Consider the following 112,238-nt stretch of genomic DNA (forward strand, 5'->3'; position numbering starts at 1 on the left):
CGCTGGCGAAGACGGTGGAGCTGTCGGGTTCGTCGGTGCCGGACTCCGTGGCGCGCCGCCTCGACCCCTACGCCGACGACCCGGCGGGTTTCCGCGCGGCGGGCATCGACCTGGTGACGGAGGTGGGGGAGCGGCTGCTCGCCGAAGGCGTGCCGTGCCTGCACTTCTACACCTTCAACCGGTCGAAGGCGACGAGGGAGATCGTCGGCCGCCTGGGCCTGGTCCCGGCCCGCGCCGTATAGGGTTTGCCGCCGCTGCGCGGACGGCGGCGCGGTCGCGGGGCTGGGTCAAGCCACTTGGTGGCGGCGGTGGGCGACGATGGCCAGGACCAGCACGATGAGCGCCGCGCCGCCGGTCAAGCCGGCCACCAGCATCGTCCAGCCGAAGTAGGACACCGAGTTCGCGCCCGCGTAGCGGACTGTCGCGCTCAACATCGAGGCTTGGCCGGGTTTCGGGGTCCACGCGATGGTCGCGTTGTCTTCTTCTCGCCCGTTCGTGTCGACGATCTCACCCGGAAAGCTGATTTTCACTTGGATGTCGGCGCGTTCGGGCGGCACCTGCGTCAGGTCGACCGATCCGGACAACGTCACGAGGTCGCCGGAGCGCCGGAACGTCAGCTGGTAGCGGCTGGACGACGCGCTGGTCGCCGCTGACAGGGCTCGCACCTCGTCGAACGTCAACCCGCTGAACGACAGTTGCGTGCCGACGTAGTCGTCCACCTTGTACGGCTTGGTGGTGACCCGTCCGGCGAGTTCGTTGGGCACTTTCAGCTGTGGACCTGGGTCGTTGTCCTTCGTCGGCGGGGTGGCGGCGGTGATCTCGCCGGACACGTGGTCGTCGGTGGACAACGCCATGGCGGCGTGCAGCCGGACGCACCCCGTCAGCGAGAACAGCGCGAGGAGGAAGACCGGCATGAGCAGCGCGGAGGCCCTGGGCACCCGGCCATCCTGCCGGCCACGGTCAAAAGTTGACCGCATGACACGATCGTGAGCGTGGCTAATTACCTGTTGGGGGGACAGGGCCCGCAGGTAACGTGCCGCGCATGTCAACCTCCTCCGCCGGCGTGCACGGCATCAGCAACCAGTTCGTGGCCGACTACGCGGCCGCGGACCCGTTGACCGCGACGTTCATCGGCAAGCCCGGCCACGACGACCGGCTCACCGACTACTCGCCGGAGGGGCACGCGGCCCGCGAGGAGCTGGCGCGCAAGGCGCTCGCGGCGATCACCGCCGCCGAGCCCGCGGACAAGTCGGAGGCCGACGCCAAGGCCGTGTTCCTGGAGCGCATCGGCCTCGAGGTCGAGCTGCACGAGGCCGGTCAGATGGAAGGCCAGCTCAACGTCATCGCGAGCCCCGTGCAGTCGCTGCGCGAGGTGTTCGACCAGATGCCCACCGACACGGCCGACGACTGGGCGGTGATCGCCAAGCGGCTCACCGCCGTGCCGGACGCCGTGGCGAACCTGCGCGCGGGTCTCGCCCACGCCGCCGACCGGGGCCACGTCTCGGCGTTGCGGCAGGTAAGCAAGGTCGCCGAGCAGTGCGACACCTGGGCGGGTAGGACCGGCGGCAGGTCGTTCTTCGCCACCCTGATCGCCGATGCCCCCGCGGACGGCGCGTTGCGCACCGAGCTGGAGGCGGGCGCGAAGGCCGCCGCGGAGTCCTACGGCGACCTGGCCGCGTTCCTGCGCGACGACCTCGCGCCCAAGGCGCCGAGGAAGGACGCGGTCGGCGAGGACGTCTACCGGCTCCAGTCCCGCTACTTCACCGGCTCCCGCCTCGACCTGGCCGAGGCCTACGAGTGGGGCTGGGGCGAGTTCACCCGCCTCGAGACCGAGATGAAGCAGGTCGCGGACCGGATCAAGCCGGGCGCTTCCCTCGCCGAGGCCGCCGCCGCGCTGGACGCGAACCCGCGCTACCTGGTGCGCGGCAAGGACGGCCTGCGGTCGTGGATGCAGGAGCTGTCGGACCGGGCGCTGCTGGACGTGCGCGGCGTGCACTTCGACCTGCCGGACGAGCTGATGAAGCTGGAGTGCCGCATCGCGCCGCCCGGCGGTGGTGTCGGCGCGTACTACAACGGCCCCACGCCGGACTTCTCCCGCCCCGGCCGCATGTGGTGGTCCGTGCCGGACGACAAGGAGGAGTTCTCCACCTGGCGCGAGGTCTCGACCGTCTACCACGAGGGCGTGCCGGGCCACCACCTCCAGGTCGCCACGGCCGTCTACCAGGCGGAGACGCTCAACGAGTTCCAGCGCCTCCTGTGCTGGGTCTCCGGCCACGGCGAGGGCTGGGCGCTGTACGCGGAGCGGCTGATGCGCGAGCTCGGCTACCTGGAGGACGACGGCGACCTGCTCGGCATGCTCGACGCGCACCTGTTCCGCGCGGCCCGCGTGATCATCGACATCGGCATGCACCTGGAGCTGGAGATCCCCAAGGGCACCGGTTTCCACGAGGGCGAGCGGTGGACCCCGGACCTGGGCCTGGAGTTCATGCTCACCCGCACCATCACCGACCCGGCGCACGTGCGCGACGAGATCGACCGCTACCTGGGCTGGCCCGGTCAGGCGCCGTCGTACAAGCTGGGCGAGCGGCTGTGGCTGGCGGCCCGCGACGATGCCCGCGCCCGGCACGGCGCCGCGTTCGACCTCAAGACGTTCCACCGCCAGGCCTTGGAGATGGGGGCCATGGGGTTGGACACTCTTCGTGAGCGGCTCACGGAGCTCTGACCCCGACCCGGTGACCTCGGTTTCACGCCGAGGTCACCGGATCCGGTGTTTGATGTGCTGGCGAACGACCGTAGGGGGATGTGATGACCGGACGTGCGAGGCGTGCCGCACTCGGCGTGGTGCTGGCCGGCGCGTTGCTGGTCGCCGGGTCGCCCGCGGTCGGCCAGGCCCAACCGCTCGGCGACCAGGCCGAGTGGCGCATCCGGCAGCAGATCGTCGACAACGCCCTGCACCAGGTCGGCCAGCGCGAGGGCAACGGCAACTACTACCCGCCGCAGTACCAGGTGGCGGGCCAGGGCGTGCTGCGGCCGGCCGAGTGGTGCGGCGTCTTCGTCAACTGGGCCTGGACCACCGCCGGCGTGCAGGACAAGCCGGCGATGCGCCCCGCTCCCGGCGCGTCCGTCCTCGACCAGGGCCACTGGGCGACCTACTGGCAGAAGTGGGGCAAGGCCAACGGCCGGTGGAAGGACATCTCCGAGCGCGACGTGGCGCCCGGCGACGCCGTCGTCTACGGCAACTACCCGGACATGCACGCCCACGTCGGCCTCGTGGTGGAGGTCAGGTACGACCGGACGGGCCGCAAGGCCACGCACGTCCGCACCATCGAGGGCAACTTCGACGAGCGGGTCGTCTACTCGAAGCTGCGCAAGATCGAAGGCCTGAACGCCGGCAAGTACCTCCAGGCGTCGGGCTTCGTCTCGCCCTTCTAGCGATCACCACCGACCTCGCCCGATAGGACTTCGACCGATCGGGCTCCGGTCGGTCGGACCGCCTCAGTCGATCGGCAGCACCCGCCCGAGGACCGCGAACGGGCGCGGGTCCCCGGTGAACTGGTAGTGCCGCAGCACGTCCACGAAACCCATGCGCCGGTACAGCCGCCACGCCTTGCTCGGCCCCTCCGGCGTGGACAGCAGCACGCGGGAGCTGGGCACGCCCTCCATCAGGTTGCGCAGCAGCTGCTCGCCGACGCCGCGGCCCTGCGCCCGCGGCAGCACGTGCAGCTCGGTCAGCTCGAAGTAGTCGTGCATCCACTCCTCGACCGCGCGCGGCCCGGACACCAGCGTCAGCCCGTGCCGCACCTGCTCGTGCCACCACTGGCCGACCGAGCCCCGGTAGCCGTACCCGATCCCGATCAGCTCGTCCCGCTCGCCCAACGCCACCACGCACCGCCACCCGTCGCGCAGCATGTGCGCCAACCACATGGGCGCGCGCTGCTCGGCCGTGCCGGGCGGATATTCCATGGCGCTGACGTAGAGCGCGAGGGCCTCGTCCAGCCGGGAGTTCAGCTCGCGGCTGGACAGCGCGACGACCCGCTGGGACGGCGCGGCGGTCACCGGGCGACCTCGGCGGAGGAGCCACCGGTCAGGTCGAGCAGGCCCGCGTAGGTCGTCGGGTACACCGCGTGCGGGTGCCCGGCCGCTGCCCACACCACCTCGTACTGCTCCAGCGCGACGTCCACGAACGTCGTGATCGGCGCCGGGTGCCCCACCGGGGAGACGCCGCCGATCACCTGGCCGGTGTGCTCGCGCACGAACGCCGGCGTGGCCCGCTCGATGGCGTCCGCGCCCGCCAGCACGGCGAGTTTCGCGGTGTCGGCGCGGTGCGCGCCGGAGGTGAGCACGAGCAGCGGCGAGGCCACGCCGTCGCGGACGGCGGCGAAGATCAGGCTGTTGGCGATCGCGCCGACCGGCACGCCCACCGCCTCGGCCGCGGCGGCGGCGGTGCGGACGGCGTCGGCCAACACGCGGATCCCGTTCGCCGCTTCGTGGTGGCCCGCCTCGGACAGTGCGGCGGCCACCTTGCGGATGCCGGGGTGGTCGAGTGCGCTCACCTGTTCATAAGACCACGGGCGGTCGGCTTGAGGAGTTCCGGGCCGGCAGGATAGTCTGGTCTGGCTCGAACATTTGTTCGAGCAATGCCTTGGTGGTGGGGCGGGGGAAGCGCCCCACCACCAAGTGCCGCCGTCTCCCCGCGGCGGTCGTCGCTGTCCCGACGCCGCGAGGAGGCCGCGAGATGACTCAGACCTTCCCCCGCCGCATTCCCCTCCCGCTACCGCCGGCGTCGGCGGTGACCCTGCTCGGACAGGCCCGCGAGTGCCTGGCCGAGGCCGGACGGGACCCTTCGCCGCCCACCCGCTTCGCCACGGCCTACCTGGCCGCGATGCGGGCCGCGGCGGCCGTGCTGGCGGCCAGGGGCCGACCCCACCGGGGCCGGGCCAAGCCGACCAGCGTGTGGGTCCTGCTGCCCTCCCTCGCGCCGGAGCTGCGCGAGTGGGCCGCGTTCTTCGCCGAGTCCTCGGCGACGCGCGCGGCCGTGCTGGCGGGCATGACCAGGCAGGTCACCCAGCGCGCAGCCGACGACCTGGTGCGCCAAGCGGCGCAGTTCACCGAGTTGGTCGACGAGATCATGTACGAGGACGGACTGTGAGCAGGGGACTGGTCGCCTACGACCGCCTGATCGACGTAGTGGAGGCCGAAGCCGAGCGCCTGGCGGCGTCGGCCGAGGGACAGCGCCCGGAACGCCAGGTGCCCGCGTGCCCCGGGCTCAACCTCGGGGAGACCGCGCGACACGTGGGCAGCACGTACCGGATGGTGTCGACGTGGCTGAGGGAAGGCAGCCAACCCCTGGTGTGGCAACAGGACCCGGAGCCGGGGCAGCCGCTGCCGGAGTACGTGCGCGCGGGCGTGCGACCGCTGGTGCGGGCCCTGCGGCCGCACGAGCCGGACGACCCGTGCGAGACGTGGTGGCCCGCCGAGCGCAACCACAACTTCTGGGCGCGGCGGCTCGCGCACGAGTCGACCGTGCACCGGATGGACGTGCAGGCCGCGGCCGGGCTGCCGATCGACCCGGTGGACGACGACGTGGCCGAGGACGGCGTGGACGAGATCCTCACGCTGTGGCTGGGCCACCGGCTGGACATCCTCGGCGTGCGCGGCACGCGCGAGGGGACGGTGGCGATCCGCGCCGGCGACAAGGTGTGGCTGGCCACCACCGGCCCGGACCCGGCGGTGGCCCGGCTCGTCACCGACGGGGAGGCCTCGTCGGCGGCCGGCGGGGTGACCGGCACCCCCATGCAGGTGTACCGCTGGCTGTGGGGCCGCATCCCGGACCGCGACCTGCCGCCGACCACCGGCGACCACGACGCGATCGCGCAGCTGTGGGCCCTGCTGAGGCTGGCCACCAAGTAGACGCGCGCCCGCCGTCGGACACCGACCTCCCGTCCGGCGGCGGGCACGCCCCCACCGCGGCGCTCGCGCCCCGAAAACCGTTGCCGCGCACGAGCTTCACAGCGCCAGGGAGGTCACTTCCGACAGGCCCTCGCCGGTCGCCGTCTCCAACCGGAAGCGGATCGCGCGGCCGTCGATCTCCAGCACGCCGACCGAGTTGCCGAAGTGCGGGCCGCTGAGCTTGTGCCACGACACCGGGTCCGGCGAGATGCCCCGCCGGTCCGCCCACCGCCGCAGCACCCGCGCGATCGGCTTCGACCACGACAGCCGGAACGCGGGCCGGAACACCCACGGCGGGTCGTTGTGCACGGGCGAGCACACCAGTTGGTACACCTTCGCGTCCACCGACCCGGCGAACGCGGCCCGTGCCGCGTAGCTGTGGTGCACGTCCCCCGACAGCACGCACACCGTGCCGGGCGCGTCGTCACCCCGCGAGATCCGCTCCAGCAACCGGGCCAGCCGCTCGAACGACGCCCGGAACGCGGGCCAGTGCTCCAGGTCCGCGACCTGCCGCACCTTCTCGCCCACCCGGCCGCGCCACCCGGGCAGCCCGGCCATCCGCTCGTTCAACGACTGGAAGTGGCTCAACCCGTGCGGCATCAGCCACGGCAGCGACGAGCCGATGAGCAGGTGGTCGAAGTCGCCCTCCGCGTTGGCCTCGATCCAGTCGAACTCGGCGTCACCCACCATCAGGCGCTGCGGCCCGTCCAGGATGCGCCCGCTGCGCGTGTCGATCACCAGCAGCCGCACCCGGCCGAAGTCGCGCCGGTAGCTCCACCGCGTCGACTTGCCGCCGTCGACCTCCCGGTCCGCCTGCTCGCCGAAGTCCTCCAGCAACGCCTGCACGTCACCGCCGGTGGACCGCACCTTGGCGTACAGCTCGTCGTTCGCCAGCTCGTCCGGGCTGAGGTTGCCCAGGTGCTGGTAGACCCAGTACGACGCCAGGCCCGCCCGGATGCGCTCCGGCCACCAGCGCTTGGCGGCCATCTGCTCGCGCCACGGCCGCGAGGTGTTCCAGTCGTCGCGCACGTCGTGGTCGTCGAAGATCATCGACGTGGGCACCACGGACATCAGCCAGCGGATCTCGGGATCGGCCCACGACTCGTGGTACAGCTCGGCGTACTCGCGGAACGACACCACCTCGCCCGCGGGCTCCGGTCTGCGCTCGGCCAGCCACTGCTTGATCCGCGGCGTCGGCTCGTCGGCGTAGACCTGGTCGCCGAGCAGCACCAGCGCCTCCGGCCACTGCTCCGGCGACTCGTCCACCATCCGCAGCGCGTACGCGTCCAAGGCGTCCGGCCCGAGCTTGTCCGGCGTGCCCTCCCCCTTCGCCGCGCGGCACGACCCGAACAGCAGCCGCCGCACCGGCGTGGTGCGGATGCGGGGCGCCGGGAACGGCGAGTCCGGCCGCGGCCAGACCACCTCGCCGTCCAACCGCACGTCGTAGGGCGTGGTCGCGCCCGGCGCCAGCCCTTCCACCACCACCAGGGCGAAGTGCTGCTCGCCGACCTGGAACGTCTCGGCGTGATGCCCTGCCACGGCGACCTCGCACGCCACGTCCGTCTCGACCCACACCGTCGCCGAGGTGGAGTCGACGTGCCGCAGCACCGGACCGAGAACCAGCTGAGCCATTGGGCAGACGTTACCTTCGGACCATGCCAACGAGGTGGTGCGATGTGGTGGTCGACTCAACCGACCCCGCCGCGCTCGGCCGGTTCTGGTCGGCGCTGCTCGGCCTGCCGATCACCGGCGAGGGCGACGACGAGGTCGACGTGGCGCTCGGCGACGGGCAGGAGCTGGTGTTCGGGCTCGCGCCGGACGTGAAGGAGGTGAAGAACCGGGTGCACCTGGACCTGGCGTCGACATCGCCGGAGGACCAGGCGGCGATCGTGGCGCGGGCCGTCGCGCTGGGCGCCAAACCGGTCGACATCGGGCAGGGCGACGTGCCGTGGGTGGTGCTGGCCGACCCGGAGGGCAACGAGTTCTGCGTGCTGGAGCAGCGCGACGAGTACGCGCACACCGGCCCGGTGGCGGCGGTCGTGGTGGACGCGTCCGACCCGCCGGCGCTGGCCGCGTTCTGGGCCGGTCCGACCGGGCTGCCCGTGACGCGCTCGGCGGCCGGCTTCGCGTCGTTGGCGCAGGAAGCCGGTCCTTCGCTGGAGTTCGTGCGAGTCGCCGAGCCGAAGGTGGTGAAGAACCGGCTGCACCTCGACCTCGCGCCGTTCGCGGACGGCGACCTGCCGACCGAGGTGGCCCGGCTGGAGGCGTGGGGCGCGGTGCGGGTGGACGTGGGGCAGATCGACGTGCCCTGGACGGTGCTGGCCGACCCGGAGGGCAACGAGTTCTGCGTCCTGACACCGCGCTGACCAGCGCTCAACGCCGGGCGAGCGGCGTCTCGGCCCCGACCCGGGTCAGCTTCTCCGGGTTGCGGACGTAGTACAGGCCGGTGATGCGGGCATCCTCGACCCGGATCGCCATGACACCGTCGACCTCGCCGTCGAAGCGCACGACGAGCGCCGGGTTGCCGTTGACCACGACGGCCTCGCCGGTGAACGCGCTCTCGAGCCGGCCCAGACCGCCCAGGACCATCCGGACCACCTTGTCGGCCCCGACGACCGGCCGCGGCACGGCCCGCTTGACACCGCCGCCGTCGCTGACCAGCACGACGTCCGGCGCGAGCACGGCCAGCAGACCCGGCACGTCCCCGTCCTCCAGCGCCCGCCGCAACGACTCCAACGCCGCCCGCGCCTCACCCGGCGAGACCGCCTCGCGCGGACGGCGGGCGTCGACGTGCCGGCGGGCGCGGTGCGCGATCTGGCGGACGGCCGCCGGGGTCTTGTCGACGGCCGCGGCGATCTCGTCGTAGCCGACGCCGAACGCCTCCCGCAGCACGAAGACGGCCCGCTCGGTCGGCGACAGCGTCTCCAGGACGAGCATCAGCGCCATCGACACGCTCTCGGCCAGTTCGACGTCCAGGGCCACGTCCGGCGCGGTGAGCATCGGCTCGGGCAGCCACGACCCGACGTAGGACTCCTTGCGGCGGCGCAGCGCGCGCAGCCGGTTGAGCGCCTGCCGGGTGGTGATCCGGACCAGGTAGGCGCGCTGGTCGCGCACCTGCGCCAAGTCCACCCGCGCCCACCGCAACCAGACCTCCTGCAGGACGTCCTCGGCGTCGGCGGCCGAGCCGAGCATCTCGTAGGCGACGGTGAAGAGCAGGTTGCGGTGGGCCACGAAAGCCCCCGTCGCCAGGTCGGCGAGGTGCTCGTCCACGTGCTCGGTCCGCGCCACGGTGTCTCCTTCGTTCCCAGGGCCGGGCACCAGACACCGCACCTCCGGAATCTGTGACAGGCACGTGACGTGGGTCACGCCGTCATGGCCGCCTCTCGGCTCCCCGGATCGTCGGTGGGTGCCGGCACCGTGCGGCCCCATGCCCCGGCTCGTGCCCGCGCTGCTGCGCGACCCGACGTTCCGCTGGTACTTCATCGCCCGGACCTCCTCCCACTTCGGTGACGGCCTGATCGGCATGGCACTGGTGTTCGGCTCGCTGCGGCTCGGTGCGTCGCTGAACGAGGTCGGACTGGTGCTGCTCGTCGGCCGGTTACCGGTGGTGGTGTTCACGCTCGTCGGCGGCGTGGTGGGCGACCTGGTGTCCCGTCGGGCCGTCATGCTCGCCGCCGACATCGTCCGCTGCGCCTCCCAGGGCCTGACGGCCGCGCTGCTGATCACCGGCGTCGGGACGCTGTGGCACCTGGCCGCGTTGCAAGCGGTGGCGGGCGCGGCGAACGCCTTCTTCGCCCCCGCCGCGGCGGGCCTGGTCGCCGACGTGGTGCCCCGAGAACGACGCCGCCAGGCCAACGCCCTGGTCAACGCCGCCCAGAACGCCGCGACGCTCCTCGCCCCGGTGGTGTCCGCGGTGCTGGTGGAGACGGTCGGAGCGGGCGCGTCCTTCGCCGTGGACGCGGCCACGTTCGCGGTCAGCGCCGCCGCGCTCATCGCGCTGAAAGTCCCGGACCGGCCGGTGCCGCCACGACCAGCGCTGCTCGACGCCGCGCGGCACGGGTGGCGCGACTTCCGCGCCCGCCCCTGGTTGCAGGCCACCACGATCCAGGTCGCCGTCATCAACGGGGCCTGCATCTCCCCGTTCCTGGTCCTCGCCCCCGTCCTCGCCGATCAGGAGCTGGGTGGCGCTCTGGCCTGGGGGTTCATCGCCAACGGTTACGCCGGCGGCGCGCTGCTGGGCAGCGCCCTGGCCCTGCGCCTGCGCCCACGGCGCCCACTGCTGGTGGCCGTCACCGCCCCGGTCGCCCTGGCCCCGCTGCCGGCCCTGCTCGCCGCGGGCGCGCCGGTACCGGTCCTCGCCGCAGCGGCCGTCCCCGCCGGGGTGCAGGCCGGCCTCTACGCCGTGCTCATCGAGACCGCGCGGCAGGTCCACGTGCCCGCCGACCTCGTCGCCAGGGCCACCGGCTTCTCCACCGTCGTCGGCCTGGCCGCCGCGCCGCTGGGCATGGCCCTGGCCGGCCCGGTGGCCACACTCATCGGCACGGACGCCGTACTCCTCGCCGGTGCGGCGATCGCCGTGCTGAGCGTGCCGCCGGCGCTCGCCGTGCGCTCCGTCCGACAACTCCCGGCCGAGCCCGACCCCGTCCGCTGAACACGAAACGGCACCGTCTTCCGGGACACCCGATGTCCTGGCTCAACCATTCCGATAAGTGGATCTTGGCCAGAGCTGTGGTTTCTCATTTTCGCTGAGTCCTCCGCCAGCGGCCCGGCTCAGTTTTTGTGAGAACTCTGAGGGTCGCGGTCGGGACATCGGGCGGGCCCCACCCGGACAGTTGATCTCGCTGTTGTCCGGGTCGCCGTTGCCCGGAACGCGCTGTCGTCGGCAAGCAGTGGCGCGCGCTGGCAGGTGTCATTCACCTGCGTCCATACCCTGCTGCTCCACCGCTTCTCGCCAGAAGGTGATCTCGTCGCGGGCGGCCTGGATGTCGGGGTGGTCGGGTCCCAGGACCCGCAGCCGGTCGGCCAGCAGCGCCTCGAACTCCGCGACCGCGCCGGCCGGATCACCGGCCTCACCCCGCCAGACGGCGAGGCTGTGGCGAGTGCCCCGGGTGTGGGGATTGTCGGGGCCACGGACCCGTAGCTCGTCTGCCAGCAGCGCCTCGAACTCCGCGACCGCGCCGGCCGGCCCACCGGCCTCACCCCGCCAGACGGCGAGGCTGTGGCGAGTGCTCAGGGTGCGGGGATTGTCGGGGCCACGGACCCGTAGCTCGTCTGCCAGCAGCGCCTCGAACTCCGCGACCGCGCCAGCCGGATCACCGGCCTCACCCCGCCACTGGGCGAGGGTGAAGCGGATGCCCAGGGTGTGGAGATTGTCGGGGCCGTGGACCCGCATCTCGTCTGCCAGCAGCTTCTCGTACTCGGCGACCGCGTCGGCCGGCCCACCGGCCTCACCCCGCCACCAGGCGAACTCGTAGCGGGTGGCCGCGTTTCCGGGATGGTCGGGGCCCAGCACCCGCAGCCGATCCGCCAGCAGCGCCTCGAAACCGGCGACCGCGCCGGCCGCGTCACCGGCCAGACCCCGCCAGAAGGCGAGGTCGTAGCGGGTGCTCAGGGTGTCGGGGTGGTCGGGGCCGTGGACCCGCATCTCGTCTGCCAGCAGCACCTCGAGTTCGGCGACCACCTCGGCAGGGCCACCGGCCGCATCCAGCCCGACGGCGACCTGACGGCGAATGCCCAGAGTGGTGGGATGGTCGGGGCCGACCTGCGAGTCGGCGTGGTCGTGGAGGGTCTGCCAGTAGGCGAGGGCGGCGTGGACTTGCCCGCTCTCGTCCAGTGAGTTTGCCGCGCGTTTTAGTACGTCGTGGAGTGCTGGGGTGAGCAGCGCGGGGATGGTACGGGTGTGGAGTGTGGTGGTGTTGGCGCGGAGTGCTTGGGCGAGGCCGGAGTGGGCGGTGTCGATCTCGGACCAGATGGTGCGGAGGGCGTCTGCGGTCGTGTGGGCGAGAGTGTCGAGGTGGTCGGGGGTAAGGGTGTCGCGGACGGCGCGTTGGACCAGGGCGTGCACCGCCACCGCCCGTTCCGGGCGGTCCGGGGTGAGGGTGGCCAGGTTGTACCGGTGAAGTCGGGTCAGTGCGTCGTGGACGTCCTCAGGGTGGACCTCGCGGGCGGTGAGGTGGTCAAGGATGGGCGGTGCGGTGAACACGGCGAGGGGGATGCCGTTGGGATCGAGCAGGGCGGCGATCTCCAGCAGCGGCCGCGCCAGGCCCACGCCGCGCGGCTGCGCCGGGTCGGCGCGGTCGGCGCGGTCGGCGCGGTCGATGGAGACCGACCAGGTCGCGGCGATGGTGAGCTGGTGTTCGGGCAGGGCGTGTTCGGGCGGGGTGAGGTCGGCCAGGGTGCGGCGCCGGTCGGCCAGCATCGCCCGGTAGTCGGCGACGGTGAGCAGCGGCTGGTCGGCCAGGTAGGCGGCGGCCTGGCTCAACGCCAACGGCAGCCACCCCAACTCCGCCGCCAACCCCGCCAACCGGTCCCGGTCGCCGCCGTCGGCGGTGCCGGCCAGCGCCTCGACGAGATAGGCCAGGGCTTCGTCGGGGGTGAACACGTCCAACTCGATCACCCGGTGACTGCGCCCGGACGCCGCGTCACGCCTCCGGCTGGTCACCACCACCTGCCCACCCACACCGGGTGGCGGGTCCAGACCGCGAAGGTCGGCGGGGTCCTGCACGTCGTCCAGCACGACCAGCCAACGGCGCGTCGTGCCCGCCAGCCACTCCCGGAACCGGCCCGCCGCTTCCTCGGGTGGCCGGTCGGCGATCCGCGGGTCCTGCTCGACCAGCACCCGCTCGGCGGCTTCGGCGTAGGCGGTGACGATCGCGTCGCGCGACAGCGCCGACACCCACACCGCCACGTCCAACTCCTCGTCGGACCAGACCGACCAGGCGTGGTCGGAGGCCAGCTGGGTCTTGCCGACCCCGCCCATCCCCGACACCACCACACCGGCACCCCTCCCGGCCCCGACCAGTACGACCGGGCATCCCGCGTTCAACGCGTCCGCCAGTTCCGCGTGGGCCCGGCGTTCCCGGTAGTGCCCCGCCAGCGTGTGCGGCACCCCGACCCGCACCGGCCACACCACCCGTGCCGGAACCGCCTGGTGGACGACCGTCGCGTCCCGCCCGGCCTGCACCGACAACCCCGGCCCGAGCACGGTCGAACCCTGCCACACCCCGGCTGCGGCTGCTTCACGATCACCCGCGAAGCCGCCGTCCTCCGTCACAGCCCATTCCCGACCCACGTGAACACCATCGCTGACCTGTTTGCCTACAGACACCGCACAACTGCGGCGACCCGCCGTCCACCCTCGGCGCACTGGCCGCGCCGCCTCGAACGGCACCAACGCCGTCCCGCCCAACGAGACACGCTGCTCGACGCGGCGTCGAGCAGCGTCGAACTCCGGCCCCGCCGGCAGTGGACGCCAACCCAGCGTTCGCGCGCATCCACCAAGCCAACCCGCCCTACTCAGTTCAACTAAGCCACAGGGAGCCATTTCTCAGTCTCGCTGAGTCCTGCGCACTTCAACTGGGCCAGGACACCCGACCCCTGGTGGTCTCGACAACGACCGGCTACAGTCCGCTGGTATGCAATATATTAGTCGGGCGTTGTTTCGTGACCAGGCGCTGATCGCGATCCGCGAGGCGATCCTCGGTGGCGACCTGGCGCCCGGCGTGCCGATCAAGGACGTGGAGCTGGCCGAACGGCTCGGCCTGTCGCGGACACCGGTGCGCGAGGCGCTGGCACGGCTGACCGACGAAGGCCTGGTCGAGAGCAAACCGCACAGCTACACGCGGGTCACGCCGTTGGACACGGCGGCGGTGCGTGATGCGCACGTCGTCGTCCAGGCCATGCACGCCCTCGCGGCGCGGCTGGCCGTGCCGCGTCTGGTGGAGGCGGACCTGGACGCGATGCGTGCGGCGAACACGGCGTTCGCCCGCGCGTTGGCTTCCGGCGACGTGCCCGCCGCTCTTGCCGCCGACGACGAGTTCCACGCGGTGGCCGTGCGGCGTGGCGGCAACTTCGCCGTCACGGCCACCATCGACCGCTACACGCCTCTCGTGCGCCGGCTGGAACGGCAGCGGTTCGCCGCGCCCACCGGCCGCCACTCGGTGGCGATGCACGACGAGATCATCACCGCTTTCGCCGCGGCCGACGCCGACCTCGCGGCCCGGCTGGTCGAGCGGAACTGGGCGACGTTGGCCGACCTGTTCGTGGTTGAGGAGAACTGACATGGCGCTGGGCGATTTCGAGCGTTACCCGCTGACCTTCGGCCCGTCCCCGGTGCACCCGCTGGAGCGGCTGACCAGGCACCTCGGCGGCGCGAAGGTGTGGGCCAAGCGCGAGGACTGCAACTCCGGGCTGGCCTACGGCGGCAACAAGACCCGCAAGCTGGAATACCTGGTGGCGGAGGCGTTGGCGACGGGCTGCGACACGCTGGTGTCCATCGGCGGCGTGCAGTCCAACCACACCCGCCAGGTGGCCGCGGCGGCGGCACGGGCCGGGCTGAAGTGCGTGCTGGTGCAGGAGAGCTGGGTCGACTGGCCGGACGCGGTGTACGACCGGGTCGGCAACATCCTGCTCAGCCGGCTGATGGGCGCCGAGGTGCGACTGGTCGAGGCCGGCTTCGGCATCGGCGTGAAACCCGCTTGGGAGCAGGCGATCGAGGACGTGCGCGCGGCCGGCGGCAAGCCGTACGCCATCCCCGCGGGCGCGTCGGACCACCCGCTGGGCGGGCTCGGGTTCGCCGGGTGGGCGGCCGAGGTCGAGCAGCAGGAGGCCGAGCTGGGCGTGCGGTTCGACACGATCGTCGTGTGCTCGGTGACCGGCAGCACGCAGGCCGGCATGGTCGCCGGGTTCGCGGGCAGCGGCCGGAGGGTGATCGGCGTCGACGCCTCCGCCGAGCCGTGCGACACCCGTGCGCAGATCACGCGCATCGCCAAGAACACGGCGGAGCTGCTCGGCGTGAAGGTGACCGACGAGGACGTCGTCCTCGACGACCGGTTCCACGAAGGCATCTACGGCGTGCCGGGCGAGTCCACTCTGGACGCCATGAAGCTGGGCGCCCGGCTGGAAGGCATGATCACCGACCCGGTGTACGAGGGCAAGTCCCTGGCCGGCCTGGTGGAGCTGGTCTCCACCGGCGAGATCCCGCGCGACTCCAACGTCCTGTACGCCCACCTGGGCGGCCAGCCCGCGCTCAACGCCTACAGCGCCCTGTTCCGCTGAGCGCGTGCACGTCCGCTGAGCGCGTGGGCGTCCGCTGAGCGCGTGCGCGTTGGGCCGCGTCAGCTAGGGCGCTGGGTTCGCGCGGGGTGCCCGTTCGCGTTCGCGCGCTGGGTGCCTGGCGCTGGGTGCTTGTCGCTGGGGCTGGGCGTTCGTTCGCTGAGATCAGGTCGCGTGAGGTGGTCGGGGTGGGACCGGTCCGCCGTGCGTCGCCGCCTCCTTGTATCCCGGCAACGTCAATGGTGTGTCGAAAGTTTCCAGGTCGGCTTGCTCTATCGGGTGATCTCCTGGTTCTCCGCCCTCCGCATCGTGGATTCCGCGTCATGCCCGCAGTCGCAGGCCTTTCGGGGTGGCGCGGAAGCCCGCGTCTTGGAGGATGCCCGCCAGGCGGGAACCCAGGGCCACTTCGCCGTCGGCGCGCTGCACGGCCAGTTGTCCCAGCCAGCCGTCGCGCACGGCTCGGCTCAGGGCTTGGGCCGCTGCTCGCAGAGGTTCCTCGTCCTCGGTGAACGACAGCAGCGAACGGCCGCCTCGTTCCACGTAGAGCGTGGCCAGCCCGTCGACCAGCACGACCAAGGCCCCGGACTTGCGGCCCGGTCGGTGCTTGCCCTCGCCGGACAGGTCCGGCCACGCCAGCGCGGCGCCGTAGGGCTGCGCCGGGTCGGCCGCCGCCAGCACGACGGCGTCCGGCGTGCCCCCGTGCTCCTGGCCCGGTGATCTCGACGACGCGCGCAGCCGGTCCACCGCGCCACGGGCCGCGAACTGCGCCGCGCCGAGCCCTTCGACCACGTACCCGCGCACGACCTGCCCGGACTCCTCCATGGCGCGCAGCACCCGGTACACGGCGCTGAACCCGCCGGTCACCCGTTCGGTGTCCAGCGCGCCCCGGGTCAGCACGCCGTGCCGTTCCAGGAACGCCTCGGCCCGCGCGTGCGCCCGCCGGGTCGTGTCCGTCACGGGCACCACGGCCAGCGACCACCGGCCCGCCACCGTCGGCGGCCCGGTGCGGCTGGGCAGGTCGGGTCTCCCGGCCCGCATCCGCGCGTACCGGCCGCGCGGCGCGGCCCGCCGGGGTTTGTGGGCCGTGCCGCCGCCCGCGACCAGCGCCCGCAGCGGCGCCAGCGTGTCGTTCGTGACCACGCCCGCCCACACCAGGTCCCACAGCGCGCCGACGACCTCGCCGTCCGTCGTCGGGCCCTGCAACGACACCCGGTCGACGACCTGCCGGAAGAACAGCGCGCCGCCGCCCAACGCCTCCACCACGGCGGTGTGCAGCGACGAGTCCGGCATCGCCTCCGGCACCAGGTCCGGCAGCAGCAGGTCGGCCACGTCCGCGGGCGCCAGCGCGATCCAGCCGTCGCCGCCGGCCAGCGAGCCGCACCCGGTCCACGTCACCTCGCCGGACGCGGTCAGCTCGTCCAGCAGCGCGGGACGGTAACCGGGCAGCCGGGCGGGCAGCACCAGCGACTCCACCGCGCTCGCGGGCAGCGGCGCGCCCGCCAGCTGCTCGACCACCGAGTACACGTCGTCCACGGTCGGCGCGGACCGCAGCCGCCGGCCCACCCCGTGCCAGCCCGGCAGGAACCGGCCCAGCGCCGCGGGCTCCACCGGCTCGACCTCGGCCCGCAGCCGGGCCAGCGACGCCCGCCGCAACCGCCGCAGCACCTCGGCGTCGCAGTACTCGGTGTGGGTGCCTGCCCCGGGTCGCGGGTGCCCCGCGGACAGCGGCCTCAGCTCACCGCGCACCAGCCGCCCGGTGGCCGCCATCCGCTCCAGCACCCCGGTCACCACGGCCACGCCGAGCCCGAACCGCTCCGCCGCCTCCACCGCCGGGAACGGGCCGTGCGTGCGCGCGTAACGCGACAGCAGGTCGCCCAGCGGGTCGGCCACCGGCTCGGTGAACACCTCCGGCACGCCGACCGGCAGCGCCACGCCCAACGCGTCGCGCACCCGGCCCGCGTCCTCGATGCCGATCACCCGGTCCTCGCCCGCGATGCGCACCCGGATCGCCCGCCGCTGCGCCACCAGGTCGGCCAGCCACTCCGGCCGCACGCCCCGTTCCAGCGCCTCCGCCTCGGACAGGTCGCCCAGGAACCGCAGCAGGTCGGACGCGCCTTCCGCGTCCCGCGCGTGCCGGTCGGGCGCCAGGCGCTGGAGGTTGCGCTCGACCTCCGCCACGACCTCCGGGTCGAGCAGCTCCCGGATCGCCTCCGAGCCCAGCAGCTCCGCCAGCAGCGCCGAGTCCAGCGACAACGCCGCCGCCCGCCGCTCGGCCAGCGGCGCGTCCGCCTCGTACAGGAACATCCCGACGTACCCGAACAGCAGGCTGCGCGCGAACGGCGACGGCGACGGCGTCTCCACCTCGACCACGCGCACCCGCCGGGCCCGGATGTCGGTCATCAGCTCACGCAGGCCGGGCACGTCGTACACGTCCTGCAGGACCTCGCGCATCGCCTCCAGCACGACCGGGAAGCTCTCGTACTTCGCCGCCACCGACAGCAGCTGTGCCGCCCGCTGCCGCTGCTGCCACAACGGCGAGCGCTTGCGCGGGTCGCGCCGGGGCAGCAGCAGCGACCGCGCCGCGCACTCCCGGAACCGGGCCGCGAACAGCGCCGAGCCGCCCACCTCGGCCACCACGACCTGCTCGACCTCCTCCGGGTCGAGCAGCACGTCCTCAGCGCCCGCCACGACCTGCGCGCCGTCCAGGTCGACCGCGTCGGGCAGCCGGATCACGATCCCGTCGTCGGAGTGCGCCGCCTGCACCTCGATCCCGCGCCGCTCCCGCAGCCGGGCCGCGATCGCCAACGCCCACGGCGCGTTGACCTGCGCCCCGAACGGCGAGTGCACCACCAGCCGCCAGTCGCCCAGCTCGTCGCGGAACCGCTCGACCAGCACCACCCGGTCGTTGGGCACGTGCCTGGTCGCCTCGCGCTGCTCGCCCAGGTAGGCCAGCAGGTTCGACGTCGCCCACGCGTCCAGCCCGGCCGACGCGGTCCGCACCGCGGCCTTCCCGTCGTCCATGGCGGACACCTCGCGCAGGAACTTCCCCAGCGCCCGCCCCAGCTCCAGCGGACGGCCCGGCGCGTCGCCCTTCCAGAACGGCATCCGCGCGGGCTGACCCGGCGCGGGCACCACGATCACCCGGTCGTGGGTGATGTCCTCGACCCGCCACGACGACGTGCCCAGCAGGAACGTGTCGCCGACCCGCGACTCGTAGACCATCTCCTCGTCCAGCTCGCCGACCCGCGAGCCGGGGCCCCGCTCGGACGGCGGCGTCATCACCGCGAACAGGCCGCGGTCGGGGATGGTGCCGCCCGAGGTCACCGCCAGCCGCTGCGCGCCCGGCCGGCCGCGCAGCTCGCCCGTGATCCGGTCCCAGGTGATCCGGGGCCGCAGCTCGCCGAACTCCTCGCTCGGGTACCGGCCCGCGAGCATGTCGAGCACGGCCTGCAGGGCCGACTCCGGCAGCGCGGCGAACGGCGCGGCCCGCCGCACCAGCCCGGCCAGCGCCTCGACCGTCCACGTCTCCATCGCCACCATCGCCACGACGTGCTGCGCCAGCACGTCCAGCGGGTTGCGCGGGTACCGCACGGCCTCGATCGCGCCGTCCCGCATCCGCTCCGCCACCACCGCGCACGACACCAGGTCGCCCCGGAACTTCGGGAACATCACCCCGCGCGACACCGCGCCCACCTGGTGCCCGGCCCGGCCGACGCGCTGCAGCCCGGACGCCACCGTGGGCGGCGCCTCCACCTGCACCACCAGGTCGACCGCGCCCATGTCGATGCCCAGCTCCAGGGACGACGTGGCGACCACGCACGGCAGCCGCCCGGACTTCAGCTCCTCCTCGACCACCACCCGCTGCTCGCGCGACATGGAGCCGTGGTGGGCGCGGGCGATCACGGGGGAGCGCTGGGTGGTGACGCCGGACTGCCCGACCGCCTCGGCCGGGAACCGCTCGACGGCCCGCCCGGCGCCCGACGGCCCGGCGGGCAGCGGCTGCGAGGACGGCGAGTGGGCGGCGAACTCGCCCCCGAACTCCTCCGTGGGCTCCTCGGTGGAGCCCTCCGGGGGCACCCGCTCCAGCTCCGCGGCCTCCTCGGCCAGCTCGTTGAGCCGCGAGGTGAGCCGTTCGGCCAGCCGGCGGGAGTTGGCGAACACGATGGTCGACCGGTGCTCCCGGACCAGCTCCAGGATCCGCCGCTCCACCGAGGGCCAGATCGACGCCCGCTGCTCCGCGCCCGCCGCCGAGCCCGACACCTCGCCGGTCGGCTCGCCGAGCACCGACATGTCCTCGACCGGCACCTCGACCCGGACCTCGATCGTCTTGGCCGTCTTCGGCTGCACGACCCGCACCGGCCGCCCGCCCGCGAGGAACGCGCCGACCTCCTCGACCGGCCGGACCGTCGCCGACAGCCCGATCCGCTGCGCGGGCCGCTCCAGCAGCGCGTCCAGCCGTTCGAGCGACAGCGCGAGGTGCGCGCCGCGCTTCGTGCCCGCCACCGCGTGCACCTCGTCGACGATCACCGTCTCGACGCCGCGCAACGAGTCCCGCGCGGCGGAGGTGAGCACCAGGAACAACGACTCCGGCGTGGTGACCAGCACGTCCGGCGGTGTCCGGGCGAAGGCGCGCCGCGCGTCCGCCGGCGTGTCGCCGGTGCGCATGCCGACCGTGACGTCCGGCTCGGGCAGCGACAGCCGGTGCGAGGCCTGCCGGATGCCGGCCAGCGGCGCCCTGAGGTTGCGCTCCACGTCCACCGCCAGCGCCTTGAGCGGTGAGACGTACAGCACCCGGCACCGCCGCTTCGGCTCGGCGGGCTTCGGCGTGGACGCCAGCCGGTCGAGCGCCCACAGGAACGCGGCCAGCGTCTTGCCGGACCCCGTGGGCGCGATGACCAGCGCGTGCTCACCGGCCGCCGCCGCCTCCCAGGCGCCCGCCTGCGCCGGCGTGGGCGCGGCGAAGGCCCCGGCGAACCACTGCCGGGTGGCGGGGGAGAAGCGGTCCAGGACGTCCACCCCACCATCCTGAACCAGGGGTCCGACAAATTCCGGTTGTGGCACGATCACCCCGTTCACATCAAAGGGGTGGATCGTGCGCGTCCTGTCCGTCGACCTGGGCACTTCCAACACCGTCGCGGTGCTCGCCGCGCACGGCCGGCCGCCCAGGGTCGTGGAGGTGGACGGCTCGGCCACCATGCCGTCGGCCGTCTACTGCGAAGAGGACGGCACGCTCGTCGTCGGCCGTGACGCCGAGCGCCGCGCCCGCCTCGACCCGGCCCGCTTCGAGCCCAACCCCAAGCGCCGGGTGGACGACGGCGTGCTGCTCCTGGGCGACAACGTGGTGCCGGTCACCGACGCGTTGGCCGCCGTGCTGCGCCGCGTGCTCGACGAGACCACCCGCCAGCTGGGCGGCGAGGCGCTGGACGAGGTCCGCCTCACGCACCCCGCGCAGTGGGGGCCGACGCGCCGCAACGTGCTGCTGTCCGCGGCCCGCCTCGCGGGCGTGACCGGCGAGATCGTGCTGGTCCCGGAGCCGGTCGCGGCCGCCTCCCACTACGCCTCGCTGTCGGTGGGCCAGGCGCTCGCGGTGTACGACCTCGGCGCGGGCACGTTCGACGTGGCCATCGTCGGCGCCACCCAGAGCGGTTTCACCGTGCTCGCCGAGGACGGCCTGCCGGACCTGGGCGGCCTGGACGTCGACCAGGCGCTGCTGGAGCACGTCGGCAGGCAGGTCTCGCACCGCGACCCGGCGGCCTGGCAGCGGCTGCTGCGCCCGGAGTCGACGGCCGACCGCCGGGCCCGCCGCACGTTGCAGGAGGACGTGCGCGCGGCCAAGGAGTCGCTGTCGCGGCACGCGCACACCGAGGTGCCGATGCCGGAGCCGTTCGAGGACGTGCTGGTCAACCGGTCGGACCTGGAGGCGCTGGTCCGGCCGAGCATGATGCGCAGCGTGGAGCTGCTGGAGTCCACGATCCGCTCCACCGGCATGGCGCCCAACCAGCTCGCGGGCATCTACCTGGTCGGTGGCGCCAGCCGCATCCCGCTGGTCGCGACCATGATCGCCGAGCAGGTGCGGATCGTGCCGACGAGCCTGGACCAGCCCGAGACCTCGGTCGCCCTGGGCGCGCACCACGTGCCCAAGAACGGCATCACGCCGCGGTCCCAGGAGCCCGCCAGGCCGGTGGAGCCCGACACGGTCGTCACCAAGCCGGTGACCCCGCCGTCCGGCGCCTTCCAGACCAACCCGGCGGTCAGCGGCGCGCACCCCGTCAACCCCGGCGCCCACCAGGCCAACCCCGGCGCCAGCGGCCCGTACCAGGTGAACCCGAACGCGAGCGGCCCGTACCAGGTCAACCCGGCGGTCAGCGGGCCGTACCAGGTCTACCCGCAGACCGGGCCGCAGCAGTTCAACTTCCCGACCGTCACGCCCCGCGCGCAGACCAAGCCGGAGCGGAAGAAGCCCAACCGGACCGTGCTGATCTCGGCGGGCGCGGCCCTCGTGCTCGTGCTGGCCGCGGTCGGCGCGTTCTTCGCGTTCGACGGGGTGAGCGTGCCCAGCGCGCAGGAGTGCAAGAACGACACCCGGCAGGACGACAAGGGCTTCACCGAGTGCCTGCGGCTGCTCGCGGGCACGATCCCCGACACCAGCACGTGCAAGGCGGGCGGCACGCCCGGCGTGGGCGGTGTCGACGGCATCAAGGGCAGCGTGGTCAGCTGCGCGGTGAAGGACGACTACTCGGTCCAGTACGTGCTCACCGAGACGGTCGTCGGCGCGCAGCACGGCGCGGAGGCGGTCGTCCGGTCCCTCAAGACCGACATGGTCGAGGCGCAGTGGGCGGGCAACGGCCTCACCGGCAAATACCGGGCCGCGGCGGACGGCGGGCTCGGGCTGCTCGTGTTCACCGCCGACGACCTGCCGCTGCTGGGCATCGTGACCAAGAGCGGCGGCGAGGAGCTGACCGCCGACCAGGTCGCGGACTTCTTCGAGGCTGCGGTCCAACCGGGCACCTGAGACCCGGACGGTGGCTGGTAGGGCCCGATCCCGCCTGGCACCCTCAAGATCATGACCACGGTCGACGTCGTGCAGCGCAGGGTTTTGCGGGTGCTGGCGGTGACCCAGGTCCTCGGCGCGGCGGGCGTCACCATCGGCTTGGCGGTCAGCACGCTGATCGCGGCCGTGCTCGCCGACTCCGACGCGGTCGGCGGGATGGCGCAGACGGCCGCGGTGCTCGGCGCGGCGGCGTTCGCGCTGCCCGCGGCCCGGTTGGCGGCCCGCAGCGGACGTCGACCGGCGTTGGTCCTCGGCTACGGCGCGGGCGCGGCCGGCGCGGCGGTGGCGGCCTGCGCGGTCGTGCTCGGCTCGTGGCAGGTGCTGCTGGTCGCGCTCGTGCTGTTCGGCGCGGCGTCCAGCGCGAACCTCGCCGCCCGGCACGCGGGCGCCGACCTGGCCCGCCCGCACCGCAGGGCGCGGTCGGTGGCGTTGGTGGTGTGGGCGGCGACGCTGGGCGCGGTGGCCGGGCCGAACCTGGCCGACCCGGCGGGGCGGGCGGCCGTGCGGCTGGGGCTGCCGGTGGGCGCCGGGCCGTACCTGCTGTCGGCGGTGCTGTTCGGCCTGGCGGCGCTCGTCGTCCTGAAGTTCCTGCGGCCCGATCCGCTCACCCTGGCGAAGTCGGCCGTCGCGCCCTCGGTCGGCGCGAAGCGGTCGATGGCGGTGTGGCGGTCGCTGCCCGCGGCCGGGAAGCTCGCGCTGGGCGGCGTGACGCTGTGCCACACCGCGATGGTGGGCCTGATGTCGATGACACCCGTGCACATGGAGCACGCGGGGTCGTCGCTGCGCGTCGTGGGCGTGGTGATCAGCCTGCACGTCGCCGCGATGTACGCGGCCAGCCCGCTGTTCGGGTGGATGGCCGACCGGCTGGGCCGGGTGCCCGTGCTGGCGATCGGCGCGGCGCTCGTGGTCGCCGCGTCCGGCATCGCGGGCATGGCGCCGTCGCACGACGCGCCGCAGCTGGCCGCCGGGCTGGCGCTGCTGGCGTTCGGCTGGTCGGCGGGCGTGGTGGCGGGCTCGGCGCTGCTCACCGAGTCCGTGGAGGTGGTGGACCGGCCGGCCGCGCAGGGCCTGTCGGACCTGTGCATGAACGTCGGCGGCGCACTCGGCGGCGTCACGGCGGGCATCGTGGTGACCGCGTGGTCCTACGCCGCGCTGGGCCTGGTCGTCGGCTTCACCGCGCTGCCGCTGCTGGTGGCGTGCCTGTTCGCGTCGTTGCAGCGGGTGCGGTGAGTCAGCGCTTGCGGTTGTGCCAGAGCGCGCGCAGGCCGACCACGATGGCCGCGACGAGACCGGCGATCACCGCGACCGCGGCGATCGGCGACGACATGCCCGTGGGGTCTTCCTGCAACAGCAGCAGCACGGGTCGAGGTTAGCGCGCCGCCGCCGCGAACTCGCGCACGCGGGCCGTTTCGCCCGCCGTGCGCCAGACCAGCCCCCAGGCCAGGCTCGGTGCGCCTGCCAGTGGCAGGAACGCGATCTTCGGGCGGGCGAAGTAGCCGACCGCGTGCGCGCCCAGCGGGCAGACGCCCTCGCCGTTGGCGATCGCGGTGAGCAGTTCCTGGAACGTCGTGACGTCCCGTCCGCGCTCGACCGGCGCGCCCTTGGGCGTCGTGTCGCGCCAATAGGCGGCGCGGAAGACCGTGTCGCGCGCCAGGTCCTCCAGGGTCACGGACTCCTGCCGCGTGAACGGGTGCGTGTCGGAGACGGCGAGCACCAGAGGCTCCTCGTGGACGACCGGGCCGGCCGTCAGGTCCGGCTCCCCGACCGGGAACAACGTCACCATCACATCCACCTCGCCGGCCCTGAGCAGCGAGAACGGGTCGGTGAACGGCGCTTCCCGCACGCGCACCTCGCTGTCGGGGTGGCGGGCGCGGAACCGGTCGAGGACGTCGGTTACGAGGTCGGCGAGGGCCGGCGCCTCGAACCCGACGCGCAGCAGGGACGTGCCGCGTGCGGCCTCCACCGCGCGCGCCACGCCGTCCACGATCTGCCGGTAGGCCGGCGCGAGGTCGTCACGCAGGCGACGGCCGATGGGGGTGAGCGCCACCCGCCGGCTGGTCCGCTCGAACAGCGGCGCGCCGACGCGGCGCTCCAGCTGCTTGACGGACTGGCTGACCCGTGCCTGGGAGACGTGCAGCCGCTCGGCGGTGCGGCTGAAGTGCAGCTCCTCCGCGAGCGCCAGGAAGATCTCCAGGTCACGTCGTTCCATAACCGTCAAGTTATCGTTCTATTCGATCGCCGTCGTTGTTCGGGCCTCTTCCGGGGACGAGTCTCGACGTCATGGAGAACGCACTGCTCGTCCGCGCCGCCCAGGCCGAGAAGCTCGACGCCGACCCCGCCGCCGTGGTCACCCTCCTCGCCGACCTCGACGGCCTGACCGGCAACCGGTCCACCTTCCGCGACGGCGCCGACGGCGCGCCGCCCCACTTCCACACCCGCGCCTCGGAGCTGTTCTTCGTGCTCGACGGCACGCTCCAGGTGCTGCTGGACCAGGACGTGGTGACCTTGGAGCGCGGTGACTTCCTCGTCGTGCCGCCACGTGTGCCGCACGCGTTCGGCGCGCTCGAAGGAGCGGACGCGGACGTCCTGTACGTCTTCACGCCGGGCATGGGTCGGTTCGACTACTACCGCCTGCTCGACCGCGTGCAGCGCGGCGAGGCGAGCCCCCGGGAGATTCGCGACTCGCAGGACCGGTTCGACAACCACTACGTCGACAGCCCGGTCTGGACGGCGGCGCGCTGACCCGGGCGTGCTGACCCAGGCGTGCCGACCGAGCGCGTTGTCACCGTGGCGCATGACCGGCGAACCACCCGCGGTGCGACGGCGCCGGCGTGAGCAGCTCCGCGACTTCCTGCGGACCTGCGGGCGCGGCTCACGCCCGCCGACGTCGGCGTGGTGGCGGTGGGCCGGCGCCGGACGCCGGGGCTGCGGCGCGAGGAGCTCGCCGCGCTCGCCGGGGTCGGCGTGTCCTGGTACACGTGGCTGGAGCAGGGCCGCGACATCACCGTCTCGTCGGAGGTGCTCGACGCGGCCAGCCGGGCGCTGCGCCTGACCGACCTCGAACGCGCCCACCTCTACCTGCTTGCCGGTCTCAACCCGCCGCGCGTCGGGGGCGCGCTCCTCGCCTCCGGTGAAGCGTCCTACGTCAACGGGCAGGACCTGGTCGTCGACGGTGGGCTGGTCGTCGCCGCCCCCGCGCTGACCGGGGCGGGACCGACGACCACCCCCGTCGGCAGTCCGGCGCGGACGGTGGCGCGCTAGCCTGGACCCGATGCGCATCACGATGTTCCGCAAGCTGATGGCCGACGAGTTCGGCCAGGTCAGGGCGGAGATGGTGGCCCGGGACCACGTGCTGTCCGCCCTCGGCGGTCGGACTCCCGACCAGGCGTTGGAGGCGGGGCTGTCGGCCAAGGAGATCTGGCAGGCCGTCTGCGACGCCTTCGACGTGCCGGAACAGCGGCGGTGACCCGGTGTGCCGACCAGGTGGTCGAACACCTGTTCGGCTACACTCCCCGACACGACCGGGTGACAACACCCCGCAGGTGACCTGGTCCCCGCCGAAAAATGTCGGACCCCACCCGTAACGTCGGCCCCGACATCGCACCGCGAACCCAAGACACTCCGAGGTGGACTCCAAGATGGCACCCCAGGCACCCGACCGGGACAAGGCCCTCGAGCTGGCCCTGGCCCAGATCGACAAGCAGTTCGGCAAGGGCTCGGTCATGCGGCTCGGCGAGGAGGCCCGCGCCCCGATCCAGGTGATCCCCACCGGCGCGATCGCGCTCGACGTGGCGCTCGGCATCGGCGGCCTGCCCCGCGGCCGCGTGATCGAGATCTACGGCCCGGAGTCCTCCGGTAAGACGACCGTGGCGCTGCACGCGGTGGCCAACGCCCAGCGCAACGGCGGCATCGCGGCGTTCATCGACGCCGAGCACGCGCTCGACCCGGACTACGCGAAGAAGCTGGGCGTCGACACCGACGCGCTGCTGGTCTCCCAGCCCGACACGGGCGAGCAGGCGCTGGAGATCGCGGACATGCTGGTCCGCTCCGGCGCGCTCGACATCCTGGTCATCGACTCGGTGGCGGCCCTGGTGCCCCGCGCCGAGATCGAGGGCGAGATGGGCGACAACCACGTGGGTCTGCAGGCCCGGTTGATGAGCCAGGCGCTGCGCAAGATCACCGGTGCGCTCAGCAACTCCAACACCACCGCGATCTTCATCAACCAGCTGCGCGAGAAGATCGGCGTGATGTTCGGCTCGCCCGAGACCACGACCGGTGGCAAGGCGCTGAAGTTCTACGCGTCGGTGCGGCTGGACGTGCGGCGCATCGAGACCCTGAAGGACGGCGGCGAGCCGGTCGGCAACCGCACCAGGGTCAAGGTCGTGAAGAACAAGGTGGCCCCGCCGTTCAAGCAGGCCGAGTTCGACATCCTCTACGGCCAGGGCATCAGCCGCGAGGGTTCGCTCATCGACATGGGCGTCGACCAGGGCATCCTGCGCAAGTCGGGCGCCTGGTACACCTACGAGGGCGACCAGCTCGGCCAGGGCAAGGAGAACGCGCGGAAGTTCCTGCGCGACAACCCGGACGTGGCCAACGAGATCGAGAAGCGGATCAAGGACAAGCTGGGCATCGGCGCCACCCTCGACGCCGAGGAGCCCGCCGCGGCGCCCGTCGAGTTCTAAGCGGGCGTGGCAGGACGAGGTGGCCGTGGTCGCGGGACGTCCCGCGACCCTTCGGCCGACGACACCGAGGCACGTCCGGTCGACCCGGCGAAGGAGCAGCGCAAGGCGACGGACATCTGCTACGCGCTGCTCGCCGCACGGGCCCGCACCCGCGTCGAGCTGAAGGACGCCTTGCTGCGCAAGGACATCAGCGAGCAGACGGCCGAGCTGGTGCTGGGCAAGTTCGACCGGGCGGGCCTGATCGACGACGCCGCGTTCGCCGAGGTCTGGGTCCGCTCGCGGCACACCTACCAGGGCCTGGCCCGCCGGGCCCTGGCGATGGAGCTGCGTCGCAAGGGCGTGGCCGACGAGGTGGCGGCCGAGGCCGTGGCCGCGGTGGACGACGAGGCCGAGGAGGACCGGGCGCGCGAGCTGGTGCGCAAGAAGCTGCGCACCATGGCGAGCCTGGACGACACCACCAAGATCCGCCGCCTGGTCGCCGCCCTGGCCCGCAAGGGCTACGCGGAAGGCCTGGCCTACCGCGTGGTTCGCGAGGAACTGCGCCGGGCGGGCGAGGACACCACGACCTTGGACGACCTGACCCAGTACTGACCGCCGACCGACTCGGATCACTCCCCGCCGCCCGGCCTCACCACGCGCCGAGCCGCGCCGGGAGCGGGCGCACTGCGACCGAGCTGATCCGCGCGGGCCGAGTTCGGGCGGGCGGGCCGGCCGGCTGAGACCGGGCGGCCTTCTGGCCCGGGTGCCTCCCGCCGCCACACTGTCAGCGCCCCAAGCACCTTCCGCGCCCGCTTCAGGCAGCGCGAGTCAGGGCAGTGCGCGGGGCAGGCGCCAGTACTGGCGCTTCTTCTCCTCGCGCACGACGACGCCGAGCCGGCGCAGCTCCTCCCGCAGCTCGTCCGCGTCCCCGGTGTCGCCCTTGCGCAACGCCTCCGCCCGCACCTTCAGCAGCGCGTTCGCGCCGGGCGGCAGGTCCGGCGTGCCGTCGACCCACCGCCGGTAGTCCTCCCGGTACGGGTCGGCGTCCAGCCACTGGTACCCGTGCGTCTGGAACGCCTCGGCCAACGCCTCCGGCTTCAGGTCGTGGTTCTCCCGGGCCAGCTCACCGGTGTCCACGTCGAGCAGCACGAGCTTCTTGCCGTCCAGGAACACCCCGGACACCAGCGTCCGGTCGAAGCTGCGGTGCCTGCCGCCCTTCAGCAGCTCGACGCCTTCGTTGAACACCTCGACCACCAGCCGCTCGTGCGCGGCGATCCCGGCCACCACCAGCCCGAGCACCGCGCCGACGGCCACCGAGCCGATCGTCGCCCACGGCTCCGGCACGGACGCCACCAGCCGGAACGGACCCTGCATCGGGGCCCACGACAGGTCGGCCACCCACCCGGCGATCGACTTCAAGCCCCACACCACGGCCGCGCCGAGCACCGGGAACCCGACCGACACCAGCGCCACCTGCCCGCGTGGCTCGGCGACCACCGTGGTTCGTCGCGCGTCCATCCCCCACTACCTCCCCAGAAGTGAGCACCCAACCTATCGCCGTAGCCTGGTCGAGTGAGGATCAGGGCCGACCACGTGGTCTGGGACTGGAACGGCACCCTGTTCGCGGACAACGACGCCGTGCTCGCCGCCGTCAACCGGGTCTGCGCCGACTTCGGCCACGGCGCCGTGACGCTGGAGCACTGGCGCGAGGTGTTCAGCCGCCCGGTCAAGGACTGCTACGAGCGGATGTTCGGCCGTCCGCTGACGGCGGAGGACTGGACCCGCGTCGACACCGTCTACCACGCCGAGTACCGGGCGCTGGTGGACCGCTGCGGGCTGGCCGTCGGCGTGCCCGACCACCTGGCGGCGCTGCGCCACACCCAGTCGCTGCTGTCGATGTGGTTCCACGACGAGCTGGTGCCGCTGGTGACCCGCTTCGGCCTGGGCGAGCTGTTCAGCCGGGTCGACGGCCTCAAGTCGGCGGGTGACGGCGGCTCGAAGGCCGAGCACCTCGCCGAGCACCTGGAGGCCTTGCGGCTGGTCCCGCGCGACGTCGTGCTGATCGGCGACGTGGCCGACGACGCCGAAGCCGCCCGGCACGTCGGCGCGCAGGTCGTGCTGGTCGCCACCGGCACGAGTTCGCGCAAGGTGCTCGAACGCACCGGCGCGCCGGTCGCCGACTCGATCCCCGAAGCCCTCACCTACCTGGCCTGAGCAGACCCGGTCTCACGACGTCGGAGGGCGTCTCCCCGGCACGGGAAGACGCCCTCCGACGACAACAACGAGACCGGCGCCTGGCGGGATCAGAGCGCCGAGGCGGCCCGCGCCAGCTCCTCGATCCGCGCCCAGTCGCCCGACACCAGCGCGTCCTTGGGCGCGAGCCACGAACCGCCGACGCAGCCGACGTTCGGCAGCGCCAGGTAGTTCGGCGCGGTCGCCGGCGTGATGCCGCCGGTCGGGCAGAACCGCAGACCGGGCAGCGGCCCGCCGACGGACTTCAGGTAGTCCACCCCGCCCGCGGCCTCGGCCGGGAAGAACTTGAGCGACGTCAGCCCGCGCTCGGCCAGCCGCATCGCCTCCGACACGGTCGCGGCACCCGGCAGGAACGGCAGCCCGGTGTCCTCGGCCGCGTCCAGCATCCGGTCCGTCGACCCGGGCGTGACGAGGAACGCCGCACCGGCCTTCGCCGCCTGCTCCGCGTGCTCCGGGGCGGTCACGGTGCCGGCGCCGATCACGATGCCCGGCACCTCCGCCGCCACCCGCTCGATCGCGGCCAGCGCCGCCGGCGTGCGCAGCGTCAGCTCGATCACGCGCACACCGCCGCGCAGCAACGCCTCCGCCAGCGGCACGGCGTGCTCGGCGTCGTCGACGACGACGACCGGGATGACGGGGGACAGCGCCAGCAGATCCGCCGCCGTCGCGTGGGCCGGGGCGTTGGTCACCGGGACACCTCCTGGTTGAACTGGCCTTCGAAGTGCGAGGCCGCGATGGGTCCGAACACGCTCGCGCCCCGGTCGGCGGGCCCGATCGCCCGGCGCAGCGAGGCGAACAGCTCCCGGCCGGTGCCGGTCCACGCCTGCGCGTCCGGCGGGAAGTCCACCAGGTCGCGCGAGGCCAGCTCCGCCGGGTCGACGAACGCTTCCAGCGTGCCGGTCTCGGCGTCCAGCCGCAGCACGTCGCCGTCGCGCACGCGGGCCAGCGGGCCGCCGACGGCCGCCTCCGGGGTGACCTGGATGGCGGCCGGGATCTTGCCCGACGCGCCGGACATCCGGCCGTCGGTGACCAGCGCGACCTTGAAGCCCCGGTCCATCAGCACGCCCAGCGCGGGCGTCAGCTTGTGCAGCTCGGGCATCCCGTTGGCCTGCGGGCCCTGCTGCCGCACCACCACGACCACGTCCCGCTCCAGCTCACCGGCCTGGAACGCGGCGCTGAACGCCTCCTGCGAGGTGAACACCCGGGCGGGAGCCTCCACGACCCGGTGCTCCGGCTTGACCGCCGACACCTTGATCACCGCGCGGCCGAGGTTGCCCGACAGCATGCGCAGGCCGCCGTCGGCCGCGAACGGCTCCGACACGGGCCGCAGCACGTCGGTGTCCAGCGAGCGCGGCGGGCCCGGCCGCCACATCAGCACGCCCTCGACCAGCACCGGCTCCTGCCGGTAGCGGTCGAGCCCGGGGCCGGCCACGGTCCGCACGTCGGCGTGCAGCAGGCCCGCGTCCAGCAGCGTCGAGACGAGGAACGGCACGCCGCCCGCGGCCTGGAAGTGGTTGATGTCCGCCGAGCCGTTCGGGTAGACGCGGGCCAGCAGCGGCACCACCGAGGACAGCTCGGAGAAGTCGTCCCAGCCCAGCTCGATGCCCGCGGCCGACGCGATGGCCACCAGGTGCATGGTGTGGTTGGTCGACCCGCCGGTGGCCAGCAGCGCGATCACGCCGTTGACCACGGACTTCACGTCCACCACGTGCCCGATCGGGGTGTAGTCCTCGCCCCGGCTGATCTCCACCGCGCGCCGCGCGGCCTCCTCGGTGAGCGCCTTGCGCAGCCTGGTGCCCGGCGGCACGAAGCTCGCGCCCGGCAGGTGCAGGCCCATGACCTCGACCACGAGCTGGTTGGAGTTCGCCGTGCCGTAGAACGTGCAGGTCCCGGGGCTGTGGTAGGACTGCGCCTCGGCTTCGAGCAGGTCCTCGCGGGACGCCTTGTTCTCCGCGAACAGCTGCCGCACCCGGGCCTTCTCCGAGTTCGGCAGGCCGGAGCTCATCGGGCCCGCGGGCACCAGGATCGCGGGCAGGTGCCCGAACGACAGCGCGCCGATCAGCAGGCCGGGCGTGATCTTGTCGCACACGCCGAGCAGCAGCGCCGCGTCGAACATCTCGTGCGACAGGGCGATGCCGGTGGCCATCGCGATGACCTCGCGGCTGAACAGCGAGAGCTCCATGCCCGCGCGGCCCTGGGTGATGCCGTCGCACATGGCGGGCACGCCGCCCGCGAACTGCGCCACGCCGCCGACGGCCCGGGCCGCGTCCTTGATCCACGCGGGGTACTCGTGCATGGGCTGGTGGGCGGACAGCATGTCGTTGTACGCCGACACGATCGCCACGTTCGGGCGACGCAGCGCACGAAGGAGGTCCTTGTCACCGCCCGTGATCCCGGCGAAACCGTGGGCCAGGTTGCTGCACGCCATGTCGCGGCGGGCGGGGCCCTCCTGCTGGGCCTGGGCGATTCGTTCCAGGTAGGCGGACCGGCCGGCGGCGCTGCGGGCGGCGATTCGAGCCGTCACTTCGGCGACGACGGGATGCACGCTCATGGTTCGCTGTCTCCCGGTGGTGATCACGGGCTGTGGTGGGCCCGGTGGGACGGCAGCGCTGACGTCGCACGTACGGACGTGACAGCAAGCACACTATGTCACGACACATGATCGTGACAAAAACGATTCAGATCCTGAGACGCGACTCGGACACTTGTGGTTCTTGTCACAGCGGCTTCCACTTGGCAGAGTCGGCACACGGATCGACCCGAGGGAGGTGCTGACCATGACGTCCTCCGAGATCGTGGAGCTGCGCCGGGCGCTTGGCCAACTGCGCCACAGCGTCCGCGGGCTGCGCGCGCGGTACGGCGACGTGGCCGCCGTGCAGCGGCTGGCCAACGACGTCGAGCGCATGGACATCGACGCGACCGAGCTGGCGGAGCTGGACAGCACGCCCCGACCGCGTGAGGCGCCTCGGGTCGAGAGAGAGGTCGTCGTCGTCCCGGACACGCCGTACGACCCGGAGCTGTGGCACGACGCCGACGACGAAGGTCTCGGCGGCTACCGCAGTCATCGGACCTGAGCTGAGGAGAGGACCGGCCCCCGCGTGCGAACGCGGGGGCCGCTCCCGTTTTCGGCCCGGTGATGTGTCCCACACCACAATGTGTCCCGCACCACAACGACGTGGAACGAGGTGAGGTATGAGGGCGCAGATCGCCCAGCGCACGTTGCGCACAGACCGGTGGTGGCTACCGCCGCTGGCGACGTTCGCGGGCCTGCTCCTGATTTCGATCTACGCGGCCGTGCGGACCTTCATGGGCGACTACTACTGGGTGGACGAGTACCGCTACCTGACGCCCATGTACTCGCCGTGCCTGACCGAGGAGTGCCTGCCCAACGCGGCGCACTTCGGCCGCTTGCTGCCCGAGCTGCCGGGGTTCCTCACCCCGCCGGTGATCATCATCCCGTTCCTGCTCGGCTTCCGGGTGACCTGCTACTACTACCGCAAGGCCTACTACCGGGCGGCGTGGATGTCCCCGCCCGCGTGCGCGGTGGCCGAGCCCCACGCCAAGTACACCGGTGAGACCCGCTTCCCGCTCATCGCGCAGAACCTGCACCGGTACTTCTTCTACGCGGCGTCGCTCCTGCTGCTGATCAACATCTACGACGCGGCCTTCGCGTTCAGCACCGGCATCGGCCTCGGCAACATCGTGCTGCTGGTCAACGTCGGCCTGCTCGGCGCGTACACGCTGTCGTGCCATTCGTGCCGCCACATCGCGGGCGGGCGGCTCAAGCACTTCTCCAAGCACCCGGTCCGGTACTGGGCGTGGACGCAGATCTCCAAGCTCAACGCCAGGCACATGCAGTTGGCGTGGGCCTCGCTCATCTTCGTCTGCGTCACGGACCTCTACGTCGCGCTGGTCGCCTCCGGGACGATCGCCGACCTCCGATTCGTCAACTGAGGAGTGGTTTTGCCCGAGCTGGAACGGCATTCGTTCGACGTGCTCGTGATCGGTGCCGGCGGTGCGGGGTTGCGCGCCGCGATCGAGGCACGTGAACACGGGATGCGCACGGCGGTGCTGTGCAAGTCGTTGTTCGGCAAGGCGCACACCGTGATGGCCGAGGGCGGCATCGCCGCGGCCATGGGGAACGTGAACTCGAACGACAACTGGCAGGTGCACTTCCGCGACACCATGCGCGGCGGCAAGTTCCTGAACAACTGGCGGATGGCCGAGCTGCACGCCAAGGAGGCGCCCGACCGCGTCTGGGAGCTGGAGACCTACGGCGCGCTGTTCGACCGCACCAAGGACGGTCGGATCAGCCAGCGCAACTTCGGCGGCCACGAGTACCCGCGCCTCGCGCACGTCGGCGACCGCACCGGGCTGGAGCTGATCCGCAGCCTCCAGCAGAAGGTGGTGTCGCTGCAGCAGGACGATCACGCCGAGACCGGCGACTACGAGTCGCGGCTGAAGGTGTTCCAGGAGTTCACCGTCACCGACCTGGTGCTCGACGGCGGCAAGGTGGCCGGCGCGTTCGGCTACTGGCGCGAGTCGGGCCGGTTCGTGCTGTTCGAGGCGCCCGCCGTGGTGCTCGCGACCGGCGGCATCGGCAAGTCGTTCAAGGTCACGTCGAACTCGTGGGAGTACACCGGCGACGGCCACGCGCTGGCCCTGCGCGCGGGCGCGTCCCTGATCAACATGGAGTTCGTGCAGTTCCACCCGACCGGCATGGTCTGGCCGCCGTCGGTGAAGGGCATCCTGGTCACCGAGTCGGTCCGCGGTGACGGCGGCGTGCTGCGCAACTCCGACGGCAAGCGGTTCATGTTCGACTACATCCCCGAGGTGTTCAAGGACAAGTACGCCGACAACGAGGCCGAGGCCGACCGCTGGTACGCCGACCCCGGCAGCAACCGGCGGCCACCGGAGCTGCTGCCGCGCGACGAGGTGGCCAGGGCCATCAACTCCGAGGTCAAGGCCGGTCGCGGGTCCGAGCACGGCGGCGTGTTCCTGGACGTGTCGACCCGCCTGCCCGCCGAGGAGATCATGCGGCGGCTGCCGTCGATGCACCACCAGTTCAAGGAGCTGGCGGACGTCGACATCACCGCGCAGCCGATGGAGGTCGGGCCGACCTGCCACTACGTGATGGGCGGCGTGCAGGTCGACCCGGACACGGGCGCGTCGTCGGTGCCGGGGCTGTTCGCGGCGGGCGAGGTGTCCGGCGGGATGCACGGCTCGAACCGGCTGGGCGGCAACTCGTTGTCCGACCTGCTGGTGTTCGGCCGCCGGGCGGGCGCGGGCGCGTCGGACTACGTGACCGGGCTGCCGGCCCGTCCCGTGTGCTCGGACGAGGCCGTCGCCGAGGCGGAACGGACGGCCGTGGCCCCGTTCTCCGGCGCCGACGGGGGCGGTGAGAACCCGTACACGCTGCACATGGAGCTGCAGCAGGCGATGAACGACCTGGTCGGCATCATCCGCAAGGCCGAGGAGATGGACCAGGCGATCAAGCGCCTGGAGGAGCTGAAGCGGCGGGCCGCGACCCTGGTGGTCGAGGGGCACCGGCAGTTCAACCCCGGCTGGCACCTGGCGCTCGACCTGCGGAACATGCTCGTGGTCAGCGAGTGCGTGGCGCGCGCCGCGCTGCTGCGCACGGAGAGCCGGGGCGGGCACACCCGGGACGACTACCCCGGGATGGACGCCGACTGGCGGCGCAAGCTGCTGGTGTGCAGGTTGTCCGACTCCTCGGTCGAGGTCGTGGAGGAGCCGCAGATCCCGATCCGCACGGACCTGCTGGCGTTGTTCGAGCACAGCGAGCTGCAGAAGTACCTGACCGCCGACGAGCTGGAGGGCTGACATGGGGTACCAGGGGCACTTCCGGGTGTGGCGCGGTTCGGACGAGGGCGGTGGCCTGGAGGACTTCACCGTCGAGGTCAACGAGGGCGAGGTCGTGCTCGACGTCATCCACCGGTTGCAGGCGACCCAGACACCGGACCTGGCCGTGCGGTGGAACTGCAAGGCGGGCAAGTGCGGGTCGTGCTCGGCGGAGATCAACGGCAAGCCGAGGCTGCTGTGCATGACCCGGATGTCGGTGTTCGCGGAGGACGAGACGGTGACCGTGACGCCGATGCGCACGTTCCCGGTGATCCGCGACCTGGTCACGGACGTCTCGTACAACTACAAGAAGGCGCGTGAGATCCCCGCGTTCAAGCCGCCGGCCGGCGTGGCGCCGGGGGAGTACCGGATGCAGCAGGTCGACGTGGAGCGCTCGCAGGAGTTCCGCAAGTGCATCGAGTGCTTCCTGTGCAACAACACGTGCCACGTCATCCGCGACCACGAGGAGAACAAGGAGTCGTTCGCCGGGCCGCGGTTCCTGATGCGGGTCGCCGAGCTGGAGATGCACCCGCTCGACGAGGCGGACCGCGTGCAGGAGGCGCAGTCGTCGCACGGCCTGGGCCTGTGCAACATCACGAAGTGCTGCACCGAGGTGTGCCCGGAGCACATCAAGATCACCGACAACGCGTTGATCCCGATGAAGGAACGCGTGGCCGACCGGCGTTACGACCCGATCGTGTGGCTGGGCAACAAGCTGTTCCGCAACAAGGCCTGACGACGGCTCGCTGAGGTCCGCCCGCCCGCCCGCCCGCCCGCCCGGGCGGGCGGGCGGGCGGACCACTTTCGGACTGGCCTATCCGGCACTGGCGAGCCGGGCCGCCACCCAGAAGAACACCTTCGGGTCGCCCAGCCCGGAGGCGGTGAGCCAGTCGGCCGCCGCTCGCGCCTCCGACTCGTCCTGGACGAGCCCCCACCGGCCCGGACGGACACCGGTCGCCGTCCGCACGTCCTCGACCAGACCGCCGAGGCACGTCCAGGTGTGCCAGGTCCCGCTGTCGTAGCCGACCAGCTCGAACCCGAGCACGTCGGTCGCGCGGACGGGCTCGGCGCCGGCCAGGCGGGCCGGCAGGCTGCCCGCTGCCACGTCCCAACCGCCCTCGCGCACGTCCGCCAGCAAGGGCTCGACGTCTCGGGCGGCGATCCCGACCTCCAGCACGTGCAGGTCCCCCCGACCCTCCCGGGCACGTCCGGCGGACGCCGGATCGCCGAACCAGTCGTCCCAGCCGTCCGTCACGACCGTCGTGACGCAACCGCTCGCCGACACCAGCTCGCCGTCCGGCAGGCCCGCGTCCTGCCAGTCCTGCCGCGCGCCCCGCGACGCCACGCGGTAGCCGGCCAGGACGTGGTTCACCGGTCCCACCGCCGGCCGAGCGCGGCCAGCTCGTCACCGTGCTCGACGCGCTCGGCCCACTCCTCGGGCCACGCGCCGAGGCCGTGGACCGCGCCCGCGAACGCGCCGGTGAGGCACGCGATCGAATCGGAGTCGCCGGACGTCGTCGCCGCCCGGGACAGCGCCGCCACCGGTTCGTCGCGGAGCAGCAGGAAGCAGTGCAGCGCGGTGGCCAGCGCCTCCTCCGCGATCCACCCGGCGCCCGTGGCCAGGCACGGGTCGGCGTCGCGGTCCGGCGTGGCGGCGGCCAGCACGTCGAGCGCCTCCGCGCACTCGTCCCAACCCCGGGCGATGAACTCCTCCGGAGTGGACACCCCGGGACGTACCCACAGGTCGGCCAGCCACTCCTCCCGGTAGGTGGTGCGCTGCTCCGCGCACCGCTCGCGCAACGCGGCCGTCAGGTCACCGGGACTCGTGCCGTCGACCAGCCACCGCGCCGCGAACGCCGTCAGCTCACTGGCCGCGAGCGCCGTGGGGTGGCCGTGCGTGAGAGCGGACTGGAACTGCGCGATGCCGGCGCGGTCGTCGTCGGACAGGTCGGGCACGAGGCCGACCGGCACGACCCTCATGTTCGCGCCACAGCCCTTGGACGACGCCCCGGTCGCCTCCCGCCACGGCAGCCCGGCGGCGAGCTTCTCGCACGCCTGCAAGCACGTCATGCCGGGCGCCCGGTTGTTGTCCGGCGACTCCCACCACCGCACGAAGTGCTCCCGCAGCGCGTCCTCGACCCCGTCCCGCCCCCCGACCAGCGCCCGTGCGACGGCCAACGTCATCTGGGTGTCATCGGTGACCAGGGCGGGATCGCCTTCGAGGTCGCGCGGGCCGCCCGCGCCGTAGCGCCGCTCGATCTCGGCGACGTTCATGAACTCGGTCGGCGCACCCAGGGCATCCCCGTACGCCAACCCCGACAACGACCCGCTCGCCCGCATCACGGCGACATCGTAGGTGCCGACCACGCCCGGAAGCGCGGGTAAAAGGGGCTATGCCGGGGGCAGTGGTTCGCGCCGTGCCGGCCAGTCAGCCGGCACGCCCGTGCGGCAGGCCACGATCCCGCCCACCATCGCGGCCGTCGTGTCCATCTCGCCGCCCGCTTCGACGCAGGCCGTGACAGCGCCCCGGTAGTCGTCGGCGTGCGTCGCGGCGACCCACAGCACGAACGGCACGGAGTCCTGCGCGGTCGAGTGCGACCCGTTGCCCAACTCGTAGGCGGCTTCGGCGGCCGTGCGCCCCAGCAGTCGCCGCGCGTCCTCGACACCACGCCGGACCTGCCCGTCGTCCAGCAGGTCCAGCACCGCGTCGACCATCCCCGGACCGGGCACGGCCGCCGCCACGGCCGCCGCCACCGCACCCGCGATCCCCTCCGGGTGCAGGTGCGTGACCTCCGCCGAGCGAACCGCCTGCGTCACCACGGCGTCGAGGTCGTCGGCGAAGAACGCGCCCAACGGCGCCACCCGCATCGCCGCCCCGTTGCCGCACGACCCCTCACCCCGGTACGCCGTCGCCGCCGCTTCGCGCCACGGCACCCCGTCCCGGATGCGGTGCAGCACCACCACCGCGCCGGGCCCGTACCCCCGGTACGGGTCGCAGCGCTCGGCGAACTCCCCGGCCAACCGGTCCTGGTCGACCTCGCCGTGCTCGCACAACTCGGCCGGCAGCAGGCAGGCCATCTCGGTGTCGTCCGTGCCTAAGCCCTTCCCCGGACACGACAACGCCCGGACGGGGGAGCGAACCCCCGTCCGGGCGTCGGTGTTCCGGACGATCAGCTGCAGCCCGAGGTGGAGCCGCAGCCCTCGCACAGGTAGCACGAGCCGGCCGGGCGCATCTTCGTGCCGCACGTCATGCACAGCGGCGCGTCGGCGGTGGTGCCCAGTTGCAGTTCGAGCAGCTCCGTGGAGCTGCCCACGCGAATGTCCTGCGGCTTGGACTTCTTCTCCGCCGGGGCCGGCGCGGTCGAGGCGGCCGGGGCCGCGTCGACCGACGTGCGCAGACCCTCCAGGTCCACGTCGGAGCCGGTGCCGTAGTCGCTGTTGACCTGCGCGGTGCGCTCGTCGGCGGTGAAGATGCCGAGCTGCGCCCGCTTCTCGACCGGCAGGTAGTCCAGCGCCAGGCGGCGGAACAGGTAGTCCAGGACGCTGGTCGCGATGCGGACGTCCGGGTCGTCCGTCATGCCCGCCGGCTCGAAGCGCAGGTTCTGGAACTTCGAGACGTAGAACTCCAGCGGGATGCCGTACTGCAGGCCCACCGAGATGGACATGGAGAACGCGTCCATCACGCCGGCCAGCGTCGAACCCTGCTTGCCCAGCTTGACGAAGATCTCGCCGAGGCCGTCGTCCGGGTACGAACCGGCGTGCAGGTAGCCCTCCGCGCCGCCCACGGTGAACGACACCGTCTGCGACGGGCGCTTCTTCGGCAGGCGCTTGCGCACCGGGCGGTACTCGACGACGGTCTCGGCCTTGGCCTCGGCGACCGCCGAGGACTTGGCCGACTTGCCCGCCGACAGCGGCTGGCCGACCTTGCAGTTGTCGCGGTAGATCGCCAGCGCCTTCAGGCCCAGCTTCCAGCCCTGGTAGTAGATCTCCTCGACCTCTTCGACGGTCGCCGTCTCCGGCATGTTCACCGTCTTGGAGATCGCGCCCGAGATGAACGGCTGCACCGCGGCCATCATCCGCACGTGGCCCATCGGCGCGATCGAGCGGTCGCCCATGGCGCAGTCGAAGACCTCGTAGTGCTCGGGCTTGAGACCCGGCGCGTCCACCACGTGGCCGTGCTCGCCGATGAACTCGACGATCGCCTCGATCTGCTCCTGCTGGTAGCCCAGCACCTGCAACGCGCGCGGCACGGTCTGGTTGACGATCTGCATCGAGCCGCCGCCGACCAGCTTCTTGAACTTCACCAGCGCCAGGTCCGGCTCGATGCCGGTGGTGTCGCAGTCCATCATCAAGCCGATGGTGCCGGTGGGCGCGAGCACGCTGGCCTGCGCGTTGCGCCAGCCGTTGCGGGCGCCGATGCGCTGGCACTCCTGCCACGCCCTGGTCGCGACCTTCTGCACCGCGCCGTCGTTCGCGTGGTACGTGCGCAGCATGTCGTTGGCGGCCGAGTGCTTGCGGATGACCCGCTGGTGGCCCTCGGCGTTGCGGGCGTAGCCCTCGTACGGGCCGACGATGCCCGCCAGCTCCGCGGACCGCTTGTACGCCACGGCCTGCATCAGGGACGTGATCGCGGCGGCCAGCGCGCGGCCACCCTCGGAGTCGTACGCGTGACCGGTCGCCATGAGCAGCGCGCCCAGGTTCGCGTAGCCGATGCCCAGCTGGCGGAACGCACGGGTCGTCTCGCCGATCGCGGGGGTCGGGAAGTCCGCGAAGCAGATCGAGATGTCCATCGCGGTGATGATCAGCTCGACCGACTTGGCGAACAGCTCCGCGTTGAACGTGCCGTCGTCGGACAGGAACTTCATCAGGTTCAACGACGCCAGGTTGCAGCTGGAGTTGTCCAGGTGCATGTACTCCGAGCACGGGTTCGAGGCGGTGATCCGGCCCGACTCCGGCGTGGTGTGCCAGTCGTTGATCGTGCCGTCGTACTGGATGCCCGGGTCGGCGCACTCCCACGCGGCCTGCGCCAGCTTGCGGAACAGGTCCTTCGCGTCGATGTGCTCGATGACCTCGCCGGTCTGGCGCGCGCGCAGGCCGAACTGGCCGCCGTTCTCGTAGGCGTGCATGAACTCGTCCGACACGCGGATCGAGTTGTTCGCGTTCTGGTACTGCACGGACACGATGTCCTTGCCGCCCAGGTCCATGTCGAACCCGGCGTCGCGCAGCGCGCGGACCTTGTCCTCTTCCCGCGCCTTGGTCTGGATGAACTCCTCGACGTCCGGGTGGTCGACGTCCAGCACGACCATCTTCGCCGCGCGGCGGGTCGCGCCACCGGACTTGATGGTGCCCGCGGACGCGTCGGCGCCGCGCATGAACGACACCGGGCCGGACGCCGTGCCGCCGGAGGACAGCAGCTCCTTGGACGAGCGGATGCGCGAGAGGTTCAGGCCCGCGCCGGAGCCGCCCTTGAAGATCAGGCCCTCCTCGCGGTACCAGTTCAGGATCGACTCCATCGTGTCGTCGACCGACAGGATGAAGCAGGCGCTGACCTGCTGCGGCGAGCTGGTGCCCACGTTGAACCAGACCGGCGAGTTGAAGCTGAACACCTGGTGCAGCAGCATCCAGGTCAGCTCGTGCTCGTAGATCTCGGCGTCCTCGGCGGTGGTGAAGTAGCCGTGCTTGACGCCCGCCTCGACGTAGGTCTTCACCACGCGGTCGATGAGCTGGCGCAGGCTGTGCTCGCGCTGCGGCGTGCCCACCGCGCCGCGGAAGTACTTGCTGGTGACGATGTTGGTGGCGTTGACCGACCAGAAGTCGGGGAACTCGACGCCGCGCTGCTCGAAGTTCACCGAGCCGTCGCGCCAGTTCGTCATCACGACGTCGCGGTGCTCCCAGGTGACCTCGTCATAGGGGTGCGTGCCCGCCGTGGTGTAGACGCGCTCCACCTTGAGCTTGGCGTTCTTGTCCCCCGCGCCGTTGCGGGTGGCCGTCTTCTTGCTGGAGCCACCGACGGTCTCCGTCATCCCGGGTCCCTCTCGTCTTGCTCGTCTTGGAAAGTTCGGTGCGCGACCACGTCCGGGCTCCCCGTCCGAGGCGGCCGCGCGGTTGTCCTGCGTCGCGTCGCTCAGTCGTCCGTGCCCTGGGCGGTGCGAAGATCGGCGATCTCCTTCTCGAAGTCCTCGACGGACGAGAAGGAGCGGTAGACGCTGGCGAAGCGGAGGTACGCGACCTCGTCCAGCTCGCGCAGGGGGCCGAGGATGGCCAGGCCCACCTCGTGGCTGGGGATCTCGGCGACGCCGCCGGAGCGGATCGACTCCTCCACGCGCTGCGCCAGCTGCTGGAGGGCGTCCTCGTCGACGGGGCGGCCCTGGCACGCGCGGCGCACGCCGACGACGACCTTGTCGCGGCTGAACGGCTCGGTCACACCGGAGCGCTTGACCACCGCCAGCACGGCCTCCTCGACCGTGGTGAAGCGGCGGCCGCAGGCCGTGCACGACCGGCGGCGGCGGATGACCTGGCCCTCGTCGACCTCGCGGGAATCGACGACACGCGAGTCCGAGTTCCGGCAGAACGGGCATCGCACGGCTGGTCTCCCCCTCCCCTGGGCAGCATCCATCGCGTTAGCCTCACTCGTCGGGAAAACCCCAACCTGTGGACTAACTACAACGGTGTGACCACTAGATGTAGGGGTCAACCTATGCCCGCGCCCGGCCCGTCTGCAAGTCGGACACACCGGTCGGCGTTCACCCGATGGGATGCCGGAGCGCTCCGCGTCCCACCGGTCACGGACCGCCTCCCGATTTGCGAACCCAAACGCGAGAGTCCAACGCTCACGCCGCGAGAGTCCTACGTTCACACCGCGAGAGTCCTACGTTCAGCGCGCCTGAGTTCAACGCTGAGCGTTGAACTCACGCCTTCCGAACGTAGGACTCTCGCGCGGTGGACGTTGGACTCTCGCGGCGTGGAGGTTGGACTCTCGCGAGTGGTCAGGTGCCGTGGGGGACGACCAGGGCCTGGCCGGGGACGACGTCGGAGCCCGGGAGGGAGTTCAGCTCGCGGATGCGGGCCACGACGGCGTCCGGGTCGCTGGCGGGCGCGCTGCGCTCGGCCACGTCCCACAGCGACTCGCCCACCTGGACGTGCACCACGTTGGTCCGTTCGGGGACGGTGGTGGCGCCGGAGGAGTACAGGAACAGCAGGCTCAGCAGCGCGGCGAAGAGGGCGGCGGCCGTCGCGTAGCCGGCGAACTGGACGGCCGGGTGGCGGCGCGGCCGGACCTCGCAGGCGATCGGCTCGGGCGCGGTCGGGCGCACGGCGAGCGGACGGGGGCGGGTCGACGGGCGGCGGTTGTCCTTATCGTGTACGTCGAACCGGCGGAGGACCCGTGGTCCGGGTCGCAATCCCGCGCCGAGGGCGACATCCTCGGCACCGGCGCCGTCGACCAGTTCGAAGCTGTTACGGGTGCCAATGACCACCGCCATGATGTCCTCCAACGCAGGTCATCCGATCATGATCGAACCTGTGTTCGATCGAACGTCCGTGCGAATGTCTACCACTTCGCCGGGCGAAATCGCTAGGACACGCCGGTGTTTACTTCGAACAGGTGTTTGATCTGGACAAGGAACGCGACTACCGTCCACAAGTGAAGATCGTCGGAGAAGCCGGCCTGGGCAATCGGGACCGGTGAGGAGGAAGCACCGTGGCACGCAAGACCAGCGAAGACCCGCGCACCGCCGATGTGCCCTCCGCGCCCGAACCGGCGGACATCGCGGGCAACGCCGGGCTCACCCTGCGCCAGCGCAAGGTGCTCGACGTGATCCGCGACTGGCTCGACCGGTTCGGCTACCCGCCCAGCGTGCGTGAGATCGGGGAGGCGGTCGGCCTGACCTCCACCTCCTCGGTCGCCCACCAGCTGCGCGCGCTGGAGCGGAAGGGGTACCTGCGGCGCGACCCGAACCGGCCGCGCGCGGTGGGCGTGCTGCCCGCCGAGATCGTGACCGGCCTCGACCCGGCGTCCAAGCCGACGCCCGCGTACGTGCCCATGCTGGGCCGCATCGCGGCCGGTGGGCCGATCCTGGCGGAAGAGGCCATCGAGGACGTGTTCCCGCTGCCCCGCGAGATCGTCGGCGAGGGCGACGTGTTCCTGCTGAAGGTCGTCGGCGACTCGATGGTGGACGCCGCCATCACCGACGGCGACTGGGTGGTCGTCCGCCAGCAGCCGACGGCGGACAACGGCGAGGTGGTGGCCGCCATGATCGACGGCGAGGCCACCGTGAAGTCGTTCAAGCGCAAGGAGGACGGGCACGTGTGGCTGATGCCGCACAACGCGGCCTACCAGCCCATCCCCGGCGACGACGCGTCGATCCTGGGCAAGGTCGTCGCCGTCCTGCGCAGGCTCTAGGCGGACAGCCCTGGCGGCAGCCGCTCACGCCCTGCGTCGGCGTGAGCGGCGCACCAGTGCGCCGACCAGCACCAACGCGACCGCGCCGCCGCCCACCACCGGCCACGGCGACCGCGGATCGGTGGCCGGGGGAGTGGCGCTCGTCGCCTCGTCGGCCGACGGCGCGGCTTCCGCCGTGGTCGTCGGCGCGGGCGGCACGGCCAACGCCGCCGCGCCCGCCACCGCGCGCACGGCCGACGACGTGCCGGCGCTGCCGAACTCGGAGGCCGACAGCAGCGTGCCGTCCGGGTCGAACGCGATGGCCTCGCCCTGCGGCTCACCGGGCAGCGGCACCCGCACCGGGTCCGACTCCAGCGCCTTGGCCAGGTCTCCGTCCGGCACCGGGAACAGGTACGCGTCGGTGTAGGTCCGCAACGCCGCCACCCGGCCGTCCCGGGACATCGCGCCACCCGTGACCAGGCGCGTCACCACGGAGTTCTGCAGCGGTCCGCCCGGCGTGTCCGTCGTCGTGATCGACACCCGCGCCACCTGCTCCAGCGGCGTCGGCGCGCCCTCGCTCAACCCGGCGGCCGGCCGGTACACCAACGCCGATCCGATCGTTTCCTTCGTGACGATGTGCGGAATGCCGGAACCGTCGAGCAACAATGCCTCGGCGTCGTGCTTTCCGTCAGGATACGTAAGTCGGTACAAACGTGCGCTGCCGTCCGGGGAAACGGCATGCAATGCCACGGTTTCCCGAGTCTTGCCGTTGTCGCCGGTGTCCGCGAGCCACAAGGTTCCATCAGGGGCCAATGCGAGATCTTCGACGTCGAACGGGTTGTTCGGCGCGGTGATCGTGCCGGTGATCGCGCACGCCCGGTCGAGCACCTGGACCCGCACCTGGCCGTTGTCGCTGTCGTTCACGGCGAACCACTGCCCGCCGTCGGACGCGAACCCGGACAGCTCCTCCAGCCGCTGGTCGGTCACCGCGCACACGTCGGCGACGGCCGGCTCCGCCGAAGCGGAACCGGCCGTCAGCACCAGACCCAGGACTACCAGCAGCGCGCGCAACGGCTCAGGCGTGGCTTCCGTTCACGGCGAACTTCTCCAGCACCCCGGCCAGGTCCGGCCGGACCCGGGCGGACAGCTCGGTGCCCTCCTCGGTGTGCCGCTCCTTGAGCACCTCGCCCTCGCGGTGCACGCGCGCGACCACCTCGCCCCGCGCGTACGGCACGAGCGCCTCGACCACGACCTCCTGCCGCGGCGTCATGGCCGCGATGCGCTCGCGCAGGTCGGCGATGCCCTCGCCGGTGTGCGCGGACACGAAGACCGCCGTGGGGAACAGGTGCCGCAGCCGGGCGAGGCCCAGCTCGCCCACCGCGTCGACCTTGTTGACCACGAGCAGCTCGGTCGGCATCGCGTCGTCGCGCCGGGACGAGATCTCCCGGATCACCTCGCGCACCGCCATGACCTGCTTCTCCGGCATCGCGTCGGAGCCGTCGACCACGTGGACCAGCAGGTCCGCGTCGGCGACCTCCTCCAGCGTCGACCGGAACGCCTCGACCAGCTGGTGCGGCAGGTGCCGCACGAAGCCGACCGTGTCGGTCAACGTGTAGGCCAGGCCCTCGGGCGTCTCGGTGCGCCGCGTGGTCGGGTCGAGGGTCGCGAACAGCGCGTCCTGCACCAGCACCCCCGCGCCGGTCAGCGCGTTGAGCAGGCTGGACTTGCCCGCGTTCGTGTACCCCGCGATGGCGACGTTGGGCACCGAGTTGGCCACGCGGCGGTGCCGCTTGGTCTCCCGGGTGACGCCCATCGCGGCGATCTCGCGGCGCAGCTTGGAGATGCGCGCGCGGATGCGCCTGCGGTCGGTCTCGAGCTTCGTCTCACCGGGACCGCGCAGACCCACGCCGCCGTTGGCGCCGCCGGCACGACCACCGGCCTGCCGGGACAGCGACGCGCCCCAGCCGCGCAGGCGCGGCAGCAGGTACTGGAGCTGGGCCATCTCGACCTGCGCCTTGCCCTCGCGGGTGGACGCGTGCTGGGCGAAGATGTCGAGGATCAGCGCGGTGCGGTCGACGACCTTGACCTTGAGCTTCTCCTCCAGCTGCCGCAGCTGGCCGGGGGAGAGCTCGCCGTCGCAGATCACCGTGTCCGCGCCGGTCGCGATCACGATGTCGCGCAGCTCGTGGACCTTGCCGGAACCGATGTAGGTGGCCGGGTCGGGCCGGTCGCGCCGCTGCACGAGGCCTTCGAGCACCTCGGAGCCCGCGGTCTCGGCGAGCAGGGCCAGTTCCGCCAGGGAGGCGTCCGAATCGGCCGCCGTGCCCTCGGTCCACACGCCGACCAGCACGACCCGCTCCAACCGGAGCTGCCGGTACTCGACCTCGGTGACGTCCTCGAGCTCGGTGGACAACCCGGCTACGCGACGTAGCGCGGCGCGCTCTTCGAGCGCCAAGTCGCCGGTGGACAGCTCGTCCTCGTGGTCGAGCCAGTCGTTGCTGCTGTACGTGTTTTCCGTCATTTGCCCTTCATCGTCCCACGGCACCCCTGACCGGACCGAGTGGTTAATCGCCTGGGTAGAGCGCCAGGTAGATCGCCACGCGTTCCCCGTCGGGGTGGGCCGGCTCGGTTGCCAGCTCATCCAACAACGTCTGGAGGCGTCGTTTTAGTTCCGCGCGGTCGACCCTGGCCACCAGCCGGAACTGGTTCATGGCGGCCGGGCCGACCTCGGCGACCTCGCTCAGGAACGCCTGGAACACGGCCTCGCTGGTCTCCTCGGGGTACGGGCTGCTGCCCTTGTGGAGCCGCCAGGACAGCCCCGTCGACCGGTACGGGATCTCCCGCGCGCCCCGGTTGCCGGTGCGCTCCTCCTGCGCCTCCAGGAAGCCCGTGGCGACGAGTTTGCGCACGTGGTGGAGGGTGGTGGCGGGGTCCTTGCCGAGCCGCTCGGCGATCTCCTTGTTGGTCAGCGCGCGGTCGTACGTGAGCCGGATGATGCGCAGCCGCACGGCCGAGGCCAGGGCGGCGGCCTCGGCGTCGGTCGCCGGACGTCGTTGCACCGGCACAGCCTAGACCGCCCGGAACTGAGTGATTGACAGTTTCCAATCACTCCCGCGACACTTCCGGCGTGTCCCTCTGGTCTCATCGCGACTTCCGCCTGCTGTGGGCAGGCGACACCATCAGCCAGTTCGGCTCGACGATCGGCCGCACGGTGTTGCCGCTGCTCGCGGTGGGCGCGCTGGCCGCGACGCCGTTCGAGATGGGTGTCCTGTCGGCCGCGAGCACGGCCGCGTTCCTGCTGATCGGGCTGCCCGCCGGGGTCTGGGTGGACCGGCTGCGCCGCCGTCCGGTGATGCTGGTGGCCGACTTCACCCGGGCCGTCCTGCTGCTGTCGATCCCGCTGGCCTGGTGGCTGGACGTGCTCGCGCTGCCGCACCTGGTCGTGGTCGCGCTGCTGGTCGGCGCGGCCACCGTCATGTTCGACATCGCCTACCAGTCGTACCTGCCCGCGCTGGTCGGCCGGGAGCAGCTGGTCGAGGGCAACTCGAAGCTGGAGGCCAGCCGGGCCGTGGCGGAGGTGTCGGGGCCGGCCGTGGCCGGTGGCGTCGCCCAGGCGGTCGGCGCGGCCCTCGGCGTGCTCGCCACCGCGGTCGGCTACCTGGCGTCGGCGTTCTTCCTGCTGCGCATCCGCGTCGAGGAGCCGCCGCCCCGGACACCGGACAAGCCCGGTCTGGCGCACGAGATCGCCGAGGGCCTGCGGTTCGTCTTCGGGAACCGGTCGCTGCGCGCGATCGTCGGCTGCACGGGCACCGCGAACTTCTTCGGCGGCATGTCCGCGGCCGTGCTGGTGCTGTTCCTGGTGCGGGACCTCGGCCTGTCCGAGGGCGTGGTCGGCCTGGTGCTCAGCGCGGCCGGGGTCGGCGGCGTGCTGGGGGCGCTGACCGTGACGCGGTGGAACGCCCGGTTCGGCCAGACCACGGTGATCTGGCTGTCCGGCCTGGTCACGTGGCCGTTGGGGGTGCTCGTCCCGCTGGGCGCGGCGGACTGGCGGATCGGGTTCCTCCTCGTCGGCGAGGCCGCGGTGGCCTACGGGGCGACGGTCTACAACATCGCCCAGGTGAGCTACCGGCAGTCCATCTGCCCGGACCACCTGCTCGGCCGGATGAACGCCAGCATCCGGTTCGTGGTGTGGGGCTCGATGCCGATCGGCGGGCTGCTGGGCGGCGTGCTCGGTGGCGGTGTCGGCGTCACGGCCACGCTGTGGGTGGCGATGACGGGGCAGGCCCTGGCGGTGCTGTGGGTGGTCCTGTCACCGCTGCGGTCGATGCGCGACCTGCCGGTGATCACTAGCCTCGACCGGCATGGCTGACACCACCGTGCTGCGCGAAGGTCTCCGGTTCGGCGAAGGTCCGCGGCAGGGGCCCGACGGGCGGTTGCACTACTCGGACTTCTACGACCACGAGGTGCGCGCGCTCGACCTGGACACGGGCGAGCAGGAGGTCGTCTGCGACGTGCCGGGGCAGCCGTCGGGGCTGGGCTGGCTGCCCGACGGGCGGCTGCTGGTGGTGTCGATGCGGGACCGCAAGGTGCTGCGCCTGGAGGAGGGAGGGCTGGTCGAGCACGCCGACCTGACCGGGATCGCCACCTTCCACGCCAACGACATGCTGGTCGACGCCGAGGGCCGGGCGTACGTCGGCAACTTCGGCTTCGACCTGCACGCGGCCATCGCGGCGGGCGGCGAGGCGGCGATGCTGGAACCGGGCTGGGTCGCGCCCGGCACGCCGCTGGCGCTGGTCCGGCCCGACGGGTCGGTGGAGGTGGCGGCCGAGGACCTGAAGTTCCCGAACGGGACCGGGCTGCTGCCGGACGGCCGGCTGGTGGTCGCCGAGACGCTGGCGTTCGGGCTGACGGTGTTCGACGTGGCCGACGACGGCTCGCTGTCCGACCGCCGGGTCTTCGCGTCGCTGCGCGAGCACGGCATCGCGCCGGACGGGATCGCGGTGGACGCCGACGGCGGCGTGTGGGTCGCGCCCGCGCTCCAGCCGTTCGTGTTCCGCGTCGAGGAAGGCGGCGAGATCACCCGGAAGGTGGAGACCAGCCAGCTCTGCTTCGCCGTGGCGATCGTCGGCGACCGGCTGGTCTGCTGCACCGCGCCCAGCTCGCAGCCCGAGGTGGTGTCGCAGGCGCGGCTGGGCAAGCTTGAGGTCGTCGGGCTCTGATCCCCGAGGGCGTCAGTCCCCGAGGGCGTCCCACCAGGCCTGGTCGAGCTCGCCCCGGGCCGGCAGCACGGCCGGGCCGGTGAGCGTGGAGCCGTCCTCCTCGATCACCACGGACACCTGTCCACCAGGGACGTCCACAGTGGCCTTGCCGGTGCGCCTGCCGGACCCGTACAGCCACGACGCCACCGACGCGACCGTGCCGGTGCCGCACGACCGGGTCTCGCCGACGCCGCGCTCGTGCACGCGCATCCGGAGAGCGCCGTCGTCCAGGACGTTGACGAACTCGACGTTCACGCCGTGCGGGAACTGCACCGGGTCGTGGCCGGGCGGCAGCTTCAGGTCGAGCTCGGCCACCGGCACCTCGGTCACGCACGCCAGGTGCGGGTTGCCGACGTCCACCGCGACACCGCCGAACGCGCGGCCGCCGACCGTGGCCGTGCCCGTGCCCGTGACCAGCACGCGCCCCATGTCGGCGGTCACCGTGCCGTCGTCGTGCACGACGACGTGCCGTTCACCCGCCCGGGTGCCGATGGTGAACTCGCCCGCCGCCGCCAACCCGGCGTCGACCAGGTACTTCGAGAACACGCGCACCCCGTTGCCGCACATCTCGGCGATCGAGCCGTCGGCGTTGCGGTAGTCCATGAACCACGGGCCGAAGTCGGGCCGGACGACCCGCAGCACGCCGTCCGCGCCCAGACCGCGCCGCCGGTCGCACAGGGCGCGCACGCGCGCCTCGGTCAGGTCCAGCACGCCGTCCGGGTCGGGCAGCACGACGAAATCGTTCTCGGTGCCGTGACCCTTGAGAAACTCGACTCCCACGCCCACCAGGCTACGGTGCGACCAGCTTGAGCACGTCGTCGGCCAGGCTCGGCTCGGCCGCGTCGAACCACGTCACCCGCTGGTCGCGGCGGAACCAGGAGCGCTGCTTGCGCACGAACCGCCGGGTGGCCTGCGCGGTGGTGGCCGCCGCCTCGTCGATCGAGCACTCGCCGTCGAACGCGGCCAGCACCTGCTGGTAGCCCAGCGCGCGGGACGCCGTGCGGCCGTCGCGCAGCCCGCGGGCCTCCAGCTCGCGCACCTCGTCCACCAGGCCCGACTCGAACATCCGCGCCACCCGCGCGTCGACCCGCTCGTCCAGCGCGGCCACGTCCCGGTCCAGCCCGACGACCACCGTGCCGTACCGGGCCGGTCCGGGCTTGGGCAGGGTCGCCGAGAACGGCTGCCCGGTCAGCTCGATGACCTCCAGCGCGCGCACCACCCGGCGGCCGTTGCTCGGCAGGATCGCCAGCGCCGCCGCCGGGTCCAGCTGCGCCAACCGGCCGTGCAGCGTCTCGGACCCGAACACGGCCAGCTCCTGCTCCAGCTGGGTGCGGATCTTCTCGTCGGTGCCGGGGAACACCAGGTCGTCCAGCACGGCCTGCACGTACAGGCCCGAGCCGCCGACCAGCACCGGCGTGCGGCCGTCGGCGAGCAGGCGCTCCACCACGGCCCGCGCCTCGCGCTGGTAGGCGGCGACGGACGCGGTCTCGGTCACGTCGAGCACGTCGAGCAGGTGGTGCGGCACGCCCTGCCGCTCGGTCTCGGTGATCTTGGCCGTGCCGAGGTCCATGCCCCGGTAGAGCTGCATCGCGTCGGCGTTGACCACCTCGCCGCCCAGCTCGACGGCCAGCCGCACGGCCAGGTCCGACTTGCCGGTGGCGGTGGGTCCGACGACGGCGACGGGGGTGGGGGTGTTCACGGGCTCAAGCCTCCCAGACCGCCACGTGGTAGCCGACGCCGAAGGGCGCCAAGAACTCCGACCTGGCACATCGCCACGCGCCCGGCACGCCCGCGGCCACCTGCCACGCGGCCCGGCCGTGCGCGCCCAGCTCGGCCGCCGTCACCGGGTCGACGGCCCGCAACGCGGCCGTGTCCGCCGTGGCCAGCGCCTCGCGCACGTCCTCGTCGAACGGCTCGGCCCGCTCGTCGGCCCGCCCGACGGCCAGCTCGCCGCGCCGGTGCGACCCGTCGCCGAGCACCAGCAGCGCGGGCGACCCGGCCAGCCGCTCGCCCAGGGCGACGCACTCGGCGGTGGGCAGGTCCGGCGGCACGAGGTGCACGCGCACCGACCGCGCGCCGACGCGTTCCCGCAGCCAGGCCGCGACCAGCGCGGGCAGCGGCAGGTCCTCATCCACAGAGGACGCGTCGGCCGACAACGACACCCGCACGTCCACCCCGAAGCCGCGGAACGTGCCCACGACGCCCTCGACGACCCGCGGCCCGGAGGGGTCGACCCCGACGGCCACCCAGTCCGACGCGCCCGCGGCCAGGTCCCGTGCCGCGGCCAGGCACGCCGAGCGCACCGGTCCGGTGTCCGGCGCGGCGCCGGAGACCAGTTCGGGCACCAGCAGCGGCGGGTGCGGCACGACCACCAGGCGCGAGATCATGGCAGTCCACGCTACTCATCGGCCACCACCGGTACCGATGCGAGCCTTGACCTGTTTGAATGCGCGCGAGGTACTGGGCACTCTTAGGGGGCGTCGCGGTACTCGGGTGCTGGGCCCCGTCGTAGGCGGGGCGCCCGTGGTCGGCACGGGCACCACGAAGTGGGCAGGCGAGGAGGAAGCCGGCGATGACGGAGCACGAGACGACACCGGGAACCACTGGCGACAGTGGTGCGGGGGCGGTGGTCGAGGAGACCAGGGTGGAAGCGTCGCCGGTCACGGCGGCACCGCCGGTCCCCGTGGCGTCGGACCACCCTGACCGCTGGGGGCGCGTGGACGCGGACGGCACCGTCTACGTCAAGACGGCCGACGGCGAGCGGGTCGTCGGTTCCTGGCAGGCGGGCGAGCCCGCCGAGGGCCTGGCGCACTTCGCGCGCCGGTTCGACGACATCCGCACCGAGGTCGAGCTGCTGGTGACGCGGCTGTCCTCCGGCGCGGGCGACCCCAAGCACGCGCTGACCAGCGCGAAGCACGTCCAGGAGAGCCTGGCCGACGCGGCGGTGGTCGGCGACCTCGCCGCGCTGGCCGCACGGGTCGAGCACGTGCTGGTCCTGGCCGAGAAGGGCCTGGAGGCCGCGAAGGCGGCCAAGGACGAGGCTCGGGCCGCGGCGGGCGCGCGCAAGCAGGAGCTGGTCGAGGAGGCCGAGGTCCTGGCCAACGAGTCCACGCAGTGGAAGGCGGCGGGCGACCGGCTGCGGCAGATCCTGGACGAGTGGAAGACCATCCGGGGTGTCGACCGCAAGACCGACGAGCAGCTGTGGCGGCGCTTCTCCAAGGCGCGTGACGCGTTCAACCGCCGGCGCGGGTCGCACTTCGCCGACCTGGACCGGCAGCGCGGCGTGGCCAAGAACCGCAAGCAGGAGTTGGTCGAGGAGGCCGAGAAGCTCGTCGAGTCCGACGACTGGGGTCCCACGGCTGGCCGGTACAAGGACCTGATGGTCGAGTGGAAGGCCGCCGGGCGTGCGCCCAAGGAGGCCGACGACGCGTTGTGGCAGCGGTTCCGGGCCGCGCAGGACGCGTTCTTCGCGAAGCGCTCGGAGGCGTTCAGCGAGCGTGACGCCGAGTTCGCGGCCAACGGAAAGCTGAAGGAGGAGCTGCTCGCCGAGGCCGAGCGGATCGACCCGTCGCTCGACCTGGAGGCAGCGCGCCAGCAGCTGTACAAGATCCAGGAGCGGTGGGACGCGATCGGCAAGGTGCCCCGCGAGCGGGTCCGCGAGCTGGAGGGCAAGCTCCGCGCGATCGAGGAGCGGGTCCGCGGCGCGGTCGACGCCCAGTGGCGCAAGTCCGACCCGGAGGCCGAGGCCCGCGTCGCCCAGTTCCGCGAGCGCGTGGAGCAGTTCGAGGCCCAGGCCGCGAAGGCGCGCACGGCGGGCGACAAGCGCCGCGCCGAGCAGGCCGAGGCGCAGGCCCAGCAGTGGCGCGAGTGGCTGGCCGCCGCCGAGCAGGCGGTCGCGAGCCGCTAGTGCGGACGACCAGGCCCCGTGCCGTTCCCCCTTCCGGGCGGGAACGGCACGGGGCCTGATCGCGACCGCGCGCCCTGTGCGGCCACCGGGCCCCCACAATTGCGGTAATCGTCCTGGCACGGGCCGTTACCTTGGGCGGGTGGAATCGGAACCGGCGCCGTCAGGTGTGCACAACGTCGTGAGCGGTCGGGTGGACGGCCCCGTGACGATGGCCCACACGATCGGCTCGATGGTCCACGGCCTCCCGTGGCCGAGGGTCGTGCTGGTCGTCCTGGCGATCCTGATCCCGGCCTTCTCGATCTTGTTGCTGGCCGGCTACACGGTCTACCGCGCGATCACACCCCTTCCGCCGACGACGGTGGTCTCGGTCGTGCCCGCCCCGCCGTCCGCGGCACTCCCGTCGACGTCCGCGACGACACCGCCCACGACCACCGCCACCTCCGCCGCACCGGATCCGGTGGCCCGGGTGGTGCTGCCTGTCGCCACCACCACGATCCGCCCGGCCGCGAACGCGCCGGCGCCGACCACCACCGCACCCACCACGACCGCGCCGACGACGAGCCGGCCCGACGAGCCGACCGCCACGACGACCACGACCAGTGCGGCCGGGCAGCAGTGCACCGGCAACCCGCCCTGGCTCAACTGCGTGCCGTGACCCTCAGCGCGGCCAGCCCGCGGCGAACAGCAGGTCCGGTCCGTCCTCGCCGGGGCGGTCCAGGTGTTCGGCGCGGGTCAGGCCGGCGTTGAGCGCCACCCGCTGCGAGGCGGTGTTGGCGGGCCGCACCTTGGCCACGACCGGGTAGTCGGGCAGCGTGTCGCGGGCCCAGCGCACGACCTCGCGGGCCGCTTCCGAGGCGTAACCCCGCCCCCAAGTGGCCGGGTCGAACCGGTAGAACAGGTTCAGCGCGCGCCGGCCGTCGACGTCGGTGAGCTTCACGCCGCAGAAGCCGAGCGGTCGCCCGGCGTCGGGCAGGCGGACCACCACCCAGTAGCCGAAGCCGAAGCCGCGCCAGTGCTCCAGCCACCGTTCCAGCAGGTTGGCGGCCTCTTCGGGGGTGCGCAGGGCGTCGGACGGGTTGTGCGCGCAAGCCGCCGGGTCGCGGTGGATCTCGTGCACCGCGACCACGTCGTCGGCCACCGGCGGCCGCAACGTCAGCCGCTGGGTGCGCAGCTCCACGTCCCGCCCCCGGCGGTCACTGCATCGGCGGCCGGGACGCGGCCAGCCTCAGCCACTTCACCAGCAGCACGATGACCGCCACCACGGCCAGGACCAAGCCGAAGCCCGGTCCGGGACCGGGGTGGTGGCCGGTCGTCGTCTGCGTGGTCCAGATCGACAGCACGCCCGCCACCGAGGCGGCGAACGTCCCGAGCGCGCACACCCACGCCAACGCCCACCGGCGCAACGCCAGCGTCAACGCGGGCAGCAGCACACCGACGACCACCGCCAGGTAGGCGAACACCTCCGGCAGCCCTTCGGCCCTGCCGAACAGCACGCTCAGGCCCGGCACGCCGTCCACCCACGGCAGGATCAGCGACACCAGGATCGCCAGCGCCGCGATGGCGATCGTCAACGCGCCGGCGCCGGGGTCGAAGCGCCTGGCCGCCGACCGGCCGACGCCGTCGATCTCCTCGCGCAGCCCGGCCAGGTCGTCCCGGTCGTTCTCGCTCATGGGCACTTCCTCACCGGGACTCCCTCATGTGGTCGAACACCCGCCGACGGCGGCGGGCAGGGGAGCGGGCTTGCCGAACGACGGCAGCCCCAGCGTCACGCCCGGCGTCTTCGGCTTCACCCCGGCCTCGGACCGGTCACCCGCCTTGGTCCGGCGGTGCGACAGCAGCGGGCCGTCCGCGATCAGGTTGTGCGGCGCGCCGTAGGTCACCACGGTCTCCACCACGTCACCGGGCCGCACCAGCGCGTCGCCGGGCGTGAAGTGCACCAGCCTGCCGTCGCGGGCGCGGCCGGTCATCCGGCGCGTCTCGGCGTCCTTGCGGCCCTCGCCGGAGGCGACCAGCAGCTCGACCCGCCGGCCGACCTGCTCCTGGTTCAGCTCGTGCGCCACGTCGTTGACCAGCGTGACCAGCCGGTCGTACCGCTCCTGCACGACCTGCTTGGGCAGCTGGCCGGGCAGCTCGGCGGCGGGCGTGCCGGGCCGCTTGGAGTACTGGAACGTGAACGCCGACGAGAACCGGGCCTCGCGCACGACGTCCAGGGTGGCCTGGAAGTCCTCCTCGGTCTCACCGGGGAAGCCGACGATGATGTCGGTGGTGATGGCCGCGTCCGGCATGGCCGCGCGCACGTCGTCCAGGATGGACAGGTACTTCGCGGTCCGGTACGAGCGGCGCATCTCCTTGAGCACGCGGTCCGAGCCCGACTGCAGCGGCATGTGCAGCGAGTGGCACACCGCGGGCGTCTCGGCCATCGCGGCGATCACGTCGCCGGTGAAGTCCTTGGGGTGCGGCGAGGTGAACCGGACCCGCTCCAGGCCCTCGATGCCGCCGGTGGCGCGCAGCAGCTTGCCGAAGGCGTAGCGGTCGCCGAACTCGACGCCGTAGGAGTTGACGTTCTGCCCGAGCAGCGTCACCTCCAGCACGCCCTCGTCGACCAGCGCCTGCACCTCGGCCAGCACCTCGCCGGGCCGGCGGTCCTTCTCCTTGCCGCGCAGCGACGGGACGATGCAGAACGTGCACGTGTTGTTGCAGCCCACGGACACCGACACCCAGCCGGAGTAGGCCGAGTCGCGGCGGGCGGGCAGCGTCGAGGGGAAGGTCTCCAGCGAGTCCAGGATCTCGACCTGGGCCTCGCGGTTGTGCCGGGCGCGTTCGAGCAGCACGGGCAGCGAGCCGATGTTGTGCGTGCCGAAGACCACGTCGACCCACGGCGCGCGCTTGACGATCTCGCCCTGGTCCTTCTGCGCCAGGCAGCCGCCGACGGCGATCTGCATGTCGGGGTTCGCGGACTTGGCGGGCGCGAGGTGGCCGAGCGTGCCGTAGAGCTTGTTGTCGGCGTTCTCCCGCACGGCGCAGGTGTTGAACACGACGACGTCCGGCGCGACGTCGCCTTCGGCGGGCGTGTAGCCCGCGTCCTCCAACATGCCGGCCAGGCGCTCGGAGTCGTGCACGTTCATCTGGCAGCCGAACGTGCGGATCTGGTAACTGCGAGTCACTGCACCTAGTCCTTCCGTCGGGTCCAGCGTAGAGCGTGGACGTGCGACGATGCGCGGGTGTCGGGAACGCTCCTGCGGTTGCACGCGGTCGGGGCCGCATTGGCCCTGGCCACCCTGTCGTTGACGGCGTGCGGCGACGACCTGGACCAGGTCAAGCTCACGATGGCGGCCGGCAGCCCCGGTGGCGTCTACCACAAGTTGAGCATGGCGCTGGCCGACGCGTGGACCCGGGAGCCGGGCATCCCCCGCGCCCAGGTGGCGAACACGGCGGGCTCGGTGGACAACCTCGACCGGCTGCGGGCCAACCAGGCGCAGGTCGGGTTCTCCGCGGCCGACGCGGCGGAGGAGAAGCAGAAGGGCCCCGCCGGGCACAAGCTGTACGCGCTGGCCCGGATGCACGACGACTACCTGCAGCTGATCGTGCGGGACGACCTGCCGGCCACCAAGCTGGCCGACCTCAAGAACCTCCGGGTCAGCGTGGGCGCCCGCGACTCGGGCGTGTGGCTCATCGCGCAGCGGCTGCTCCAGTCCGCGGGCATGTCGCCGGAGACGGACCTCAAGGTCCAGTACATGGACCTGCCGACGAGCGCGAACGCGATGCGCGACGGCGCGCTGGACGCGTTCTTCTGGTCGGGCGGCGTGCCGACGGACGCGGTGACCACCCTGGCCACGACGGTGAAGCTGCGGATGCTCGACCTGGGCGACGTGCTGCCGAAGCTGCGCCAGACCTACCCCGTGTACGGCTCCGCCACCCTGCCCGCGTCGGCGTACGAGCAGATAGGGGGCGGCCCGGTCGTCACGCTGGTGGTGCGCAACTTCCTCCTGGTCAACGACACGATGTCCGACGACGTGGCCGAAGCCCTGGTCAGAGGTTTGTTCCAGGCCCAGCCGGCGCTCGTCGCGGCCAGTCCGGTGGCGAGGTCCATAGAGGTCCGCTCGGCGATCGAGACGACGCCGATCGAATTGCACCCCGGCGCGATGAGGTATTACCGCGACGTAAAAGTTTAGTGCCTCGGCGTCATTCCTATGGTGTAAGCGCCACGCGTGGCCGCTCGCCCAAGTCGGGGACAAGTGGGCGCTGGAGCGGCGCCGTCCGCCACTAGGCCGTTAGTGTGATGGCAAGCCCGGGACCAGCGACGTTCCGGGTCTTCCAGAACCGATACGGGGAGCTCATGTCCGTTTATTCGGTACGCGCGCGTTTTCACGCTGCGTCTTCTCACACCATTGCTCGACCGAGTCGGCTGCCCCGTCTGGGAGTGACCGTGGCGGTGCTCGCGGTGCTCGCCGGCACCGGTTTCGACGCCTCACCCCGGTGGCCGGCCCGAATCCAGGTGTTCGTGGCCAACAGCGGCTCCGACAATGTCACCGTGTACGACACCCGATTGGGCAAGGTGACCGCCACCGTGGGTGTCGGCGACTACCCCACCGGGGTCGGCGCGCACCCGGCCGGGCACCGCGTCTACGTCACCAACGAGTCCTCGAACACCGTCTCGGTGATCGACACCCGGACCCTCTCGGTCGTCGCCACCGTCCCGGTCTGACCCAACCCCTTCGGCGTCGCCGCCACACCCACCCACGCCTACGTCACCAACTTCGGGCGCGGCGACGTCACGGTCATCGACACCGCCACGAACGCGCCGGTGAAGACCATCCCGGTGGGCCGGTTCCCGCACAGCGCGGTGGCCGCCCCGGACGGCTCCCGGGTCTACGTGACCAACCACGGCAGCGACAGCGTCACGGTCATCGACACCGCCTCGCAGGCGGTCGTCGGCACGATCCCGGTCGGCGTCTTCCCGGCGGGCATCGCCATCAGCCGGGACGGCGCGCGCCTCTACGTGGCCAACACCGGCAGCGACACGGTCACCGTCATCGAGACGGACGGAAACCGCCCCACCGGCAGCACCAAGGTCGGCGACGCGCCCCTCGGCGTCTCGGTCACCCCGGGCGGCCGGGTGCACGTCGCCAACACCGGGTCGAACACGGTCAGCGTCCTCGGGCCCACGGGCAAGCCCCTCGAGGTGGTCAAGGTCGGGCGGATGCCCGAGGGCTCGGCGGCGGCGCCCGACGACAGCTTCGCGTACGTGACGAACACCGGGTCGGGCACCGTGTCGGTGATCGACGCCGAGAACGGCGAGACCGCCGCCCCGTTCACCGTCGGCGCGGCGCCCGAGGGCGTGGCCGTCACCTCCTGAGCGGAGGTCAGGCGGCGGGGAACTCGACGGTCACCGTCAACCCGCCGCCTGCCGGGGACTCCAGCCGCACCGAGCCGTCCACCCGTTCCACGATCTGCCGCACCAGGGCCAGGCCGAGCCCGGAGCCCTGCACGTTCTGGTGCGCCGGGCTGCGCCAGAACCGGTCCGTGGCGCGGTCGAGCTCGTCCGGCGCGAGACCCGGCCCCTCGTCCTGCACCGAGAGCCGCACCACGCCGTCGCGCCGGCGCACGTCGACGCGCACCAGCGTGCCGTCGGAGGTGAACTTCAGCGCGTTGTCCAGCAGGGCGTCCAGCACGGTCTCCACGCCGCGCGGCGGCACCAGCGCCCGGCCGCCCGGCTCGCCGTCCAGCACCAGGTGCACCTCGCGCGCCGCCGCCGCGGGCTGCCACGCCGACAGCCGCCCCGCCACCGCCCGGTCCACGTCCACCGGCACGGGGTCGACCGACTGCGCGCCCGCCCGCGCCATGGACAGCAGCTCGTCCAGGATCCGGTTGAGCCGGTTGGCCTCGTCCAACGCCGCCACCTGGTGCGCGGCGCCCTCGCCGACCACGTGGTCCTCCAGATTGGACAGACGCAGCTTCAGCGCGGTCAACGGGTTGCGCAGCTGGTGGGAGGCGTCCGCGACGAACGCGCGCTGCGCCGCCAGAACATCGCTCACGTTCGCCGCCATCTGGTCGAACGAGCGCGACAGCTGCCGCAGCTCCGGCGGACCGTCCGACGAGCCCACCGGCTGCACGGGCTGCCCGGACACCACCGCCGCCAGCAGCCGCCCGGTCGCGTCGTCCAACCGCCGCACGGGCCGCAGCGTCCACCGGACCAGCGGCAACGCCACGAACACGCCGAGCACGAGGACCAGCGTGCTGCCGCCGAGCAGCACCGACCACCACAGCAGGATCTCGGCCCGCGTCTTCGAGGTCGGCGAGAACGTCACCACCGCGCCCCGGACCTCACCCGCCTCCAGCACCGGCTCGGCCAGCACCAGCTCGGTCGACTCCCACGGCATGACCAGCTCCGGCGCGACCGGCTGGCGGCCGGCCAGCGCGGCGTGCACCAGGTCGGACACCTCGGGCGCCGACACGTCCACGTCGTCCGAGGACGCGGCCACCACCTGCCCGTCCCGGCCCAGCAGGGCCACCCGGATGCCGTACAGCTCGTAGTAGCGGCGCAGCTCGGGCTCCAGGACCTCCGGCTGGTCGTCGATGAACGGCCGCTGGGCCACGGAGGCGAACCGCGTGGTGTCGGTGAGCCGGTCCAGGAACATCTCCTGCTGCTCGGCCTGCGCCATGCCCCGGCCCAGCGGCAGGCCCAGGCCGAGGAGCACCAGCACGACCAGCGTCAACACGATGCCCAGCAGCCGCGACCGCACTCAGCCCCCGCTCAACCGGTACCCGACACCGCGCACCGTCTCCAACAACGACGGACGCCCGAGCTTGGTCCGCAGCGTCGCCACGTGCACGTCCAGGGTCCGGTTGGCCCCCGCCCAGGTGCGTCCCCACACCTCGGCCAGGATGCGCTCCCGGGTGCACACCGCGCCACCCGCCGCCACCACCAGCGCCAACACCTGGAACTCCTTGCGCGACAGCCCCACGGGTTCACCCGCCACGGTGACCTCGTGCCGGCCCAGGTCGACCCGCACGTCGGCGACCTCGAACACCTCGGTGCCGGTGCCGCCGACGCCGACCGGGTCGCCGCGCCGCCGCCGCACCGCGTGCACGCGGGCCACCAGCTCGCCCACGTCGTACGGCTTGACCAGGTAGTCGTCCGCGCCGGCGTGCAGGCCGAGGATGCGGTCGTCGATCTCGCCGCGGGCCGACACGACGATGATCGCCACGTCGCTCGCCGCCCGGATGTGCCGGCAGAGCGTGACACCGTCCACATCGGGCAGGCCGAGGTCGAGCAGCACCACGTCGACCCCGGTCAGCCGATCGAGCGTCCCCCGACCGGTGGCCTGCCGGTCCACCGTGAAACCGCGCCGGGTCAGCGCCGGTACCAGCGCTTCCGCCACCCGGTCGTCGTCCTCGACCAACAGCACCCGCACCGTGGAGCCTCCCCGATAAGTGTCGCCACCCTGTGACAGAGTTGAGACCCTAAGTCTTGCTCAACCGCCTGGACTGGTGTGGTGATTCACACCTAGGTTTCCGCCATCGCTCAGGAACCCCTACTGGAGGACTGATGACCGCCGCCACTCCTGCACCGCCGATGATCCGGATGGCGGGCGTGGACAAGTTCTTCGGGCCTCTGCACGTCCTCAAGGACGTCACGCTGGAGGTGCCGAAGGGGCAGGTCGTCGTCGTGCTCGGGCCGTCCGGTTCGGGCAAGTCCACGCTGTGCCGCACGATCAACCGGCTCGAGCCGATCGAGTCCGGCGTCATCGAGGTGGACGGCCAGGCCCTGCCCGCCGAGGGCAAGGAGCTGGCCCGGTTGCGCTCCGATGTCGGCATGGTGTTCCAGTCGTTCAACCTGTTCGCCCACAAGAGCATCGTCGACAACGTGATGCTCGCGCCGGTGAAGGTCCGCAAGACCCCGGCGGCCGAGGCCCGCAAGACGGCCATGGAGCTGCTGGAGCGGGTCGGCATCGCGAACCAGGCGGAGAAGTACCCCGCCCAGCTGTCGGGCGGGCAGCAGCAGCGGGCGGCGATCGCCCGCGCCCTGGCGATGCGGCCCAAGGTGATGCTGTTCGACGAGCCCACCTCCGCGCTGGACCCCGAGATGGTCCAGGAGGTGCTGGACGTGATGACGACGCTGGCCAAGGAGGGCATGACCATGCTCGTGGTCACCCACGAGATGGGCTTCGCCCGCAAGGCCGCGGACCGGGTCATCTTCATGTCCGACGGCGAAGTCGTCGAGGACTCGACGCCGGAGGCGTTCTTCTCCGCGCCGAAGTCCAACCGCGCGAAGGACTTCCTTGGCAAGATCCTGACCCACTGAAGTCCCACGAACGCGGCGCTGAGCCTGGCGCCGCACTACCGAAGAAGAGCAGGAGACGGACGATGAGGGTTCGCACCCTTGCGGTGGCGCTGCTGGCCGGCGGCCTCGCCCTGACCGCATGCGGCAAGGAGGGCGGCGCGGGCGACACGGGCACGGCCCCTTCCCAGCAGGTCGCCGCCGACGTGAAGGTCGAGGGCTCGCCGACCTTCGACAAGATCAAGTCCCGGGGCCGGGTCATCGTCGGCGTCAAGGAGGACCAGCCCGGTCTGGGCTACAAGGACCCGACCAGCGGCAAGTTCACCGGCTTCGACATCGAGATCGCGAAGCTGGTCGCCGCCAAGCTCGGCTACGGCGACGACAAGATCGACTACAAGGCGATCCCGTCGGCCGGCCGCGAGCAGGCGCTGATCAACGGTGACGTGGACTACTACGTCGGCACCTACACGATCAACGCCAAGCGCAAGGAGCAGGTCGCGTTCGCCGGCCCGTACTTCACCGCCGGGCAGGACCTGCTGGTGAAGAAGGACGACACCTCGATCACCGGCAAGGACGCGCTCAAGGGCAAGAAGGTCTGCTCGGTGACCGGCTCCACGCCGATCCAGAAGGTCAAGTCCGAGGGCCTGACCGAGCCGGAGAACATCGTCGAGCTCCAGACCTACTCGCTGTGCGTCGAGCAGCTGGAGCAGGGCGCGGTGGACGCCGTCACCACCGACGACGCGATCCTGAAGGGCTACGCCTCGCAGTCGCCGACCACGCTGAAGGTCGTCGGCAAGACCTTCTCGAACGAGCCGTACGGCATCGGCCTCCCCAAGGAGGACAAGGCCCTGCGCGACAAGGTCAACGACATCCTCGAAGAGGCCATCAACGGCGGCGCCTGGCAGGCGGCCTACGACGCCACCCTGGGCCAGTCGGGCTCTTCGGCCGACAAGCCCGTGCTCGAACGCTACTGATCACTTCTCCGCGGCCGGTCGTCGGTGTTCCGGCGACCGGCCGCACCACACCCACCTAGCCGAGGAAGCCGATGGACGTCCTGCTCGACAACCTCGACCTGTACGGGCCCGGGTTCCTCAACACCGTTGAGCTGTTCCTGATCTCCGCGGTCGGGTCGCTGGTGTTGGGGACGATCCTGGCAATGCTGCGGGTCGCGCCGGTCCCCGTGATGCGAGCCATGGGCACCGCCTACGTGACGATCGTCCGCAACACCCCGCTCACCCTCGTGTTCTTCTTCTTCGCCCTCGCGTTCCCGGCGCTCGGAATCGTGACCGCGGACACGTTCGGCGGTTCGGCGGCCGACTTCTTCTACACCGCCGCCCTCTTCGCGCTGACCCTCTACACGGCGGCGTTCGTCTGCGAGGTCGTGCGGGCCGGCATCAACACCGTCCCGGTCGGCCAGGCGGAGGCCTCGCGGGCGCTGGGTCTCACGTTCGGCCAGATGCTCGGCTCCGTGGTGCTGCCGCAGGCCACCCGCGCGGTCGTGCCGCCGATGATGAGCACGATGATCGCCCTGCTGAAGAACACCACCATCGCGGCGGGCTTCTCGGTGTTCCAGGCGGGCGCCATCAGCGCCAACCTCGCGGAGCGCGGCGAGAACCAGCTGATCGGCCTGCTCTGGGTCGCCGTGTTCTTCGTGGTGCTCGTGATCCCCATGACCCTGCTGCAACGCAGCCTTGAGAAGCGGTGGAGCATCGCCCGATGAGCTCGGTCCTGTTCGACGTCCCCGGGCCCCGGGCCCGGCTGCGCCACCGCCTCTACGCGGTGATCGGCACCCTCGTGCTGGTCGCGGCCATCGGCTTCGTGATCTACCGGTTCGCCGAGAGCGGCCAGTTCGAAGGCCGGAAGTGGTCCTGGCTCGAGTACAAGAACATCCAGCTGACCCTGATCGACGCGCTGCTGAACACGCTCAAGGCGTTCGGCCTCGGCGCGGTGTTCGCCCTGCTCTTCGGCGCGATCTTCGCGGCCGGTCAGCTCTCCGACCACAAGGTCGTCCGCGTGCCCTCGATGGTGGTCGTCGAGCTGTTCCGCGCGGTGCCGCTGGTCGTGCTGATCTTCGTCTTCCACTACGGCGTGTCCCTCGGTTCACCGCTCTACTCGGTGGTGCTCGGCCTGACGCTCTACAACGGCTCGGTGCTGGCCGAGGTGTTCCGCGCGGGCGTGCTGTCGCTGCCGCGCGGGCAGCGCGAGGCCGCCTACGCGGTGGGCATGCGCAAGACGCAGGTGATGCGGCACGTGCTGCTGCCGCAGGCCGTGCGGGCGATGCTGCCGGCGATCATCAGCCAGCTGGTCGTGCTGCTCAAGGACACCGCGCTCGGCTTCCTGATCACCTACGACGAGCTGCTGGACTTCGCCCGCGACATCGGCAGCCAGTTCCAGTTCGGCCGGCCGCTGGTGCCCGTCACGATCGTCGTGGCCGCGGTCTACATCTCCATGTGCCTGCTGCTGACGTGGCTGGCGACGTACCTGGAGAAGCGCAGCCGGCGTGACAAGAAGGTCGTCGTGCTGGAGAAGAACCCGGCCGAGGACGTCGTCGCGGCGGCGGTCTGAGCGTGGCCGCGCTCGCGGCGTCCGGCGCGTTGTTCCTCGACGCGCTCGGCCGCGTCCTCGTGGTCGAACCGACCTACAAGGACCACTGGGAGATCCCCGGCGGCGTGGTCGAGCCGGGCGAGACGCCGCGCGAGGCGTGCGCCCGGGAGGTGCTGGAGGAGCTGGGCCTGGCCGTGGAGCCGGGCCCGCTGCTCGTCGCCGACTGGGCGCCGTCCGCCGGGCAGGACCGGGTCCTGTTCATCTTCGACGGCGGCTCGCTCGGCGACGCCACCATCCGGTTGCAGGCCTCCGAGCTGCGCAGCCACCGCTACATCACGCCCGCCGAGGTGCCGGACGCGCTGATCCCGCGGCTGGCCAGGCGGGTGTCCGCCGCGCTCGACGCGCGGGAGCGCGGCGTGACCCTCTACCTGGAGCACGGGCTAGTGGCGCAGTAGCGCGCCCACGCCCTCCCGCAGGCCGGCGGCGTCGGTGAAGACCACCTGGGCGCCGGTCACCGCGGCGGCGGTGCCCAGCGCCTCGTCGGCCCGCCGCTCGCCGACGTGCTCGACACCGAGGCCGCGCAGGTCCTGCTCCCGCAGCGCGAGCTGCGCCGGGTCGTCGCCCGACCACACGGTGCGGTCGCCGAGCGCCGGGTCCGACAGCAGCAGCGCGGCCACCTTCGCCTCCCGCAACGCCTCGACCACGGGTGCCAGGCCCTGCACCGCGCGACCGTGCGGATCGTCCGCCTCGGCGGTGAACTCCTCCACCACGTCGTTGTCCAGGTCGGACTGGTACTGGGCCACCAGCGACCGCACGGCGTGGTCGAACGCGGCGTCGTCCGCGCCCTCGGCCGGCGACGCGCCCCCCACCTCGATCAGCACGTCGCGGCACCGCGGGCTCAGCTCCTCGCGCACGTCGGCCCGCGCCCCGACCTCGCCGCCCAGCACCAGCAGCCGGGCGTCCAGGTTCGTCACCAGCCGGTCGACCTCGGCGGCCAGCATCGCCGCGTCGCGCCCGGCCGGGTCCTCCACGGCCTTCCGCAGCCGCCGGTGCGACCATCCGCCGCGGGGAACCTCGCGCGGCGGGTGCCCGTCACCCGGTACCTCGCCCGCCCGCTCACCGCGCCCGTCGTACCCGTGCAGGTCTGCGCCCGCCCGGTCGACCATGACGACGACGTGCGGCACGGCGGGTTCCGTCCAGGTCGCCAACGGCAGCAGGTGCGGCCGGTCCGACCAGCGCGTGGTCTCCACGGCGGGCGGGCGCGGCAGCACCCGGTCCAGCAGCAGCCTGCCGTGCGCCGCGACGAGCGCCCGGCCGGGCTTGCCCGGCACCGGCGTCAGCACCGCGTCCTGCATCACGTCCAGCGTGGCGTCGTCCGCGCCCTGCCCGGCCAGTTCCTCGCGCACCCCGCGCCAGCGGAGCTCCATGGCCTTGGCCGCGTCCTCGGTGTCGTGCGAGGCGTCCAGGTAGACCGACGCGAACGGGCCGCGGTGCCTGACCAGCTCTCCCAACGAAGACATGTCCATTGGCCTCGGCTACCCGATCACGCGCCGCGTAACCTCGGGGGCATGGTGGACGAACCGGGTGCGATCACCAAGGTGCAGCAGAACGCCGTGGACCACCTGCTCAGGGTGGGGATCAACGGCTTCGGGCCGTTCAAGGGCGCGCGGCAGATGGCGGTGGAGGCCCTGGACAAGGGGCTGACGCCGGAGGAGGCGATCAAGCACCTGATCCGGACGCACGTGGCGGCGGCGGGCGTGCAGGGTTTCGCCACGAACGTCGGCGGCCTGATCACGCTGCCCGTCACGCTGCCCGCGAACCTGACGGCGTCCTACCTCGTGCAGACGCACCTGATCGCGTCGATCGCCGCCGTGCACGGGCACGACCTGGACAGCGACGAGGTGCAGACCGCGATCCTGGTGTGCCTGCTGGGCAACGCGGGGACCGAGCTGCTGAAGAAAGCGGGCATCAAGGTGGGCTCCAGGCTCACCATGAACCTGATCGAGCGCATCCCGGCCCAGCTGATCCGCGAGGTCAACAAGCGCGTCGGCTTCACCCTCCTGGCGAAGTACGGCACCAGCAAGGCGACCGTGACCCTGGCCAAGGGCGTGCCGCTGGTGGGCGGTGTCATCGGCGGCACGTTCGACGCCGTCACGACCCGCGCCGTGGGCGCCTTCGCCGCCCGCTTCTTCACCGAGCGCGAAGAAGCCCCGGCGGTCGTGGACGGCACGGTGATCGACGGCGAGGTCGTGTCGATCGTGGAGAGCCGCGACTGATTGGCCCAACGCATCGGCCCGGAGTTGGCTCTTGGGCTGGGCCAATCGGGGACCTAGCGTCGCGTCCCATGAGGACGACGAAGGTGCTCGCGGTCGCGCAGGCGGCCAACTCGGTCGGCGACGGGGCGTTCTACGTGTGCTCCGCGCTGTACTTCACCCGGGTCGTCGGCTTGTCGCCGACCCTGGTCGGGGTGGCGTTGACCGCGGCCTGGGCGGTCGGGGCGGTGGCCGGGGTGGGGTTCGGGCACCTCGCCGACCGGGTCGGGCCACGTCGGGTCGCGGTCGGGTTGGCGGTCGGCACGGCGGCGGCGTTGGGGTCGTTCCTGGTGGTCCGCTCGTTCTGGGCCTTCCTGGTGGCCGCGTGCGTCTACGCGTGCGGCCAGTGCGGGTTGGCCGCCGCACGGCAGGCGTTGCTGGCGGGGCTCGTCGAGCCGCGGCAGCGGACGCGGGTGCGGGCCGTGCTGCAGTCCGTGGTCAACGGCGGTCTGGCGGTGGGCGCGGGGCTCGGCGGGGTGGCGCTGCACGTCGACACGCCGGCGGCGTACCTGGCGGTGTTCGCGGTGGACGCGGTCGGGTTCGTGGTCGCGGCGGTGGTGCTGCGGGGGGTGCCGGAGGTGGCGGCGGTCGCCCGGACGGGACGGCTCGGCGTGCTCCGGGACCGGCCGTACGCGTTGGTGGCGTTGCTGAACTCGGTCCTCCTGCTCTACATGCCGATGCTGAGCCTGGTCGTGCCGCTGTGGGTCGTCGAACGCACCTCCGCGCCGAAGTGGGTGGTCGGGCTGCTCTTCGTGCTCAACACGGGCGCGGTGGTGCTCGGGCAGGTGCGGCTGGCGCGCGGGGTCACCGATCTGCGCACGGCGGCGCGGTCGGTGCGGCGCGGCGGGGTGCTGCTGCTCGCGTCGTGCGTCGTGTTCTCGTTGGCCGCGGGTGTGCCGGACCGGGTGGCGGTGGTGGTGCTCGTGGTCGCGGCGGGCGTCCAGGTGGTGGGCGAGATGCTGCACGGCGCGGGTTCGTGGGAGATCGGCTTCGGCCTCGCGCCCGCCGACCAGCAGGGCCAGTACCAGGGGTTCTACGGCACCGGCACGGCGGTCGCGCGCACCGTGGGCCCGTTGCTGCTCACCACGCTGGTGCTGGGCGGGGGAGTGGTGGGCTGGCTCGTGCTGGGCGTGCTGTTCCTGGCCGCCGCGCTGGCGATGACGCCCGCCGTGGCGTGGTCGCGGCGGGCGGGGGCGTCGGCCGCCGGTAAAACGATTGGCGTCGGGGCGTGAAGCGCGCTAACGTCACGACCATGTTCTTCCAGATCTACCTCTGAGGACTTCTTCCTCCAGCGCCGCACCGGCCTCGGGCCGTGCCGCGCCCTTCTCCTGGTGGCCCCAGCGGCTCTTCTCGCGACCCTGTCGAACCACGGGTCGTACTCTCTTGCACGCCTCGGACATCGAGGAGGCGAACGCATGCCCACCATGCGCAACGAACCACCACACGACGACCAGCCGACCAACCGCGCCGCACGCCGCGGCGCACGCTCGTCGGGCGCGGCGCAACCGCGCTTCGGCGGCGGCCGAGCTGTCGCCACCCCGCGCCAGTACGCCATGCGGCGTCGCTGACCAGCGACTTCGCCACACCCAGGAGGCAGACATGACCGATCAGGACGTTCCCCAGGTCGAGGACGGCGAGCAGGACGAGCCGGAGCAGACCGAGGTCCCGCTCAACCGCGCGGCCCGCCGCGGTCACGCCCAGAAGAACGACGGCGTGAACAAGAACCCGGGCCGGCCGCACCAGAACACGTTCGTCGGCCGGCGCGTGTTCCGGCGCACGAGCGGCGGCTGAGCGACCGGCACGCGACCGCCCGACCAGTCTCCGGAGCTGGTCGGGCGGTCGTGCTGTCGAGGCCGGCGCGCCGCCCGGAGTCGTCCACTGTGGACGGTGTCGCACGGTCGCGGCCGTTGGTCCACCTGGCGGAGTGCCTTGGCGCCGCGGGTGCCCCCGACCACCGCACGGCCGAAGACGAGCTGACGGGGTAGTGCTCTCTTCGGGCGCGTGACCTGCCGATCACTTGCCCGGCGAACTAGCCTGAGCTGGGTAGCAACCGGGTCTGGCGGAGATCGGGAGGCGCCCATGAGGATCGCTGACGTGTTGCGCAACAAGGGCTCGGCCGTGGCCACGGTCGAGTCGAGAGCGTCGGTGGCGGACCTCGTCGCCGCGCTGGCCGAGCACAACGTGGGTGCGATGGTCGTGCTCGGGCCCGAGGGCATCGCCGGGATCGTGTCGGAGCGCGACGTCGTGCGGAAGCTGCACGACCGGGGCGGCGAGCTGTTGGCCGCGCCGGTGGCGGAGATCATGACCAGCGAGGTGCTCACCTGCACGCCGCGCGATTCGGTCGACAGCCTCACGGTGCTGATGACCGAGCGGCGCATCCGGCACGTGCCGGTGGTCGACGGCGGTGAGCTGGTCGGCATCGTCAGCATCGGCGACGTGGTGAAGAGCCGGATCAGCCAGTTGCAGGAAGACCACGACCAGTTGACCGCGTACATCTCGCAGGGCTAGCGGACGGCCGCGCGGGCGCCTCCGGGCGCCCGCGCGGTCAGCTGTCGCGCCCGCGGTGGTAGTGCCGGCTGACCCGCGCCCGGTTGCCGCACGACGGCTTGCACCACTCCTGCCGGGGGTGGGCCTTGACGAAGTACCGGACGCACCGGGGCCCGGGGCAGGCGCGCAGGTCGGCCCGCGTGCCGCCGGCCAGGAACTCGATCGCCGCCGTCGCCAGCGTCGCCAGCAGGCGGTCGCCGTCGTCGGCCGCGTCCACGTAGCGCAGCCTGGGCTGCTCGTCCCACTCCAACCGCGCTGCCCGCGGCACCCGTGCGGCGGCCTCGTTGACGATGCGCAGCGCGCGCTCGACGTCCATCAAGTGGGGTGTGTCCAGGCGTTCGTGGGCCTGTGCCGCGCGCGCGAACAACGACCGCACGGCCCAGCGCAGCTCGACCGCCCGCTGCCGCAGCGCCTCGTCCGCCCGCACCCCGGCCCACGCCGTGAAGCCCTCCTGCGTGGCCAGGTCGTCCGCGAGCCCGCCGTGCCCGTCGTGCCGGACCGTGCCCGCGAACTCCAGCGCCAGTGCCACCCCGGTGAGTCTAGTGATAGGTTCCCTAACGCACTTGAGTCGAACAACCATTAGGGGGATGTGTGACGATCCAGGAGCGGGCGCTGGACGGCCACCGCAGGCTGGCCGCGGTGATCGAGGACCTCACCGACGAGCAGGTGTCGCAGCCGTCCGCGCTGCCCGGCTGGACGCGCGGCCACGTGCTGGCCCACCTGGCCAACGGCACCGCCGCGCTCGCCGGTCAGGCCGAGCACGAGGGCACGAAGGTGGAGGTCTACCCCGGCGGCAGGCCCGCGCGCGACGCCGCGATCGAGGCCGCCGCCGGGCGGTCCGCGGCGGAGCACCGGGCCGCGATCGCCGCCGCCGTCGCCCGGCTCGCCGAGGCCTGGGGGAACGTCCGCGACTGGGACGCCCCCGTCTTCTACCGCGACGGCACGCTCACCGGCACCGCGTACGCGGTGTGGCGCGAGGTCGAGATCCACCTGCGCGACCTCGACCTCGGCCCCGTCACCTGGTCGCCCGAGTTCTGCGAGCACGCCGTCGACTTCCTGTCCGCGCGTGTGCCCGAGGGCGTCCGGCTCACCCTCCGGGCGCCGGAACGCCAGTGGACCATCGGCGAGGGCGAGGACGTCACCCTGACCGGCTCGCTCACCGACCTGACCGCGTGGCTGGCGGGCCGCGAGCCGGCCGGTCCGATCACCGGCGAGGCGCCCGAGCTCAAGCCCTGGCCGTAGCGCGGTCGGGCAGCTCCAGCCCGAACTCCTCGCGCAGCACGGTCGCGCGCTCCTCGGGTGTCAGGCTGCGCTTGACGACGGAGCCGTCCGGGCGCGTCTCGGTCAGCTCCAGGTCCTTGAGGTTGTGGCGGGCGCGTTCGTCGGTGCGCTGCGCCAGCAGCGGGCCGACGAACGAGGACGCCGGGTGCGTGGACGTGTAGTAGTGGAGGATCCCGTAGTCGGCGGGCGTCCGCGGGTCCTCGGTGAAGTCGTACAACGGGAACCAGGCGCCGGCCTGGAACGACCGCAGCGTCCACACGCCGTCGGCGTGGTCGAGCCGGAACGTCCAGTCGCCCTGCCGGGTGGGCTCGTCGGCGACCAGCGGCAGCGGTTCCAGCAGCCCGCCGCCGCCGAAGCCGACGTCGACCAGCCAGCGCCGGTCCACCCGCAGCACGGCGTGCGTGCGCGGGATGTCGCCGGTGCGGCCGAGCAGCACGCGGCCCGCGAGGCCGGTGACCTCGTGGCCGAGCCGGTCGAGCACGGCGGCGAACAGCAGGTTCTGCTCGAAGCAGTACCCGCCGCGCCGCCGTGCCACCAGCTTGTCCTGCAACGACGGCACGTCCAGCGCGATCGGCACGCCGTCGCGCACGTCGGCGTTCTCGAAGCTGATGGCCGCCAGGTGGGCGCGGTGCAGGCCGCGCAGCGTGGTCGCCCGGTCGGCCGCGGGGTCGGGGGTGAAGCCCACGCGGTCGAGGTACGCGTCCAGGTCGAGCAAGTCGCTATTCCACATCGCGCCAGCATGCAGCGGGACACCGGTCCTGTCACACCTCGGCCGCTTCCGTCGTCAGAGGGGCATGAGGTTCCTTCGCCTGGTCGCCCTGGGTGGCGATGTTCCGGCCGTTCGACGAGCACCTGCTGCGCGACTTCGGCAGCCTGAACCTGGAGTTCGCCATCGCGGTGGCGTTCGCCGCAGCCAACCTGCCCCTTGCCCGTGCCGTCCTGCTGGTCGTTGACGCCCGACGCGCGCCTGCTGCTCCACGACGGGTGGGCGGCTAAGTTCGGGGGATGCTGCACGAGATCGCCGAAGCCACCCGGGGCTTCCTCGACCTGCTCGACGACGGGCAGCGGACGGCGGCGGTGCGGGACGTGGCCGACGACGACCTGCGCACCCGGTGGGCTTACACGCCGGGTCCGCGGCCGGGCGTCGTCTACCACGAGCTGACTCGTGACCAGCGCAAAGCCGTGCACCGGCTGCTGTCGTGCGTGCTCAGCCCGCACGCCTACGCGCAGACCGCCGCGATCATGGCGCTGGAGGACGTGCTGGACGACCGCGAGGGCGGCGCCCGCGACCGGCACCAGGGCGACTACTGGACCGTGCTGCTCGGCGAACCCGGTGACGAGCCGTGGGGTTGGCGGATCGAGGGGCACCACCTGTCGGTGAGCGTGGTCGTGGCCGACGGGCGGGTGTCGGCGACGCCGTTCTTCCTGGGCGCGCACCCCGCCCGCATCGCGTACCGGGGCCGCGCGGTGCTCGAACCGCTGCGGCTGGAGGAGGAGCTGGCGCGGGAGCTGCTGGACCGGATGGGCCGCACGGCCCGGGGCCTGGCGGTCGTCTCCGGCACGCCGCCGCCGGACCTGAAGACCGGCAACGTGCGGCGGATCGGCGACCTCGACCCCGTCGGCGTCACGCCCGCGCAGCTGGACCGGTCCTCGCGCGGGCTGCTCGTCGGGCTGGTGCGGTACTACTTGGACCGGCTGACCGGCGACCTGGCCGACGAGGAGTTCGACGCGCTGGAGCCGGACCGGCTCCACTTCTCGTGGGAGGGATCGGACAAGCGCGGTGAGGGGCACTACTACCGGATCCAGGGGCCGGACTTGCTGATCGAGTACGACAACACGGACAACGACGCCAACCACGCGCACTCGGTGTGGCGACGGCGGGCCGGGGACTTCGGCGAGGACCTGCTGGCGGCGCACCGCGCCTCGGTGCGGCACCCGTGACCCCAGAGGAGGCGGTCGCCGAGCAGGAACGCCTGCGGCCGTCGGTGTCGACGGTGACCGATCCCGGGCTGGTGGTGCGGCACGTCGCCGGGCTCGACGTGTCCTACGCCGACGACGACCGGTTGGCGGCGGCGGTCGTGGTGCTGGACGCGGAGACGTTGCGGACCGTGGACTCCGCCGTGGTGACGGGCAAGGCGGACTTCCCGTACGTGCCGGGGCTGTTCGCGTTCCGGGAGCTGCCGTCGTTGCTGCGGGCGCTGGAGCGGCTGACCGTGCCGCCGGACCTGCTGGTGTGCGACGGGCAGGGGCTCGCGCACCCCCGGCGGTTCGGGCTGGCCTGCCACCTCGGGGTGGTGACCGGCCTGCCGAGCGTGGGCGTGGCCAAGACGCCGATGGGCCGCTTCGACATGCCGGCCGACGCGCGCGGCGCGCACACCGACCTCGTGGACGACGGTGAGGTCGTCGGGCGGGCCCTGCGGACCCGGGAAGGGGTGAAGCCGGTGTTCGTGTCCGTCGGTCACCGCATCGACCTCGACCGGGCGTGCGCCGAGGTGCTGCGGCTGTGCGTGACGCGGCTGCCGGAGACGACCCGCCGCTCGGACTCGTTGGGCCGGGCTCAGCTCAGGTAGGCCAGCTCCGGGTGCCGCCGGACGTAGGTGTCCAGCAGGCTCTTGGCGGTGGCCAGCGAGTCGACCAGCGGGTGCAGGGCGAACGCCTTGAGCGCGGCGGGGCGCGTGCCCTCCATGATCAGCCGGTCGACGGCCTTGACCGACGTGACGAGACCGGCCGCGTGGTCGGGCAGCGGGCTCACCGGCAGCGGACGCGCGCCCGCGGCGTCCACCTCGCACGGCACCTCGACGATCGCCTCGTCGTCCAGTGTGGACAGCGTGGAGTTGTTGGGCACGTTCAGGATCAGCGTGGCGGTCTCGTTGTCCGCGATGGCGCGCATGAGCGCCATGGCCACGTGCTCGTAGCCGCCGCCTTCGAGGCTGTCGCGTTCGCGCTCCTGGGCCATGTACGTCGCTTCGCGTTCCAGCCGCGTGGTCTCCCAGTCCACCTCGCCGTCGTAGAAGCGTCGTTGCTGGTCGAGCAGGAAAGCGCCGCGGCTGTCGCCCATCGCCTCCCGCGTCGAGTAGTAGTAGTGCAGGTACTCGTTGGGGATCACGCCCAACGCGCGCAACCACTCCGCGCCGAACATCCGGCCTTCCTCGAAACCCGCCAGGGCCTCGTCGTCGGCCAGCAGGGTGGGCAGCAGGTTCTCCGTGCCCAGGTGGACGCCCTGCAACCAGCCGAGGTGGTTCAGGCCCGCGTAGTCGAACGCCGGGTCCTCGACGCCGAGCGCCTTCGCCACCCGCCGGCACAGGCCCAGCGGCGAGTCGCAGATGCCGATGACGCGGTCGCCCAGGTGGCGGGCCATCGCCTCGGTGACCAGCCCGGCCGGGTTGGTGAAGTTGACGACCCACGCCCGCGGCGCGAGCTCGGCGACGCGCCGGGCGATCCGGTCGGCCACCGGCACGGTGCGCAGGCCGTACGCGATGCCGCCCGCGCCGACCGTCTCCTGCCCGAGGACGCCGTGCGCGTGCGCCACCTCCTCGTCGATCGCGCGCCCGGCCAGGCCGCCGACCCGGATCGCGGAGAACACGAAGTCCGCGCCGCGCAGCGCCTCGTCCAGGTCCGTGGTGGCGGTGACCGGCGGGCCGTCGCGCAGCACGTGCCGGATCGCGGCCAACCGGTGCGCGTCCACGTCGTGCAGCACGAGTTCGGTGATGTGCCCGTCCAGGACCTTGTGCACGAGCGGCACGCGGAAGCCGCCGCCGCCCAGGATGACCAGCCTCATGCGTCCCATCCTGCCCCGGCGAGCAAGGTCACGAAGGCCGAGGCGAGCGGGTCGGGTGTCCGGTGGCCGTACGCGACCAGCGTCCGCCGCACCGGCGGGTCGGTGCGCAGGACCGCGCCGTCGAACCTCTCCGGCACGATGTTGCGGGGCACGAGCGCGGGCCCCAGCCCCGACGCGGCCAGCACCGGCGCCGCCGCGGTCTGCTCGGTGCGCACGGCCGCCCCCGGTTGGAAGCCGCGGGCCGCGCACGCCGCGTCGACCAGGTCCGCCAGGCCGTTGCCCGGCGCGTAGTGCACCCACCCGACGTCGGCGAGCTCGCGCAGGTCGATCGGCTCGCGGTGGTGCGTGTCGGGCGGCAGCACGATCACGAACTCCTCCACGCCGAGCCGCTGCCGGAAACCGGCCCAGTTCGCCGGCTCGGGGCCGAGGGCGAGGTCGGCCTGCCCGTCGGCCATCGCGTCCCGCAGCTCGTCGGCGTGGCGGTGCTCGAACAGGCGGATGCGGACGTCGGGGTGCTCGGCCCGCCAACGCCGCAGCACGGGCGGCAGCACGCCCAGGGTGAGCGAGTAGAGCGTGGCCACGCGCAGTTCGCCGCACTCCACGCCCGCCGTGCGCCGTGCGGCGGTGAGCGCGCGCTCCGCCTCGCCCAGGGCGGCACGGGCGTGGGGCAGCCAGGCGCGACCGGCGGGTGTGAGGCGGACGGCGCGGGGGAGTCGGTCGAGCAGCCGGGCGCCCACGGCCCGTTCCAAGGCCAGGATCTGGTGGGAGAGGGCGGGCTGGGTGACGTGCAGCAGCTCGGCGGCGCGGGTGAAGGAGCCCTCGTCCACGACCGTGATCAGGTACTCGAACTGCCGCAGCGTCATGACCGGAGCTTATGCCTGCGAGAAAGAACATGCCTTGGACTTATCCCTGCTGGTCATCCGATGATCGGTCCATGGCATTGACCGAACAGGCCCGAGCGGTGCTGGCGAAGCTCGCGGGCGCGCCCGCGCTGGAGGAGCTGACCGTCTTCGAGGCGCGCCAGGCGCAGTGGGGGTTCCTGGCGTTCCAGGGCCCACCGGAGCCGGTGGCACGCGTCGCGCACCTCTTCGTGCCCGGCCCGACGGCCGACCTGCCCGCGCGCATCTACTACCCGGAGGGCGACGGGCCGTTCCCGGCGATCGCGTTCCTGCACGGCAGCGGCTGGGTGACGTGCAACCTCGACGTCTACGACGTGGCGCTGCGCGCGCTGGCCGTCGCCACCGGGCACGCGGTGTTCGCGGTGAACTACCAGAAGGCGCCGGAGCACCCGTTCCCCGTGCCGCTGGACGACTCCTACGCGGCCACGGCGTGGCTGTTCGAGCACGCGGCGTCGGTGGACGTCGACCCGGCGCGGATCGGGGTGATGGGCGACAGCGCGGGCGGCAACCTCGCCGCCGCCGTGGCGCTCAAGGCCCGCGGGACGCTCGACCTGGCGTTCCAGGTGCTGGTGGCGCCGGCGCTGGACGTCGACTTCACCACCCGGTCCTACGTGGATCACGCGACGGGCTTCGCATTGTCGACCGGGACGATGCGGTGGTTCTGGGCGCAGTACCTCGGGTCGGCCCCGGTTTCCGGCCTCGCCGCGCCGTTGCGCGCGCCGGAGGTGGGCGGGCTGCCGCCCGCGTTCGTGGCCATCGCCGGGCACGACCCCGTGCGCGACGACGGCGAGCGGTACGCGGCCCGGTTGGCGGCGGCCGGCGTGCCGGTGCGGCTGCGGGAGTTCGAGGGCACGATCCACCCGTTCCTGCTGATGGACGGGGCGCTCGACGAGTACCGCGTGCTGCTGGGCGAGCTGCGCACCTGGCTCGGTGCACGATGATGCCGCCCGCGCTGCTCGCGCTGGCCGTCGGGGCGTTCGGCATCGGCACCACGGAGTTCGTGATCGTCGGCCTGCTGCCGCAGGTGGCGGGCGATCTGGGGGTGTCGATCCCGTCCGCCGGGCTCTTGGTCTCCGGGTACGCGCTGAGCGTCGTGGTCGGCGCGCCGCTGATCACCGCGGGCGGGTCGCGGCTGCCGCGCAAGCAGCTGCTGGTCGGCCTGATGGGGCTGTTCATCCTGGGCAACCTGGTGTGCGCGGTGGCCGACGACTACGCGTTGCTCATGGTGGGCCGGGTCGTCGCCGCGCTGTGCCACGGCGCGTTCTTCGGTGTCGGGTCCGTGGTGGCGGCCGGGTTGGTCGCGCCGGACCGGCGGGCGCGGGCGATCGCGATGATGTTCACCGGGCTGACCGCCGCGAACGTGCTGGGCGTGCCGGCGGGCACGGCGCTGGGCCAGGAGCTCGGCTGGCGGTCGACGTTCTGGGCGGTGACCGCGCTGGGCGTGGTCGGGCTGGTGGGGATCGTGGCGCTGGTGCCGCCGCAGCCCGCGTCGACCGGGCTGCGCGGCGAGCTGGCGGTGTTCCGCCGACCGGGGGTGTGGCTCGCGCTGGTGACGACGGCGCTCGGGTTCGGCGCGGTGTTCGCGTCGTTCACCTACGTCGCGCCGATGATGACGGAGGTGGCCGGGTTCTCGCCGGGCGCGGTGACGTGGCTGCTGGTGCTGTTCGGGGTCGGGCTGTTCGTGGGGAACGTGGTCGGCGGGCGGGCGGCGGACCGCCGCCTGATGCCCAGCCTGTACGCGTTCCTGGGCGCGCTCGTGGTGGTGCTGGTGGTGTTCGCGTTCACCGCCCAGTGGGCCGTGCCGGCGGCGATCACGATCGCGGTGTTCGGCGTGTTCGGGTTCGCGACCGTGGCGCCCTTGCAGGCCAGGGTGTTGGAGCAGGCGTCGGGCGCGCCCGCGCTGGCGTCGGCGGCGAACATCGCCGCGTTCAACCTCGGCAACGCGGCGGGCGCGTGGCTGGGCGGCGCGGCGATCGACGCCGGGTACGGCTACACCGCGCCCAACTGGGTGGGCGCGGCGCTGGCGTTGGCCGGTCTCGGGGTGGCGGTGGCGAGCGGGGTCAGCGACCGAGCGCGTCGATCTCGGCCAGCAGCGACCGTTTGAGGCCCTCGGACGCGAAGCTGGCCCGCACCCCGGTGCGGGCCAGCTCCGCGAGCTCGCCCCGGCCGAGGCCGAACGCCTCGTGGCACAGCAGGTACTCGCGGTCCAGGTCGGTGTGGAACATGCCGGGGTCGTCCGTGGCCAGGGTGACCGGCACGCCCGCGTCGAGCAGCTTCGGCAGCGGGTGCTCCGCGATGTCCTTGACGGCGCCCGTGCGCAGGTTCGACGTGGGGCAGACCTCCAGGGTGATCCGCTCGGCGGCCAGCCGGCGCAGCAGCTCGGGGTCGGCCGCCGCGTTGACGCCGTGGCCGATCCGCTCCGCGTGCAGCTCGTCCAGGGCTTCGCGGACCTGGTCGGGGCCGGTGGTCTCGCCCGCGTGGGGCACGCAGTGCAGGCCCGCGTCCCGGGCGACGGCGAACGCCTCCCGGAACGCCCGCCGCGGCGCGTCCGCCTCGAACCCGCCGAGCCCGAAGCCGACGGTGCCCGGCGGGCGGTGGGTGACGGCGTACCGCGCGCTGGTCAGGCCGAAGTCGCGGTCCCAGAGGCCGGGGATGTCGAACACCCACGCCAGCTCGACCCCGTGCTCGGCCAACGCCTGCTCGCGGCTGGTGGCGAGCGCCTCGTCCAGCTCCTGCGGCGCGATGCCCGCGCGCAGGTGGCTGGTCGCGCTCACGGTCACCTCGGCGTAGCGGACGTTGCGCCGCGCCTGCTCCTCGGCCAGGCCCAGGACCAGCGCGGCGACGTCGTCGCCCGTGGTGACCAGGTCGTTCACCGCCGCGTAGACGTCGATGAAGTGGCCGAAGTCGGTGAACTCGTAGAACCGGAGCAGGTCGGCCTCGTCGGTCGGGACCCCGTGCTGCGGGTGCCGGCGGGCGAGGGTGAGGACGGTGGCGGGGGAGGCTGACCCGACGAGGTGGACGTGCAACTCCACTTTGGGCAGCGCGGCGATGAAGTCACGCATGGCCCGGGCGAGTCTGCACAGGTCTCCGCCGCTGGTCAAGGGGCCGTTCGTCGGGTCTTCCCGGCTTGTCCACAGTGGACTTTGGGCGCCCTTGACAGGTGTTGTGGCGCGAGGGATGGTCAGCCCGAAACCTGTCCTACACATGATGGGGGTTCGGTCGTGAAGGGTGCACGGAGAGCCGCGGTGCTCGCCGCTCTGGTGACGTTGCCGCTGGGGCTGACGCCCGCGGTGGCCGGCGCCGTCGCGGAAGGCCCGGTGTTCGTCGGCGGCGAGGCGCAACCCGTCTTCGACCCGAAGGACGTGGTCCGCGAGAGCCTGTGGGTGCGCGCGCCGGTCGACAGCGACCGCGACGGGCACGACGACGAGGTCTACACCGAGGTGGTGCGCCAGAAGGCCACCGACCGCGGCCTGAAGGTCCCGGTGGTGTTCTTCAACAGCCCGTACTTCTCCGGCGGCAACGACGTGGCCAACCACGACGTCGACGTGGAGCTGTACGTGCCGAACCGGCGCGGCGGGTACGACAAGCGGGACGGCTCGCTGCTCAAGGCGGAGGCCGACGAGCGGATCGCCGCCGCCGTCGGGCCCAACCCGGCCCCGATCGGGTCCGGGCGCTACGAGGACTACTTCGTCTCCCGCGGCTTCGCCATGGTCTACGCCGAGTCGCTGGGCACCGGCCAGTCCACCGGCTGCCCCACCTCGGGCGGGCACAACGAGACCGTCGGCTCGAAGTCCGTGGTCGACTGGCTCAACGGCCGCGCCACCGCGCGCGACGCGGCGGGCGCGCCGGTCACGGCGGGCTGGAGCACCGGCAAGGTCGCGATGATGGGCGTGTCCTACAACGGCACCCTGCCCAACGCCGTCGCCGCCACCGGGGTCGAGGGCCTGGAGGCCATCGTGCCCATCGCCGCCATCTCCAGCTGGTACGACTACTACCGGGCCGACGGCGCGGTGGTCGCGCCCGGCACGTTCCAGGGCGAGGACCTGGACGTGCTGGCGGAGTACGTCTACACGCGCGCGGACCGGGAGGTCTGCAAGCCGGTGATCGCCGACGTGGCGGCCAGGCAGGACCGCGTGACCGGTGACTACAGCGAGTTCTGGGACGAGCGCAACTACGTCAAGGACGCGTCCAAGGTGCGGGCCGCGGTACTGGCCGTGCACGGGTTGAGCGACTGGAACGTGAAGCTCAAGCACGTCTCGCAGTGGTACGACGCGCTGCGGCGGCACGACGTGGAGCACAAGATCTGGCTGCACCAGTCCGGGCACACCGACCCGGACACGCTGCGGTCGGTCGAGTGGCGGCGCACGATCAACCGCTGGTTCAGCCACTACCTGTACGGCGTCGACAACGGCGTCGAGCGCGAGCCGAAGGCGACGATCCAGCGCGAGGACAAGACCACGTGGGTGGACGAGGCCGACTGGCCCGCCCCCGGCACGTCGACCGCCAGGCTGCACCCGTGGGCGGGCGGCTCGACCAAGGGCGCGCTGCGGTTCGAGCCGGTGCCCGGCAGGGCCGTGGTCGAGTCGTTGCGCGACGACTCGTCCAAGCTCGCCGAGGACCTGATCGACCTGCCCGGCTCCGGCAACCGGCTGTCGTACACGACGAAGCCGACCGCCTCGCCGCTGCGGTTCTCCGGCGTGGCCCGGGTGGACCTGGCGATCTCGTTCGACCGGCCGGCGGCCAACGTGACCGCGTTGCTGGTGGACCGGGCGCCGGACGGCACGTCGCACGTGATCACCCGGGGGTGGACCGACCCGCAGAACCGGGTGTCGCCGTCGCGGACCAAGCCGGTGGAGCCGGGCAAGCAGTACCGGGTCGAGGTCGAGCTGGAGCCGAACGACTACGTGGTCCCGTCTGGTCACCGCGTCGAGTTCGTGCTGATGTCTTCTGACCACGACTACACGCTGCGGCCGGACCCGGGCGCGGGGCTGTCGGTCGACTTGAACTCGACGGTCGTGGAACTCCCCGTGGTCGGGGGCCTCGCCGCGTTGCGCCGATCGGTTGGTTAGAAAGTACTTAACGAAGCGTCTACTTCGAAAGTCTTCCACTTGCGGGTGCGGTTGTGGTCGGATCTGCGCCACAGTCGTCAAGGAGGTGGCAGATGAGTCGAACCCGGCGCGCTCTGGTCACGGCACTGGTGGCGCCGCTGGTCGGCCTCGTCCTCACGCAGGGCGAGGCCGCCGCGGCGCCCGGGTTCCAGATGCCGTTCCCGTGCAACCAGGTCTGGTCTGGTCAGACCCGGACCGCGCACAGCCCGGCCAACGCCGTCGACTTCAACCGGACCGACGACGTCGGCGACCCGGTGGTGGCGTCGGCGGCGGGCACGGTGACGCGGGTGGAGAACGAGGGGAGCACCAGCTACGGCCGGTGGATCGAGATCGGTCACGGCGGCGGGTGGCGCACCCGGTACGCGCACCTGTCCGTGCAGCGGGTGAGCGTCGGCCAGGCCGTGTCGAAGGGTCAGCGCATCGGCGACGTCGGCACGACCGGCGGCTCGACGGGCCCGCACCTCCACTTCGAGCAGCGGCTCGACGGGGTCGCGCAGAAGGTCGTGTTCAACGGCTCGCAGATCCTCTACTGGGGCACGCGCAACTACACCAGCCGCAACTGCTGAGTGGGCGATTCTTTGCTGCTCCGTTCGGTTGGTTAGGAACTAATTCACTAACTCAATACCTGGTAAGTCTTCCACTAAGACGGTCGGGCGTGGTCGGATGATCACCCCCAGTCGTCAAGGAGGTGGCAGATGAGCCGACGTGTGTTCGTCACGGCCTTGGTGGCGCCGCTGATCGGCCTCGTCCTCACGCAGGGCGAGGCCGCGGCGGCGCCGACCTTCCAGATGCCGTTCCCGTGCAACCAGGTGTGGGAAGGCCAGACCCGCACCAACCACAGCCCCGCGAACTCGGTCGACTTCAACCGGGCCAACGACGACGGCGACCCGGTGGTCGCGTCGGCGGCGGGCAGCGTGACGAGGGTCGCGAACGAGGGCAGCACGAGCTACGGGCGGTGGGTCGAGATCGACCACGGCGGTGGCTGGCGCACCCGGTACGCGCACCTGTCCGCGCAGAGCGTGTCCGTCGGGCAGTCCGTGCGGATCGGCCAGCGGGTCGGCAGCGTGGGGACCACCGGCGGGTCCACCGGGCCGCACCTGCACTACGAGCAGCGGCTCAACGGCGTCGACCAGAAGATCAAGTTCAACGGGACGCAGATCTACTACTGGGGCACGCGCAGCTACACCAGCCGCAACTCGTGCGGCACCAGCGGGGTGACCGGCACCGTCGGCACCGACAGCGGCGCCGCCGTGACCATCCGGTCCGGCCCCGGCACCCAGTACGCGGCCGTCGGCTCGGTGGCGAGCGGCGCGACGGTGACGATCAGCTGCCAGGCGAAGGGCGAGACGATCACCGGCAAGTACGGCACCACCAGCCTGTGGGACAAGATCGGGTCGGGGTACATCTCCGACGCGTACGTGTACACAGGCTCGGACGGTCAAGTAGCACCGAGCTGCTGAGTTCCCGCAGGTCGCCGGCCGCTCCCGCCTTCGGCGGGAGCGGCCTTCTCGGAGTTGTCCACAGTTCGCGGATCGCCGCCGGCGCGCCCAGGGGGTCCCGGGCCAAGGTCTGACCCATGACGAAGCTGCTTCCCTCGACCCGCCTGCGCGACCCGGGCGACCTGATCGCCGCCGTGCCGCACCTGCTCGGCTTCCACCCGTCCGACTCGGTGGTGGTGCTGGTGGTGAGCGACGACGACGTGGCCATGACGCTGCGCGTCGACCTGCCGCCGGCGGGCGTGCCGCACCGCGTGACCGACCGGCTCACCGCGCCCCTGGCCAGGTGCCGGGGTGACGACGCGGTGGTGGTGGTCATCGGCGGCGGGTCGAGCGACCCGCCCGAGGACCTGCCGCACGACGCGCTGGTGGACGAGCTGGAGGACGCGCTCCACGAGGCCGACGTGCCGCTGCTGCTGGCGGTGTGGACGCGTGCGACGGCGAAGGGCGAGCGCTGGTTCGACTACCACGACGTCGGCACCTCGGGCGTCGTGCCGGACCCGTCGAGCACGGCGCTCGCCGCGGCCTCGGCGGCGGAGGGCCACGTCACCTACGGCAGCCGTGAGGCGATGAGCGCCGTGCTGGTCCCGGACCCGCCGGACGCCCTGTCCCGCCGCTCCACCCTCCTCAACCGCCTGGCCGCCGACGACCCGGCGCCGGACGACGAGACCGTGCCCCGACGCGACCGCGACCTGATCCACGCGGAGGTGCTGCGCGCGGCCACCCGCAAACGCCCGCTGACCGACGAGGAGGTGGCCGACCTGGCGCACGCCCTGTCGAACCCGTTGACGAGGGACTCCGCCCTGGCCTACTGCGTCGGCGAGCACGCCTCGGGCGCCGAGGCCCTGTGGACCGAGCTGACCCGGGCGAGCCCCGTCCCGGAACGGGCGGAACCGGCCACCCTGCTCGCCTTCTCCGCCTACGTCCGGGGCAACGGCACCCTGGCCCTCCTCGCCCTGGACCGCGCCGAGGAGGCGAACCCGAACCACCGCCTGACCGAACTGCTCCGCGCCGCCCTCGCGGGAGGCCTGCCCCCAACCCAGATCCGCCACCTGGCCGAACAAGTCGCCGCCACCGACTGGACCACCCCGCCAACCGCCCCCTGACCGCTGACCACCCCGTAACCACCCACCTCCCCACCCCACCGGCCTCTCACTCGCCGCCCCCACCCGGCGGCCTCAAGCCTCCGCCGCCGACCCGCCGCCGCCAGTCTCAAGCCTCCGCCACCAGCCCACCGCCATCGCACTCACTCAGCCACCGACCATCCGATCGACATCAATCCCGACCCGACCGCCGCCACCTCAACTCCAACCGGCCGCCACCACCCGCCGCCCGCCTCCGACCGCACCCCCACCGACCACACCGTCCGACCACCGACCACACCCGCCGCCGATCAACATCCTCCGACCGACCCTGTCGCCCACCCCAGTCACTGGCCGATCACCAACCATCAACCACCGCCAACCACCGCCTGACCGCTGACCACGCCCGTAACCACTCGCCTCCGCACCCCGCCGGCCTCTCACTCGCCGCCCCCACCCCCGGTGCGCACCGCCCGCCGCCCGCCTCCGACCGCACCCGCCATCGTCCGCGCCGCCCGACCGCCGACTACCGACCGCCGCCGATCAACATCCTCCGACTGACCCTGTCGCCCAACCCGGTCACTGGCCGATCACCAACCACCAACCACCGCCTGACCGCTGACCACCCCCGTAACCGCTCGCCTCCGCACCCCGCCGGCCTCTCACTCGCCGCCCCCACCCCCGGTGCGTACCGCCCGCCACCCGCCTCCGACCGCGCCCGCCTCCGACCACGCCCGCAGACTGCCGCCCGCCGCCGATCACTACCCACCACAGACCGATGTCCGCCACCCGCCGCCGCCGACCGCTACCCACGACCGACTACCGACCACGGCCGTCGACACCGCTACCCGCCGGCCATCGCGCTGTCCACCGCCGGCCACCACCTCCGACTGCCGACCGCCGCCACCGATCGGCACCCCCGCCGACCGCCGCGGTCATCTGCCTGCCGACCGCCAACCACTCTCCGGCTGGCGCCACTCGCGCCGGCCACCTGTCACCCACCGGTGGTAGCCGCCGAACCCCGACCCACCGGCCCAGTCCGACCGACCCACCGAGCGTCGAGCATCCGCAGCCGGCCATCCGCCAGAGTGGAGGTTTCCCCGTGCCCGCCCGTCCGTCTAGATCAGTTCCGGTCGCCGCCAGGGTTCGCCGAGCACGTGCTCCGCCAAGAAGGCGAAGATCGTCTCGTACCAGACCTTGGCGTTGCCCGGCGTGAGGATCCAGTGGTTCTCGCTCGGGAAGTACAAGAACTTCGCCGGCACGCCGTGCCGCACGAGGTCGAAGTAGAGGCGTTGACCCTCGCCGATCGGGACCCGGTAGTCCTTGTCGCCGTGGATCACCAGCATCGGCGTCTTGACGTCCGCCACCCGCAGGTGGGGCGAGTTCGCCCGCACGCTGTCCTGCTGCCGCAGCGGGTCGCCCATCTCGCGGATCCAGTAGTACGAGTCGTCGGTGGTGCCGGTGAACGCGTCCAAGTGCCACAACGACGCGTGCGTCACGATCGCCTTGAACCGGTCGGTCTGCGTGGCGATCCAGTTCGCCATGTACCCGCCGAACGACCCGCCCATGGCGGCCGTGCGCGAGTCGTCGATGTCGTCCCGCCGCTCCACCACGTCGGTGATCGCCATCAGGTCCGTGTACGGCTTGCCGCCCCACGAACCCCACCCGGCGCGCACGAAGTCGTACCCGTACCCGGTCGACAACGCCGGGTCCGGGAGCAGCACCGCGTAGCCCCGGGCCGCCATCAGCCACGGGTTCCAGCGCCAGCTCCACCCGCTCCAGCTCATCACCGGACCGCCGTGCACCCACAGCAGCATCGGCGCGGGCTGCTCGGCCGACGCGCCGTTCGGCAGCACCAGCCACGCCCGCACGGTCCGGCCGTCCTCGACCACCGTCTCGACCTCGGTCAACGTCCCCGGCACCGACTCCACCGCGCCGGGCGCGGGCAGTGGCACGGCGACCTGGTCCACACCGGACGACGACAGCCGCACGGGCTGCGGCGGGTGGTCCCACGCGCTGCGCAACGCGTACACCGACGCGCCGTCGGGGCTGACCCGCACATCGGTGTACGCGCCGGACGCGGTCAGCTTCACCACCGAGCCGGACGCCAGGTCGAGCTTCCAGATCGGCTGGTGACCCCGGTGGCTGCTGGTGAAGTACACCGCGTCACCGGCCGGGCTCACCACCGGGTGGTCGGGCTCCTCGGCGAAGTCCGCCGCCAGCTCCTCGACCGCCCCGGACTCCAGGTCGACGCGCACCAACGTGTTCGTCCACGGCAGGTCCTCGGTGGAGTCGAACGCGCGCACCGCGATCACACCCGACGAGTCCGGCAGGAACACCGGCTGCAGGAACGAGTGCCCGTCCAGCTCCGCCAGCACCCGGTCGGTGGCGCCGTCGGTCGACGTCAGCCGCAGCCGCACCCGTTGGCCGTACGCCGCGCTCACCACGACACCTTCGGTGCGCACGACCCACCGGCCGTCGGGGCTGATCGCGGGCGAGTCGTCCAGCCGCGCCGCGGCGTCGGGCGTCAGGTCCACCAGCTCCGACGACGGGTCGACGCGATCGCGGTCCACCCCGACCGGCGACGTGGTCGCCAGCAGCCGGGGGAAGCTCGGCCCGAGGTCGGCGTCCCAGTACCGCACCGGGTACGACTCGTGCAGGATCGCGGTCACCCCGGCGTCCTCGCGGGCCTTGCGGTGCTCCGCGTCGCGCTCGCCGAACGTCGCGCCCGGGTGCGCGCCCGACGCGAGCAGCACCGTGCCCGCGTCCCGCGCCACCGCGAACTCCGACACCCCGCCGGCCGGGCGGCACAGCTCGCGGGCCTCGCCGACGGGCGGCAGCAGCCACAGCGCCGCCTTGTCCTTCGAGTCGCGGTCGGCCGGCTTGGCCTCCTGGTCGGGCCGCGCGGAGAGGAACAGCACCGCGCCGTCCGGCGTGAACGCGGGCGCCGACTCGCCCTTCGCGCCCCGCGTCAACCGCCGCGCGGGACGTTCGCCCGCCGGGTCGACCTCCCACAGCGCGCCCTGCCACGCCTTGCCGTCCGGCGAGAGCGTCGCCACCACCGTGACCAGCCGCGTGCCGTCCGGGGACAGCGCCAGCGACGAGATCCGCGGCATCTCCGTGAACGAGGTCAGGTCCCCGAACCCGGCCTCGGTGATCTTGCCTGCCATCACGCCCCCTGCTGTGACCGGGTGAAGTCCCACGCGTCGCGCACGATGCCGGCCAGGTCCACCCGCTCGGGCTTCCAGCCCAGCTCGGTGCGCGCCTTCTCGCTGGAGGCCACGAGCACCGCCGGGTCGCCCGCCCGGCGCGGCGCGACGTCGGTCGGGATGGGGTGGCCGGTCACCTCGCGGCAGGCGTCGATGACCTGCTTGACCGAGAAACCGAGGCCGTTGCCCAGGTTGTAGATGCGGTGCTCGCCCGTCGTCGCGTGCGCCAGCGCCCGCAGGTGCGCGTCGGCCAGGTCGACGACGTGGATGTAGTCGCGCACGCACGTGCCGTCGTCGGTGGGCCAGTCGTCGCCGTACACCTGCACCTGCTCACGGCGACCGGACGCGACCTGGAGCACGATCGGGATCAGGTGCGTCTCCACGCCGTGCCGCTCGCCGAACCGCCCGTACGCGCCCGCCACGTTGAAGTAGCGCAGCGACACGGCGGCCAGGCCGTGCGCGGCGGCGTAGGAGGTGATCGCGTGGTCGATCGCGAGCTTGGTCGCGCCGTAGGGGTTGGTGGGGCGCGTCGGCGCGGTCTCCGCGATCGGCACCTGCTCCGGCTCGCCGTAGGTCGCGGCGGTGGAGGAGAACACCAGCCGGGGCGTGCCGTGCGCGCGCATCGCGTCGAGCAGCCGCAGCGACGTCACCACGTTGCCCTGCCAGTACTTCGCCGGGTCCTGCATGGACTCGCCGACCAGCGACTTGGCCGCGAAGTGCAGCACACCGTCGAACCTCTCGGCGAGCACCTCGCCGATCGCGTCGTCGATGCCCGCCTCGACCAGCCGCACGCCGTCCGGCACCGCGTCCGCGTGCCCGGTGGACAGGTCGTCCAGCACGACCACCTCGTGCCCGGACTCGACCAGCCTGGCCGCGCAGACGCTGCCCACGTACCCGGCGCCGCCCGTGACGAGCAACTTCACCCTGAATCCCCGCTTTCGACCAGTTCGTCAGTGATCCCGGCCGGCGCCCGCGGAGGGCACGGCCGTGAAAGTCCTCGGTGTCGTCCAGCCGCGCCCGGCGAACGCGGCGAGCACCCGCCGCACCACCTCGTCGTGCCGTTCGACGGGCACCAGCGCGATCGCCGACCCGCCGAAACCGCCGCCGGTCATCCGCGCGCCCAACGCGCCCGCCGCCTTCGCCGCGTCCACCGCGACGTCCAGCTCGGGCGCGGACACCTGGTAGTCGTCGCGCAGCGACGCGTGGGAGGCGTCCAGCAGCGGCCCCAGCTCCGCCAACCGGCCGGCGCGCAGCAGCTCGACGGCCGCCAGCACCCGGTCGTTCTCGGTCACCACGTGCCGCACCAGCGGGCGCAGCTGTTCGGGCAACCGGGCCAGCGCGTCGGCCAACCCGTCGACGTCCACGTCCCGCAGCGCGGGCACGCCCAGGAGCGACGCGGCCTCCTCGCAGCCCGCCCGCCGGGCGCCGTAGCCGCCGTCGGTGTGCGAGTGGCTCGCCCGCGTGTCGATCACCAGCACTTCCAGGCCGTGCTCGGCGGCGTCGAACGGCACCTGCTCGGCCTCGAACGACCGCACGTCCAGGAACAGCACGTGCGCCTCGGTGCAGCACAGCGACGCGGTCTGGTCGAGTAGACCGGTGGGCGCGCCGACGAAGTCGTTCTCCGCGCGCTGCACCCAGCGCGCGATCCGCGGCAGGTCGTCGGCCGCGCGCCCGGCCAGCCCGAGCAGCGCCAACGCCACCGCGCACTCCAGCGCGTGCGACGAGGACAGGCCCGCGCCCGCCGGCACGTCGCCCGCGATCACCAGGTCCGCCCCGCCGGTCAGGCCCTGCTCGCGCAGCGACCAGGCGACACCCGCCGGGTACGCCGCCCAGCCGCCGACCGCGCCGGGCTCCAGGTCGGCGACCAGCACCGGCGCGGCCTGCTGCACCACGCCGTCGTCACCCACGGTGGCCACGCGCAGCCGGCCGTCGTCACGCGCCGACGCGGCCACCGCGGTCCGGTGGGGCAGCGCGAACGGCAGGACGAAGCCGTCGTTGTAGTCGGTGTGCTCCCCGATCAGGTTCACCCGGCCGGGTGCCGACCAGACACCGCTGGGCTCGGCGCCGTGCAGCCGGGTGAACGCGGCGACCGCGCGCCGCGTCGGGCTCACCGGGCCTGCACCAGGACGGCGTGCGCCACGGCGGGGTCCAGCTCGGCGACCGTGCCGTTGCCGCGCACCTGGATCACCTTCGCGCCGCCGAGCGAGTCGACCTCGACCGTGCCGCCCGGCACCACGCCGGCGGCCTTCAGCTCGGCCATCAGGTCCTCGTCGAGCTGCACGTGCTCGGCGATCCGGCGCACCTCGACGTGGCCGCCGCCGCGGCGGGCCACCTCGTCGATCCGCACCAGGTCGGCCTCGGCGGGCGGGGCGGGCTCGCCGTCGCCCAGCTTGTCCAGCCCGGGGATGGGGTTGCCGTAGGGCGAGGTGGTGGGGTTGCCGAGGAGCTTGACGAGCTTGCGTTCGACGGCCTCGCTCATGACGTGCTCCCAGCGGCACGCCTCGCTGTGCACGTGCTCCCACTCCAGGCCGATGATGTCGACCAGGAGGCGCTCGGCGAGCCGGTGCTTGCGCATGACCGCGATGGCCAGGTTGCGGCCCTGCTCGGTCAGCTCGAGGTGCCGGTCGTCGGCCACGACGACCAGGCCGTCGCGCTCCATCCGGCCGACCGTCTGGCTCACCGTCGGACCGCTCTGGCCCAGCCGCTCGGCGATGCGCGCGCGCAGGGGCACCACGCCTTCTTCTTCGAGCTCGTAGATCGTGCGGAGGTACATCTCGGTGGTGTCGATGAGGTCGTTCACACCCGCTCCCCTTCGTATGGCGTCAATGCTAGTCGGCCGGTCACGGGTGCAGGATGGTGCCGTGCATCCACTGATCAGCACCGAAGCCCTGGACTCCGCGCTGAACGGCGCCGAACCACCGGTCGTGCTCGACGTCCGGTGGCGCTTGGGAGGACCACCGGGACGTCAAGACTACGAGGTCGGACACGTTCCCGGTGCCGTCTACGTCGACCTCGACACGGAGCTGTCCTCGCCGCCCGGAGCCGGTGGCCGCCACCCGCTGCCCGACCCGGCGGCGCTCCAGGCCGTGCTGCGGGCGGCCGGTGTCCGGCGAGATCACCCGGTCGTGGCATACGACGGTGGTGACGGCTCCGTCGCCGCACGCGCCTGGTGGCTGCTGCGGTGGGCCGGTCACCCGGAGGTGGCGGTGTTGGACGGCGGCTTCGCGGCGTGGACCGCCGAGGGCCGGCCGGTCGACGCGGGCACGCCGTCCCCTGTTCCCGGCGACGTGGTCGTGACGCCCGGCGGCATGCCCGTGCTGGACGCCGACGGGGCCGCCGCGTTCACCGGCACGGGCACGTTGCTCGACGCCCGGGCCCCCGAGCGCTACCGGGGCGAGACCGAGCCGGTCGACCCGCGCGCCGGGCACATCCCGGGCGCGCTGAACGCGCCGACCTCCGGCCACACCTCCGGCGGCCGCTGGCTGCCCGCCGCCGCGCTGGCCGAGCGCTTCGAGGCCATCGGCGTCTCGCCCGACCGCCCGGTCGCGGCCTACTGCGGATCGGGTGTCACGGCGTCGTCCGTGGTCCTGGCCCTGGAGGTGGCCGGCATCACCGCACCCGACCGCCCCGCGCCGCTCTACGCGGGTTCCTGGTCCCAGTGGTCCTCGGACCCCGCCCGACCCGTGTCCGATCGCCGCTCCTCCGCAGACGGCGGCCCGGTCGCGTGAACGTCGACGCGACCACGCGGGGCCACCTGCGGAGCAGGGCGGTCGAACTCAAGCGTTGGGGATCTTCTCGAAGCCCTTGGTGGCGAGCTTGAGCGCGATCTGGCACGGGTCGATCTCGTCGATCGGCGTCACGGTGGCCTGGAACGCGGGGGTGATCTCGTCCGGGTCGTCGGTCAGCATGACCAGCACCGTGCAGTCGCCGCCCTTCTCCTTCACCTCGTACGCGGTGTTGCCGCCGACCTCGATGGTCCGCGCCTCACCCTCGTACTCGGCGAACGTGACCATGAACAGCACGACCGAGAACGGGTCCTCGGTGCTCTGCACGCAGCCCTTCTCGCCGCCCTTCGTCGCGCCGACGGCGGCGGCCACGTCCTCGGGGGTGAGGATGTCGCAGTCCTCGTAGCCCTCGGTCTTCTTCTTCGTCGTGATCTTCACGTCGCCGGAGGGCTTCTCGGCCTCGGTGGTCTTCGGCTCGCCCGCCTTGCTGGAGGCCTTGGGCGAGGACGTCTTGGTCGACGACGGCTTGCCGGAGGCGGTCTTCTCCCCGGTCGACCCACCCGCCGCGGCGACCGGGCTGCCGGAGACCGTGGTGGCGCAGGCAGACAGGCCGAGCGTGAGCGCCATGGCCAGCGCAGCGGTCAGGGCGGGGACTCGTCGCAGGTGCATGTCTTCTCTGACCCCGTTCCGACGTGCGGGGTTCCATCCTCGATGGCCGCAATCCTGGCCCGCGTCGTCTCGGCAGACTCTAAGTCCACCGGGGACCTCCGCACGCCCGGGTCGACCAACCTGTGATCACACCACCGCGTGCCTGGTGGGTTAGGTTGCCGACATGGGTACGGGAGCCGCCGTCGTCTGGGACGAGTCCTTCCTCGCTTACGACCTGGGCGGGGACCACCCGCTCAACCCCGTGCGACTGGACCTGACCGTCCGGCTGGCGACCGCGCTCGGCGTGCTGGACGGTGTGGCGCTCATCGCGCCCGACCCGGCGACCGACGACGAGATCGAACGCGCGCACGAGCCGTCCTACCTCAACGCCGTGCGGGCCGCGCCGATGGCCGGCTGGGACGTCGGCCACGGTCTCGGCACCCCGGACAACCCGGTGTTCGACCGGATGCACGAGGCGTCCGCGCTGGTCGTCGGCGGTTCGCTGGCCGCCGCCCGGCGGATCGCCTCGGGCGAGGCGGACCGGGCGGTGAGCATCGCGGGCGGGCTGCACCACGCCATGCGCGACCACGCGGCCGGGTTCTGCGTCTACAACGACTGCGCCGTGGCCATCTCGTGGCTGCTGGACAACGGCTTCGACCGGATCGCCTACGTCGACACCGACGTGCACCACGGCGACGGGGTGCAGGCCGCGTTCCACGACGACCCGCGCGTGCTCACCGTCTCGATCCACCAGAGCCCGCTGAGCCTCTGGCCGGGCACGGGGCGGCCCGCCGAGGTGGGCGGCGCGGGCGCGGAGGGCGCCAGCGTGAACCTGGCCCTGCCGCCCGGCACCGGCGACCGGGGCTGGCTGCGCGCGTTCGAGGCCACCGTCCCGTCCCTGCTGCGGGCGTTCCGGCCGCAGCTGCTGGTCACCCAGTGCGGCGTGGACACGCACCGCGAGGACCCGCTGGCCGACCTCGCGCTCACCGTGGACGGCCACCGCGCCATCTACCGGCGCCTGCGCGAGCTGGCCGCGGACACCGCGGACGGCCGCTGGCTGGCGCTGGGCGGCGGCGGCTACGAGCTGCTGCGCGTGGTGCCCCGCAGCTGGACGCACCTGCTGGCCACCGTGCTGGACCGGGACGTGGACCCGAACACGCCGCTGCCCGCCGACTGGGTCGCCCACGCCTCGGCCCTGGCGCCGGACCGGCCGCTGCCCACGTCCATGACCGACGGCTCCGACACCGCGTTCGAGCCGTGGGGCGGCCAGCTCGACACCCCGGTCGACCGGGCGCTCGTCGAGACCCGGCGAGCGGTGTTCCCGCTGCACGGCCTGGACCCCGACGACCCGAGGGACTGACAGCCCGTGGACCCGTTCGACTACCCGAGGCACTGGGAGGCCGACGTCGTGCTCAGCGACGGCGGCACGGTCCACCTGCGCCCGATCACGCCCGACGACGCGGAGAAGCTGCTCGCGTTCCACGGCAGGCTGTCCGAGCGGACCCGCTACTACCGCTACTTCGGCCCCTACCCGCGGATGCCCAAGCGGGACCTCGAACGCTTCAGCACGGTCGACCACGCCGACCGGGTCGCGTTCACCGCGCTGCTCGGCGACGACATCGTGGCCGTCGGCCGCTACGACCGCCTCGGCGGAGCTCCCGGCTCCGCCGGGGGGAACTCGGCCGAGGTCGCGTTCGTGGTCGAGGACGCCCACCAGGGCCGCGGCCTCGGCTCGATCCTGCTGGAGCACCTCGCCGCCGCCGCGCGGGAACGCGGGCTGAGCCGGTTCACCGCCGAGGTGCTGGCGGAGAACGGCCAGATGGTGCGGATCTTCCGGGACGCGGGCTACGGCGTGAGCCGCGCGTTCGAGGAGGGCGTGGTGCACCTGGAGTTCGACATCGACCCGACCGAGGAGTCGGTCGAGGTGGCCCGCGCCCGCGAGCAGGCCGCCGAGGCGCGCAGCGTGCACAACCTGCTGCACCCGAGGTCGATCGCGGTGATCGGCGCGTCCACCGACCGGACCAAGATCGGCCACGCGGTCCTGACGCACCTGCTCGCCGCCGACTTCGCCGGGCCGGTCTACCCGGTGAACGCCGAGCACCGCTCCGTGCGCGGGGTGCGCGCCTACCCGTCGGTGCTGGAGATCCCCGACGACGTGGACCTCGCCGTGGTCGCGGTGCCCGCCGCCGGCGTCGACGAGGTGATGGACGCCTGCCTGGCCAAGGGGGTGAAAGCGCTGGTCGTGGTCACGTCCGGGTTCGGCGAGACCGGGCCGGGCGGGTTGAGCGCGGAACGCAGGCTCGCCGCCGAGGCCCGTGCGCACGGCATGCGGGTGGTCGGCCCGAACGCGCTGGGCGTGCTGAACACCGACGCGGGCGTGCGCCTCAACGCCACCCTCGCGCCGGACCTCCCGGCCCGCGGCCGCACCGGGTTCTTCTGCCAGTCCGGCGCGCTGGGCACCGCGATCCTGGCCACGGCCGCCGACCGTGGCCTCGGCCTGTCCACGTTCGTCTCCGCGGGCAACCGCTCGGACGTCTCCGGCAACGACCTGCTCCAGTACTGGGAGACCGACCCGGCCACCGACGTGGTGCTGCTGTACCTGGAGTCGTTCGGCAACCCGCGCAAGTTCGCCCGGCTGGCCCGCCGGCTCGGTCGCACCAAGCCGATCGTCGCGGTGAAGTCCGGTCGGCACGCGGTGACGCCCGCGTTGGCGGCGACCTCGGTGCCGGTGGACGAGTCGAGCGTGCAGGCGCTGTTCGAGCAGGCCGGCGTGATCCGGGTGGAGTCGCTGGCGCAGCTGTTCGACACCGCGCTGCTGCTCGCGCACCAGCCGCTGCCCGCCGGGCCGCGCGTCGCCGTGGTCGGCAACTCGACCGCGATCGGGCTGCTGGCGGCGGACACCGCGCTGGCCCAGGGCCTGGAGCTGGCCGGCGAGCCGGTGGACGTGGGCGCGCAGGCCGGGCCCGAGGCGTTCGCGGCGGCGGTCAAGGAGGCCCTGGACAACCCGGAGGCGGACGCGCTGGTGGTCGTGTTCGTGCCGCCGCTGGCGGTGCCGGGCACGTCGTTCGCCCGCGCGTTGCGCGAGGTGGTGGAGCAGGGCGGGCGGACCAAGCCGATCGCGTCGACGTTCCTGGCCGTGGAGGGCGTGCCGGCCGAGCTGGCGGTGCCCGGTCCCGGTGGCGCGCCCGGCCGGGGTTCCGTGCCGTCCTACCCGAGCCCGGAGCGCGCCGTGCTCGCGTTGGCGCGGGTGACGCGGTACGCGCGGTGGCGGTCCGCGCCGCAGGGCACGTTCGTCCGGCCCGACGGCATCGACGCCGAAGCCGCGCACGCGATCGTGGAGGCGCAGCGGCTCGACGGCGAACGGCCGCTCGACGACGAGACCGCCGAGCGGCTGCTCGCGTGCTACGGGGTCCAGGTCGTGCCGTTCCGGGTGGTGACGTCGGCGGACGACGCGGTGCGCGCGGCGGGGGAGCTGGGCTACCCGGTGGCGATGAAGTCCACCGACGACCGGTTGCGCCATCGCACCGACCTGGTCGGCGTGCGGCTGGACCTGTCCGGTGAGGAAGCCGTGCGCACGGCGTACGGGATGCTGGCCGGGATGTCCGACCGGTCGGACTTGTACGTGCAGCGCATGGCGCCCAAGGGGATCTCGTGCGTGCTGGGCCTGCAGGACGACCCGTCGTTCGGCACGCTGGTGTCGTTCGGGTTGTCGGGGCTGGTCAGCGACCTGCTGGGGGACCGGGCGTACCGGGCGGTGCCGCTGACGGACGCGGACGCGGCGGCGGTGGTGCGCGCGCCCAAGGCCGCGCCGCTGCTGGCGGGCTACCGGGGCGACGAGCCGGCGGACCTGGCCGCGTTGCAGGACCTGGTGCTGCGGCTCGCCGCGCTCGCCGAGGACCTGCCCGAGGTGCGGGAGCTGTCGCTGGAACCCGTGCTGGCCAGCGCCGCCGGCGCGTACGTCAGCAGTGCCCGGGTGACGTTGGGCCCGCCGCCGTACCGGCATGACACCGGTCCCAGGCGGCTGCGCTCACCCGGCGGCGCGCGTTAGCCCGGTCACCTGCTCGATACCCAAACGTCACCCTTGACCGATCCGGTTTCCCTTATCTTCTCCGTGGCTATGGACCAAGTCCTATGAGCCGCTTAGGTTTCCCGGCAACCCGAGGAAGCTCCCGAAAAGGGGAAGAATGGCTCTGGCACCGTTGCGCGCCCTTGTTGTGGCGTGTTCCGCCGCGCTTGTCCTCTCGTCGTGCTCCACCGGTGACGACACGACCGTCGCCGGCAAGGCGGACAGCTCCAGCAAGCTGACGATCGCCGTGGCGTACGACCAACCAGGCCTCGGCCTGCGCCGATTGGACGGCAGCTACCGCGGCTTCGACGTCGACGTGGCCCGTTACGTGGCAAGGGAACTGGGGGTCGACGAATCCGGCATCACCTTCACCGAGGCGACGCCGTCGGAACGCGAGAAGCTGCTGGTCGACGGCGCCGCGGATCTCGTCGTGTCCAGTTACTCGATCACCGACAAGCGCAAGGAGGTAATCGACTTCGTAGGCCCGTATTTCGTGGCCGGGCAGGATCTGCTGGTGCGGTTGACCGACGAGCGGATCACCGGGCCGGAATCGCTCAACTCCGGCAACCTGAAGCTGTGCTCGGTGGCCAACACCACGTCGGCGCAGTACGTGAAGGACCAGTTCGCGCAGTCCGTGCAACTGGTGGAGTACCCGAACTTCAGCGACTGCGTCACGGCGCTGCTGGCGGAGCAGGTGGACGCCATGACGACCGACGACGTGATCCTCGCCGGGTACGCCGCGCAGAACCCCGAGCTGCTGCGGGTGGTCAGCCGGCCGTTCAGCAAGGAGGAGTACGGCATCGGGATGCGCCGAGGCGACCCGACCAGCAAGGCCAAGGTGACCGCGGCCGTTCGGAAGATGATCGACACCGGCGAATGGCGCAAGTCGTTGGAGGCCAACGTGGGCGCGTCGGGTTACCCCATCCCGGACCCGCCGACGCTCGCCGGGTGATCTGCGACCCACCCCGTCAGCGGTCCGACCGGCCCGGACCGACCCGTAGGCTCGGCTGTGTGCATGCCTCGCATTACGTGCCCCAGTACCGGGCGGACGGGCCGGTCCGCGCCGGCATCCCCGAACACGGCCGCATCCCCCGCTACTACGCGGTGAAGACCGAGCTGCTGTGGCTCGTCGACGCCCTCGGCGAGGGCACGGCGCTGCCGTCGGAGCGGGAGCTGGCCGAGCGGTTCGCGGTGTCCAGGGTGACGCTGCGCCAAGCCGTCGGGGAACTGGTGCTCGAGGGCAAGCTGCAGAGCCGGCAGGGCAGCGGCACCTACGTCGCGCCGCCCAAGCTGGTGCAGCCGCTGTCGCTGCTCAGCTACACCGAGGGCATGCGCAGGCAGGGCGTCGACGCGGCGCGCAGCGTGATCACCGTCGAGCACCTGCCCGCGGACGAGGTGCTGGCGCGGGACCTGCGGATCGGGCGGGGCGACGAGGTCGTCCACCTGGAACGCGTGCTGCTGGCCGACGGCGAGCGGGTCGGGCTGGAGTCGACCTACCTGTCCGCGGCGCGGTTCCCGACGCTGCTGGAGGAGCTGGACCCGACCACGTCGCTGTACGCGTGCCTGGCCGACCGCTTGGGCGTGGTGTTCGCCGAGGCCGAGGAGCGGGTGGAGACGGTCCTGGCGACGCCGCGCGAGGCGTTGCTCATCGGCACGAACCCGGCGCTGCCGATGCTGCTGCTGCACCGCGTGTCCCATGACGACGCCGGCGAGCCGATCGAGCGGGTCCGCTCGCTCTTCCGGGGCGACCGGTTCAGCTTCATGGCGCGGCTGCGCGCGGAGTGAAGGTCACGCGCCGGTAACCGCGCGATGAACACTTGTCAGTCCATTGAGGACATAACAGTGGCATGCCGGTCGTCGTGACGCGGACGGGCGCGGAACGTTAGCGAATCTTTCCCGGAAACCGCCCATTGGCACCAAGTTCCGCGCACCCCGGCGGATGTACCGTGGTTGCCCTGGTACGTGAGTCCTCCTCACCCGCAGGGCCGCGGGGGAAGCGGGGGTGGCGCCGTGACGTTCAAAGAGGAGTTCCTGACGGAGCTCGAGGACTGCCTGCGCGGGTACGGCGCGGTGCCGGTGATCGACCCGGACGCGCTGGCCCGGTTCATCGACCACGTCCGCCGGCTGCCGGACGACGATGCGCGGCTGCGCTGCCTCGAACGCGTCGACCAGGGCTCCGGCTCGTTCTGGAACAACCCGGCGGTGTGGTGGGAGCAGGTGCCCCGGTTCGGCATCGGGTCCTCGGACTGCTCCGAGCTGCTCGACCGGATGTTGGACGAGGCGATCAGCGACGAGATCGACGTGCTGGAGATGGAGATCCGGGAACTGCCGGGCTGAGTCGTGCCGCGGGCGTGAAACACCCGTTGTGCACCTGGGTCGCCAGACGCACAACGGGGAGTCATCGCTCCTTCGGTTCCACTCTCGCTGTCACCCGGCAGTCACCCGGACCGTCGAGCGGGCAGTCAGACGGACAGCAGCCGGTCGAAGAACGTGCGGTAGCGCTTGAGGGCCTGTCGCAGTTCCTCGGTCTGCGCCTCGTCGCCCCGCTGCCACTGCTCCTCGAGCGAGTGCTTGTGCTCGGTGAAGGTGGTGGCCAGCGACTGCATCACCTGGGCGACCAGTTCGTCGGCCCGCTGCACGGCCTCGCGGGGGTCGTCGACGAAGTCGGCCTGCAGGGCGCGCCACTCGGCCTGGTAGTCGGCCGCGTCGTCCGGGGTGAAGAGCGGCGCGTCGCCCGCGGTCGTGTCGACCGCGGCCGGCTCGACCGGCTCGTCGTGCCCGGCGGGCTGCTCCCGGGTGTCCTGCTCGTCGAACGCGACCGGCTCTTCGAGGGTGGACGTCCAGTGCCCAGTCGAGTCGTGGCCGGCGTGGTCGTGCCCGGCGAGGTCGTGGCCGGTCGAGTCGTGGCCGGTCGAGTCGTGCGCCACCGGCTCCCGGTCGAGGCGTTCCTGGTCGGTCAGGTCCGGCTCCGCGACGTCGCGGTCGGCCGGGGTCTGGTCGATCGGCTCGCGCTCGGCCCCGCGGCCGTCCAGCGAGTCGCGGTCGAGCGGGGTGCGCTCGGCGAAGTCCTCGGTGGTGAGGTGCTGACGTTGTTCGGTCATGACCGTGCTCCTTCCCGGTGGTCGCCCAGCAGGTCCTCGAACACGGTGCGGTAGTGGACCATCGCGGTGCGCAGGTCCTCGGTCGTCGCCTCGCCGCGCTCCTGGCGCTCGACGACGGAGTGCGCCTCGCGGTAGTGCTCCAGCGTGCGGGCGTGCTCGACGGACAGCAGCTTCTCGCGACGCTCGTAGTCCTCGGTGGGGTAACCGCGTTCGGCCATCAGGTCGGTGACGAGGTGGTCCGCTTGGCTCACGGCCTGGGTCGGCTCGTCGACGAACTGCTCCTGGACGAGGGTCCAGTTGCGGGCGTAGGTGTCGCGAGTCGTGGCGTCGAGGGTGCGGAGTTCGAGCTTCGAGTGCTCGCGCTCCCGCTCCGAGAGTTCGCGTTCCGCCGCCATGCGGCTGCCGTTGTGCTCGAGGGCCCGCTCGTACTCGGGGCCGAACTTCGAGCGCAACCTCTTGCGCTGCATGACGAACTTCAGCAGCACCGCGATCGCGGCCAGTACGACCAGCACGACGACGATCACGCCGATGGTGGTACCGGTGGACATCTGCGCCTCCTAGGGCTCTGTTGTCCACCGGCTACCCGTCAGGCGACCGATCCGAAACCTGTTCGCCTCTTGACAAACCCGTGCCGCGTTCGCGGCTAGCGCGCCACCGCCTTGCGGTACTGCCGGATCGCCAGCGGCACGAAGATCAGCAGGAACACGACCACCCAGATCAACGTCATCAGCACCGGGTGCTGCAACGGCCACACGTCCGCCGCCGGCGCCAGCGGGTTGGTGTTGCCGAACAACTGGCGGGCCGCGGCCGTCACCGCCGACACCGGGTTCCACTCGGCGAACGTCTTGAGCGGTCCGGGCAGGTTGCTCTCCTGCACGAACGTGTTCGCGATGAACGTCAGCGGGAAGATCGCGATGAACGACGCGTTGTTGAACACCTCGGGGCTGCGCACCATCAGCCCGACGATGGCCATGCCCCACGACACCGCGTAGGCGAACAGCAGCAGCAGGGCGAACCCGGCCAGCGCCTCCAGCGGCGACGAGTGGATCCGCCAGCCGACGATCAGCCCGGTCACCGACATCACCAGCACGACGATCACGTTGTTCGCCAGGTCGCTGGTGGTCCGCCCGATCAGCACCGCCGAGCGCGCCATGGGCAGCGACCGGAACCGGTCGATCACGCCCTTCTGGATGTCCTCGGCCAGCCCGGCGCCGGTGATGGTCGCGCCGAACACCACGGTCTGCGCGAAGATCCCGGCCATCAGGAACTCGCGGTAGTCCATGCCGGGGATGGCGATCGAGCCGCCGAACACGTACGCGAACAACAGCACGAACATGATCGGCGACAACGTCGAGAACACGATCAGGTCCGGGACCCGCTTGATCTTGATCAGGTTGCGCTTGGCGACCACCGCGCCGTCGCCCAACGCTTGCGTGAACGCGCTCATGCTCCTTGCTCCCCCTGCTTGTCCTCGGTGCCGGTCCCACTGGCCGCGTGTCCGGTCAGCGTCAGGAACACGTCGTCCAACGTCGGCCTGCGCAGGCCGATGTCGAGCACCTTGACCGACTCGGCGTCCAGCCTCCGGACGCCGTCCACCAGCACGTCGGCGCCGCCGGACACCGGCACGGTCAGCCGGTGCCCTCGCTCGTCCACGGTGATCTCCGAGATCGCCAACGGCGTGAGCGCCGCCTTCGCCGTCTGCGCGTCGTGGGCCGAGCTGACGGTCAGCTCCAGCCGTTCACCGCCGACCTGGGCCTTCAGCTCGTCCGCCGTGCCCAGCGCGATGACCCGGCCGTGGTCGATGACCGCGATCTCGTCCGCGAGCCGGTCGGCCTCCTCCAGGTACTGCGTGGTCAGCAGCAGCGTGGTGCCGCCCGCCACGAGTTCCCCGATGACGTCCCACATGCCGAGCCGGCTGCGCGGGTCCAGGCCCGTGGTCGGCTCGTCGAGGAACAGCACCCTCGGCTCGGCCACCAGCGCGCCCGCCAGGTCGAGCCGGCGGCGCATGCCGCCCGAGTAGCCCTTCACCGGCCGGTCGGCGGCCTCCACCAGGTCGAACCGCTCCAGCAGCTCGCGCGCCCGTTCCCGGCTGCGCTGCTTGCCCAGGTGGTAGAGCCGGCCCACCATGTCGAGGTTCTCGAAACCGGTCAGGTTCTCGTCGACGGCCGCGTACTGGCCGGACAGCCCGATCCGGCGGCGCAGCTCCTTGGCGTCGGCGACGACGTCGAGGCCGGTGACGGTCGCCTTGCCCTCGTCGTGCTCCAGCAGCGTGGTGAGCACGCGCACCGTCGTCGTCTTGCCCGCGCCGTTGGGCCCGAGCAGGCCCATGACGGTCCCTTCCGGCACCACGAGGTCGAGGCCGTCGAGGGCGATCACCGACCCGTAGCGCTTGACCAGTCCTTCGGCCACGATTGCGTCTGCCATCCGGCCATGATGGACCGGCGGTCCGACAATTTCAGGCGGATTTACCGGACCGGACCCGGGCGCCGGCGGGGAAGTGGGCTCTGTGGACGGTCCGGCCTGCGCCTGCGTCGCGCGAGCGGTCGCACGCGCGGTTCGTCCTCCCGCAGCACGGCGAGCGCCCACGGCGTTCCCGACCCTGCGTCGGCACCCGGGTCGGTTGAGCCCGCAAACATCTACGGCTGCCGAGGACGACCTGCTCGCAGAGGCCCCCGTCGACCGCCTTCGGGGGCCTCCGGCCCGGTTCCGGCCGCCGGGGTCGGCGGCGCCACCCGGTCGGGTTGTTCTGCCCGGCCCGCGCGGGGCGGTGCTCCCGCTGCCCGCCGGCTCCTGCTCCAGCGACGGCTGGAGACCGCGGTGCGGCGGCCGGCTCGAAATCCACTTCGCGGGGGCGGTGGAAACCCTTGACGTTCCGCAGCCGGACCTGCGAGATGTACATGTGGCCAGACTTGGTCCGCGCTGATCACCCGTCCAGTTCGCCGGACATGTCCTGGGGCGTGTCCGGGGGCGTCGGGGCCGCCGCCGACGGAGGGTGATGAGTGAAGGGCGTATATGCACCTGTTAGACGCTCGATCGAGTGAACGAGAGCGGGCTGCGGAACAGCACTAGGGTGTTCGCAGTTCTTTTCCAGCGAGGAGCGATCCGCATGGCAGCCGTCCAAACCCGACGCAAGCGCAAGCTGGGGCAGTTCCTCAACGCCTTGCGCAAGCGAGCGGGCAAGACCGAGATCGACTACCACGCGTTGACGAGGAAGACGCAGTCGACGCTGTCGCGGATGGAGAACGGTTACATCAGTCCGAGTTGGACCGAACTGGGCGCGCTGCTCGGCCTCTACGGGGCGACCGATGCCGAGCGGCGCGAAGCGGAAGCGTTGTGGGAGGACGCGAAGCAGGACGGCACCCGCCTGGTGTACGCCGCTGCCTTCACCCCGGAGGCACGGACGTATGCCCGGCAGGAAGCAGACGCCACGGAGGTGCGCACCATCGAGATGATCGTGATACCGGGGCTGCTCCAGACGCCCGCCTACGCGACGGCGATCAGGCTCGCGGGGCAGCGGTTCATGGACTCGTCGGTGTCCGTGGAACAGGTGGCGGCGGCGCTGGCGAACCGGCAGCGGAGGCTGCCGGGGTTACGGCTGCACGCGGTGATCGACGAGGCGGCCCTGCACCGGATCGTCGGCGGCACCGCCGTCATGCGCGAGCAGTTGTCGCATTTGCTCGAGAAGGGGAAGCAGGACAACATCACCATCCAAGTGGTCCCGTTCGGCGCCGGCGCCCACGGGACCATGTCGGGCGGTGGCGCGACTGCTCTCCGCTTCGAGGACAGTGATCCTTCGGCCGTGTACCTGGAGTACGCGGGTGGTGGCAAGTGGGTGGACAATCGCGCCGACGTGCAGAAGTACCTGTTGCACTTCGAGGAAATCGTGAGCGAGGTCGCCCTTTCGCCCAAGGAGTCGGCTTCGCTGATCAGAAAACTGGCAACCGCACTGAAGGACACATGAACAACGACAAGGCGTGGCGCAAGAGCACGTACTCCGGCGCGGGCAACAACTGCGTCGAACTGGCCGTGGGACGGAGCACGACCAGTGTTCGGGACAGCAAACGACCAGGACCCAGACTGACCTTCGCCCAACGTCCGTTCCGGGCGTTCCTGACAACCCTGCGGCAAACCTGACCGCAACCGCCAACCCGCCGTCGCCCCCGGTGTGGCGGTCACGTCGCACCGGGGGCGGCGGCGACGGCGCGGCCGATCACCGACCCGTCCCGAGGAGGTCGCGACCGGGGGCCTCGGGCGGGGCTGGAAGCCGACCGGCGGGTCGCCGCCGACGTCACCGGGTCGAGCGACTCGGCGACGCGGCGCAGCCGTTCGTCTCCTCCCGCGGCCCCTCGCACCACGGACCGGGTGACGGTCCACAGTGGATGAACGGTGGCCAGGTGTCGGGTGGTGCGCGTGGTGGGCGGCGTGGTTGATGCAGTGACCCAGGCCACAGCCGGCTCCTGTCAGGAATCGGGTCGCCGTCTCGTTCAGAGGGGCGAGCGAACCCGACAGGAGCACGCACATGAAGCACCGCATCATCGTCCTGGGAGCCGGTTACGCCGGGGGCTACGCCGCCGGACAGCTCGCCCGCCGCCTGCACGCCGACGACGTCGGGATCACCGTCGTCAACGCCGAACCCGACTTCGTCGAGCGGATGCGCCTGCACCAGCTCGCCGCGGGCCAGGACCTCCGCCGCCACCGCCTGGCGGACCTGTTCGCGGGCACCGGCATCCACCTGCGCCCGGCCAGGGTCACCGCCGTCGACGTCGAGCACCGGACGGTCACCGTGACCGGCGGCGAGGGTGTCGACCACCTCGGCTACGACACCCTCCTCTACGCGCTGGGCAGCGCCGCCGCCGACCACGGCGTCCCGGGCGTGGCCGAGCACGCCCACCCCGTCGCCGACCGCCCGTCGGCGCTGCGCCTGCGCCATCGCCTCGACGAGCTGGGCGAGCACGGCGCGGTCCTGGTCGTCGGCGGTAACCTGACCGCGATCGAGGCCGCCACCGAGATCGCCGAGTCCCGGCCCCACCTCGACGTCACCCTCGTCACCGCCGGCGAGCTGGGCGGGCGGCTCGGCCCCAAGGCCCGTCGCCACCTGCTGCGGGCGTTCGACCGGTTCGGCATCACGGTCCACGAGAACACCACCGTCGACCGCGTCGAAGCCTCGGGCGCCACCGCCACCCACCGGACCTTCACCGCCGACGCCGTCGTCTGGGCGGCCGGTTTCACCGCCCACCCCCTCGCCGCCGCCGCCGGTCTCGAAGTCGCCGACAACGGCCAGATCCTGGTCGACCGCATGATGCGCTCCGTCTCGCACGCCGGCGTCTACGCCGCCGGCGACAGCGTCCACGTCATCGGCGACAACGGCCGCCCGCTGCCGATGTCCTGCGCCTCGGCGGGCCTCACCAGCGGGCAGGCCGTGGCCGCGATCATCGGCGACCTGACCGGCCGCGAGGTCCCGACGACCTCCCTGAGCTACGTCGGCAACCACATCAGCCTCGGCCGCCGGGACGGGATCTTCCAGGCCGTCGACGGCGACGCGCGGTCGAAGACCTGGGCCCTGCGGGGCCGCCCGGCCGCCCGCTTCAAAGCGGTCATCCTCCGCGGCGCGGCCTTCGGCATGGGCCACCCCACGTTCGGCATGCCGACCCGCAGGTACCGCGTGGCCAGGGCCGCCGAAGCGGCCGTCGCCTAGCGTGACCGCCATGGACGGTGTCGCCTTGGCGCGCTTCGAGGCCGGCCGGGACCGGCTGGCCTCGTTGGCCTACCGCCTGCTCGGCTCGGCCGCCGACGCGGAGGACATCGTGCAGGACGCGTTCCTGCGCTGGCAGGCGGCCGACCGGGACCACATCGAGGTGCCCGAGGCGTGGCTGACCAAGGTGGTCACGAACCTGTCCCTGGACCGGCTCCGCTCGGCGACGACGCGGCGCGAACGCGCGGTGGGCGCCTGGCTGCCCGAACCCCTCCTCGACGGCGACCCGATGCTGGGCCCGGCCGACACCGCCGAGCAGCGCGAGTCGGTCACCCTGGCGGTGCTGACCCTCCTGGAACGCCTGCCGCCGGTCGAACGGGCCGTCTACGTGCTGCGCGAGGCGTTCTCCTACGGCCACGCCGAGATCGCCGGCATCCTCGACATCACCGAGTCCGCGAGCCAGCAGCACGCCCACCGCGCCCGCCGGCACGTCGCCGCGGAGCGCAACCTCGGTGAAGTCGACCGCGCCGCCGCGCGCCGGATCGTGGAGGCGTTCATCGCCGCCGCGTCCTCCGGCCGGACCGAACGCCTGGTCGCCCTGCTGACCGACGACGCCACCGCGATCTCCGACGGCGCCGGCCTGACCGGGAAGCTGCTGCGGCACACGACCGCCGAGCGCGTCGCCGCCGCCCTGCGCGCCGGCTTCAAGCCGACCCCGGCGAAGCGGAAGCTGGTCGGCGGCACCCTGTCGATCCACGCCGGCCTGGTCAACGGCGCGCCGGCGATGATCGCCGTGGCGGGCGACCGGGTCGTGGGCGTCGGTGTCCTGGAGCTCCGCGACGGCCGGATCGCGACCCTGCGCGGCCTGGCCTCGCCGTCCCGGCTCGGCCGCATGACCGCGCAATGGCGGCAGCGGCCCCACGACGCGCCGATCGTCGAATCGTGGTGACCGCCGATCACTCCCGGCCGAACCCGCCCTGGATGGCCGTGGCGAAGTGGATGCCGCCGCCGATGTGCGCGACGTGGCGCACATCGCCCACGGTGATCGTGAACTCGGCGTACGGGTAGTCCTCCAGCGTCATCGCGGCCAACTTCCCCGCGTACGCGTCCTCGTCGTACTCCTCGTCGTCCTCGTCGCCGAAGTCCCACGGCGGCGGCCAGTTCCGGATCTCGCCGAGGCGGTAGTCGACCACGACCTCACACGCCCGCTCGTGGAACGCCCGAGCGTCACGACCCCGGTCCAACGCCCTGAGCCGCTCGAACACCGACTTGAGCCCGGGTTCCTCCACCACGCCCCGCAGCTCGTCCAGCCCGAGGTGCAGCCGGTCGTCGGGCAGGTTCTCCTCACCGGACGTGAAGAAGTGCCCGTGCCGGATCCGGTGCCACACCTCCACGATCACCCGCAACGCGAAGTCCCGACCGGGCGGCACGGCCTCCGCGTCGGGGTTGATGATGTGCACCCGGCCACGCAGCGTCGCACCCGATCTGTCGTCGATCGAGATGCGGTAGGTATCCATCGCCTTCGCCTGCCCCGTCTTGTCGGCTGATTCCACCCACACCGACGTGGTGCGCGACGACACGGTTCCACCACCTGCCGCCCACCCTCCGGCCACCAGGGGTTCGCCGACGGCCGCGGTCCCCGGGGAAGCATCCCCGAGGACCGCTCGGCGACTGGGAGGGCCGGAGACCGAGCCTGGTCCGGCTCGGTCTCCGGCCGGTTCGGTGGGCCGTTCAGTGGACTCCGAGCACCCCGTCCACCCGCCGCGGGATGCCCAGCGGGTTGCCCTCGCGCAGCTCGGCGGGCAGCAGGGCGTCCGGCCAGGACTGGTAGGTCACCGGCGCCACCCAACGCCGGATCGAGGTGGCCCCGACGGACGTGTGGAGCGGGTTGGTGGTGGACGGCCACGGTCCGCCGTGGTGCATGCCCCAGGCCACGGCCACACCGGTCGGCCAGCCGTTGAAGATCAGCCGGCCGACGACCGGCCGCAGCGCCTCGGCGACGCGCCCCGCGTGCTCGTGCTCGGACTCGGCGGCGTGCACGGTGCCGGTGAGCGTGCCGGGCAGCCGGGACAGGACCGGTTCCAGCTCGGCCGGATCGGTGTAGGTCACCACGACCGCCGCCGGGCCGAAGTGCTCCTCGGTCAGCTTCTCGAGGTTCTCCGCGAACGCGGCCACGGGCACGTGGAAGAGGCGCGGTTCGACGGACCAGCCCTCGGTGGGCGCGGTGCCCTCGGCGACCAGGTCGGCGAGGCCGGAGGCGGCCAGGTCGCCGGTGCCGGAGCGGTAGGAGTCGCGCATCCGCTCGTTCAGCATCGGGCCGCCCGCGGCGGCCGCGACGGCGTCCGCCAGGGCCGGCACGAGGGAGGCCGGCGCGAAGAGCAAGCCGGGGTTGGTGCAGAACTGGCCCACGCCGAGCGTGAGCGAGCCGACGAACTCGGCCGCGAAGCCCTCGGGGCGCGCGGCGGCGGCGTCGGGCAGGACGACGGTCGGGTTGACGCTGCCCAGCTCGCCGTAGAACGGGATCGGGTCGGGGCGCGCGTTGGCCAGGTCGTACAGGGCCCGGCCGCCCCCGGTGGAGCCGGTGAAGCCGACCGCCTTGATCGCGGGGTGCTTGACCAGCGCCACGCCGGCCTCCTGGCCGTGCACGATCCCGAAAACGCCCGCCGGCACGACGGAAGCCACGATCCGCGCCGTCTCCCGCGACGTGCCGGGGTGCGACGGGTGCGCCTTGACGATCACCGGGCAGCCCGAGGCCAGCGCGGACGCCGTGTCGCCGCCCGCCACGGAGAACGCGAACGGGAAGTTCGACGCGGCGAAGACGCCCACCGTCCCGAGTGGACGGAGCATGCGCCGCAGCACGGGCCGCGGCGGCACGATGTCGGGGTTCGCCGAGTCCAACGTCGCCTCGACGTAGCTGCCCTCGCGCAGCACCTCGCCGAACAGCCGCAGCTGGTTCGTGGTCCGCTTCAGCTCCGTCGTCAACCGCGGCACGCCCAACGCCGTCTCGGCGTCGGCGAGCGAGACCAGGGCGTCGGAGGAAGCGTCGAGCGCGTCCGCCACCGCGTCCAGCACCGAAGCGCGCTCCGCCGCCGGCAACGCCGACCACGCCGGGAACGCCGCCGCACCCGCGCGCGCCAGCTCGTCGACGGCGACGTCCGACGTCTCCGGCACCGCCTCGCCGACCGGCTCGCCGGTCCGGGGGTCGTACCCCTGCACGCCGCCGCTCATCGGCCGGCCTCCTTCACCGCGGTGTCGAACTCGGGCGTGCACCACACGCCGCCCAAGTGCGTCATGGCCGGCGACCCGGGATCGGGCGCGCCCCCGGCGAGGACCTCCTCCGCGAACACCTCGGAGTCGTCCTCGGACTTGTACCCCAACGACTCCGCCTCGCTCAGCGAGAACCACCGCCGCGTGTTGTCCGACACGCCCCACACGACCCGGAACCCGGGCGACGGCGCCGACAGGCAGGCCTCGAACAGCCGCGCGCCGTCGTCCGGCGACAACCACGTCGACAGCATCCGCGCGTCACGCGGCTTCTCGAAGCACGACCCGATCCGCACCGCGATCACGTCCATGCCGTAGCGGGACGCGTACAGGCTGCCCAACGCCTCCAGCGCCACCTTGCTCACGCCGTAGTACGTGTCCGGCTTCGGGAACAGGTAGTCGCCGGCCTCACCGGAGGAGCGCTCGTAGTACCCGACGGCGTGGTTGGAGCTGGCCAGCACGACCCGGGGCACGCCGGCCCGCCGCGCCGCCTCCAGCACCACGTGCGTGCCGTTGATGTTGACGTCCAGGATCTCCGCCCACGGCCGCTCCAGGCTGTGGCCGCCGAGGTGGATCACCGCGTCGACGCCCGCGCACGCCTCCTCCATCGCGGCCTCGTCGGTCACCGAAGCCGTGACCAGCTCGACCCGCTCACCGTCGGCGGCGGCCGGCAGCGGCGCGATGTCGAGCAGGCGCAGGGTCCGGTCCGGCGCGGCCAGCCGGGTGCGCATGAGCGTGCCGACTATGCCGGCGGCGCCGGTGATGAGGATTCGCTCGGTCACGTCGAGCCCTTTCGGAATCGGAACAGGAATCAGCGGCCGAACTGGCGCAGCAGTTCGGTGATCGTGCGGGCCGCGTGCAGCAGCGCCTCCACGACCTGGCGCTCGTGGTCGGGGTCGAGCCGGCCCAGCGGCACCGAGCAGCTCATCGCGTCGAGCACCGGGTTGCGGTAGGGCAGGGCGACGGCGAAGCAGCCGAGGCCCGGCGTGTTCTCCTCGCGCTCGTGCGCGTACCCGACCGCGCGGAACCCGGCGAGCTGGGCGTGCAGCGCCGGGCGTTCGATGATCGTGTTCGGGGTCAGCGGCGTCAGCCGCGCGGGCAGGATCGCGTCGACCTCGGCGGGCGTGCGGGCGGCGAGCAGCGCCTTGCCCAGCGACGTGGAGTGCGCGGGCAGCCGCCGCCCGACGCGGGACACCACGCGCAGGTGGTGCTCGGACTCGCGGCTGGCCAGGTAGACCACGTCCGCGCCGTCGAGGCGGGCCAGGTGGACCGTCTCGTTGATCTCCCGGCGCACCTGCTCCATCACGCGGATGGCGACCTGCACCACCGGGTCGTGGTCGAGGTACGACGTGCCGACGAGCAGCGCGCGCACGCCGATGCCGTACGTGCCGCGGGTGGGGTCGAGCTCCACCCAGCCCCGGGCGACGAGCGTCTGCAACAGCATGTAGAGGCTCGACTTCGGGTAGCTCAGCTCGCGGTGCAGTTCGGTCAGGGTCAGCGGGCGGTCCGATGCCGACAGCACTTCGAGCAGTTCCACAGTCCGATCGGCCGACTTGACCGCGTTCGGCCGAGCGGGTGACGCGGGTCCAGTCACCAAGTCCTCCACGGGAAACGTTCCGGCAACACGCTCTTGACACGTCGCTGCGCCGATTCTTACAGTCCGCCCAACACGTTCACAAGTACGACCCCGATTCATATATATGAACAGTACGGCCGCGAACAGGAGTCGCCGTCCATGACACTCTCCCGCCGGTGCGCCACGGCCGTCGCGGCTGCGACCGTTGCGGGTCCGACCACGCACCCGACCTGCGGCTACCGCCCAGCCGCCGGAGCGGCGCGCCGCCACGTGCCGCCCTCGGCCCGAACGCGCCGCGTGGCGGGGTCGTCCACGCTCTGCGCCAAGTCTCCCGGCGCACGGCTCCGCGCCGCGGCAGACCCCACCGGAACGACGGCGCCCGCCGGGCCGACGACGGCACCCGGACCGACGACGGCATCCGCCGAACCGGTGAACTCCCGCGAACGGCCGGGGTTGCGCAACTCCTGGACTCGGGCCGTCCGTTCGCTCAAGGTGTCCCGGTGACACCGGTCGACACCGCCTTGGACGTGGGGGCGACGGCCAGTGGCGGCGGTGCCGTCGCGGCCCACCCCGCGGGGCGACCCCGACCTCGGGGTCGCCCCGCGGAACCACACCCGAACCATTGTCACGTCGGCGGGGACTCGCTCATCAGCGCCGATGGTGCCCCTGCTGCTTCACCTCGCCGTCAGCGCGCTCGCCGCCTGCGCGCTGCCGCGCGAGGAACGCAAAAGTCCTTCCTGCGTGGGATCACCACGGGAGCGATCAAGGGATGAAGGTCTGGGTATGCAACTGGATGGGGTGCTGTTCTTCCCGGTGACGCCGTTCGGCTCGGACGGCGCGCTCGCGGAGGACGTGCTGGCCGAGCACGTCAAACGAGGGGTGGCGGCGGGCGCGGGCGGCGTGTTCATCGCCTGCGGCACGGGCGAGTTCCACGCGTTGGAGCCGTCGGAGGTCGAACGGGCGGTGGCCGTCGCGGTCGAGGCGACCGCGGGGCGGGTGCCGGTGTTCGCGGGCGTCGGCGGCCCGCTGCCGACGGCCAAGCGGATCGCCGAGTCCGCCGAACGGGTCGGTGCGGACGGCCTGCTGCTGCTGCCGCCGTACCTGGTGTCCAACCCGCCGAAGGGGCTGGTCCGGTACGTGACGGAGGTGGCGGCCGCGTCGGACCTGTCGCTGATCGTCTACCAGCGCAACAACGCGGTGTTCACGCCCGAGACGGCCGTGGACGTCGCGTCGCTGCCGACCGTGGTCGGGTTCAAGGACGGGCTCGGCGACATCGACCTGCTGCACCGCATCGTGCTCGCGGTGCGCTCGGCGGTCGACAAGCCGTTCCAGTTCTTCAACGGCCTGCCGACCGCGGAGCTGACCGTGCCCGCGTACCGGGGCATCGGCGTCGACCTGTACTCCTCCGCGGTGTTCTGCTTCGCGCCGGAGATCTCGCTCGGCTTCTACCACGCCGTGCACAGCGGTGACGACGCGTTGGTCAACCGGTACCTGCTGGAGTTCTACAAGCCACTGGTCGAGTTGCGCGACAAGGTCCCCGGTTACGCCGTGTCGCTGGTGAAGGCGGCGGTCCGGGCCACCGGGCTCGACGTCGGCGGCGTCCGCGCGCCGCTGCTCGACCCGACGCCCGAACACCTGGCGGAACTGGAGAAGGTCGTCGCGGCCGGTCGGAGCCTGTCCGCATGAAGATCACCGACATCACCACCACCCCGGTCGCCTTCCGCGACCCACCGCTGCTGAACTCGGTGGGCGTGCACGAGCCGTGGGCGCTGCGCACCATCGTGGAGGTGCACACCGACGAGGGCATCACCGGGCTCGGCGAGAGCTACGGCGACATCGGCCACCTCACCCGCATGCGCACGGCCGCGCCCGCGTTGCTGGGCCTGGACGTGCACGCCCTCAACGAGATGCACTCCCGGATCGCGACGGCGCTCGGCGGCGAAGCGGGATCGGACCGGCACGGGCTGACCGGGCCGCTCACCGTCGAGTCCACCGTGGACCGGGTGTTCTCGCCGTTCGAGGTGGCGTGCTGGGACATCCGGGGCAAGGCCCTCGGCCGCCCGGTGAGCGACCTGCTCGGCGGCGCCGTGCGGACCGCCGTGCCGTACAGCGCGTACCTGTTCTACAAGTGGGCCGCTCACCCCGGCGCGGAGCCGGACGAGTTCGGCGAGGCGCTCGACCCGGCGGGCATCGTGGAGCAGGCCCGGATGCTCGTCGAGCGGCACGGGTTCGGCTCGATCAAGCTCAAGGGCGGCGTGTACCCGCCCGACCAGGAGATCGAGGCGATCCACGCGCTGCGCGAGGCGTTCCCCGACCACCCGCTGCGGCTGGACCCCAACGCCGCGTGGACGCCGGAGACGTCGCTGAAGGTCGCCGAGGAGCTCGACGGCGTCGTCGAGTACCTGGAAGACCCCGCGCCGGACATCGACGGCATGGCGGAGGTCGCGGCCCGCGCGCCGATGCCGCTGGCGACGAACATGTGCGTGATCGCGTTCGAGCACATCGCCCGATCGGTGGAGGTGGACGCGGTGCAGGTCATCCTGTCCGACCACCACTACTGGGGCGGCCTGTCGCGGTCCAAGGAGCTGGCCGCGATCTGCCGGACGTTCGGCATCGGCCTGTCCATGCACTCCAACTCGCACCTGGGCATCAGCCTGGCCGCGATGACCCACCTCGCCGCGGCCACGCCGAACCTGAACTACGCGTGCGACACGCACTACCCGTGGAACGTCGCGGACGACGTGATCACCACGCCGTTCACGTTCGTGGACGGCGCCATCCCGGTGCCGACCGCGCCCGGCCTCGGCGTCGAGCTCGACCGCGACGCGCTGGCGCGGCTCGCGGAGAACTACCGGACGTGCGGCCTCGTGCAGCGCGACGACACCGGTTACATGCAGAAGCACGACCCGTCCTACGAGAGGAAGCGCCCCCGGTGGTGACCACCGTTGCGCACGTGTACCCCTGGGATGTCGTGGGCGACCCGTCGGCTGTCGAACGGGTCGCGTCGTTGGGTGTGGACGCGGTGGCCCTCGCCGCGTCCTACCACACGGTGCGGGCCGCGACGCCGTTCCACCCCTCGCACCGGATGGTGGACGCGCGGCACGCGGCGCTCTACCTGCCGGTGCGGGAGGAGGCGTGGCGGGGCAAGCGGCTGGCGCCCGCTTCGCCGTCCTGGATGGAGAGCGACAACTCCTACGGCGAGGCCTCGGACGCGCTGAAAGCGGCCGGGTTGCCGGTGTACGCGTGGACCGTGCTCACGCACAGCAGCCGGCTGGGCGACGCTCATCCGGACGTGGCGGTGCGTAACGCCTTCGGCGACCTGTACCCGTACGCGTTGTGCCCGTCGAACGACGACGTGGTCGAGTACGCCCGCACGTTGGTGTCCGAGGTGCTGGCGGTGGGCCGGCCGGACGGGATCGTGCTGGAGGCGTGCGGGCCGCTCGGGTTCTTCCACGGCGGGCACCACGAGAAGACCGACGGCGCGGACTGGTCGGCCGTGCAGCAGAAGCTGCTGTCGCTGTGCTTCTGCGGGGCTTGCGTGCGGCGCCATGACGACCCTGAAGGGTTGCGCGCACTGGTGCGCGCGGGGGTCGACAACGCTGTCACCAGCGTGGACGAGGCGTTGGGGGATCGGACTGCCGACGTGCGCGCGGTGCGCACGGAGATCTCCCGCTCGCTGCGCCGCGACCTCGTGGGGTTGATCAGGTCCACGTCGCCGGGCACGCGGATCGCCGCGCACGCGACGGCCGACCCGTGGGGCACCGGGCCGTTCGCCACGGTGGCCGGGGGAGTGGACGCGGACGTCGACGTGCTGACGGTGACGTGCTGGCCGGGCGTGCAGGCGTCCTTGCCCGCGATCCGCGCCTTGCGCGCGGAAACCGACGTGCGCACCGCCGCGTACGTGCTGGCCCTGCCGCCGAAGCCGGCGGACGGCGACGAGCTGCTGGAGGAGTGGCTGGCCTACGCGGAGGCCGGCGTCCAGGAGTTCCACCTGTACCACGCGGGCCTGGCCTCGGCGTCCCGCCTGGACGCCCTCCGCCACGCCATCGCGGGCCTCCCCAAATCCCTCCCCTAACCCACCGCGAGAGTCCTACGTTCACCCGTCGAGAGTCCTACGTTCAGGCACCCTGAGTTCAACGCTCAGACGGCCGGCCCATGTGCTGAACGTTGAATTCAGGGCTCCTGAACGTAGGACTCTCGCGCCCTGGGGGTTGGACTCTCGAGTGCTGGGGGTTGGACTCTCGGGTCGCTCGAACGGGTAATTGTGAAGAAGGGCGGGCAACCGCGGGGGTGGGTCGGTCCGTCCTGGGAGCATGAGAAGCCTTGGAACCGCTATCGGCGCGGGTGTGCTGCTGGTCGTGCTCGCCGCCTGCGCAACGTCCACGCCCGTCGGTCCGGGCGCCGGTGGGCCGACGCTGACCACCGAGGTCTCGTCGGAGACCCCGGCCACCACGCCGGGCGAGCCGGAGTTCGAGAGCCCCGTGCCGCCGAACGGCAAGGAAGTGCCCAAGGAGCGGATCGACGCGGCCGCCATCCCCGAGGGCACCCCCACCACCACGTGGACCGAGGGCGACGGCAGCGTGCTCGGCGTCATCGCCCAGGAAGCTGGCTGCGGCAAGGCGAGCGTCGAGATCGCGGAGCAGAACGCCCAGGTCGTGAAGGTGGTGCTGGTCGAGACCACGCCGCTGGACCAGCCGGTCTGCACGATGGACATCCGCTACCCGCCGCTGACCGCGAAGCTCGACGCGCCGCTCGGCGACCGCAAGGTCGTCCTGAGCACCCGCCAGGACCAGAAGTAACGCCCCGCGGCGCCCGGTCGGCCTGCCCCCGGTCGGCCGGGCATCGCCCACCCTGCAACCTCACGACCCCGAGTACCGTCCTGCAGCTATGAGGAACGTCAAGGTCGCCGTCGCCTTCACCCTGCTCGCGCTCGCGGGGTGCACCAGCACCACCACCGGCAACGCCCCGCTCGGCGAGTCGTCCACCACGGTCACCACGACGGGTTCGTCGGCTGCTCCGACAACGTTGTCATCCCCTG

General features: G+C 72.4%; 111 protein-coding genes and 2 pseudogenes (2 of these 113 only partly in view). 65 read left to right on the forward strand and 48 right to left on the reverse strand.

The features are described 5' to 3' along the window. On the forward strand, window positions 1-242 hold the final stretch of the coding sequence (locus IOD16_RS05105) for a methylenetetrahydrofolate reductase (protein WP_201439110.1). Its footprint begins 646 nt before the window's first position; the window shows 242 of its 888 coding nt (coding positions 647-888); the start codon falls outside the window, past its left edge; its stop codon occupies window positions 240-242. A 45-nt stretch (window positions 243-287) separates the two neighbouring features. Here IOD16_RS05105 and IOD16_RS05110 read toward each other — a convergent pair whose 3' ends face one another. Beyond that, window positions 288-938 (reverse strand): DUF3153 domain-containing protein, encoded by a 651-nt coding sequence (locus tag IOD16_RS05110; protein WP_201439111.1) that lies wholly within the window; start codon window positions 936-938, stop codon window positions 288-290. A 104-nt stretch (window positions 939-1,042) separates the two neighbouring features. On the opposite strand from IOD16_RS05110, the gene IOD16_RS05115 reads away from it, so the two are divergent. Together IOD16_RS05115 and IOD16_RS05120 are read left to right on the forward strand one after the other, a co-directional pair. Further along, window positions 1,043-2,722, forward strand: a complete 1,680-nt coding sequence (locus IOD16_RS05115; RefSeq protein WP_123743418.1) for a DUF885 domain-containing protein — start codon at window positions 1,043-1,045, stop codon at window positions 2,720-2,722. 83 nt (window positions 2,723-2,805) lie between these two features. Then, complete coding sequence (locus tag IOD16_RS05120; protein ID WP_201439112.1) at window positions 2,806-3,432, forward strand: hypothetical protein; 627 nt, start codon at window positions 2,806-2,808, stop codon at window positions 3,430-3,432. A 63-nt stretch (window positions 3,433-3,495) separates the two neighbouring features. Here IOD16_RS05120 and IOD16_RS05125 read toward each other — a convergent pair whose 3' ends face one another. Together IOD16_RS05125 and IOD16_RS05130 are read right to left on the reverse strand one after the other, a co-directional pair. Next, complete coding sequence (locus IOD16_RS05125; RefSeq protein WP_123743416.1) at window positions 3,496-4,056, reverse strand: GNAT family N-acetyltransferase; 561 nt, start codon at window positions 4,054-4,056, stop codon at window positions 3,496-3,498. Further along, complete coding sequence (locus IOD16_RS05130) at window positions 4,053-4,553, reverse strand: YbaK/EbsC family protein (protein ID WP_201439113.1); 501 nt, start codon at window positions 4,551-4,553, stop codon at window positions 4,053-4,055. The genes IOD16_RS05125 and IOD16_RS05130 overlap by 4 nt, the downstream gene beginning before the upstream one ends. Before the next feature lie 182 nt (window positions 4,554-4,735). Between IOD16_RS05130 and IOD16_RS05135 the strand changes: the two genes are divergently transcribed. Both IOD16_RS05135 and IOD16_RS05140 read left to right on the forward strand, forming a co-directional pair. Next, window positions 4,736-5,149: an SAV_6107 family HEPN domain-containing protein gene (locus IOD16_RS05135; RefSeq protein ID WP_123743414.1), complete on the forward strand. Its 414-nt coding sequence runs from the start codon at window positions 4,736-4,738 to the stop codon at window positions 5,147-5,149. Continuing rightward, on the forward strand, window positions 5,146-5,910 hold the full coding sequence (locus IOD16_RS05140) for a maleylpyruvate isomerase N-terminal domain-containing protein (RefSeq protein ID WP_123743413.1): 765 nt from the start codon (window positions 5,146-5,148) through the stop codon (window positions 5,908-5,910). Before IOD16_RS05135 ends, IOD16_RS05140 begins: the two co-directional genes overlap by 4 nt. 96 nt (window positions 5,911-6,006) lie before the next feature. Here IOD16_RS05140 and IOD16_RS05145 read toward each other — a convergent pair whose 3' ends face one another. Beyond that, complete coding sequence (locus IOD16_RS05145) at window positions 6,007-7,581, reverse strand: alkaline phosphatase D family protein (RefSeq protein ID WP_201439114.1); 1,575 nt, start codon at window positions 7,579-7,581, stop codon at window positions 6,007-6,009. Window positions 7,582-7,628: 47 nt separating this feature from the next. On the opposite strand from IOD16_RS05145, the gene IOD16_RS05150 reads away from it, so the two are divergent. Then, complete coding sequence (locus tag IOD16_RS05150) at window positions 7,629-8,315, forward strand: VOC family protein (RefSeq protein WP_328809419.1); 687 nt, start codon at window positions 7,629-7,631, stop codon at window positions 8,313-8,315. Window positions 8,316-8,322: 7 nt separating this feature from the next. On the opposite strand, the gene IOD16_RS05155 is transcribed toward IOD16_RS05150, so the two are convergent. Beyond that, the gene (locus IOD16_RS05155; RefSeq protein WP_268957679.1) at window positions 8,323-9,237 is read right to left on the reverse strand and encodes an RNA polymerase sigma-70 factor; all 915 of its coding nucleotides are present in this window, start codon (window positions 9,235-9,237) and stop codon (window positions 8,323-8,325) included. Window positions 9,238-9,376: 139 nt separating this feature from the next. Here IOD16_RS05155 and IOD16_RS05160 point away from each other — a divergent pair, with 139 nt between their 5' ends. Then, window positions 9,377-10,600 (forward strand): MFS transporter, encoded by a 1,224-nt coding sequence (locus IOD16_RS05160; protein ID WP_201439116.1) that lies wholly within the window; start codon window positions 9,377-9,379, stop codon window positions 10,598-10,600. Window positions 10,601-10,858: 258 nt separating this feature from the next. On the opposite strand, the gene IOD16_RS05165 is transcribed toward IOD16_RS05160, so the two are convergent. Next, window positions 10,859-13,222 carry an NB-ARC domain-containing protein gene (locus IOD16_RS05165; RefSeq protein ID WP_201439117.1) on the reverse strand — a complete coding sequence of 788 codons (2,364 nt, stop codon included), beginning with the start codon at window positions 13,220-13,222 and terminating at the stop codon, window positions 10,859-10,861. Window positions 13,223-13,583: 361 nt separating this feature from the next. On the opposite strand from IOD16_RS05165, the gene IOD16_RS05170 reads away from it, so the two are divergent. Both IOD16_RS05170 and IOD16_RS05175 read left to right on the forward strand, forming a co-directional pair. Further along, entirely contained in the window at window positions 13,584-14,228 is a 645-nt protein-coding gene (locus IOD16_RS05170; protein WP_201439118.1) for a GntR family transcriptional regulator, read from the forward strand. Between the two features lies 1 nt (window position 14,229). Then, the gene (locus IOD16_RS05175; RefSeq protein WP_201439119.1) at window positions 14,230-15,225 is read left to right on the forward strand and encodes a 1-aminocyclopropane-1-carboxylate deaminase; all 996 of its coding nucleotides are present in this window, start codon (window positions 14,230-14,232) and stop codon (window positions 15,223-15,225) included. Window positions 15,226-15,543: 318 nt separating this feature from the next. Here the strand turns inward: IOD16_RS05175 and IOD16_RS05180 are convergent, their stop codons facing one another. Further along, on the reverse strand, window positions 15,544-20,238 hold the full coding sequence (locus IOD16_RS05180; RefSeq protein WP_201439120.1) for an ATP-dependent helicase: 4,695 nt from the start codon (window positions 20,236-20,238) through the stop codon (window positions 15,544-15,546). Window positions 20,239-20,314: 76 nt separating this feature from the next. Here IOD16_RS05180 and IOD16_RS05185 point away from each other — a divergent pair, with 76 nt between their 5' ends. Together IOD16_RS05185 and IOD16_RS05190 are read left to right on the forward strand one after the other, a co-directional pair. Continuing rightward, window positions 20,315-22,234 carry an Hsp70 family protein gene (locus IOD16_RS05185; protein ID WP_201439121.1) on the forward strand — a complete coding sequence of 640 codons (1,920 nt, stop codon included), beginning with the start codon at window positions 20,315-20,317 and terminating at the stop codon, window positions 22,232-22,234. 51 nt (window positions 22,235-22,285) lie between these two features. Then, on the forward strand, window positions 22,286-23,503 hold the full coding sequence (locus IOD16_RS05190) for an MFS transporter (RefSeq protein WP_201439122.1): 1,218 nt from the start codon (window positions 22,286-22,288) through the stop codon (window positions 23,501-23,503). 1 nt (window position 23,504) lies between these two features. On the opposite strand, the gene IOD16_RS40850 is transcribed toward IOD16_RS05190, so the two are convergent. Together IOD16_RS40850 and IOD16_RS05195 are read right to left on the reverse strand one after the other, a co-directional pair. Beyond that, on the reverse strand, window positions 23,505-23,633 hold the full coding sequence (locus tag IOD16_RS40850; protein WP_268957680.1) for a hypothetical protein: 129 nt from the start codon (window positions 23,631-23,633) through the stop codon (window positions 23,505-23,507). A 9-nt stretch (window positions 23,634-23,642) separates the two neighbouring features. After that, window positions 23,643-24,482: a LysR family transcriptional regulator gene (locus tag IOD16_RS05195; RefSeq protein ID WP_201439123.1), complete on the reverse strand. Its 840-nt coding sequence runs from the start codon at window positions 24,480-24,482 to the stop codon at window positions 23,643-23,645. A gap of 71 nt (window positions 24,483-24,553) precedes the next feature. On the opposite strand from IOD16_RS05195, the gene IOD16_RS05200 reads away from it, so the two are divergent. The 5 genes and pseudogenes from IOD16_RS05200 to IOD16_RS05220 all read left to right on the forward strand — a co-directional run bounded on the left by IOD16_RS05200 (window position 24,554) and on the right by IOD16_RS05220 (window position 27,546). After that, window positions 24,554-25,015 carry a cupin domain-containing protein gene (locus IOD16_RS05200; protein WP_201439124.1) on the forward strand — a complete coding sequence of 154 codons (462 nt, stop codon included), beginning with the start codon at window positions 24,554-24,556 and terminating at the stop codon, window positions 25,013-25,015. Between the two features lie 52 nt (window positions 25,016-25,067). Then, a pseudogene (locus tag IOD16_RS05205) lies at window positions 25,068-25,375 on the forward strand (helix-turn-helix domain-containing protein); the annotation flags it as partial. 169 nt (window positions 25,376-25,544) lie between these two features. Beyond that, window positions 25,545-25,739 carry a DUF3046 domain-containing protein gene (locus IOD16_RS05210; protein WP_201439125.1) on the forward strand — a complete coding sequence of 65 codons (195 nt, stop codon included), beginning with the start codon at window positions 25,545-25,547 and terminating at the stop codon, window positions 25,737-25,739. Window positions 25,740-25,911: 172 nt separating this feature from the next. Beyond that, entirely contained in the window at window positions 25,912-26,955 is a 1,044-nt protein-coding gene (gene recA, locus IOD16_RS05215; protein ID WP_201439126.1) for a recombinase RecA, read from the forward strand. A gap of 114 nt (window positions 26,956-27,069) precedes the next feature. Beyond that, window positions 27,070-27,546 carry a regulatory protein RecX gene (locus tag IOD16_RS05220; protein ID WP_236595120.1) on the forward strand — a complete coding sequence of 159 codons (477 nt, stop codon included), beginning with the start codon at window positions 27,070-27,072 and terminating at the stop codon, window positions 27,544-27,546. 216 nt (window positions 27,547-27,762) lie between these two features. On the opposite strand, the gene IOD16_RS05225 is transcribed toward IOD16_RS05220, so the two are convergent. After that, complete coding sequence (locus IOD16_RS05225) at window positions 27,763-28,452, reverse strand: YqeB family protein (protein ID WP_201439127.1); 690 nt, start codon at window positions 28,450-28,452, stop codon at window positions 27,763-27,765. Window positions 28,453-28,506: 54 nt separating this feature from the next. Here IOD16_RS05225 and IOD16_RS05230 point away from each other — a divergent pair, with 54 nt between their 5' ends. Continuing rightward, the gene (locus tag IOD16_RS05230; protein ID WP_201439128.1) at window positions 28,507-29,148 is read left to right on the forward strand and encodes an HAD family hydrolase; all 642 of its coding nucleotides are present in this window, start codon (window positions 28,507-28,509) and stop codon (window positions 29,146-29,148) included. Between the two features lie 89 nt (window positions 29,149-29,237). On the opposite strand, the gene eda is transcribed toward IOD16_RS05230, so the two are convergent. Both eda and edd read right to left on the reverse strand, forming a co-directional pair. Further along, window positions 29,238-29,876, reverse strand: coding sequence for a bifunctional 4-hydroxy-2-oxoglutarate aldolase/2-dehydro-3-deoxy-phosphogluconate aldolase (eda, locus tag IOD16_RS05235; RefSeq protein WP_236594759.1), 639 nt, complete (start codon window positions 29,874-29,876; stop codon window positions 29,238-29,240). Further along, window positions 29,873-31,738, reverse strand: coding sequence for a phosphogluconate dehydratase (edd, locus tag IOD16_RS05240; protein ID WP_170185080.1), 1,866 nt, complete (start codon window positions 31,736-31,738; stop codon window positions 29,873-29,875). The genes eda and edd overlap by 4 nt, the downstream gene beginning before the upstream one ends. 226 nt (window positions 31,739-31,964) lie before the next feature. Here edd and IOD16_RS05245 point away from each other — a divergent pair, with 226 nt between their 5' ends. The 4 genes from IOD16_RS05245 (at window position 31,965) to IOD16_RS05260 (ending at window position 35,782) form a co-directional block, all read left to right on the forward strand. Next, window positions 31,965-32,261 carry a hypothetical protein gene (locus IOD16_RS05245; RefSeq protein ID WP_201439129.1) on the forward strand — a complete coding sequence of 99 codons (297 nt, stop codon included), beginning with the start codon at window positions 31,965-31,967 and terminating at the stop codon, window positions 32,259-32,261. A gap of 118 nt (window positions 32,262-32,379) precedes the next feature. After that, complete coding sequence (locus IOD16_RS05250) at window positions 32,380-33,141, forward strand: hypothetical protein (RefSeq protein ID WP_123743396.1); 762 nt, start codon at window positions 32,380-32,382, stop codon at window positions 33,139-33,141. 9 nt (window positions 33,142-33,150) lie between these two features. Continuing rightward, window positions 33,151-35,028: a fumarate reductase/succinate dehydrogenase flavoprotein subunit gene (locus IOD16_RS05255; RefSeq protein ID WP_201439130.1), complete on the forward strand. Its 1,878-nt coding sequence runs from the start codon at window positions 33,151-33,153 to the stop codon at window positions 35,026-35,028. A gap of 1 nt (window position 35,029) precedes the next feature. Next, window positions 35,030-35,782 carry a succinate dehydrogenase/fumarate reductase iron-sulfur subunit gene (locus IOD16_RS05260; RefSeq protein ID WP_123743394.1) on the forward strand — a complete coding sequence of 251 codons (753 nt, stop codon included), beginning with the start codon at window positions 35,030-35,032 and terminating at the stop codon, window positions 35,780-35,782. Between the two features lie 78 nt (window positions 35,783-35,860). Here the strand turns inward: IOD16_RS05260 and IOD16_RS05265 are convergent, their stop codons facing one another. From IOD16_RS05265 to IOD16_RS05290, 6 genes are all read right to left on the reverse strand, one after another. Further along, window positions 35,861-36,418: a hypothetical protein gene (locus tag IOD16_RS05265; RefSeq protein WP_201439131.1), complete on the reverse strand. Its 558-nt coding sequence runs from the start codon at window positions 36,416-36,418 to the stop codon at window positions 35,861-35,863. After that, complete coding sequence (locus IOD16_RS05270; RefSeq protein WP_201441210.1) at window positions 36,415-37,386, reverse strand: ADP-ribosylglycohydrolase family protein; 972 nt, start codon at window positions 37,384-37,386, stop codon at window positions 36,415-36,417. Before IOD16_RS05270 ends, IOD16_RS05265 begins: the two co-directional genes overlap by 4 nt. A gap of 51 nt (window positions 37,387-37,437) precedes the next feature. Next, window positions 37,438-38,301, reverse strand: coding sequence for an ADP-ribosylglycohydrolase family protein (locus tag IOD16_RS05275; protein WP_328809421.1), 864 nt, complete (start codon window positions 38,299-38,301; stop codon window positions 37,438-37,440). Then, window positions 38,217-41,069, reverse strand: coding sequence for a vitamin B12-dependent ribonucleotide reductase (locus IOD16_RS05280; protein WP_123743392.1), 2,853 nt, complete (start codon window positions 41,067-41,069; stop codon window positions 38,217-38,219). The genes IOD16_RS05275 and IOD16_RS05280 overlap by 85 nt, the downstream gene beginning before the upstream one ends. Before the next feature lie 101 nt (window positions 41,070-41,170). After that, entirely contained in the window at window positions 41,171-41,629 is a 459-nt protein-coding gene (gene nrdR / locus IOD16_RS05285; protein ID WP_123743391.1) for a transcriptional regulator NrdR, read from the reverse strand. A 403-nt stretch (window positions 41,630-42,032) separates the two neighbouring features. Further along, on the reverse strand, window positions 42,033-42,359 hold the full coding sequence (locus IOD16_RS05290; protein ID WP_236594760.1) for a LysM peptidoglycan-binding domain-containing protein: 327 nt from the start codon (window positions 42,357-42,359) through the stop codon (window positions 42,033-42,035). 386 nt (window positions 42,360-42,745) lie between these two features. On the opposite strand from IOD16_RS05290, the gene lexA reads away from it, so the two are divergent. Beyond that, complete coding sequence (gene lexA, locus IOD16_RS05295; RefSeq protein ID WP_211348174.1) at window positions 42,746-43,447, forward strand: transcriptional repressor LexA; 702 nt, start codon at window positions 42,746-42,748, stop codon at window positions 43,445-43,447. 24 nt (window positions 43,448-43,471) lie between these two features. On the opposite strand, the gene IOD16_RS05300 is transcribed toward lexA, so the two are convergent. The 3 genes from IOD16_RS05300 to IOD16_RS05310 are packed head-to-tail and all read right to left on the reverse strand — an operon-like array spanning window position 43,472 to window position 46,491. After that, window positions 43,472-44,497 carry a hypothetical protein gene (locus tag IOD16_RS05300; RefSeq protein ID WP_236594761.1) on the reverse strand — a complete coding sequence of 342 codons (1,026 nt, stop codon included), beginning with the start codon at window positions 44,495-44,497 and terminating at the stop codon, window positions 43,472-43,474. A 4-nt stretch (window positions 44,498-44,501) separates the two neighbouring features. Beyond that, window positions 44,502-45,947, reverse strand: a complete 1,446-nt coding sequence (hflX, locus tag IOD16_RS05305; RefSeq protein WP_123743390.1) for a GTPase HflX — start codon at window positions 45,945-45,947, stop codon at window positions 44,502-44,504. A gap of 43 nt (window positions 45,948-45,990) precedes the next feature. Next, on the reverse strand, window positions 45,991-46,491 hold the full coding sequence (locus IOD16_RS05310; protein WP_201439133.1) for an ArsR/SmtB family transcription factor: 501 nt from the start codon (window positions 46,489-46,491) through the stop codon (window positions 45,991-45,993). Window positions 46,492-46,553: 62 nt separating this feature from the next. Between IOD16_RS05310 and IOD16_RS05315 the strand changes: the two genes are divergently transcribed. Beyond that, complete coding sequence (locus IOD16_RS05315; protein WP_201439134.1) at window positions 46,554-47,795, forward strand: MFS transporter; 1,242 nt, start codon at window positions 46,554-46,556, stop codon at window positions 47,793-47,795. Continuing rightward, the gene (locus IOD16_RS05320) at window positions 47,788-48,645 is read left to right on the forward strand and encodes an SMP-30/gluconolactonase/LRE family protein (protein ID WP_201439135.1); all 858 of its coding nucleotides are present in this window, start codon (window positions 47,788-47,790) and stop codon (window positions 48,643-48,645) included. Before IOD16_RS05315 ends, IOD16_RS05320 begins: the two co-directional genes overlap by 8 nt. 12 nt (window positions 48,646-48,657) lie before the next feature. On the opposite strand, the gene dapF is transcribed toward IOD16_RS05320, so the two are convergent. The 3 genes from dapF to IOD16_RS05335 are packed head-to-tail and all read right to left on the reverse strand — an operon-like array spanning window position 48,658 to window position 51,071. Then, window positions 48,658-49,464 (reverse strand): diaminopimelate epimerase, encoded by an 807-nt coding sequence (gene dapF / locus IOD16_RS05325; RefSeq protein WP_442978093.1) that lies wholly within the window; start codon window positions 49,462-49,464, stop codon window positions 48,658-48,660. Between the two features lie 10 nt (window positions 49,465-49,474). Beyond that, window positions 49,475-50,383, reverse strand: coding sequence for a tRNA (adenosine(37)-N6)-dimethylallyltransferase MiaA (miaA, locus tag IOD16_RS05330; RefSeq protein WP_201439137.1), 909 nt, complete (start codon window positions 50,381-50,383; stop codon window positions 49,475-49,477). Window positions 50,384-50,387: 4 nt separating this feature from the next. Continuing rightward, window positions 50,388-51,071, reverse strand: a complete 684-nt coding sequence (locus IOD16_RS05335; RefSeq protein WP_201439138.1) for a hypothetical protein — start codon at window positions 51,069-51,071, stop codon at window positions 50,388-50,390. 185 nt (window positions 51,072-51,256) lie between these two features. Here IOD16_RS05335 and IOD16_RS05340 point away from each other — a divergent pair, with 185 nt between their 5' ends. Then, complete coding sequence (locus tag IOD16_RS05340; RefSeq protein ID WP_123743384.1) at window positions 51,257-52,591, forward strand: DUF349 domain-containing protein; 1,335 nt, start codon at window positions 51,257-51,259, stop codon at window positions 52,589-52,591. Window positions 52,592-52,730: 139 nt separating this feature from the next. Then, a complete protein-coding gene (locus IOD16_RS05345) occupies window positions 52,731-53,246 on the forward strand; it encodes a hypothetical protein (protein WP_201439139.1) in 516 nt (171 codons plus the stop codon). 3 nt (window positions 53,247-53,249) lie between these two features. Here IOD16_RS05345 and IOD16_RS05350 read toward each other — a convergent pair whose 3' ends face one another. Genes IOD16_RS05350 through miaB form a run of 3 tightly spaced genes read right to left on the reverse strand, consistent with a single transcriptional unit; the run spans window position 53,250 to window position 55,755 of the window. Beyond that, window positions 53,250-53,768, reverse strand: a complete 519-nt coding sequence (locus IOD16_RS05350) for a GNAT family N-acetyltransferase (RefSeq protein WP_201439140.1) — start codon at window positions 53,766-53,768, stop codon at window positions 53,250-53,252. Between the two features lie 16 nt (window positions 53,769-53,784). Continuing rightward, window positions 53,785-54,261, reverse strand: coding sequence for an Rv2732c family membrane protein (locus tag IOD16_RS05355; protein ID WP_123743382.1), 477 nt, complete (start codon window positions 54,259-54,261; stop codon window positions 53,785-53,787). A gap of 24 nt (window positions 54,262-54,285) precedes the next feature. Continuing rightward, window positions 54,286-55,755 carry a tRNA (N6-isopentenyl adenosine(37)-C2)-methylthiotransferase MiaB gene (gene miaB, locus IOD16_RS05360; RefSeq protein WP_201439141.1) on the reverse strand — a complete coding sequence of 490 codons (1,470 nt, stop codon included), beginning with the start codon at window positions 55,753-55,755 and terminating at the stop codon, window positions 54,286-54,288. A 57-nt stretch (window positions 55,756-55,812) separates the two neighbouring features. Here miaB and IOD16_RS05365 point away from each other — a divergent pair, with 57 nt between their 5' ends. The 4 genes and pseudogenes from IOD16_RS05365 to IOD16_RS41195 all read left to right on the forward strand — a co-directional run bounded on the left by IOD16_RS05365 (window position 55,813) and on the right by IOD16_RS41195 (window position 57,947). Further along, window positions 55,813-56,763, forward strand: a complete 951-nt coding sequence (locus tag IOD16_RS05365) for a TAXI family TRAP transporter solute-binding subunit (protein ID WP_236594762.1) — start codon at window positions 55,813-55,815, stop codon at window positions 56,761-56,763. A gap of 254 nt (window positions 56,764-57,017) precedes the next feature. Further along, window positions 57,018-57,296 (forward strand): YncE family protein, encoded by a 279-nt coding sequence (locus tag IOD16_RS39930; RefSeq protein WP_236594763.1) that lies wholly within the window; start codon window positions 57,018-57,020, stop codon window positions 57,294-57,296. 42 nt (window positions 57,297-57,338) lie between these two features. Further along, window positions 57,339-57,419 (forward strand): annotated as a pseudogene (locus tag IOD16_RS41190) (hypothetical protein); the annotation flags it as partial. A 15-nt stretch (window positions 57,420-57,434) separates the two neighbouring features. Then, the gene (locus tag IOD16_RS41195; RefSeq protein ID WP_328809488.1) at window positions 57,435-57,947 is read left to right on the forward strand and encodes a YncE family protein; all 513 of its coding nucleotides are present in this window, start codon (window positions 57,435-57,437) and stop codon (window positions 57,945-57,947) included. Between the two features lie 7 nt (window positions 57,948-57,954). Here the strand turns inward: IOD16_RS41195 and IOD16_RS05375 are convergent, their stop codons facing one another. Together IOD16_RS05375 and IOD16_RS05380 are read right to left on the reverse strand one after the other, a co-directional pair. Further along, window positions 57,955-59,334 carry a sensor histidine kinase gene (locus IOD16_RS05375; RefSeq protein WP_201439142.1) on the reverse strand — a complete coding sequence of 460 codons (1,380 nt, stop codon included), beginning with the start codon at window positions 59,332-59,334 and terminating at the stop codon, window positions 57,955-57,957. Further along, on the reverse strand, window positions 59,335-60,006 hold the full coding sequence (locus IOD16_RS05380) for a response regulator transcription factor (RefSeq protein ID WP_123743378.1): 672 nt from the start codon (window positions 60,004-60,006) through the stop codon (window positions 59,335-59,337). A 161-nt stretch (window positions 60,007-60,167) separates the two neighbouring features. Between IOD16_RS05380 and IOD16_RS05385 the strand changes: the two genes are divergently transcribed. The 5 genes from IOD16_RS05385 (at window position 60,168) to IOD16_RS05405 (ending at window position 63,871) form a co-directional block, all read left to right on the forward strand. After that, on the forward strand, window positions 60,168-60,896 hold the full coding sequence (locus IOD16_RS05385; protein ID WP_201441213.1) for an amino acid ABC transporter ATP-binding protein: 729 nt from the start codon (window positions 60,168-60,170) through the stop codon (window positions 60,894-60,896). 62 nt (window positions 60,897-60,958) lie between these two features. Continuing rightward, window positions 60,959-61,846, forward strand: coding sequence for a glutamate ABC transporter substrate-binding protein (locus tag IOD16_RS05390; RefSeq protein WP_123743376.1), 888 nt, complete (start codon window positions 60,959-60,961; stop codon window positions 61,844-61,846). Between the two features lie 71 nt (window positions 61,847-61,917). Then, entirely contained in the window at window positions 61,918-62,592 is a 675-nt protein-coding gene (locus IOD16_RS05395) for an amino acid ABC transporter permease (RefSeq protein ID WP_123743375.1), read from the forward strand. Then, entirely contained in the window at window positions 62,589-63,437 is an 849-nt protein-coding gene (locus tag IOD16_RS05400) for an amino acid ABC transporter permease (protein WP_123743374.1), read from the forward strand. The genes IOD16_RS05395 and IOD16_RS05400 overlap by 4 nt, the downstream gene beginning before the upstream one ends. A 2-nt stretch (window positions 63,438-63,439) precedes the next feature. Then, window positions 63,440-63,871, forward strand: a complete 432-nt coding sequence (locus IOD16_RS05405; RefSeq protein WP_236594765.1) for an NUDIX domain-containing protein — start codon at window positions 63,440-63,442, stop codon at window positions 63,869-63,871. On the opposite strand, the gene IOD16_RS05410 is transcribed toward IOD16_RS05405, so the two are convergent. Further along, entirely contained in the window at window positions 63,857-64,936 is a 1,080-nt protein-coding gene (locus IOD16_RS05410; protein WP_201439143.1) for an Rv2629 family ribosome hibernation factor, read from the reverse strand. The genes IOD16_RS05405 and IOD16_RS05410 overlap by 15 nt on opposite strands. A 48-nt stretch (window positions 64,937-64,984) precedes the next feature. Here IOD16_RS05410 and IOD16_RS05415 point away from each other — a divergent pair, with 48 nt between their 5' ends. The 5 genes from IOD16_RS05415 (at window position 64,985) to IOD16_RS05435 (ending at window position 68,236) form a co-directional block, all read left to right on the forward strand. Further along, window positions 64,985-65,692, forward strand: a complete 708-nt coding sequence (locus IOD16_RS05415) for an EcsC family protein (protein WP_201439144.1) — start codon at window positions 64,985-64,987, stop codon at window positions 65,690-65,692. Window positions 65,693-65,760: 68 nt separating this feature from the next. After that, window positions 65,761-66,960, forward strand: a complete 1,200-nt coding sequence (locus tag IOD16_RS05420; protein ID WP_201439145.1) for an MFS transporter — start codon at window positions 65,761-65,763, stop codon at window positions 66,958-66,960. Window positions 66,961-67,143: 183 nt separating this feature from the next. After that, window positions 67,144-67,296, forward strand: coding sequence for a hypothetical protein (locus IOD16_RS05425; RefSeq protein WP_170185077.1), 153 nt, complete (start codon window positions 67,144-67,146; stop codon window positions 67,294-67,296). 31 nt (window positions 67,297-67,327) lie between these two features. Beyond that, window positions 67,328-67,519: a hypothetical protein gene (locus IOD16_RS05430; protein WP_123743370.1), complete on the forward strand. Its 192-nt coding sequence runs from the start codon at window positions 67,328-67,330 to the stop codon at window positions 67,517-67,519. Between the two features lie 288 nt (window positions 67,520-67,807). Continuing rightward, entirely contained in the window at window positions 67,808-68,236 is a 429-nt protein-coding gene (locus IOD16_RS05435; protein ID WP_123743369.1) for a CBS domain-containing protein, read from the forward strand. A gap of 37 nt (window positions 68,237-68,273) precedes the next feature. On the opposite strand, the gene IOD16_RS05440 is transcribed toward IOD16_RS05435, so the two are convergent. Further along, the gene (locus tag IOD16_RS05440) at window positions 68,274-68,804 is read right to left on the reverse strand and encodes a CGNR zinc finger domain-containing protein (RefSeq protein ID WP_201439146.1); all 531 of its coding nucleotides are present in this window, start codon (window positions 68,802-68,804) and stop codon (window positions 68,274-68,276) included. A 62-nt stretch (window positions 68,805-68,866) separates the two neighbouring features. Here IOD16_RS05440 and IOD16_RS05445 point away from each other — a divergent pair, with 62 nt between their 5' ends. After that, window positions 68,867-69,517 carry a maleylpyruvate isomerase family mycothiol-dependent enzyme gene (locus IOD16_RS05445; RefSeq protein WP_201439147.1) on the forward strand — a complete coding sequence of 217 codons (651 nt, stop codon included), beginning with the start codon at window positions 68,867-68,869 and terminating at the stop codon, window positions 69,515-69,517. Here the strand turns inward: IOD16_RS05445 and IOD16_RS05450 are convergent. Continuing rightward, window positions 69,501-70,286, reverse strand: a complete 786-nt coding sequence (locus tag IOD16_RS05450) for an arylamine N-acetyltransferase family protein (protein WP_201439148.1) — start codon at window positions 70,284-70,286, stop codon at window positions 69,501-69,503. The two genes, IOD16_RS05445 and IOD16_RS05450, sit on opposite strands and share 17 nt — an antisense overlap. 92 nt (window positions 70,287-70,378) lie before the next feature. Here IOD16_RS05450 and IOD16_RS05455 point away from each other — a divergent pair, with 92 nt between their 5' ends. Genes IOD16_RS05455 through IOD16_RS05465 form a run of 3 tightly spaced genes read left to right on the forward strand, consistent with a single transcriptional unit; the run spans window position 70,379 to window position 72,126 of the window. Next, window positions 70,379-70,552, forward strand: a complete 174-nt coding sequence (locus IOD16_RS05455; RefSeq protein WP_201439149.1) for a hypothetical protein — start codon at window positions 70,379-70,381, stop codon at window positions 70,550-70,552. Window positions 70,553-70,561: 9 nt separating this feature from the next. Further along, window positions 70,562-71,497, forward strand: coding sequence for a DUF3500 domain-containing protein (locus tag IOD16_RS05460; RefSeq protein ID WP_201439150.1), 936 nt, complete (start codon window positions 70,562-70,564; stop codon window positions 71,495-71,497). Continuing rightward, window positions 71,494-72,126, forward strand: coding sequence for an endonuclease V (locus IOD16_RS05465; RefSeq protein ID WP_123743364.1), 633 nt, complete (start codon window positions 71,494-71,496; stop codon window positions 72,124-72,126). Before IOD16_RS05460 ends, IOD16_RS05465 begins: the two co-directional genes overlap by 4 nt. Here the strand turns inward: IOD16_RS05465 and IOD16_RS05470 are convergent. Together IOD16_RS05470 and IOD16_RS05475 are read right to left on the reverse strand one after the other, a co-directional pair. Then, on the reverse strand, window positions 72,114-73,334 hold the full coding sequence (locus IOD16_RS05470; protein WP_201439151.1) for a family 4 glycosyl hydrolase: 1,221 nt from the start codon (window positions 73,332-73,334) through the stop codon (window positions 72,114-72,116). The genes IOD16_RS05465 and IOD16_RS05470 overlap by 13 nt on opposite strands. Next, on the reverse strand, window positions 73,331-74,197 hold the full coding sequence (locus IOD16_RS05475; RefSeq protein WP_123743362.1) for a LysR family transcriptional regulator: 867 nt from the start codon (window positions 74,195-74,197) through the stop codon (window positions 73,331-73,333). The genes IOD16_RS05470 and IOD16_RS05475 overlap by 4 nt, the downstream gene beginning before the upstream one ends. 71 nt (window positions 74,198-74,268) lie before the next feature. On the opposite strand from IOD16_RS05475, the gene IOD16_RS05480 reads away from it, so the two are divergent. Next, window positions 74,269-75,174: an alpha/beta hydrolase gene (locus IOD16_RS05480; RefSeq protein WP_201439152.1), complete on the forward strand. Its 906-nt coding sequence runs from the start codon at window positions 74,269-74,271 to the stop codon at window positions 75,172-75,174. Beyond that, window positions 75,174-76,337 carry an MFS transporter gene (locus IOD16_RS05485; RefSeq protein WP_201441215.1) on the forward strand — a complete coding sequence of 388 codons (1,164 nt, stop codon included), beginning with the start codon at window positions 75,174-75,176 and terminating at the stop codon, window positions 76,335-76,337. The genes IOD16_RS05480 and IOD16_RS05485 overlap by 1 nt, the downstream gene beginning before the upstream one ends. On the opposite strand, the gene add is transcribed toward IOD16_RS05485, so the two are convergent. Further along, the gene (add, locus tag IOD16_RS05490) at window positions 76,294-77,295 is read right to left on the reverse strand and encodes an adenosine deaminase (protein WP_201439153.1); all 1,002 of its coding nucleotides are present in this window, start codon (window positions 77,293-77,295) and stop codon (window positions 76,294-76,296) included. The genes IOD16_RS05485 and add overlap by 44 nt on opposite strands. A gap of 159 nt (window positions 77,296-77,454) precedes the next feature. Here add and IOD16_RS05495 point away from each other — a divergent pair, with 159 nt between their 5' ends. The 4 genes from IOD16_RS05495 (at window position 77,455) to IOD16_RS05510 (ending at window position 81,943) form a co-directional block, all read left to right on the forward strand. Then, window positions 77,455-79,302, forward strand: a complete 1,848-nt coding sequence (locus IOD16_RS05495) for a Xaa-Pro dipeptidyl-peptidase (protein WP_201439154.1) — start codon at window positions 77,455-77,457, stop codon at window positions 79,300-79,302. Window positions 79,303-79,394: 92 nt separating this feature from the next. Further along, window positions 79,395-79,907, forward strand: coding sequence for a M23 family metallopeptidase (locus tag IOD16_RS05500; protein ID WP_201439155.1), 513 nt, complete (start codon window positions 79,395-79,397; stop codon window positions 79,905-79,907). A gap of 129 nt (window positions 79,908-80,036) precedes the next feature. Then, complete coding sequence (locus IOD16_RS05505) at window positions 80,037-80,801, forward strand: M23 family metallopeptidase (protein ID WP_201439156.1); 765 nt, start codon at window positions 80,037-80,039, stop codon at window positions 80,799-80,801. A gap of 116 nt (window positions 80,802-80,917) precedes the next feature. After that, window positions 80,918-81,943, forward strand: coding sequence for a DUF4192 domain-containing protein (locus IOD16_RS05510; protein ID WP_201439157.1), 1,026 nt, complete (start codon window positions 80,918-80,920; stop codon window positions 81,941-81,943). A gap of 1,094 nt (window positions 81,944-83,037) precedes the next feature. Here IOD16_RS05510 and IOD16_RS05515 read toward each other — a convergent pair. From IOD16_RS05515 to IOD16_RS05530, 4 genes are read right to left on the reverse strand one after another with little or no spacing between them, the layout of a single operon-like run. After that, window positions 83,038-85,089, reverse strand: a complete 2,052-nt coding sequence (locus IOD16_RS05515; protein WP_201439158.1) for an alpha/beta hydrolase family protein — start codon at window positions 85,087-85,089, stop codon at window positions 83,038-83,040. After that, on the reverse strand, window positions 85,089-86,051 hold the full coding sequence (galE, locus tag IOD16_RS05520; protein WP_201439159.1) for a UDP-glucose 4-epimerase GalE: 963 nt from the start codon (window positions 86,049-86,051) through the stop codon (window positions 85,089-85,091). The genes IOD16_RS05515 and galE overlap by 1 nt, the downstream gene beginning before the upstream one ends. Window positions 86,052-86,078: 27 nt before the next feature. Continuing rightward, on the reverse strand, window positions 86,079-87,239 hold the full coding sequence (gene galK / locus IOD16_RS05525; RefSeq protein WP_201439160.1) for a galactokinase: 1,161 nt from the start codon (window positions 87,237-87,239) through the stop codon (window positions 86,079-86,081). Beyond that, a complete protein-coding gene (locus IOD16_RS05530) occupies window positions 87,236-87,928 on the reverse strand; it encodes a metal-dependent transcriptional regulator (RefSeq protein WP_123743353.1) in 693 nt (230 codons plus the stop codon). Before IOD16_RS05530 ends, galK begins: the two co-directional genes overlap by 4 nt. Window positions 87,929-87,989: 61 nt before the next feature. Here IOD16_RS05530 and IOD16_RS05535 point away from each other — a divergent pair, with 61 nt between their 5' ends. Then, entirely contained in the window at window positions 87,990-88,856 is an 867-nt protein-coding gene (locus IOD16_RS05535; protein WP_201439161.1) for a sulfurtransferase, read from the forward strand. Window positions 88,857-88,904: 48 nt separating this feature from the next. On the opposite strand, the gene IOD16_RS05540 is transcribed toward IOD16_RS05535, so the two are convergent. Next, entirely contained in the window at window positions 88,905-89,522 is a 618-nt protein-coding gene (locus tag IOD16_RS05540; RefSeq protein ID WP_201439162.1) for a hypothetical protein, read from the reverse strand. Between the two features lie 163 nt (window positions 89,523-89,685). Here IOD16_RS05540 and IOD16_RS05545 point away from each other — a divergent pair, with 163 nt between their 5' ends. From IOD16_RS05545 to IOD16_RS05565, 5 genes are all read left to right on the forward strand, one after another. After that, on the forward strand, window positions 89,686-90,861 hold the full coding sequence (locus IOD16_RS05545) for an acetoin utilization protein AcuC (RefSeq protein WP_201439163.1): 1,176 nt from the start codon (window positions 89,686-89,688) through the stop codon (window positions 90,859-90,861). Between the two features lie 6 nt (window positions 90,862-90,867). Then, window positions 90,868-93,549, forward strand: coding sequence for a bifunctional acetate--CoA ligase family protein/GNAT family N-acetyltransferase (locus IOD16_RS05550; protein WP_201439164.1), 2,682 nt, complete (start codon window positions 90,868-90,870; stop codon window positions 93,547-93,549). A 136-nt stretch (window positions 93,550-93,685) separates the two neighbouring features. After that, window positions 93,686-94,519 carry a glutamate ABC transporter substrate-binding protein gene (locus IOD16_RS05555; RefSeq protein ID WP_201439165.1) on the forward strand — a complete coding sequence of 278 codons (834 nt, stop codon included), beginning with the start codon at window positions 93,686-93,688 and terminating at the stop codon, window positions 94,517-94,519. Window positions 94,520-94,578: 59 nt separating this feature from the next. Beyond that, window positions 94,579-95,352, forward strand: a complete 774-nt coding sequence (locus IOD16_RS05560; protein ID WP_123743347.1) for a GntR family transcriptional regulator — start codon at window positions 94,579-94,581, stop codon at window positions 95,350-95,352. Between the two features lie 225 nt (window positions 95,353-95,577). Next, window positions 95,578-95,904, forward strand: coding sequence for a hypothetical protein (locus tag IOD16_RS05565; RefSeq protein ID WP_123743346.1), 327 nt, complete (start codon window positions 95,578-95,580; stop codon window positions 95,902-95,904). A gap of 125 nt (window positions 95,905-96,029) precedes the next feature. On the opposite strand, the gene IOD16_RS05570 is transcribed toward IOD16_RS05565, so the two are convergent. The 4 genes from IOD16_RS05570 to IOD16_RS05585 form a co-directional block, all read right to left on the reverse strand. After that, a complete protein-coding gene (locus IOD16_RS05570; protein WP_201439167.1) occupies window positions 96,030-96,668 on the reverse strand; it encodes a hypothetical protein in 639 nt (212 codons plus the stop codon). Beyond that, window positions 96,665-97,216, reverse strand: a complete 552-nt coding sequence (locus IOD16_RS05575) for a hypothetical protein (protein ID WP_123743344.1) — start codon at window positions 97,214-97,216, stop codon at window positions 96,665-96,667. Before IOD16_RS05575 ends, IOD16_RS05570 begins: the two co-directional genes overlap by 4 nt. A 95-nt stretch (window positions 97,217-97,311) precedes the next feature. Continuing rightward, a complete protein-coding gene (locus IOD16_RS05580; RefSeq protein WP_123743343.1) occupies window positions 97,312-98,115 on the reverse strand; it encodes an ABC transporter permease in 804 nt (267 codons plus the stop codon). Further along, entirely contained in the window at window positions 98,112-99,092 is a 981-nt protein-coding gene (locus IOD16_RS05585) for an ATP-binding cassette domain-containing protein (protein ID WP_201439168.1), read from the reverse strand. Before IOD16_RS05585 ends, IOD16_RS05580 begins: the two co-directional genes overlap by 4 nt. Window positions 99,093-99,774: 682 nt before the next feature. Here IOD16_RS05585 and IOD16_RS05590 point away from each other — a divergent pair. From IOD16_RS05590 to IOD16_RS05605, 4 genes are all read left to right on the forward strand, one after another. Beyond that, entirely contained in the window at window positions 99,775-100,629 is an 855-nt protein-coding gene (locus tag IOD16_RS05590) for a helix-turn-helix domain-containing protein (RefSeq protein WP_123743341.1), read from the forward strand. After that, window positions 100,626-100,802, forward strand: a complete 177-nt coding sequence (locus tag IOD16_RS05595; protein WP_123743340.1) for a DUF397 domain-containing protein — start codon at window positions 100,626-100,628, stop codon at window positions 100,800-100,802. Before IOD16_RS05590 ends, IOD16_RS05595 begins: the two co-directional genes overlap by 4 nt. A gap of 385 nt (window positions 100,803-101,187) precedes the next feature. Then, a complete protein-coding gene (locus IOD16_RS05600) occupies window positions 101,188-102,363 on the forward strand; it encodes an NAD(P)/FAD-dependent oxidoreductase (protein ID WP_201439169.1) in 1,176 nt (391 codons plus the stop codon). 10 nt (window positions 102,364-102,373) lie between these two features. Further along, a complete protein-coding gene (locus IOD16_RS05605) occupies window positions 102,374-103,309 on the forward strand; it encodes a sigma-70 family RNA polymerase sigma factor (protein ID WP_201439170.1) in 936 nt (311 codons plus the stop codon). Between the two features lie 7 nt (window positions 103,310-103,316). Here IOD16_RS05605 and IOD16_RS05610 read toward each other — a convergent pair whose 3' ends face one another. From IOD16_RS05610 to IOD16_RS05625, 4 genes are all read right to left on the reverse strand, one after another. Then, window positions 103,317-103,940, reverse strand: a complete 624-nt coding sequence (locus IOD16_RS05610; protein ID WP_201439171.1) for a hypothetical protein — start codon at window positions 103,938-103,940, stop codon at window positions 103,317-103,319. 151 nt (window positions 103,941-104,091) lie between these two features. Next, on the reverse strand, window positions 104,092-105,588 hold the full coding sequence (locus IOD16_RS05615; RefSeq protein ID WP_201439172.1) for an aldehyde dehydrogenase (NADP(+)): 1,497 nt from the start codon (window positions 105,586-105,588) through the stop codon (window positions 104,092-104,094). Next, window positions 105,585-106,406, reverse strand: coding sequence for an NAD-dependent epimerase/dehydratase family protein (locus IOD16_RS05620; protein ID WP_201439173.1), 822 nt, complete (start codon window positions 106,404-106,406; stop codon window positions 105,585-105,587). The genes IOD16_RS05615 and IOD16_RS05620 overlap by 4 nt, the downstream gene beginning before the upstream one ends. A gap of 29 nt (window positions 106,407-106,435) precedes the next feature. Beyond that, window positions 106,436-107,230 carry an IclR family transcriptional regulator gene (locus IOD16_RS05625; protein WP_328809422.1) on the reverse strand — a complete coding sequence of 265 codons (795 nt, stop codon included), beginning with the start codon at window positions 107,228-107,230 and terminating at the stop codon, window positions 106,436-106,438. 753 nt (window positions 107,231-107,983) lie between these two features. Between IOD16_RS05625 and IOD16_RS05630 the strand changes: the two genes are divergently transcribed. The 5 genes from IOD16_RS05630 to IOD16_RS05650 form a co-directional block, all read left to right on the forward strand. Beyond that, window positions 107,984-108,886 carry a 5-dehydro-4-deoxyglucarate dehydratase gene (locus IOD16_RS05630; RefSeq protein WP_201439174.1) on the forward strand — a complete coding sequence of 301 codons (903 nt, stop codon included), beginning with the start codon at window positions 107,984-107,986 and terminating at the stop codon, window positions 108,884-108,886. Next, the gene (locus IOD16_RS05635) at window positions 108,883-110,139 is read left to right on the forward strand and encodes a glucarate dehydratase family protein (protein WP_201439175.1); all 1,257 of its coding nucleotides are present in this window, start codon (window positions 108,883-108,885) and stop codon (window positions 110,137-110,139) included. The genes IOD16_RS05630 and IOD16_RS05635 overlap by 4 nt, the downstream gene beginning before the upstream one ends. A gap of 14 nt (window positions 110,140-110,153) precedes the next feature. Beyond that, window positions 110,154-111,275, forward strand: a complete 1,122-nt coding sequence (locus tag IOD16_RS05640) for a hypothetical protein (RefSeq protein ID WP_236594767.1) — start codon at window positions 110,154-110,156, stop codon at window positions 111,273-111,275. A gap of 238 nt (window positions 111,276-111,513) precedes the next feature. Beyond that, on the forward strand, window positions 111,514-111,999 hold the full coding sequence (locus IOD16_RS05645; RefSeq protein ID WP_123743333.1) for a hypothetical protein: 486 nt from the start codon (window positions 111,514-111,516) through the stop codon (window positions 111,997-111,999). A gap of 88 nt (window positions 112,000-112,087) precedes the next feature. Further along, window positions 112,088-112,238: the beginning of a hypothetical protein gene (locus tag IOD16_RS05650; RefSeq protein ID WP_201439177.1), read on the forward strand. Its footprint extends 371 nt past the window's final position; the window shows 151 of its 522 coding nt (coding positions 1-151); its start codon is at window positions 112,088-112,090; the stop codon falls past the right edge of the window.

Origin of the sequence: Saccharothrix sp. 6-C (genome assembly GCF_016695385.1) — a bacterium.
GTDB lineage: Bacteria > Actinomycetota > Actinomycetes > Mycobacteriales > Pseudonocardiaceae > Actinosynnema > Actinosynnema texasense.

Bases quoted from the DNA above. Each gene is read 5' to 3' on its own strand.
- IOD16_RS05420 (WP_201439145.1), top strand. From the start codon at position 65,761: ATGAGGACGACGAAGGTGCTCGCGGTCGCGCAGGCGGCCAACTCGGTC.
- IOD16_RS05160 (WP_201439116.1), top strand. From the start codon at position 9,377: ATGCCCCGGCTCGTGCCCGCGCTGCTGCGCGACCCGACGTTCCGCTGG.
- IOD16_RS05335 (WP_201439138.1), bottom strand. From the start codon at position 51,071: ATGATCTCGCGCCTGGTGGTCGTGCCGCACCCGCCGCTGCTGGTGCCC.
- IOD16_RS05605 (WP_201439170.1), top strand. From the start codon at position 102,374: ATGGACGGTGTCGCCTTGGCGCGCTTCGAGGCCGGCCGGGACCGGCTG.
- IOD16_RS05260 (WP_123743394.1), top strand. From the start codon at position 35,030: ATGGGGTACCAGGGGCACTTCCGGGTGTGGCGCGGTTCGGACGAGGGC.
- IOD16_RS05575 (WP_123743344.1), bottom strand. From the start codon at position 97,216: ATGTCCACCGGTACCACCATCGGCGTGATCGTCGTCGTGCTGGTCGTA.
- IOD16_RS05545 (WP_201439163.1), top strand. From the start codon at position 89,686: ATGGGTACGGGAGCCGCCGTCGTCTGGGACGAGTCCTTCCTCGCTTAC.
- IOD16_RS05280 (WP_123743392.1), bottom strand. From the start codon at position 41,069: ATGACGGAGACCGTCGGTGGCTCCAGCAAGAAGACGGCCACCCGCAAC.
- IOD16_RS05580 (WP_123743343.1), bottom strand. From the start codon at position 98,115: ATGAGCGCGTTCACGCAAGCGTTGGGCGACGGCGCGGTGGTCGCCAAG.
- IOD16_RS05570 (WP_201439167.1), bottom strand. From the start codon at position 96,668: ATGACCGAACAACGTCAGCACCTCACCACCGAGGACTTCGCCGAGCGC.
- IOD16_RS05555 (WP_201439165.1), top strand. From the start codon at position 93,686: ATGGCTCTGGCACCGTTGCGCGCCCTTGTTGTGGCGTGTTCCGCCGCG.
- IOD16_RS05475 (WP_123743362.1), bottom strand. From the start codon at position 74,197: ATGACGCTGCGGCAGTTCGAGTACCTGATCACGGTCGTGGACGAGGGC.
- IOD16_RS05190 (WP_201439122.1), top strand. From the start codon at position 22,286: ATGACCACGGTCGACGTCGTGCAGCGCAGGGTTTTGCGGGTGCTGGCG.
- IOD16_RS05120 (WP_201439112.1), top strand. From the start codon at position 2,806: ATGACCGGACGTGCGAGGCGTGCCGCACTCGGCGTGGTGCTGGCCGGC.
- IOD16_RS05595 (WP_123743340.1), top strand. From the start codon at position 100,626: ATGAACAACGACAAGGCGTGGCGCAAGAGCACGTACTCCGGCGCGGGC.
- recA (WP_201439126.1), top strand. From the start codon at position 25,912: ATGGCACCCCAGGCACCCGACCGGGACAAGGCCCTCGAGCTGGCCCTG.
- IOD16_RS05400 (WP_123743374.1), top strand. From the start codon at position 62,589: ATGAGCTCGGTCCTGTTCGACGTCCCCGGGCCCCGGGCCCGGCTGCGC.
- IOD16_RS05340 (WP_123743384.1), top strand. From the start codon at position 51,257: ATGACGGAGCACGAGACGACACCGGGAACCACTGGCGACAGTGGTGCG.
- IOD16_RS05635 (WP_201439175.1), top strand. From the start codon at position 108,883: ATGAAGATCACCGACATCACCACCACCCCGGTCGCCTTCCGCGACCCA.
- hflX (WP_123743390.1), bottom strand. From the start codon at position 45,947: ATGACGGAAAACACGTACAGCAGCAACGACTGGCTCGACCACGAGGAC.
- IOD16_RS05170 (WP_201439118.1), top strand. From the start codon at position 13,584: ATGCAATATATTAGTCGGGCGTTGTTTCGTGACCAGGCGCTGATCGCG.
- IOD16_RS05210 (WP_201439125.1), top strand. From the start codon at position 25,545: ATGCGCATCACGATGTTCCGCAAGCTGATGGCCGACGAGTTCGGCCAG.
- IOD16_RS05320 (WP_201439135.1), top strand. From the start codon at position 47,788: ATGGCTGACACCACCGTGCTGCGCGAAGGTCTCCGGTTCGGCGAAGGT.
- IOD16_RS05515 (WP_201439158.1), bottom strand. From the start codon at position 85,089: ATGGCAGGCAAGATCACCGAGGCCGGGTTCGGGGACCTGACCTCGTTC.
- IOD16_RS05430 (WP_123743370.1), top strand. From the start codon at position 67,328: ATGACCGATCAGGACGTTCCCCAGGTCGAGGACGGCGAGCAGGACGAG.
- add (WP_201439153.1), bottom strand. From the start codon at position 77,295: ATGCGTGACTTCATCGCCGCGCTGCCCAAAGTGGAGTTGCACGTCCAC.
- IOD16_RS05435 (WP_123743369.1), top strand. From the start codon at position 67,808: ATGAGGATCGCTGACGTGTTGCGCAACAAGGGCTCGGCCGTGGCCACG.
- IOD16_RS05390 (WP_123743376.1), top strand. From the start codon at position 60,959: ATGAGGGTTCGCACCCTTGCGGTGGCGCTGCTGGCCGGCGGCCTCGCC.
- IOD16_RS05510 (WP_201439157.1), top strand. From the start codon at position 80,918: ATGACGAAGCTGCTTCCCTCGACCCGCCTGCGCGACCCGGGCGACCTG.
- IOD16_RS05630 (WP_201439174.1), top strand. From the start codon at position 107,984: ATGCAACTGGATGGGGTGCTGTTCTTCCCGGTGACGCCGTTCGGCTCG.
- IOD16_RS05585 (WP_201439168.1), bottom strand. From the start codon at position 99,092: ATGGCAGACGCAATCGTGGCCGAAGGACTGGTCAAGCGCTACGGGTCG.
- IOD16_RS05415 (WP_201439144.1), top strand. From the start codon at position 64,985: ATGGTGGACGAACCGGGTGCGATCACCAAGGTGCAGCAGAACGCCGTG.
- IOD16_RS05270 (WP_201441210.1), bottom strand. From the start codon at position 37,386: ATGCGGGCGAGCGGGTCGTTGTCGGGGTTGGCGTACGGGGATGCCCTG.
- edd (WP_170185080.1), bottom strand. From the start codon at position 31,738: ATGAGCGTGCATCCCGTCGTCGCCGAAGTGACGGCTCGAATCGCCGCC.
- IOD16_RS05485 (WP_201441215.1), top strand. From the start codon at position 75,174: ATGCCGCCCGCGCTGCTCGCGCTGGCCGTCGGGGCGTTCGGCATCGGC.
- IOD16_RS05470 (WP_201439151.1), bottom strand. From the start codon at position 73,334: ATGAGGCTGGTCATCCTGGGCGGCGGCGGCTTCCGCGTGCCGCTCGTG.
- IOD16_RS05225 (WP_201439127.1), bottom strand. From the start codon at position 28,452: ATGGACGCGCGACGAACCACGGTGGTCGCCGAGCCACGCGGGCAGGTG.
- IOD16_RS05425 (WP_170185077.1), top strand. From the start codon at position 67,144: ATGCCCACCATGCGCAACGAACCACCACACGACGACCAGCCGACCAAC.
- IOD16_RS05500 (WP_201439155.1), top strand. From the start codon at position 79,395: ATGAGTCGAACCCGGCGCGCTCTGGTCACGGCACTGGTGGCGCCGCTG.
- IOD16_RS05600 (WP_201439169.1), top strand. From the start codon at position 101,188: ATGAAGCACCGCATCATCGTCCTGGGAGCCGGTTACGCCGGGGGCTAC.
- IOD16_RS05460 (WP_201439150.1), top strand. From the start codon at position 70,562: ATGCTGCACGAGATCGCCGAAGCCACCCGGGGCTTCCTCGACCTGCTC.
- IOD16_RS05245 (WP_201439129.1), top strand. From the start codon at position 31,965: ATGACGTCCTCCGAGATCGTGGAGCTGCGCCGGGCGCTTGGCCAACTG.
- IOD16_RS05645 (WP_123743333.1), top strand. From the start codon at position 111,514: ATGAGAAGCCTTGGAACCGCTATCGGCGCGGGTGTGCTGCTGGTCGTG.
- IOD16_RS05115 (WP_123743418.1), top strand. From the start codon at position 1,043: ATGTCAACCTCCTCCGCCGGCGTGCACGGCATCAGCAACCAGTTCGTG.
- IOD16_RS05450 (WP_201439148.1), bottom strand. From the start codon at position 70,286: ATGTGGAATAGCGACTTGCTCGACCTGGACGCGTACCTCGACCGCGTG.
- IOD16_RS05175 (WP_201439119.1), top strand. From the start codon at position 14,230: ATGGCGCTGGGCGATTTCGAGCGTTACCCGCTGACCTTCGGCCCGTCC.
- IOD16_RS05540 (WP_201439162.1), bottom strand. From the start codon at position 89,522: ATGCACCTGCGACGAGTCCCCGCCCTGACCGCTGCGCTGGCCATGGCG.
- IOD16_RS05395 (WP_123743375.1), top strand. From the start codon at position 61,918: ATGGACGTCCTGCTCGACAACCTCGACCTGTACGGGCCCGGGTTCCTC.
- IOD16_RS05200 (WP_201439124.1), top strand. From the start codon at position 24,554: ATGGAGAACGCACTGCTCGTCCGCGCCGCCCAGGCCGAGAAGCTCGAC.
- IOD16_RS05590 (WP_123743341.1), top strand. From the start codon at position 99,775: ATGGCAGCCGTCCAAACCCGACGCAAGCGCAAGCTGGGGCAGTTCCTC.
- IOD16_RS05250 (WP_123743396.1), top strand. From the start codon at position 32,380: ATGAGGGCGCAGATCGCCCAGCGCACGTTGCGCACAGACCGGTGGTGG.
- IOD16_RS05480 (WP_201439152.1), top strand. From the start codon at position 74,269: ATGGCATTGACCGAACAGGCCCGAGCGGTGCTGGCGAAGCTCGCGGGC.
- IOD16_RS05145 (WP_201439114.1), bottom strand. From the start codon at position 7,581: ATGGCTCAGCTGGTTCTCGGTCCGGTGCTGCGGCACGTCGACTCCACC.
- IOD16_RS05615 (WP_201439172.1), bottom strand. From the start codon at position 105,588: ATGAGCGGCGGCGTGCAGGGGTACGACCCCCGGACCGGCGAGCCGGTC.
- IOD16_RS05355 (WP_123743382.1), bottom strand. From the start codon at position 54,261: ATGAGCGAGAACGACCGGGACGACCTGGCCGGGCTGCGCGAGGAGATC.
- IOD16_RS05195 (WP_201439123.1), bottom strand. From the start codon at position 24,482: ATGGAACGACGTGACCTGGAGATCTTCCTGGCGCTCGCGGAGGAGCTG.
- IOD16_RS05385 (WP_201441213.1), top strand. From the start codon at position 60,168: ATGATCCGGATGGCGGGCGTGGACAAGTTCTTCGGGCCTCTGCACGTC.
- IOD16_RS05410 (WP_201439143.1), bottom strand. From the start codon at position 64,936: ATGTCTTCGTTGGGAGAGCTGGTCAGGCACCGCGGCCCGTTCGCGTCG.
- IOD16_RS05505 (WP_201439156.1), top strand. From the start codon at position 80,037: ATGAGCCGACGTGTGTTCGTCACGGCCTTGGTGGCGCCGCTGATCGGC.
- IOD16_RS05135 (WP_123743414.1), top strand. From the start codon at position 4,736: ATGACTCAGACCTTCCCCCGCCGCATTCCCCTCCCGCTACCGCCGGCG.